The sequence below is a fragment of the Nocardioides luteus genome (assembly GCF_014648595.1).
Lineage (GTDB): Bacteria > Actinomycetota > Actinomycetes > Propionibacteriales > Nocardioidaceae > Nocardioides > Nocardioides luteus.
Genome location: NZ_BMRK01000006.1, coordinates 57,008 through 168,143, shown reverse-complemented (window position 1 = coordinate 168,143; position 111,136 = coordinate 57,008). Strand labels below are relative to the sequence as shown.

The 111,136-nt window shown below is 70.4% G+C and carries 111 protein-coding genes, 1 tRNA gene and 1 riboswitch (2 of these 113 cut by a window edge); of the genes, 68 read left to right on the top strand and 44 right to left on the bottom strand.

All coding sequences use genetic code 11. The annotated features are described in order from the left end of the window. A protein-coding gene (locus tag IEY81_RS10035; RefSeq protein WP_229787634.1) for a sodium:solute symporter family protein crosses the window boundary here: on the top strand, positions 1-1,169 show its 3' portion. Its footprint begins 532 nt before the window's first position; the window shows 1,169 of its 1,701 coding nt (coding positions 533-1,701); its start codon lies off the left edge, out of view; its stop codon occupies positions 1,167-1,169. A gap of 11 nt (positions 1,170-1,180) precedes the next feature. Continuing rightward, positions 1,181-1,312 carry a putative transporter small subunit gene (locus tag IEY81_RS24170; RefSeq protein WP_229787633.1) on the top strand — a complete coding sequence of 44 codons (132 nt, stop codon included), beginning with the start codon at positions 1,181-1,183 and terminating at the stop codon, positions 1,310-1,312. 81 nt (positions 1,313-1,393) lie between these two features. On the opposite strand, the gene zwf is transcribed toward IEY81_RS24170, so the two are convergent. Beyond that, complete coding sequence (gene zwf / locus IEY81_RS10030; RefSeq protein ID WP_189118332.1) at positions 1,394-2,836, bottom strand: glucose-6-phosphate dehydrogenase; 1,443 nt, start codon at positions 2,834-2,836, stop codon at positions 1,394-1,396. Positions 2,837-3,192: 356 nt separating this feature from the next. Here zwf and IEY81_RS10025 point away from each other — a divergent pair, with 356 nt between their 5' ends. From IEY81_RS10025 to IEY81_RS09990, 8 genes are all read left to right on the top strand, one after another. Then, a complete protein-coding gene (locus IEY81_RS10025) occupies positions 3,193-3,480 on the top strand; it encodes a WXG100 family type VII secretion target (RefSeq protein ID WP_189118331.1) in 288 nt (95 codons plus the stop codon). A gap of 124 nt (positions 3,481-3,604) precedes the next feature. After that, positions 3,605-3,904, top strand: a complete 300-nt coding sequence (locus tag IEY81_RS10020) for a flagellar protein FlgN (protein ID WP_189118330.1) — start codon at positions 3,605-3,607, stop codon at positions 3,902-3,904. After that, the gene (locus IEY81_RS10015) at positions 3,904-5,133 is read left to right on the top strand and encodes a hypothetical protein (protein ID WP_189118329.1); all 1,230 of its coding nucleotides are present in this window, start codon (positions 3,904-3,906) and stop codon (positions 5,131-5,133) included. Before IEY81_RS10020 ends, IEY81_RS10015 begins: the two co-directional genes overlap by 1 nt. Then, positions 5,133-5,759 (top strand): hypothetical protein, encoded by a 627-nt coding sequence (locus tag IEY81_RS10010; RefSeq protein ID WP_189118328.1) that lies wholly within the window; start codon positions 5,133-5,135, stop codon positions 5,757-5,759. Before IEY81_RS10015 ends, IEY81_RS10010 begins: the two co-directional genes overlap by 1 nt. Continuing rightward, complete coding sequence (locus tag IEY81_RS10005) at positions 5,752-6,303, top strand: hypothetical protein (RefSeq protein ID WP_189118327.1); 552 nt, start codon at positions 5,752-5,754, stop codon at positions 6,301-6,303. Before IEY81_RS10010 ends, IEY81_RS10005 begins: the two co-directional genes overlap by 8 nt. Further along, positions 6,300-7,172: a hypothetical protein gene (locus IEY81_RS10000; protein WP_189118326.1), complete on the top strand. Its 873-nt coding sequence runs from the start codon at positions 6,300-6,302 to the stop codon at positions 7,170-7,172. Before IEY81_RS10005 ends, IEY81_RS10000 begins: the two co-directional genes overlap by 4 nt. Before the next feature lie 128 nt (positions 7,173-7,300). Further along, on the top strand, positions 7,301-7,513 hold the full coding sequence (locus tag IEY81_RS09995; RefSeq protein ID WP_189118325.1) for a dodecin: 213 nt from the start codon (positions 7,301-7,303) through the stop codon (positions 7,511-7,513). Positions 7,514-7,846: 333 nt separating this feature from the next. After that, the gene (locus tag IEY81_RS09990) at positions 7,847-8,518 is read left to right on the top strand and encodes an EcsC family protein (protein WP_189118324.1); all 672 of its coding nucleotides are present in this window, start codon (positions 7,847-7,849) and stop codon (positions 8,516-8,518) included. A 39-nt stretch (positions 8,519-8,557) separates the two neighbouring features. Here the strand turns inward: IEY81_RS09990 and IEY81_RS09985 are convergent, their stop codons facing one another. Then, positions 8,558-10,093: a CocE/NonD family hydrolase gene (locus IEY81_RS09985; RefSeq protein ID WP_268244492.1), complete on the bottom strand. Its 1,536-nt coding sequence runs from the start codon at positions 10,091-10,093 to the stop codon at positions 8,558-8,560. Between the two features lie 249 nt (positions 10,094-10,342). Here IEY81_RS09985 and IEY81_RS09980 point away from each other — a divergent pair, with 249 nt between their 5' ends. Continuing rightward, positions 10,343-10,723, top strand: coding sequence for a RidA family protein (locus IEY81_RS09980; protein ID WP_189118323.1), 381 nt, complete (start codon positions 10,343-10,345; stop codon positions 10,721-10,723). Between the two features lie 27 nt (positions 10,724-10,750). Here IEY81_RS09980 and IEY81_RS09975 read toward each other — a convergent pair whose 3' ends face one another. After that, complete coding sequence (locus IEY81_RS09975; RefSeq protein ID WP_189118322.1) at positions 10,751-11,080, bottom strand: type II toxin-antitoxin system PemK/MazF family toxin; 330 nt, start codon at positions 11,078-11,080, stop codon at positions 10,751-10,753. A gap of 155 nt (positions 11,081-11,235) precedes the next feature. Here IEY81_RS09975 and IEY81_RS09970 point away from each other — a divergent pair, with 155 nt between their 5' ends. The 18 genes from IEY81_RS09970 to IEY81_RS09885 all read left to right on the top strand — a co-directional run bounded on the left by IEY81_RS09970 (position 11,236) and on the right by IEY81_RS09885 (position 29,063). Next, positions 11,236-12,309 (top strand): class I SAM-dependent methyltransferase, encoded by a 1,074-nt coding sequence (locus IEY81_RS09970; protein ID WP_189118321.1) that lies wholly within the window; start codon positions 11,236-11,238, stop codon positions 12,307-12,309. Between the two features lie 69 nt (positions 12,310-12,378). Continuing rightward, a complete protein-coding gene (locus IEY81_RS09965) occupies positions 12,379-13,074 on the top strand; it encodes a sortase domain-containing protein (protein ID WP_189118320.1) in 696 nt (231 codons plus the stop codon). Positions 13,075-13,148: 74 nt separating this feature from the next. Beyond that, on the top strand, positions 13,149-13,394 hold the full coding sequence (locus IEY81_RS09960) for a hypothetical protein (protein WP_189118319.1): 246 nt from the start codon (positions 13,149-13,151) through the stop codon (positions 13,392-13,394). Between the two features lie 103 nt (positions 13,395-13,497). Next, entirely contained in the window at positions 13,498-14,322 is an 825-nt protein-coding gene (locus tag IEY81_RS09955) for an amidohydrolase family protein (RefSeq protein WP_189118318.1), read from the top strand. Between the two features lie 85 nt (positions 14,323-14,407). Then, positions 14,408-14,944: an MSMEG_0572/Sll0783 family nitrogen starvation response protein gene (locus IEY81_RS09950; RefSeq protein ID WP_229787631.1), complete on the top strand. Its 537-nt coding sequence runs from the start codon at positions 14,408-14,410 to the stop codon at positions 14,942-14,944. A 10-nt stretch (positions 14,945-14,954) separates the two neighbouring features. Then, complete coding sequence (locus IEY81_RS09945) at positions 14,955-16,034, top strand: MSMEG_0568 family radical SAM protein (RefSeq protein WP_189118317.1); 1,080 nt, start codon at positions 14,955-14,957, stop codon at positions 16,032-16,034. Further along, positions 16,031-17,449, top strand: coding sequence for an MSMEG_0567/sll0787 family protein (locus IEY81_RS09940; RefSeq protein ID WP_189118316.1), 1,419 nt, complete (start codon positions 16,031-16,033; stop codon positions 17,447-17,449). The genes IEY81_RS09945 and IEY81_RS09940 overlap by 4 nt, the downstream gene beginning before the upstream one ends. Further along, positions 17,446-18,360 (top strand): carbon-nitrogen hydrolase family protein, encoded by a 915-nt coding sequence (locus tag IEY81_RS09935; protein ID WP_189118315.1) that lies wholly within the window; start codon positions 17,446-17,448, stop codon positions 18,358-18,360. The genes IEY81_RS09940 and IEY81_RS09935 overlap by 4 nt, the downstream gene beginning before the upstream one ends. Position 18,361: 1 nt before the next feature. Beyond that, positions 18,362-18,667, top strand: coding sequence for an MSMEG_0570 family nitrogen starvation response protein (locus IEY81_RS09930; protein WP_229787661.1), 306 nt, complete (start codon positions 18,362-18,364; stop codon positions 18,665-18,667). Then, positions 18,664-19,983 carry an MSMEG_0569 family flavin-dependent oxidoreductase gene (locus tag IEY81_RS09925; RefSeq protein ID WP_189118313.1) on the top strand — a complete coding sequence of 440 codons (1,320 nt, stop codon included), beginning with the start codon at positions 18,664-18,666 and terminating at the stop codon, positions 19,981-19,983. Before IEY81_RS09930 ends, IEY81_RS09925 begins: the two co-directional genes overlap by 4 nt. 2 nt (positions 19,984-19,985) lie before the next feature. Continuing rightward, positions 19,986-20,840: a carbon-nitrogen hydrolase family protein gene (locus IEY81_RS09920; protein WP_189118312.1), complete on the top strand. Its 855-nt coding sequence runs from the start codon at positions 19,986-19,988 to the stop codon at positions 20,838-20,840. After that, entirely contained in the window at positions 20,837-21,931 is a 1,095-nt protein-coding gene (locus IEY81_RS09915; protein ID WP_189118311.1) for an MSMEG_0565 family glycosyltransferase, read from the top strand. The genes IEY81_RS09920 and IEY81_RS09915 overlap by 4 nt, the downstream gene beginning before the upstream one ends. Positions 21,932-22,068: 137 nt before the next feature. Then, entirely contained in the window at positions 22,069-23,055 is a 987-nt protein-coding gene (locus tag IEY81_RS09910; RefSeq protein ID WP_268244491.1) for a phosphate/phosphite/phosphonate ABC transporter substrate-binding protein, read from the top strand. Between the two features lie 7 nt (positions 23,056-23,062). After that, positions 23,063-23,842 (top strand): phosphonate ABC transporter ATP-binding protein, encoded by a 780-nt coding sequence (phnC, locus tag IEY81_RS09905; protein WP_189118309.1) that lies wholly within the window; start codon positions 23,063-23,065, stop codon positions 23,840-23,842. After that, positions 23,839-25,479 carry a PhnE/PtxC family ABC transporter permease gene (locus tag IEY81_RS09900; protein ID WP_189118308.1) on the top strand — a complete coding sequence of 547 codons (1,641 nt, stop codon included), beginning with the start codon at positions 23,839-23,841 and terminating at the stop codon, positions 25,477-25,479. Before phnC ends, IEY81_RS09900 begins: the two co-directional genes overlap by 4 nt. Next, positions 25,480-26,700 carry a cytochrome P450 gene (locus IEY81_RS09895; protein WP_189118307.1) on the top strand — a complete coding sequence of 407 codons (1,221 nt, stop codon included), beginning with the start codon at positions 25,480-25,482 and terminating at the stop codon, positions 26,698-26,700. After that, positions 26,697-27,650 carry a PaaX family transcriptional regulator gene (locus IEY81_RS09890; RefSeq protein WP_189118306.1) on the top strand — a complete coding sequence of 318 codons (954 nt, stop codon included), beginning with the start codon at positions 26,697-26,699 and terminating at the stop codon, positions 27,648-27,650. The genes IEY81_RS09895 and IEY81_RS09890 overlap by 4 nt, the downstream gene beginning before the upstream one ends. Positions 27,651-27,698: 48 nt before the next feature. Then, on the top strand, positions 27,699-29,063 hold the full coding sequence (locus IEY81_RS09885; RefSeq protein ID WP_189118305.1) for a prolyl oligopeptidase family serine peptidase: 1,365 nt from the start codon (positions 27,699-27,701) through the stop codon (positions 29,061-29,063). A 27-nt stretch (positions 29,064-29,090) separates the two neighbouring features. Here IEY81_RS09885 and IEY81_RS09880 read toward each other — a convergent pair whose 3' ends face one another. From IEY81_RS09880 to IEY81_RS09835, 10 genes are read right to left on the bottom strand one after another with little or no spacing between them, the layout of a single operon-like run. After that, on the bottom strand, positions 29,091-29,924 hold the full coding sequence (locus IEY81_RS09880; RefSeq protein ID WP_189118304.1) for a fumarylacetoacetate hydrolase family protein: 834 nt from the start codon (positions 29,922-29,924) through the stop codon (positions 29,091-29,093). Positions 29,925-29,958: 34 nt separating this feature from the next. Then, a complete protein-coding gene (locus tag IEY81_RS09875) occupies positions 29,959-31,515 on the bottom strand; it encodes an FAD-dependent monooxygenase (protein ID WP_373292227.1) in 1,557 nt (518 codons plus the stop codon). A gap of 7 nt (positions 31,516-31,522) precedes the next feature. Next, on the bottom strand, positions 31,523-33,538 hold the full coding sequence (locus IEY81_RS09870; RefSeq protein ID WP_189118302.1) for a flavin-containing monooxygenase: 2,016 nt from the start codon (positions 33,536-33,538) through the stop codon (positions 31,523-31,525). Continuing rightward, positions 33,535-35,160 carry a bifunctional 3-(3-hydroxy-phenyl)propionate/3-hydroxycinnamic acid hydroxylase MhpA gene (gene mhpA, locus IEY81_RS09865; RefSeq protein WP_189118301.1) on the bottom strand — a complete coding sequence of 542 codons (1,626 nt, stop codon included), beginning with the start codon at positions 35,158-35,160 and terminating at the stop codon, positions 33,535-33,537. The genes IEY81_RS09870 and mhpA overlap by 4 nt, the downstream gene beginning before the upstream one ends. Then, positions 35,157-35,933 (bottom strand): HpcH/HpaI aldolase family protein, encoded by a 777-nt coding sequence (locus IEY81_RS09860; protein WP_189118300.1) that lies wholly within the window; start codon positions 35,931-35,933, stop codon positions 35,157-35,159. The genes mhpA and IEY81_RS09860 overlap by 4 nt, the downstream gene beginning before the upstream one ends. Continuing rightward, positions 35,930-36,415: a nuclear transport factor 2 family protein gene (locus IEY81_RS09855; protein ID WP_189118299.1), complete on the bottom strand. Its 486-nt coding sequence runs from the start codon at positions 36,413-36,415 to the stop codon at positions 35,930-35,932. The genes IEY81_RS09860 and IEY81_RS09855 overlap by 4 nt, the downstream gene beginning before the upstream one ends. Positions 36,416-36,421: 6 nt before the next feature. Further along, positions 36,422-37,216 carry a 2-keto-4-pentenoate hydratase gene (locus IEY81_RS09850; RefSeq protein WP_189118298.1) on the bottom strand — a complete coding sequence of 265 codons (795 nt, stop codon included), beginning with the start codon at positions 37,214-37,216 and terminating at the stop codon, positions 36,422-36,424. Beyond that, complete coding sequence (locus IEY81_RS09845) at positions 37,213-38,103, bottom strand: alpha/beta fold hydrolase (protein WP_189118297.1); 891 nt, start codon at positions 38,101-38,103, stop codon at positions 37,213-37,215. Before IEY81_RS09845 ends, IEY81_RS09850 begins: the two co-directional genes overlap by 4 nt. After that, the gene (locus tag IEY81_RS09840; RefSeq protein ID WP_189118296.1) at positions 38,100-39,035 is read right to left on the bottom strand and encodes a 3-carboxyethylcatechol 2,3-dioxygenase; all 936 of its coding nucleotides are present in this window, start codon (positions 39,033-39,035) and stop codon (positions 38,100-38,102) included. The genes IEY81_RS09845 and IEY81_RS09840 overlap by 4 nt, the downstream gene beginning before the upstream one ends. Positions 39,036-39,078: 43 nt before the next feature. After that, positions 39,079-40,437, bottom strand: coding sequence for an MFS transporter (locus IEY81_RS09835; RefSeq protein ID WP_189118295.1), 1,359 nt, complete (start codon positions 40,435-40,437; stop codon positions 39,079-39,081). 221 nt (positions 40,438-40,658) lie between these two features. Between IEY81_RS09835 and IEY81_RS09830 the strand changes: the two genes are divergently transcribed. From IEY81_RS09830 to IEY81_RS09805, 6 genes are all read left to right on the top strand, one after another. Continuing rightward, positions 40,659-41,294 carry a TetR/AcrR family transcriptional regulator gene (locus IEY81_RS09830; protein WP_189118294.1) on the top strand — a complete coding sequence of 212 codons (636 nt, stop codon included), beginning with the start codon at positions 40,659-40,661 and terminating at the stop codon, positions 41,292-41,294. After that, the gene (locus tag IEY81_RS09825) at positions 41,287-42,012 is read left to right on the top strand and encodes an SDR family oxidoreductase (RefSeq protein ID WP_189118293.1); all 726 of its coding nucleotides are present in this window, start codon (positions 41,287-41,289) and stop codon (positions 42,010-42,012) included. The genes IEY81_RS09830 and IEY81_RS09825 overlap by 8 nt, the downstream gene beginning before the upstream one ends. 107 nt (positions 42,013-42,119) lie before the next feature. Then, on the top strand, positions 42,120-43,613 hold the full coding sequence (locus IEY81_RS09820; RefSeq protein WP_229787629.1) for an FAD-linked oxidase C-terminal domain-containing protein: 1,494 nt from the start codon (positions 42,120-42,122) through the stop codon (positions 43,611-43,613). After that, the gene (locus tag IEY81_RS09815; RefSeq protein WP_189118292.1) at positions 43,613-44,827 is read left to right on the top strand and encodes an FAD-binding oxidoreductase; all 1,215 of its coding nucleotides are present in this window, start codon (positions 43,613-43,615) and stop codon (positions 44,825-44,827) included. Before IEY81_RS09820 ends, IEY81_RS09815 begins: the two co-directional genes overlap by 1 nt. Before the next feature lie 4 nt (positions 44,828-44,831). After that, the gene (locus IEY81_RS09810) at positions 44,832-46,160 is read left to right on the top strand and encodes a (Fe-S)-binding protein (RefSeq protein ID WP_189118291.1); all 1,329 of its coding nucleotides are present in this window, start codon (positions 44,832-44,834) and stop codon (positions 46,158-46,160) included. Between the two features lie 61 nt (positions 46,161-46,221). After that, the gene (locus IEY81_RS09805) at positions 46,222-47,910 is read left to right on the top strand and encodes an L-lactate permease (protein WP_189118290.1); all 1,689 of its coding nucleotides are present in this window, start codon (positions 46,222-46,224) and stop codon (positions 47,908-47,910) included. Between the two features lies 1 nt (position 47,911). On the opposite strand, the gene IEY81_RS09800 is transcribed toward IEY81_RS09805, so the two are convergent. Continuing rightward, entirely contained in the window at positions 47,912-48,781 is an 870-nt protein-coding gene (locus tag IEY81_RS09800) for a helix-turn-helix transcriptional regulator (protein ID WP_189118289.1), read from the bottom strand. 86 nt (positions 48,782-48,867) lie between these two features. Between IEY81_RS09800 and IEY81_RS09795 the strand changes: the two genes are divergently transcribed. Next, complete coding sequence (locus IEY81_RS09795; RefSeq protein WP_229787627.1) at positions 48,868-49,680, top strand: SDR family NAD(P)-dependent oxidoreductase; 813 nt, start codon at positions 48,868-48,870, stop codon at positions 49,678-49,680. A gap of 48 nt (positions 49,681-49,728) precedes the next feature. On the opposite strand, the gene IEY81_RS09790 is transcribed toward IEY81_RS09795, so the two are convergent. From IEY81_RS09790 to IEY81_RS09765, 6 genes are all read right to left on the bottom strand, one after another. Beyond that, entirely contained in the window at positions 49,729-50,025 is a 297-nt protein-coding gene (locus tag IEY81_RS09790; protein WP_189118288.1) for a DUF4235 domain-containing protein, read from the bottom strand. 7 nt (positions 50,026-50,032) lie between these two features. Further along, positions 50,033-51,088 (bottom strand): YihY/virulence factor BrkB family protein, encoded by a 1,056-nt coding sequence (locus IEY81_RS09785; RefSeq protein ID WP_189118287.1) that lies wholly within the window; start codon positions 51,086-51,088, stop codon positions 50,033-50,035. Between the two features lie 166 nt (positions 51,089-51,254). Then, positions 51,255-52,304 (bottom strand): FUSC family protein, encoded by a 1,050-nt coding sequence (locus tag IEY81_RS09780; RefSeq protein WP_189118286.1) that lies wholly within the window; start codon positions 52,302-52,304, stop codon positions 51,255-51,257. A gap of 193 nt (positions 52,305-52,497) precedes the next feature. Next, positions 52,498-54,585, bottom strand: a complete 2,088-nt coding sequence (locus IEY81_RS09775; protein WP_189118285.1) for a xanthine dehydrogenase family protein molybdopterin-binding subunit — start codon at positions 54,583-54,585, stop codon at positions 52,498-52,500. Continuing rightward, positions 54,582-55,574, bottom strand: coding sequence for an FAD binding domain-containing protein (locus IEY81_RS09770; RefSeq protein ID WP_189118284.1), 993 nt, complete (start codon positions 55,572-55,574; stop codon positions 54,582-54,584). The genes IEY81_RS09775 and IEY81_RS09770 overlap by 4 nt, the downstream gene beginning before the upstream one ends. Further along, positions 55,571-56,086, bottom strand: coding sequence for a 2Fe-2S iron-sulfur cluster-binding protein (locus IEY81_RS09765; RefSeq protein ID WP_189118283.1), 516 nt, complete (start codon positions 56,084-56,086; stop codon positions 55,571-55,573). The genes IEY81_RS09770 and IEY81_RS09765 overlap by 4 nt, the downstream gene beginning before the upstream one ends. Positions 56,087-56,215: 129 nt before the next feature. Here IEY81_RS09765 and IEY81_RS09760 point away from each other — a divergent pair, with 129 nt between their 5' ends. From IEY81_RS09760 to IEY81_RS09750, 3 genes are all read left to right on the top strand, one after another. Then, on the top strand, positions 56,216-56,491 hold the full coding sequence (locus IEY81_RS09760; protein ID WP_229787625.1) for a DUF7218 family protein: 276 nt from the start codon (positions 56,216-56,218) through the stop codon (positions 56,489-56,491). 117 nt (positions 56,492-56,608) lie between these two features. Further along, complete coding sequence (locus IEY81_RS09755) at positions 56,609-58,528, top strand: FAD-dependent monooxygenase (RefSeq protein ID WP_189118282.1); 1,920 nt, start codon at positions 56,609-56,611, stop codon at positions 58,526-58,528. Beyond that, a complete protein-coding gene (locus IEY81_RS09750; RefSeq protein WP_189118281.1) occupies positions 58,525-58,977 on the top strand; it encodes a MarR family winged helix-turn-helix transcriptional regulator in 453 nt (150 codons plus the stop codon). Before IEY81_RS09755 ends, IEY81_RS09750 begins: the two co-directional genes overlap by 4 nt. A gap of 358 nt (positions 58,978-59,335) precedes the next feature. On the opposite strand, the gene IEY81_RS09745 is transcribed toward IEY81_RS09750, so the two are convergent. The 3 genes from IEY81_RS09745 to IEY81_RS09735 form a co-directional block, all read right to left on the bottom strand. Continuing rightward, positions 59,336-60,034, bottom strand: coding sequence for a hypothetical protein (locus tag IEY81_RS09745; RefSeq protein WP_189118280.1), 699 nt, complete (start codon positions 60,032-60,034; stop codon positions 59,336-59,338). 518 nt (positions 60,035-60,552) lie between these two features. Continuing rightward, positions 60,553-60,638 (bottom strand) — tRNA-Leu (locus IEY81_RS09740). A gap of 189 nt (positions 60,639-60,827) precedes the next feature. After that, the gene (locus IEY81_RS09735) at positions 60,828-61,595 is read right to left on the bottom strand and encodes a glycerophosphodiester phosphodiesterase (RefSeq protein ID WP_189118279.1); all 768 of its coding nucleotides are present in this window, start codon (positions 61,593-61,595) and stop codon (positions 60,828-60,830) included. A 103-nt stretch (positions 61,596-61,698) separates the two neighbouring features. Between IEY81_RS09735 and IEY81_RS09730 the strand changes: the two genes are divergently transcribed. Further along, the gene (locus IEY81_RS09730; RefSeq protein ID WP_189118278.1) at positions 61,699-63,012 is read left to right on the top strand and encodes a M20/M25/M40 family metallo-hydrolase; all 1,314 of its coding nucleotides are present in this window, start codon (positions 61,699-61,701) and stop codon (positions 63,010-63,012) included. A 98-nt stretch (positions 63,013-63,110) separates the two neighbouring features. On the opposite strand, the gene IEY81_RS09725 is transcribed toward IEY81_RS09730, so the two are convergent. From IEY81_RS09725 to IEY81_RS09710, 4 genes are all read right to left on the bottom strand, one after another. Then, positions 63,111-63,956, bottom strand: coding sequence for a phosphotransferase family protein (locus IEY81_RS09725; RefSeq protein ID WP_189118277.1), 846 nt, complete (start codon positions 63,954-63,956; stop codon positions 63,111-63,113). An 88-nt stretch (positions 63,957-64,044) separates the two neighbouring features. Continuing rightward, positions 64,045-64,602 (bottom strand): histidine phosphatase family protein, encoded by a 558-nt coding sequence (locus tag IEY81_RS09720; protein ID WP_189118276.1) that lies wholly within the window; start codon positions 64,600-64,602, stop codon positions 64,045-64,047. A gap of 57 nt (positions 64,603-64,659) precedes the next feature. Continuing rightward, positions 64,660-64,848 (bottom strand): DUF5703 family protein, encoded by a 189-nt coding sequence (locus tag IEY81_RS09715; RefSeq protein ID WP_189118398.1) that lies wholly within the window; start codon positions 64,846-64,848, stop codon positions 64,660-64,662. Positions 64,849-65,029: 181 nt separating this feature from the next. Next, positions 65,030-65,980, bottom strand: coding sequence for an aldo/keto reductase (locus IEY81_RS09710; RefSeq protein WP_189118275.1), 951 nt, complete (start codon positions 65,978-65,980; stop codon positions 65,030-65,032). 61 nt (positions 65,981-66,041) lie between these two features. On the opposite strand from IEY81_RS09710, the gene IEY81_RS09705 reads away from it, so the two are divergent. The 4 genes from IEY81_RS09705 (at position 66,042) to IEY81_RS09690 (ending at position 70,213) form a co-directional block, all read left to right on the top strand. Then, positions 66,042-66,866 (top strand): undecaprenyl-diphosphate phosphatase, encoded by an 825-nt coding sequence (locus IEY81_RS09705; protein ID WP_189118274.1) that lies wholly within the window; start codon positions 66,042-66,044, stop codon positions 66,864-66,866. 19 nt (positions 66,867-66,885) lie between these two features. Further along, positions 66,886-68,154: a threonine ammonia-lyase IlvA gene (gene ilvA / locus IEY81_RS09700; protein ID WP_189118273.1), complete on the top strand. Its 1,269-nt coding sequence runs from the start codon at positions 66,886-66,888 to the stop codon at positions 68,152-68,154. A gap of 39 nt (positions 68,155-68,193) precedes the next feature. Next, positions 68,194-68,661: a hypothetical protein gene (locus IEY81_RS09695; RefSeq protein ID WP_189118272.1), complete on the top strand. Its 468-nt coding sequence runs from the start codon at positions 68,194-68,196 to the stop codon at positions 68,659-68,661. 337 nt (positions 68,662-68,998) lie between these two features. Next, a complete protein-coding gene (locus IEY81_RS09690; RefSeq protein WP_189118271.1) occupies positions 68,999-70,213 on the top strand; it encodes a tetratricopeptide repeat protein in 1,215 nt (404 codons plus the stop codon). A 24-nt stretch (positions 70,214-70,237) separates the two neighbouring features. Here IEY81_RS09690 and corA read toward each other — a convergent pair whose 3' ends face one another. Then, the gene (gene corA, locus IEY81_RS09685) at positions 70,238-71,218 is read right to left on the bottom strand and encodes a magnesium/cobalt transporter CorA (protein ID WP_189118270.1); all 981 of its coding nucleotides are present in this window, start codon (positions 71,216-71,218) and stop codon (positions 70,238-70,240) included. A gap of 65 nt (positions 71,219-71,283) precedes the next feature. Between corA and IEY81_RS09680 the strand changes: the two genes are divergently transcribed. The 4 genes from IEY81_RS09680 to mshC are packed head-to-tail and all read left to right on the top strand — an operon-like array spanning position 71,284 to position 74,694. After that, entirely contained in the window at positions 71,284-72,030 is a 747-nt protein-coding gene (locus IEY81_RS09680) for an MSMEG_4193 family putative phosphomutase (protein WP_444544150.1), read from the top strand. Between the two features lie 9 nt (positions 72,031-72,039). Then, positions 72,040-72,645: a DUF3090 family protein gene (locus IEY81_RS09675; protein ID WP_189118268.1), complete on the top strand. Its 606-nt coding sequence runs from the start codon at positions 72,040-72,042 to the stop codon at positions 72,643-72,645. A 4-nt stretch (positions 72,646-72,649) separates the two neighbouring features. Beyond that, positions 72,650-73,429, top strand: a complete 780-nt coding sequence (locus IEY81_RS09670) for an SCO1664 family protein (protein ID WP_229787624.1) — start codon at positions 72,650-72,652, stop codon at positions 73,427-73,429. A 32-nt stretch (positions 73,430-73,461) separates the two neighbouring features. Next, on the top strand, positions 73,462-74,694 hold the full coding sequence (gene mshC / locus IEY81_RS09665) for a cysteine--1-D-myo-inosityl 2-amino-2-deoxy-alpha-D-glucopyranoside ligase (RefSeq protein WP_189118267.1): 1,233 nt from the start codon (positions 73,462-73,464) through the stop codon (positions 74,692-74,694). A gap of 212 nt (positions 74,695-74,906) precedes the next feature. Here the strand turns inward: mshC and IEY81_RS09660 are convergent, their stop codons facing one another. Continuing rightward, positions 74,907-75,755, bottom strand: coding sequence for a PAC2 family protein (locus IEY81_RS09660; RefSeq protein ID WP_189118266.1), 849 nt, complete (start codon positions 75,753-75,755; stop codon positions 74,907-74,909). 188 nt (positions 75,756-75,943) lie between these two features. Between IEY81_RS09660 and metH the strand changes: the two genes are divergently transcribed. Then, positions 75,944-79,654 carry a methionine synthase gene (metH, locus tag IEY81_RS09655; protein ID WP_189118265.1) on the top strand — a complete coding sequence of 1,237 codons (3,711 nt, stop codon included), beginning with the start codon at positions 75,944-75,946 and terminating at the stop codon, positions 79,652-79,654. On the opposite strand, the gene IEY81_RS09650 is transcribed toward metH, so the two are convergent. Next, on the bottom strand, positions 79,636-80,376 hold the full coding sequence (locus IEY81_RS09650) for a hypothetical protein (RefSeq protein WP_189118264.1): 741 nt from the start codon (positions 80,374-80,376) through the stop codon (positions 79,636-79,638). The two genes, metH and IEY81_RS09650, sit on opposite strands and share 19 nt — an antisense overlap. Positions 80,377-80,500: 124 nt before the next feature. Between IEY81_RS09650 and IEY81_RS09645 the strand changes: the two genes are divergently transcribed. Then, the gene (locus IEY81_RS09645) at positions 80,501-80,905 is read left to right on the top strand and encodes a TIGR03668 family PPOX class F420-dependent oxidoreductase (RefSeq protein WP_189118263.1); all 405 of its coding nucleotides are present in this window, start codon (positions 80,501-80,503) and stop codon (positions 80,903-80,905) included. Between the two features lie 4 nt (positions 80,906-80,909). Here the strand turns inward: IEY81_RS09645 and IEY81_RS09640 are convergent, their stop codons facing one another. Beyond that, positions 80,910-81,851 carry a hypothetical protein gene (locus IEY81_RS09640; RefSeq protein WP_189118262.1) on the bottom strand — a complete coding sequence of 314 codons (942 nt, stop codon included), beginning with the start codon at positions 81,849-81,851 and terminating at the stop codon, positions 80,910-80,912. 145 nt (positions 81,852-81,996) lie between these two features. Between IEY81_RS09640 and fdhD the strand changes: the two genes are divergently transcribed. Beyond that, entirely contained in the window at positions 81,997-82,860 is an 864-nt protein-coding gene (fdhD, locus tag IEY81_RS09635; protein WP_189118261.1) for a formate dehydrogenase accessory sulfurtransferase FdhD, read from the top strand. Here the strand turns inward: fdhD and IEY81_RS09630 are convergent, their stop codons facing one another. Next, on the bottom strand, positions 82,861-83,448 hold the full coding sequence (locus IEY81_RS09630; protein WP_229787622.1) for a TetR/AcrR family transcriptional regulator: 588 nt from the start codon (positions 83,446-83,448) through the stop codon (positions 82,861-82,863). Positions 83,449-83,776: 328 nt separating this feature from the next. On the opposite strand from IEY81_RS09630, the gene IEY81_RS09625 reads away from it, so the two are divergent. Beyond that, positions 83,777-85,324, top strand: coding sequence for a long-chain-fatty-acid--CoA ligase (locus IEY81_RS09625; RefSeq protein ID WP_229787620.1), 1,548 nt, complete (start codon positions 83,777-83,779; stop codon positions 85,322-85,324). Here IEY81_RS09625 and IEY81_RS09620 read toward each other — a convergent pair. Continuing rightward, positions 85,307-85,975 (bottom strand): TetR/AcrR family transcriptional regulator, encoded by a 669-nt coding sequence (locus IEY81_RS09620; protein WP_189118259.1) that lies wholly within the window; start codon positions 85,973-85,975, stop codon positions 85,307-85,309. The genes IEY81_RS09625 and IEY81_RS09620 overlap by 18 nt on opposite strands. Positions 85,976-86,033: 58 nt before the next feature. Here IEY81_RS09620 and IEY81_RS09615 point away from each other — a divergent pair, with 58 nt between their 5' ends. The 3 genes from IEY81_RS09615 to IEY81_RS09605 all read left to right on the top strand — a co-directional run bounded on the left by IEY81_RS09615 (position 86,034) and on the right by IEY81_RS09605 (position 88,913). Next, the gene (locus IEY81_RS09615) at positions 86,034-86,888 is read left to right on the top strand and encodes an SDR family NAD(P)-dependent oxidoreductase (RefSeq protein WP_189118258.1); all 855 of its coding nucleotides are present in this window, start codon (positions 86,034-86,036) and stop codon (positions 86,886-86,888) included. 49 nt (positions 86,889-86,937) lie between these two features. Continuing rightward, a complete protein-coding gene (locus IEY81_RS09610; protein ID WP_189118257.1) occupies positions 86,938-88,080 on the top strand; it encodes a sterol desaturase family protein in 1,143 nt (380 codons plus the stop codon). A gap of 149 nt (positions 88,081-88,229) precedes the next feature. Continuing rightward, the gene (locus IEY81_RS09605; RefSeq protein ID WP_229787617.1) at positions 88,230-88,913 is read left to right on the top strand and encodes an HAD family hydrolase; all 684 of its coding nucleotides are present in this window, start codon (positions 88,230-88,232) and stop codon (positions 88,911-88,913) included. 12 nt (positions 88,914-88,925) lie between these two features. On the opposite strand, the gene IEY81_RS09600 is transcribed toward IEY81_RS09605, so the two are convergent. The 5 genes from IEY81_RS09600 to IEY81_RS09580 form a co-directional block, all read right to left on the bottom strand. Continuing rightward, positions 88,926-90,017, bottom strand: a complete 1,092-nt coding sequence (locus tag IEY81_RS09600) for an ABC transporter ATP-binding protein (protein WP_189118256.1) — start codon at positions 90,015-90,017, stop codon at positions 88,926-88,928. Continuing rightward, positions 90,014-91,021 (bottom strand): ABC transporter ATP-binding protein, encoded by a 1,008-nt coding sequence (locus tag IEY81_RS09595; protein WP_189118255.1) that lies wholly within the window; start codon positions 91,019-91,021, stop codon positions 90,014-90,016. The genes IEY81_RS09600 and IEY81_RS09595 overlap by 4 nt, the downstream gene beginning before the upstream one ends. A 5-nt stretch (positions 91,022-91,026) precedes the next feature. Next, positions 91,027-91,995, bottom strand: a complete 969-nt coding sequence (locus IEY81_RS09590; RefSeq protein WP_189118254.1) for an ABC transporter permease — start codon at positions 91,993-91,995, stop codon at positions 91,027-91,029. 7 nt (positions 91,996-92,002) lie between these two features. Beyond that, the gene (locus tag IEY81_RS09585) at positions 92,003-93,013 is read right to left on the bottom strand and encodes an ABC transporter permease (protein ID WP_189118253.1); all 1,011 of its coding nucleotides are present in this window, start codon (positions 93,011-93,013) and stop codon (positions 92,003-92,005) included. A 92-nt stretch (positions 93,014-93,105) separates the two neighbouring features. Continuing rightward, positions 93,106-94,746 carry an ABC transporter substrate-binding protein gene (locus IEY81_RS09580; RefSeq protein ID WP_229787616.1) on the bottom strand — a complete coding sequence of 547 codons (1,641 nt, stop codon included), beginning with the start codon at positions 94,744-94,746 and terminating at the stop codon, positions 93,106-93,108. A gap of 190 nt (positions 94,747-94,936) precedes the next feature. Between IEY81_RS09580 and rpe the strand changes: the two genes are divergently transcribed. The 5 genes from rpe to ribH all read left to right on the top strand — a co-directional run bounded on the left by rpe (position 94,937) and on the right by ribH (position 99,287). Then, a complete protein-coding gene (gene rpe, locus IEY81_RS09575; protein ID WP_229787659.1) occupies positions 94,937-95,596 on the top strand; it encodes a ribulose-phosphate 3-epimerase in 660 nt (219 codons plus the stop codon). 49 nt (positions 95,597-95,645) lie between these two features. Beyond that, positions 95,646-95,793: riboswitch (FMN riboswitch) on the top strand. A gap of 92 nt (positions 95,794-95,885) precedes the next feature. Continuing rightward, positions 95,886-96,953: a bifunctional diaminohydroxyphosphoribosylaminopyrimidine deaminase/5-amino-6-(5-phosphoribosylamino)uracil reductase RibD gene (gene ribD, locus IEY81_RS09570; protein WP_229787614.1), complete on the top strand. Its 1,068-nt coding sequence runs from the start codon at positions 95,886-95,888 to the stop codon at positions 96,951-96,953. Continuing rightward, positions 96,953-97,558 (top strand): riboflavin synthase, encoded by a 606-nt coding sequence (locus tag IEY81_RS09565; RefSeq protein WP_189118250.1) that lies wholly within the window; start codon positions 96,953-96,955, stop codon positions 97,556-97,558. Before ribD ends, IEY81_RS09565 begins: the two co-directional genes overlap by 1 nt. Then, entirely contained in the window at positions 97,558-98,808 is a 1,251-nt protein-coding gene (locus IEY81_RS09560) for a bifunctional 3,4-dihydroxy-2-butanone-4-phosphate synthase/GTP cyclohydrolase II (RefSeq protein ID WP_189118249.1), read from the top strand. The genes IEY81_RS09565 and IEY81_RS09560 overlap by 1 nt, the downstream gene beginning before the upstream one ends. Next, complete coding sequence (gene ribH / locus IEY81_RS09555) at positions 98,805-99,287, top strand: 6,7-dimethyl-8-ribityllumazine synthase (protein ID WP_189118248.1); 483 nt, start codon at positions 98,805-98,807, stop codon at positions 99,285-99,287. The genes IEY81_RS09560 and ribH overlap by 4 nt, the downstream gene beginning before the upstream one ends. 488 nt (positions 99,288-99,775) lie before the next feature. Here the strand turns inward: ribH and IEY81_RS24610 are convergent, their stop codons facing one another. After that, positions 99,776-100,390, bottom strand: coding sequence for a class I SAM-dependent methyltransferase (locus tag IEY81_RS24610; protein WP_189118247.1), 615 nt, complete (start codon positions 100,388-100,390; stop codon positions 99,776-99,778). A 68-nt stretch (positions 100,391-100,458) separates the two neighbouring features. Between IEY81_RS24610 and IEY81_RS09545 the strand changes: the two genes are divergently transcribed. Continuing rightward, complete coding sequence (locus tag IEY81_RS09545; protein ID WP_189118246.1) at positions 100,459-100,992, top strand: gamma carbonic anhydrase family protein; 534 nt, start codon at positions 100,459-100,461, stop codon at positions 100,990-100,992. 22 nt (positions 100,993-101,014) lie between these two features. Here the strand turns inward: IEY81_RS09545 and IEY81_RS09540 are convergent, their stop codons facing one another. Then, a complete protein-coding gene (locus IEY81_RS09540) occupies positions 101,015-101,635 on the bottom strand; it encodes a hypothetical protein (RefSeq protein WP_189118245.1) in 621 nt (206 codons plus the stop codon). Then, positions 101,632-101,886 (bottom strand): helix-turn-helix domain-containing protein, encoded by a 255-nt coding sequence (locus tag IEY81_RS09535; protein WP_189118244.1) that lies wholly within the window; start codon positions 101,884-101,886, stop codon positions 101,632-101,634. Before IEY81_RS09535 ends, IEY81_RS09540 begins: the two co-directional genes overlap by 4 nt. 107 nt (positions 101,887-101,993) lie before the next feature. On the opposite strand from IEY81_RS09535, the gene IEY81_RS09530 reads away from it, so the two are divergent. The 4 genes from IEY81_RS09530 to IEY81_RS09515 all read left to right on the top strand — a co-directional run bounded on the left by IEY81_RS09530 (position 101,994) and on the right by IEY81_RS09515 (position 104,927). Beyond that, on the top strand, positions 101,994-102,257 hold the full coding sequence (locus tag IEY81_RS09530; RefSeq protein WP_008359350.1) for a phosphoribosyl-ATP diphosphatase: 264 nt from the start codon (positions 101,994-101,996) through the stop codon (positions 102,255-102,257). A 7-nt stretch (positions 102,258-102,264) separates the two neighbouring features. Beyond that, on the top strand, positions 102,265-103,149 hold the full coding sequence (gene hisG / locus IEY81_RS09525) for an ATP phosphoribosyltransferase (protein ID WP_189118243.1): 885 nt from the start codon (positions 102,265-102,267) through the stop codon (positions 103,147-103,149). 22 nt (positions 103,150-103,171) lie between these two features. Then, positions 103,172-103,600, top strand: a complete 429-nt coding sequence (locus IEY81_RS09520) for a PH domain-containing protein (protein WP_229787610.1) — start codon at positions 103,172-103,174, stop codon at positions 103,598-103,600. Between the two features lie 103 nt (positions 103,601-103,703). Continuing rightward, entirely contained in the window at positions 103,704-104,927 is a 1,224-nt protein-coding gene (locus IEY81_RS09515) for an SGNH/GDSL hydrolase family protein (RefSeq protein WP_189118241.1), read from the top strand. A gap of 6 nt (positions 104,928-104,933) precedes the next feature. On the opposite strand, the gene IEY81_RS09510 is transcribed toward IEY81_RS09515, so the two are convergent. The 3 genes from IEY81_RS09510 to IEY81_RS09500 are packed head-to-tail and all read right to left on the bottom strand — an operon-like array spanning position 104,934 to position 107,936. Beyond that, positions 104,934-106,388 (bottom strand): DUF6297 family protein, encoded by a 1,455-nt coding sequence (locus tag IEY81_RS09510; protein ID WP_189118240.1) that lies wholly within the window; start codon positions 106,386-106,388, stop codon positions 104,934-104,936. Further along, positions 106,385-107,020 (bottom strand): heme ABC exporter ATP-binding protein CcmA, encoded by a 636-nt coding sequence (gene ccmA / locus IEY81_RS09505; RefSeq protein WP_189118239.1) that lies wholly within the window; start codon positions 107,018-107,020, stop codon positions 106,385-106,387. Before ccmA ends, IEY81_RS09510 begins: the two co-directional genes overlap by 4 nt. Positions 107,021-107,030: 10 nt before the next feature. After that, complete coding sequence (locus IEY81_RS09500; protein ID WP_189118238.1) at positions 107,031-107,936, bottom strand: aldose 1-epimerase family protein; 906 nt, start codon at positions 107,934-107,936, stop codon at positions 107,031-107,033. Between the two features lie 60 nt (positions 107,937-107,996). On the opposite strand from IEY81_RS09500, the gene IEY81_RS09495 reads away from it, so the two are divergent. The 3 genes from IEY81_RS09495 to IEY81_RS09485 form a co-directional block, all read left to right on the top strand. Continuing rightward, entirely contained in the window at positions 107,997-108,881 is an 885-nt protein-coding gene (locus IEY81_RS09495) for a LysR family transcriptional regulator (RefSeq protein WP_189118237.1), read from the top strand. Between the two features lie 118 nt (positions 108,882-108,999). Then, on the top strand, positions 109,000-109,956 hold the full coding sequence (locus IEY81_RS09490; protein ID WP_229787609.1) for an ABC transporter substrate-binding protein: 957 nt from the start codon (positions 109,000-109,002) through the stop codon (positions 109,954-109,956). Beyond that, on the top strand, positions 109,956-111,136 hold the 5' portion of the coding sequence (locus IEY81_RS09485; RefSeq protein WP_189118235.1) for a quaternary amine ABC transporter ATP-binding protein. Its footprint extends 79 nt past the window's final position; only the first 1,181 of its 1,260 coding nucleotides appear in the window; its start codon is at positions 109,956-109,958; the stop codon falls past the right edge of the window. The genes IEY81_RS09490 and IEY81_RS09485 overlap by 1 nt, the downstream gene beginning before the upstream one ends.

The following is a 111,136-nucleotide window of genomic DNA, read 5'->3' as shown; positions in this document are numbered from 1 at the left end:
GGTCCGGCTTCCGGGCCTCGGTGCTGACCGACTTCACGCAGGTCGTGGCCATCCTCGGCGCCGTGGTGATCATCGTCCCGTTCATCTTCTTCGCCGCCGGGTTCCCGGCCGCGTTCGAGACCGGGGCCGGCAACCTGACCGCCCAGCAGGGGAACTTCTTCTCCAGCGACGCGTTCCTCAACCAGGGCGCGCCCTACATCGCCGCGGTGCTGGCGTACGCGATCGGCAACCAGACCATCGCGCAGCGACTCTTCGCGGTGCGCGAGGACCTGATCAAGCCGACGTTCGTCACCGCCACGGTCGGCTACGGCGCGATGGTGATCGGTGTCGGCATGCTCGGCGTCCTGGCGCTCTACCTCGGCACGGAGCCCACCGGCGGCGACGTCAACAACCTGATCCCGCAGATGGCGGCCGAATACCTGCCGGCCGTGCTGCTGGCGGTCTTCTTCGTGATGATCATCGGCGCGCTGTCCTCCACCGCCGACTCCGACCTCGCCGCGATGGCGTCGATCGCGATGGCCGACGTCTACGGTCAGAACGTGGCCGGCAAGGAGGCCGCCGACCCGAAGGTGATGCTGCTGATCGGGCGCGGCACGATGGTGCTCGCCACTGCTCTGGCGGTGACCTTCGCGAGCTTCCAGCTCAACATCCTGGACCTGCTCGTCTTCGTGGGCGCCCTCTGGGGAGCGCTGGTCTTCCCGGTGATCGCCAGCTTCTACTGGAAGAAGGTCACGAACACCGCGTTCACCACCTCCGTCCTGGTGGCACTGGCGGTCTTCCTGCCGGTGCGCTTCGGCTGGATCCCGCTCAACGGCGTCACCGGCTTCGGTGTCGAGCTGCTGTCGGTGATCGGTGTCGGCGTGGTGCTCGGCCTGATGGTCTTCGGCTTCTTCGGGCTGCGCCCGGCGCTGGTGATCGGTGTGGTGGCGGCTCTGGTCTCGGCACCCTTCGTGTTCGGCTTCCTGCGCGACTACGCCACGCTGAGCGCCTCCCTGGTCGCCTACGCGGTCAGCACGATCGTGTGCTGGGCGATGTCGCGCGGATCGAAGATGGACTTCGACTTCGCGGAGATCGAACGCAAGGTCGGCAACTTCGACGAGTCAGGTGCGACCGCCGCGGCCGCTGCGCCGTCGAACCACTCTGACGACGACCTCGACCCGACCCGGTGACTGGAGGAACCATGGAAACCATGCTGCTGACCGCGTACGTCCTCGTCTGGCCGCTCGTGACCGCGATCGTGCTGCTCGTGATCTCGACGGCCTTCATCAAGGAGTGGCGCGAAGCCAAGCGTGAAGGTCGCGACATCATCTGATCGCTGCCTGCTACGCAGCGCGTGCGCCCCGGTCCGTGGACCGGGGCGCACGCGCATGTGTCACGGGGTTCGAGGTCGGACTCAGGCCTTCTGGTTCCGTCCCAACCGCCAGCCACCGAGGGGTAGGTCGAGCGCGGACTCCGGGCCCCAGGAGCCCTGCGGGTAGCTCTCCACGGCGGGTCGGTGCTCGAGCACCGGCTGGCAGATCTCCCACAGCCGCTCGACCTCGCCGGCGCTGGTGAACAGCGTCCGGTCGCCGTTCATCACGTCGAGGAGCAGCCGCTCGTAGGCCTCCAGCGGGCTGGAGTCCGGGGTGTCGCCACCGAGGTGGAGCCTGAAGACGCCGTCGGTGAGCGCCATCCCGGGGCCGGGCCGCTTGGCGCGGACGTCGATCTCGATCCGCGGGTCGTCGCTGAGCTCGATCACCAGCTCGTTGGGCTCGGTCGCCCCCGGATCCGCGGCCTGCAGCCAGCGGTGGCGCGGGTCGATGAATCGGATCGTGATCGTCCGCTGCCCGGCCGCGAGCGCCTTGCCGGTGCGCAGGTAGAACGGCACCCCGCGCCAGCGGTCGTTGTCGATCCACGCCTCGATGGCGACGTACGTCTCCACGTCGGAGTCGGGGTCGACGTCGGGCTCCTCGCGGTAGCCGTCGTACTGCCCGAAGACCACGCGCTCGGGATCCAGCGGCCGCACGGCCGCGAACGCGGCGGCCTTCGCCGCGCGGATCGCGCCCTCGCGGAAGGCGTGCGGATCCTCCATCGCCACGAACCCGAGCAGCTGGCACAGGTGGGTGGTCACCATGTCGCGCAGGCAGCCGGTGCCCTCGTAGAAGCTGCCGCGCCCGGTGACCGTGAGCTTCTCGGGCACGTCGATCTGCACCGACTCGATGCTGTGCCGGTTCCACGCGGGCTCGAAGAGACCGTTGGCGAAGCGCAGCGCCAGCAGATTCTGCACGGCCTCCTTCCCGATGAAGTGGTCGATCCGGAAGATCTGCTTCTCGTCGAACGCCTCACTCAGCACCGCGTCGAGCTCGCGGGCCGAGGCCAGGTCGGTGCCGAACGGCTTCTCCGCGACCAGCCGGCTGCGTACGTTCAGCTGCTCGCGGTCGAGCATCGCCACCATCGGCTCCACCGCCTGCGGCGGCACCGAGAGATAGAGCAGGCGCTGTACGTCGCCCACTGTCTGCCCGCTCTCGAGCGCCAGCTGGTCCTCGGCATCGTGCACTGCCGCGGCGAGCGCGGTGCCGTCGTCGGCGGAGGACGGCACGAACCGGATCCGCTCCAGCAGCGGCCCAGCCACCATCTCGTCGACCTCCCCGACGAACTCCTTCAGCGCCTGGTGCACATGGCTGCGGAAGTCCTCGTCGCTGCCCGGCGAGCGCCGCCCGCTGCCGATGATCGCGAGCTGGTCAGGCAGACGTTTCGCGAGGGCGAGCCGATACAGCCCGGGGAACAGCTTGCGAGCGGCGAGATCACCTGTCGCACCGAAGAGAACGAGTACGTGCGGGGCTGGTTTTGTTGTCACCCGACCAGTCTCCGCCTGGGGTGGTGATCGGTGCCAGGGACTCGCAGGACCAGGCGAGGTCCTTCTGTGTCGCTCAGTTTCCGTGTGCCTTCTGTGTGTTGCGTTCAGGCGGCGGGGACTGCCTGAACGCGATGGAAGAGCCGGGTCTCGAAGCGGCAGGGACATTTTACTTTGTCGGCTGTTTAGAACCCGATCAACGGGGTAGGAGGGCTCCGACGATGTCGACCGCCGTGCTCCGGATCGGGCCGAGCCGGCTGCGACGCGTCGGTGGCGCTTCAACGCATGTGGTGCGCGACCTTCGGTGAGAACCGCGTCCGATCGGGCGCGACGATGTGAACGCTGGAAAGGCGAAGACGATGAGTGACTTCGGGGCAACATACGACGAGATGACCGGCACCGCCGACAAGCTCGACCAGGGCAAGGACACGATCGAGTCCGCTCTCGACGAGTGCCAGGGTTACGTGGATGAGCTGGTTCAGGACGGGTTCAAGACGGAGAAGGCGTCGGGTAAGTTCCAGGACGGCTACCAGGAGATGACCCAGGGTCTGAAGGACGCCATCAACGGCGTCGAGGACATGGCTCAGTCGCTGCGGGACATGGCGACCGCCATCCAGGACCTGGACTCCCAGCTCGCGGGCGGCTGAGACCCGATCCGAGGCCGGCGGGGGCGGGCATACCGTCCCTGCCGGCTTCCCCTGACCCTTTCGAGGTTGGTCGGCAACCTCGGTGCAATCGTGTAGACCAGCAAGAACCCTGGAGGCGTACTTCGTGGCAGACGTGTTGATTCCGTTCGAACGGATGGAGGAGCTGAGCAATGCGCTCGGACTGATCATCACCGAGTTCGAAGAGGCCGGATCGCGCACGGGCGATCTGGAGAACGCCATCCGTACGCCGCTGCCCGGCTGGTCCGGGCTGAAGGACCGCGCCAGCGACTTCGAGTCCAAGTGGGACGACAAGCGGGAGACGTTGCGCGGCAAGCTCGAGGAGATGAAGAAGCGGATCGACGAGAACCGCCAGGCGTGGGCCGACCTGGATGTCGAGCTCGCGAAGAGGCAGGAGGGTTCCTGATGACCGAGAACGAACCGAAGTACCGCTTCCCGTCCATGCCGGACACGCGTGGCGGACGCGAGCTGCGCAAGATCGACGGCGACGCCGGCGACATCGGGACCCGGGCCGACGCGATCATCGACCTCGGCGAGAAGATGTCGACCGCGGCAGACACCTTGCAGCTGTTCGCCGACGGCGACCTCGGCATCGGCGAGTCCTTGGACAAGATCCGTGACCAGGCCAAAGAGGTCTACGAGGACCTGCGCACCGCGGGCGAGCGCTACACGCCCAGCGGGAAGGCGCTGAAGAAGTACGCAGAGGCGCTCGACACCGTCCAGGACGAGACCGACAGTCTCGTCACCAACGCCGAGACGGCGTGGGAGTCGGTGAACACCACCTCCTATGCGCTGCTCGATGTCCAGCAGGCGCAGGAGCAGCACGACCAGGAGGCCGAGGACAAGCCCGCAGGCGAGGGAGACGGCGAGACCGAGAATCCACGGCCCGACTCCTCGAGCGAGCAGGCCGCCTTCGATGCGGCAGTCTCGGACTGGGAGAGCTACTGGGGAAGCTACGACGCCCCGGTGTCGACCTGGGAGGACGCCTACGGGGCGGCCCGAGACGACCTCGAGGAGGTCAACGAGAACGGTGTCGAGGACGGGTTCTGGGACAACGCGATGCCCTTCATCGAAGGGGCGCTGAAGGTACTTCAGGTGGTTGGCTTCGTGGCACTCATCATCGCGGTCTGCCTCACCGGACCCATCGCCGCTCTCGCCGGCGTGATCGCGGTCATCTCCGGCGTATTGATGCTCGCCGGCGAGCTCACCAAGTTCCTGGGAGACCGTGGTTCGTGGCAAGGCGTGACGCTCGCAGCCATCGGGGTGATCCCCTTCGGCAAGTTCGCCAGTCTGGGCAAGCTCGCAGACGGGCTCTCCTCTCTCAGGTTCTCCAAGATCGCCGGCTCGGCACGGACCTGGGGGCGTGCTCTGGACAACTCCGCGATGAGCAAGTTCGGAGTCGACGCGGCGAACTGGGTGACGCGCCACGGGCTCAACACGCGCAACATGCTGCGAAGCTTCACGCTGGTATCGGACATCAAGCCCAACACCTACAACCAGGTCCTGCATGGGCTGTGCGGATTCAAACCCGGCCAGGTGCCCGCGTCGGTCGGCGACGCGCTCGCGGGCACCGCCCAGGGCGTCGGCGTGTCGATCTCGAACATCGTCGGCATGGGCTCCGTGGTGGCGGGCTGATGGGCATCGCGAACAGCCTCCGGGCTGAGCTCTTCGGGGCGACGACCAAGACACCGCCATTCGCCATGCTCCTGCCCGAGGGGTGGGTCACCAAGCCGGCAGACATGGAGGCGCTCGGGTCCCAGGTCCAGGCAGCGCTCGCGCAGGTGCCGGGAGCCGACACCGCCCGCCTGCGCGCGAGCGTCGACTCGGTGCTGTCCCAAGCAGGGGTCGGCGCGGAGTCGAACGAACGGCTGATCGCCTGGATCACTCAGCAGGACGTGCCGGTGGACGACTTCGTGCCGATGAGCTTCGCGCTGGCCTGGCTGGAGGCGCCCGCCGGGACCTCCATGATGTCGCTCGCCAAGCAACTGGTGAACGGTCGCAACGCAGCACCTCTCGACGAGGCCGGTACGATCCTGAGGTGGGTGGACCGTGCCGATCTTCCGGTCGAGGGCGGCGTGGTTCACACCGTCCAGCCGACATACCTGATCCGGGTTCCGCACGCTCCCGAGACCGCGCTGATCATCCGCGCCACGATCCTCGACGGCGCGGAGGGCGAGCACCTCGACGAGGAGGGGGTCTCGGCGATGACGCTCCTCAGCGACGGCATCGTGGCGACGTTCAGGTGGAAGCGCGATGCCTGAGTTCACGATCCAGCCCGACCCCGCACTGTGGCACGAGGTGCCCGGCCCCATCGGAGAATCACGGTTCGTCGCGGAACGGTCGGCGGGCCTCCATGGCGATGCGGCCCAAATCGCTGCGACGATGGCGAGGCTCGCGGTCGCCGCCCGAGGTACGACCGAGGACCTCACCTTGCTGCTGCAGGAGCCGCAGTCCGCTCTGTACGCAGTTGCCACGTTCTCGCTCTACACCGACCGAGCGCCGGCCGGGACCGCGAAGGACGCACTGACCCTCGTCACTGGCGGACAGGTCGGCCCGTGGGACCCAACCGTGGTGCCCGTCGAGCTCGGCCCCGTGCGCGGCTTCCGAGTCTCCGAGCTCCACGAGTCCGAAGATGAGATCGGTGGATCGGACGCGACCGGGCTGCATCTCACCCAGACGACCTACGTGGTGTCGGTCGGCGGCAACCTGGGGACGGTAGCGCTCTCGCCGGCGCCCTCGCCCGCCGCTGGTATGGTCCTGGCCCTTGTCGAGCCGGTGATATCGACCTGGGAGGTCACAGCTTGAGCGACAGCAGCGACGAGGCCATGCGGTCCAAGATCGATGAGGCGGTGAACGCCACCCCCGAGATCGACCTGACCACGTCTCGTATCGACGAGATCGTCTTGAGCGCGATGGGATACGACGGCGTTCTCGACGATCTCTACGCCTCTGCGAAGCGGACCAGGCAATCCGTGGAGCACGGCACCCACGCGCACGACGACGGACCCTTCCTCGGGTGTGTCGGACTGCTCGCGCTGGTGGTCGCAGCGGTCGCAGCCGGCGGCATCTTCGGCAGGTTCGGGCAGTCACCAGGCTGGACCTGGATGCCTCCGGCTCTCTCGCCTGTCGTGGCCGCACTGGTCGTGCTGCTCGCCGCGGCGTCGATCCGCCGACCTGCAGGGCAGGGTTCGACGCGGCTGAGCACGTTCGCGCTCGTACTCGTCGTCGTCGCCGGAGGCGTCACCCTCTTCCTCCCCGATGTGAAGCCTTGGGAGCGGGTGTCGCTCGTGGCCTCGATGGTGGTCACGGCTGCAGCCGTGGTCTGGATGCACGTCGGGCGCTCGCGCAACGCCGAGGCGGCGCGCGACCGCGACCTCGCCGGCCTCCGAGCACGACGTGAGGCGCGAGAGTCGCTCGCGGAGGAGCGTGCGCGCGCCACGCAGGAGCTCGAGGAGCGTTTGCGTCGCGAGCAGGTCCCGTTCGCCGAGCTGGAGATGCTGTGGGAGCACGCTGCAGAGGGTGCGCGCCGCCGCGGCGCGACGTCCCTCGAACGTACGCCGGGCCCGGTCGGTGCCTCGAAGCTCGCCACCATCCTCGACCTGCCTCGCGACCACCGCGACGACGCGGACGAGCTGACCGAAGCGGCCTGGGAGGCCAAGCGCCAGAGGTCGTGATCGGACCGCAGGGTCCCGTCGGTCGATCGGCGTGACCCTTGCACGGCGTCGACAACGCGCTCATGGTTGGTGGCAGAGCCGGAACGTCCAAGGCTGTCATCACAACCATCCTGAGAAGGGGCGTCACCATGTCTTCGCACACCTACCGCGTCACCGAGATCGTCGGAACCTCCGAGACCGGCCTCGAGGACGCCATCCGCAGCGGCCTCGGCCGCGCCACCCAGACCCTCCGCCACCTGGACTGGTTCGAGGTCACCCAGATCCGAGGTCACCTCGAGGACGGCGAGATCCAACACTTCCAGGTCGGGCTCAAGGTCGGGTTCCGGATGGAGGAGGACTGACGAGTGCGTCGTCTCCTTAAATCAGGAGGCGTACGCCGCCGTCGTCGATGTTCGACCCGATGACGGCAGTCGCGGCAGGTCGAATGCGGGCCACGTTCATGGCCGCTCCTAGCTCGTTTTCGGGACGCGCTCGCGGGCGGGGTTCTGCGATTCGCACCGGAGTGGGGGAGATCGCCGAGGATCCTCACCCGCCAGTGCCAGACGACGTCACTCAAATCAGGTATATGCCGCCGAGTGGGTACTCCACCGTTTCTGAGCCGAATCTAGGGTTTGGCGACTCGCCGACGCCCGAGCCAGCGAGTGTCAAGCCGATACGCACCGATGGGAGCGGGAGTGGACAGTGATGCGGAGACCAAATCGGGTGCCCTGGATAAGGTGGGCACAGGTCTGGTAGATCAACTGATGAAGGTGATCGACGATGGCATCGGCCCCATGAACGGGGCGCGGGCGTATGCGGATTCTCGGATTGCGATGTTCGAAGACCCGGAGAAGGCGATTCTTCGCATCATTGCTGAGACGACGGCTGCGTCCGGATCGGCTGGGTTCGTGACATCCCTTGGAGGATTCATCACCATGCCGGTCACGATCCCTGTGAACATCACCGGACAGGCGATCTTGAACGCACGGATGGTCGGAGCGATCGCGCATCTGCGCGGCTGGAATCTCGACGACGAGTCAGTGCGTTATGCGATTCTCGTGGTCATTGCCGGCGGCTCCCCGAATGCCGTTCTCGCAGAGTTCGGGAAAACCCTCAGCCGCAAGCTGACGGAGACCGCCATCAAGAGGCTCCCTATGGAGGCAGTGCGCGCGATCAACAAGAAGGTTGGCTTCATGCTGGTGGCGAAGTACGGGACTAAACGGTCGCTCGTCACCTTGAGCAAGGGCGTGCCGCTGATCGGAGGGGTCGTGGGTGGATCCTTTGACGCCGCCTTCACGACCATCGTCGCTCGTGCAGCAACCAAAGCATTTCCGTCGGTCGCCCTTGAGAGTCCTGGGAGCGATTAGCAACGTCCGGAATTGGTGTCGCCGATCATCAACAAGAGTTCAAGAGACACCGCAAGGTAGGAAGACCTGGGAAAAGCCACCGGCACCATGGAAGACTTCCCGGTTCGATACGGCCAGGTCGCTGCTGGTGGCCGGGTCGAGACCCGTACCCAGATTTCGCGCGTATCGAGGATGTGCTCCTCCGGAGACCTGCAGCCGAATGCGTACGCCGGGCTCGAAGCGATGGGCTACGGGGTCCAGGCGTAGGCGGATGGTCCCGTTCGCGTCCTCCGGCCCCAGCCGTCGAAACCCATCACTCACGTTGACGGACTTCCCACGCCGTCCCACCTCACACAGGCGGACGAAGAGGTCGGCGTGGGGGTTGTCGGTGTGGTGTGCCATCTCGACGACCGGAGTCCCGATCACTCCCAGAGCTTCGCGCAGGGGAGGGGTGGTGAAGGTCAGGACGTCTGCCCGCTTCTCGAGCTTTCGGTTGTCGCGGTAGCCGCCTCTGGTGGGATGGATGATCCGGCCGCCGACAGACGGTGTCGGGTCCCCGGGGTCGAAGGTGAACGTCGTGGGGCCGGCATCCGGTGCCGGCTGGGCGTCGCCGAGCTCTCCGTCGGGTCGCAGGTAGAGGACGCGGTCGTTGCGGAGCGGGGGCCACTGCGGCAGGCTGCGCCATTCGTCGGCAGCTGTCACATAGATCCGAACCGGGCTGGACCGCTCCCGTAGCCCGGTTTCGGCGAGATGCTCCGCCAGCCAGTCGAGCGTCTCCGTCATGAGGAGCCCAGCTGCCTTGGTGGCGATCTCGATGTGGGTCCAGGGTCCGATGGTCAGTCCGACGTCGACACCACGCGCGCGGAGGCGCGAGTACTGCGCGATCATCTGATCGAGGAATCTCTCCTGCCAGCCTCCCTGCAACAGCACTGGGACATCGATCCGCTCGAGTGCCTGGTCCAGCCGCATCGTTCGCCAGACCGGATCATCGGCGTCCGGGGCGGTGAGCCACTCCACGTACGGCATGGTGCTGTCGGCGAAGACCGTCTCCCGAGCGCGTACGAGGGGGAGCTCGTCGTACGCGGGCGCGAGCCGTCGACCAGAGCTCACACCGAGCAGGATGTTCTCGAGCGTCCCGGCCCCGAGATGCCCGAAGGCGTCCAAGAGTCCGACCGTCTCCTCCAGCGAGAAGGCCCCAGCGCCGTGCGCCGCCTGATGGTTGTCGTGCGTGGAGGCGGCGATGACCGCAGCCACCAGCTCCGGCGGCGGGTCCATCATCGTCGCCCATGCCGTGAAACCGAGGTACGAAGCGCCCCACAGCGCGAACCGACCGCCGAACCAGGGTTGCCGACGCAGCCAGGCGACGGTGTCGGCACCATCTTCGACCTCCTGGCTGAACGGCGCGAAGTCCCCACCGGAACCGAACGTTCCACGGCAGCTCTGGTTCACGACGAGATAGCCGGGGCTCGCGAAGAAACCCGCGGTGAGGTGAGCGATCAGCCCGTCTCGGCTGTACGGCGTGCGGATGAGGATCGTTCCCATGGTCCCGTCTTCGGGCTCGTAGACGTCGGTCGCCAGCTCGACACCGTCACGCATCGGGACGAATGTCTGGGTCACTCGGTAGTCGTGGTGTCCTCGCGGCAGCTGAAGGGTCCGGGCGATCACGGACTCGAAGACATGTCGCTGAAGCGGCCTCTGCCGAGGATCAGTCCCTTCCCGCTTGCCGGACACAGTTTGATTCTGCTCCCGACCTAGACCGGCGACTTCCCCCAGATTGGCGTACAGCGACACGCCGAGGCCCGGCCGATGATAAACGTCCAGCTTCTTCCGAACAGGAGGTTCGAGATGCCACGTCAGGTCATCACGACATCGAACGCACCGAGCTCGCCGCTCTTCAGCCAGGGAGTCAAGGCCGGCTCACAGGTGTTCATCTCGGGGACCACCGGTGTCGACCCGAGCACGGGTCGGATGGTCGGTGACAGCATCCAGGCGCAGACCCGTCAGGCGTTGGCGAACTGCGAGGCCATCCTGCGGGAGGCGGGTGGGACGCTCGATGACGTCGTCGAGGTAGGCGTCCTGCTCACCGACCCGAATGACTTCGCCGGCATGAACGAGGAGTACGCCCGCTGGTTCCCCGCCGATCCGCCCACCCGCTACGCGGCCAAGCTAGGAGCCGAGATACCCGGACTGCTCGTCTCGATTCGCATGACCGCATGCCTTGCCTGACCGTCAGGTCCCTCGTCACTCGCCGCTTCATCGCGCAACGAGACGGAGGGCATCCTCGACCTCGCTGAGCTTCGCGGGGGACAGGGCGCCTGCTCGCTCGATGAGGTCGTCCAGATAGACGGTGGTCAGCCACGTGCACGGGGTGAGACCCGGACGGGGGAGCGCGAACCGAAGCACGCCTTCGAAGGGGAGTCCGTCGATGGCGCCCACTGCCACTTCGACGCCCAGGCCGGTAATGTCGACACCCGCCGGAGCGACGACCTGCATCACCTGGATCCCGGACTCGTCCTCATCCGACAGCAGCACGAACGGGAGCCGTTCGTCGAACGCCACCCACCAGACTTCGCCGCGTTGCACATGTCCTCCTGACAGGCCGCGAGAACGCGCTCATGTCGCGTCAGCTCGGGTCGAACAAGGACTGATCGTACGGGTCCGGCGAGACCTCGTACCGCAAACCAAGTATCGCCCCGGCCCGGTCTGTTCGGGCTTGCCGGTGGGAGTGAAGGTGGGTCATGGACGCATCCCAGCAGACGACCGACGAGCTCGCCGAGCGGCTGTTCGACTCGATCCTCGGCACGGTGGAGATCATGGCGGTCTTCCTCGGGGACCGTCTGGGTTGGTATCGCTCCTTGGCCGCGGACGGGCCGGGGAGCGCGACGGAGCTCGCGGGGCGTACCGGCACCCAGGTGAGGTACGCGCGGGAGTGGCTGGAGCAGCAGGCGGTGGTGGGGCTGCTGACCGTCGACGAGGACGGGGCGCCTGATGAGCGACGGTTCGCCATCCCCGACAGCACCGCCGAGGTGATGACCGATCCGACGAGCCTGTCCTACCTGGCGCCGATCGCCCGGATGTTCGGGGCGGTGGGGCCGGCGCTGCCGCAGCTGCTCGCGTCGTACCGGAACGGTGGTGGGGTCAGCTGGGACGAGCTCGGCGACGACGCGCGGCAGTCCCAGGCGGACGCGAACCGGCCGTGGTACGAGAAGCGGCTGGGGCCGGCGCTCGCCGGGGTGCCGGTGGTCCACGAGGCGCTCGGCGAACCGGGGTGCCGGGTGCTCGACGTCGGCTCCGGCGGGGGCTGGTCGAGCATCGCGATCGCCCGGGCGTACCCGTCGGCGACGGTGCTCGGCATCGACATCGACCAGCCGTCGGTGGACATGGCGACGGCCAACGCGCGGGAGGCGGGGGTCGAGGACCGGGTGCGGTTCGTGTGCCAGGACGCGGCGACGATCGAGGAGGGGACGGTCGACGTGGCGTTCGCCTTCGAGTGCGTGCACGACATGCCACGGCCGATCGAGGTGCTCGGCGCGGTGCGCAGGACGCTCACGCCGGGCGGCTCGATGGTGGTGATGGACGAGGCGGTGGCCGACGAGTTCGCGCCCAACGGCGACGACCTGGAGCGGATGATGTACGGGTTCAGCCTCTTCGTCTGCCTGCCCGACGGGCTCTCCTCGCCGCCCAGCATGGGCACCGGGACGGTGATGCGGCCGTCGACGCTCCAGGCGTACGCGGAGGCCGCCGGCTTCACCGGGTTCGAGGTCCTGCCGATCGAAGACTTCGGGTTCTGGCGGTTCTACCGGCTCTCCTGAGCACTCTGCTCGGCTTCCCGTGCCGGCGTACCGTGGATCTTCACGAGTCAGCTCGCCCGAGGCGCCGCCATGAAGATCACCTCATCCCGGGCCGTCGTCACGGTCCTCGGTGCGCTCGCGCTCGGCGGCTGCGGCGCGGAGACACCTTCGGTGAGGAGCACGCCGTCCGCACCCTCAGGTCCGCCCGCCGTGGCCGAGTCGCCGCCGCCGTCGCAGTCGCCGTCAGCCACCGAGAGCGCACCGCTGGCCTCAGACGGTCGGCCGATGCGCGGCGAGCTCTCCATCCCGAGGATCGGCCTGACCGACCTGGAGGTCGTGCCCTACCGCGGGCGGACCGATGACGCTCCCGGCACCGAGATCCAGAACGGCGGGGTCGCAGCCAGCCCGTACGGCCCCCGCGGCGGCACCGGGCCGGGCGGGATCGGCAACTACCAGGTGACCGCACACCGGCTCTCGTCCACACAGGCGTTCCTCCGGCTGCCCGAGCTCGAGCGCAACGATCGCGTGACCGTACGTACCGAGGAGGCCACCTACGTCTACCGGATCACCCGCACCCGGCAGACGTCGTTCCGGTCCGAGGCGTCGCTGCGCGCCCAGCGGGCTCCGGTCCCGGGGCGGCCGGGCGTGGAGCCGACGGAGGCGATGATCACGCTGTCGACCTGTGCGACGCCCGAGGACCATGCGGCGGGCAACTTCTGGTCCGACGAGTTCGACAACCCGGAGCACCGCATCGACAAGATCGGCGTCCTCGTCGCGATCCGCTGAGCACCCGTCCCCGAGATGCGGGAGGTCGTTCCCTGACCCGGCATCGCACGAGCGCGCCTTCGTACGCTGCCCACGTGGTGCTGAGCGACACCCGGCTGCGGCTCCCGGTGGCGCGGCGCGAGCTGGTCGCCCGGGACAGGCTGCTCCGACGGTTGCCGCGGGCGGGGGAGCGTCTGCCGCGGCTGGTGCTGTTGTCCGCGCCGGCAGGGATCGAGCGGGCGACCGCGTTCGTCGCGTCCCTGACCGGCAAGTCCGCCGACACCCTCGGGAAGATCAAGTCGACGATGTACGCCACCGCGGTGGCCGCGCTCACCGGCTGACGCGACTGACGCCGGGCCGCGTTACCTCGAACTTACGCACCGGCGCACACTCCGTATTCCACGGGTAACCACTCCGAAACGCCGGGGCCGAAGGCTTGATGCCATGACCAAGCCCCTCCGCGACGCCCACCGCCACATCGGCCGGCTGCCGGTGTACCCGTTCTACGGCGGGCCGGCGATCAGCGCCGACGTGACCGCGCGAGCGACCGTGAAGGAGCTGATCGCCGACCTCGACGCCGACGGCATCGAGCGCGCGCTGGTGCTGCCGAACTACGGCGTCCCCGACCCGGACGCCGCCTTCGCTCTCAACCAGCTGGCCATCGAGGCGGCGCAGAGCGACGACCGGATCAGGTGCGGCCTGTGGGTCTCCCCGAAGCCGACCGACTCCGCCCGGAACGACGCCGCGCTCGCCCTCGCCGGCGAGGACGGGGTGGCCGCGCTCAAGACCAGCTTCCTGCTGGGCGGCCACCCCACCGATCCGGAGTGTCTCGAGCAGCTCGACAAGGTCTTCGCCACCGCGCGCGAGCACGACCTGACCGTGCACGTGCACACCTCACCCGGCGCCGCCTCCGACATCGACCAGATCGGCACGCTCGTGGAGCGCTACGCCCGCGACGTACGTCTCCATCTCGTGCATCTCGGCGGCGGGATGAGCGGTCACATGAAGCTGCTCGGCGGCCGCCTCTTCGACTGGATCGAGGCCGGGATGCAGGTCTACACCGACACCAGCTGGGCGATCGGCTTCGCGCCGACCTGGCTGGTGCAGGAGATCGAGCGCCGCGGCGTCGGCCACGACCGCATCCTCTTCGCCACCGACGCCCCCTGGGGCGACTTCGCCGGTGAGCACGCCCGGCTCTCGGCCGCCGCCGGCGACGGCGAGCTCGCCGACGCCTTCTTCCACCACAACTTCTCAGCCCTCTACGGCTGAGACCGGCAGCCCGCTGCCGCCGCTCGTCAACGACGACGAACCCGCCTCCACCACCGCACCGCCCATCCGACCTCTGGAGACCCTCGTGACCACTGACACCGCTGACATCGACGCCCAGATCGCCGAGAACATGGCCAAGTCCCTCGGCGAGATCCCGCACCCCTCGCAGCAGCCCGGCACCAACATCTACGGCTCGACCAAGATCTTCCCCGACTACCAGGCCGAGGAGGGCGAGACCTACTTCACCCTCGTGCACGGCATCCCGCACGAGTCCTCGGTCAGCTTCGTCGCCGTCCTGCAGGCGACCCGCGCGCTGCGCAAGGGCTTCGAGTCCGCCATCTACTTCTACGGTCCGGGCACGCTCGCGTGCATGGCCTCGCGCGGCTTCCCGACCATGGGCGACGCCGGGTTCCCCGGTGAGCTCAACACCAACGGCGCCATCGAGACCTTCATCAAGGAGGGCGGCACGGTCTTCTGCTGCCGCTTCGGCATGGGTCTCCACGGTCTGCGCGAGGAGGACCTGATCGAGGGCGTGGTGCCCTCGCACCCGCTCGACGTCCAGGACGCGCTGATCCACTACGCCCGCAAGGGCGCCATCATCAACTCGACCTACAACCTCTGAGGGACCGGCCATGACCACGCCGATCTCGTCCAGCACCCGCGTCGACGTCGCCATCCAGGGGATCCGTCTGCTCGATGCCCCCGTCGCCCGCCGTTCGGGTGCGGGGCCGAGCGATGACGGGCACGTCCTCCTGGACGGGGTCGGCGCGGCCATCCCTCTCAACCCCCGCAGCCCCTATTCGGTACGCGGTGGCAAGCTGCTCCTCGACGGCGCCGACACCGGTCTCGGCGTCGAGGCCGTCGCCCGGCCCCGCTTCTACGACCTGGAGACCGCCGACGGGGTCGGCTACGACAAGATCGCCCGGCTGCACTCCGCCAACGTGCTCGCCACGACCGTCGTGCAGACCTGCGCCCGCTACGCGGTTGAGGAGCGCTGCCGGTTCTGCGCGATCGAGGAGTCGCTGAGCCAGGGCTCCACGGTCGCGGTCAAGCAGCCCGCGCAGCTCGCCGAGGTCGCCAAGGCGGCGGTCGAGCTCGACGGCGTCACCCAGATGGTGATGACCACCGGCACCTCCCGGGGCCGCGACCGCGGGGCGACACATCTGGCCCGCTGCGTACGCGCGGTGCGGGAGGTGGTGCCCGAGCTGCCGATCCAGGTGCAGTGCGAGCCGCCGGGTGACCTGGCCTCGATCCAGGAGCTCTACGACGCGGGCGCCCGCTCGATCGGCATCCATGTCGAGTCCCTCGACGAGGCGGCACGGCTGCACTGGATGCCCGGCAAGGGCTCGGTGCCGCTGAGCGAGTACAAGGCCGCCTGGGCCGAGGCCGTGCGCGTCTTCGGGTGGAATCAGGTCTCCACCTACATCCTGGTCGGTCTCGGCGAGGACCCGGACGAGCTCGTCGCCGGCTGCGAGGAGCTCATCGCCATGGGCGTCTATCCGTTCGTGGTGCCCTACCGGCCACTGGCGGGCACCCTCGCCAAGGACGTCGACGGCATCCCGGCGCCTCCGCACGCCGACGTCTACCGCGTCACCTCCCGGGTCGCGGCGCTGCTGCGCCAGGCCGGGATGGCCGGTGCCGACCAGGCCGCCGGCTGCGCATCGTGCGGCGCCTGCTCGGCTCTGGGCGCCTGTGGCGAGGAGTCGGCATGACCGAGCTCCTCGACGACGTCATCCTGGCCGGGCCAGCCCGCCGGTCGCCGAGCCTGGAGGGCTACACCGTGGTCCGGGCCGAGAGCGCGGCCGATCGCGAGGCGTACCTCGCTCTGCGGCGAGAGATCTTCGTCGCCGAGCAGGGCCTCTTCGCGGGCTCCGACCTCGACGACGTGGACGACGACCCGCGGCACATCGTCCTGCTCGCTCGTGCGGACGACGGCGAGGTCCTGGGCGGGGTACGCCTCCACCCGGGGCAGCCTGGGATGCGCGACGTGGGCTGGTGGCGGGGGAGCAGGCTGGCGGTCAAGCCGGACGCACGCCAGCTGCTCGGCGTCGGCGCCGCGCTCGTCCGGGCTGCGTGTGCTGCGGCGGAGGATGCCGGTGCGCTGCGTTTCGACGCCACCGTCCAGGCCCGCAACGAGCGGCTGTTCCGGCGGCTCGGCTGGGTCCCGCGCGAGCGGATCCATCTCCACGACATGACCCATGTGGTGATGGAGTGGCCGGTCGTACGCATCGCGCAGCTGGCCGAGGCCACCAAGTCGCCGCTGGGCGACCTGGTCGGAGCTCTGGTGGGTGCGTCGACGCCCGGCTTCCGGGGCGACGACGGCGCACCCGTCCCGGGCAGCGACCTGGTCGCCGCCTGCGACGCGATCCTGCCCTCGATGGTCGAGCGTGACCCCGAGTGGGCGGGGTGGTGCTCGGTCTTGGTGAACATCAACGACCTCTCCGCGATGGGCGCCGAGCCGGTCGGCCTGCTCGACGCCATCGGCGCCCGGGACGCCTCCTTCGCCCGTCGCGTCGTACGCGGCCTGGCCGAGGCCGCGCAGGCATGGGGCGTGCCGGTCCTCGGCGGGCACACCCAGCTCGGCGTCCCGGCCGCGCTCTCCGTCACCGCTCTGGGACGCACCCCACGACCGGTCCCCGGTGGCGGGGGAGCACCCGGCGACCTGCTGCGTCTCAGCGCCGACCTGGGCGGGGGCTGGCGGCCCGGCTACCGCGGCCGGCAGTGGGACTCCTCGTCGCACCGCACCTCGGCCGAGCTGCGCGCGCTGTCCGGGGTCGTGCCCGCGCTGGCGCCGACGGCGGCCAAGGACGTCAGCATGGCCGGCCTGGTCGGCACCGCAGGGATGCTGGCCGAGGCCGGCGGCTGTCGCGCGATCATCGACGTCGCCGCCGTGCCGACGCCGGCCGGAACACCCACCGCCGACTGGCTCACCTGCTTCCCGGGCTTCGCGATGCTCACCGCGGAGGAGCCCGGCCGTGCCAAAGCGCCGCCGGGGCTGCCCGGCTTCGTCTCCTCGGCCGTCTGCGGCGAGCTCGTCCCGGGCGCAGGCGTCGGCCTGCGCTGGCCGGACGGCACCGTCACCGACGCCATCGACCACACCGTCACCGGACTAGGACCTGCGACATGACCACGACCAGCCCACCCGTCGGCACCGCCGTCGCGGCCGTCTGCGCCGGCTTCGGCCGCGACGTCGACGAGAACATCGCCCAGATCGGCACGCTCATCGACCAGGCCCGCCGGGCAGGCGTCGGCCTGCTCGCCCTCCCGGAGGCGTGCTTGGGCGGCTACCTCTCCGTGCTCGGAGCAGGCCGCGACGGCGCCCACGACGAGACCCCCGAGGACCTCCCGCCGGTGATGGACATCGACGGCCCGGAGCTCAGGCGCGTCGCCGAGCTGGCCGGGGAGATGACGGTGGTCGTCGGGCTGTGCGAGTCCGACGGGACCGACCGCTACAACACCGCCGCGATCGTCAGCGGTGACGGCGTGCTGGGCTCCCACCGCAAGGTGCACCAGCCGCTCGGCGAGAACCTCTACTACGAGGCGGGGGAGGGCTTCGGCTGCGTCGACACTCCGGCGGGCCGGGTCGGTGCGCTGATCTGCTACGACAAGGCCTTCCCCGAGGGGGCCCGCGCGCTGGCCGTCGACGGGGCCGAGGTCATCGCCTGCATCTCCGCCTGGCCGGCCTCGCGCACCGCCTCCAGCGAGTCGATCGAGCACGACCGGTGGACCCAGCGGTTCAACCTCTTCGACGCCGCCAGGGCGCTCGAGAACCAGGTGGTCTGGCTGGCCTCCAACCAGCACGGCACCTTCGGCAAGCTCCGCTTCGTCGCCAACGCGAAGGTGGTCGGTCCGGGCGGCGACGTCCTGGCCACCACCGGCACCGGTGCCGGCATGGCCGTGGCCGAGCTGGACGTGCCCGGTGCCCTGGCGACCGCGCGCCGGGCGATGTTCCACCTCCGCGACCGCCGGCCCGAGGCGTACCCGTCCGCGCTGGCGACCGCCGAGCCGCTCGCGCCGGTGGGTGATGGCCGTGCCTGAGATGACCTTCACCGTGCGCTGGCCCGACGGCAAGGTCGACGACTGCTACTCGCCCTCCCTGGTCATGCACGACCATCTGACCGCCGGCGGGACGTACGCGGTCGAGGACTTCCTCGACCGCAGCCTGACCGCGCTGGCCACCGCCTCCGAGCGGGTCCGGGTGAAGTTCGGCTTCGCCTGCACCAGCGCGATGGCGACCTCCGATCAGCTGCGTGCCTCCGCAGCCGCGTACGCCCCCGGGCAGCTCGTGACGGTCCTCGCCATGCACCCGCCACTTCCCGCATCGAACCCGCAGGAGACCCGATGACCGATCACCGCACCACCGTCGCGATCATCGGCGGCGGGCAGGCGGGCCTGTCCGCCAGCTGGTTCCTCGTCCGCGACGGCGTGGACCACGTCGTCCTCGAGGCCGGCACCCTCGGTCACGAGTGGGCCGACACCCGCTGGGACAACTTCACCCTGGTGACGCCGAACTGGCACTGCCGCCTGCCCGGATACGAGTACGCCGGCCCCGACCCGGACGGTTTCATGACCCGCGACGAGGTGGTCTCGTGGCTCGCCGGGTACGCGCCGACCTTCGGGCCGCCCGTGCGCGAGCACACCAAAGTGACGTCGCTGACCCAGCGCGCCGGAGGCGGGTTCCTGGTCGAGGCCGAGGGCCCGGACGGCGAGGAGACCTGGGAGGCCGAGCACGTCGTGGTCGCCACCGGCGGCTACCACGTGCCCGTGGTCCCGTCCTGGGCGCCCGCGCTCGACCCCGGCGTCGACCAGCTCCACTCGGCGGACTACAGGAACGCCTCCGCCCTCCGTCCGGGCGGGGTGCTGGTGGTCGGCTCCGGCCAGTCCGGCGCCCAGATCGCCGAGGACCTCCATCTCGAGGGTCGCCAGGTGCACCTCGCGATCGGCGACGCTCCCCGGGTCGCCAGGTTCCACCGCGGCCGGGACTGCATGACCTGGCTGGCCGAGATGGGGCTCTACGACACCCCGGTCGCCAGCTATCCCGGCGGTCTCGCCGCCCGGGAGAAGACCAACCACTACGTCACCGGCCGCGACGGCGGACGCGACATCGACCTGCGCCAGTTCGCGGCCGAGGGCATGCGGCTCTACGGACGGCTGGCGTCAGGGGCCGGCACCGACCTCACCTTCGCACCGACTCTCCGTGCCGCGCTCGACTCCGCCGACGACGTCTACCGCTCGATCTGCCGCGACATCGACACCCACATCGAGGCCCACGGTCTCGACGCCCCACCGGCCGCGCCGTACGCCCCGGTCTGGGAGCCCGACTCCGACCCCACCGGTCTCGACCTCGCCGAGGCGGGCATCACCTCGATCGTGTGGGCGATCGGCTACCGGCCCGACTACCGCTGGGTCCGGGTCGGCGTCTTCGACGGCACCGGGCGGCCGACCCACACCCGCGGCGTGACGGCGGTGCCCGGGTTGCACTTCCTCGGGCTGCCCTGGATGCACACCTGGGGGTCGGGCCGCTTCCTCGGCATCGCCGCGGACGCCGAGCACGTCACCGACGTCATCACCGGCCGGGGCGGCCGGGTCATCGAGCCTGCCGCCGAGCTGGCGCGCCGGCGCTCACCCGGGCCTGTGGACGCCGCGCCGGCGGTGGCCTGAGCATGTCGATCGTGCGGATCGGGGCGGCCGCTGCTCACTTCGGGCGCGACCTGACCCGGGCGCTCACCAAGGTCGAAGGGATTCTCGAGGACGCCCGCCGCCACGGCGTCGGCCTGCTGGTCCTCCCCGACGCGACCCTCGGCGGCTACCTCTCCGACCTGCGACACCCCGACCCGTACGCCCTGCCGCCCGCTCTCACCGAGGACTCCGTCGAGCTGGGCCGGCTGATCGCCGCGGCCGGCGAGATGGTGGTCTGCCTCGGCTACACCGAGGAGGCCGTCGCCGACGGAGAACCGCTGCTTTACAACTCGGCCGTGTGCCTCAGCGGCGACGGGGTCCTCGGCCGCCACCGCAAGGTGCACCAGCCCGCCGGCGAGTCGCTCGTCTACGCGGCGGGGGAGCGGTTCGCGGCCTTCGACACCCCGGTCGGGCGGCTCGGGATGCTCATCGACTACGACAAGACCTTCCCCGAGGCGGCCCGCACCCTGGCCCTGGACGGAGCTGCGGTGATCGCCTGCCTCTCGGCCTGGCCGGCCTCGGTGACCGACCGTGCCTCCCGGCTCCCGCAGGACCGGCAGTCGCGGCTCTTCGATCTCTACGACCAGGCCCGCGCGGCCGAGAACCAGGTCGTCTGGGTCTCTGCGAACCAGACCGGGGTGATGGGCGGTCTGCGATTCCTGGGCCAGGCCAAGATCGTCGGGCCCGGCGGCGACATCCTGGCTCGCACCACCTCCAAGGGCGGGCTCGCCGTCGCGGAGATCGACGTCGAGGCGGAGGTCGCCCGCTCCCGACGGGTGCTCCACCATCTCGAGGAGCTGTCCCCGACGGCCTACACCTATCCGAGGAGCCCACGTTGAGGATCGCTCTGCTCACCTACTCCACCCGGCCGCGCGGCGGGGTCGTGCACACCCTGGCGCTCGCCGAGGCGCTGGCCGCGCTCGGGGAGGAGGTGCACGTGTGGACACTGGGCCGCCACGGCGACACGGCGTTCTTCCGTCCTGTCGACCCCGCTGTCACGGTCCACGCGGTGCCGTTCGAGGCGCGGGAGGGGGAGAGCGTGGGCGAGCGGATCGTGCGCTCCATCGAGGTGCTCAGGACTGCCTTCGCACAGCAGCGCCATCGCTACGAGATAGTGCACGCCCAGGACTGCATCAGCGCCAACGCAGCCCTTCCCTGCATCCGCACCATCCATCACCTCGACCACTTCACCACCCCACAGCTCGCCGCCTGCCACGAGAAGGCGGTCGTCGGTCCCTACGCCCACATCTGTGTCTCGCAGTCGGTGGCCGACGAGGTCTCCGCGGGCTGGGGGCTCGCCCCGACCGTCATCCCCAACGGCGTCGACGCCGCCCGGTTCGCCCGCGCTGCCGAGGACGTGGCCGGACGCGCCGCCTGGCGAGCGAAGCTCGACCGCTACGTGCTCGCCCTCGGCGGGATCGAGCCGCGCAAGGGGTCGCTCGACCTGCTCGAGGCGTACGCAGCGCTCCGCTGCTCCGATCCTCGCCATCAGGACCTCACCCTGGTCTTCGGCGGCGGCGAGACGCTCTTCGACTACCGCGACTACCGGGCGACCTTCGACGCCCGGGCGCGCGAGCTGGGCGTGCGCGTCGTCGTCACCGGCGTGCTCGAGGAGGACGAGCTCCCACCTCTGGTGGCCGAGGCGAGCGCGCTCGCGATGGTCTCGACCAAGGAGGGCTTCGGTCTCGCCGCCCTGGAGGCGCTCGCCGCCGGCGTACCCGTGGTTGCGCGCGACCTGCCTGTGCTGCGCGAGGTCTTCGGCGGACGCGTCGCCTACGCCTCGACGCCGGACGAGATCGCCGCGTCGCTCGACGCCGTCCTGGACGCACCGCCGGACCCGACGCCCGGACGGGACCTCGCGGCGGCGTACACCTGGATCGGCGCCGCCCGCGCGCACCGAGACTTCTACGAGCGAGTTCGGAATGATTGACAACCGACAGGATTCCTGCTTGTTTTGTCTGTGACGCCGATCACGCCGCGCACTTCTCGGATGCAATAGGCCACACATCTGCGCACACCAAGACACCGAAGTGGCTCGTGAGCCGCCTCCGCACAGAGAGCACACCCATGCGCCTGGCCCTTTCCCTCACCGTCAGTCTCGCCGCCGTGGCACTCGTCGCCTCCGGATGTGCGGAGAGCCCGAACGCTCGCGGGGGCTCGTCGGGTTCCGACGATCCCTCCGAGCTCGTCTTCGCGGTCGTGCCGACCGAGGACGGCGAGGATCTCGCCAAGTCCTTCGAGCCCGTGGTGGCCGCGATCGAGAAGAAGACCGGGCTCGATGTCTCGATGGAGACCGTGAGCAGCAACGCCGGGGTGATCGAGGCGCAGGTCGCCGAGCGGGTCGACGTGGCCGTCTACGGCGCCTTCTCCTACTACCTGGCCCAGGACGTCGCCGACATCAGCCCGGTCGCGATCGACCAGCTCACCCCGGATCCCGGCTCCGGCACCGTGAACTCCTACGGCGTGGTCAAGGCGGGCTCGGACATCTCCTCGATCGAGGACCTGAAGGGCGCCGACGTCTGCTTCACCGACCCCGCCTCGACCACCGGCTACCTGGCCGCCTCGGCCGGGCTGATCGAGGCCGGGCTCGACCCGGAGAAGGACATCAACCCGGTCTTCGCCGGCGGTCACGACACCGCGGTGACGCAGATGCTCGCGGGCGACTGCGACGCCGCCTTCGCCGCCTCGACCTTCATCGACGACATCCTGCCGGCCAAGGGCGTCATCAAGGAGGGCGACGTCACCAAGATCTGGACCTCGGACGGTCTGCCCGGCTCGCCGATGGTGGTCGGCAACTGGCTTCCCGAGGACGTACGCAAGGACGTCACCGCCGCGATGACCGACTACGACGCGGTGAGCGCCGCCGAGGACGGGCTGTGCGAGGGGGCCGAGCGCGAGGCGCCGGCGCCCTGGGGTGAGGAGTACGCCGGGAAGAAGGCCTGTGAGTGGGGCGGCACCGGGGCCTTCGCCTTCGAGCCGGCCACCGATGCCGTCTTCGACCCGATCCGCAAGATCTGCGACGTCACCGACGCCGACGTCTGCCGCGAGGAGTGACCCGGACATGAGCGCCTCTGCAACCCGGCCCGAGAACGGGCCCAGCGTGCAGCTCCACGACGTGGGGATGTCCTTCGGCCACAAGCAGGTCCTCTCCGACATCGACCTGGAGATCAGCCCCGGCCACTTCGTGGCGCTGGTCGGCCCCTCCGGCGCCGGCAAGTCGACGCTGCTGCGCCTCCTCAACGGCAGCCACCTGCCGACGGCCGGACGGGTCTCGGTGCTCGGCTCCGAACCGGCGACCTGCTCGCGCCGCGAGCTCCAGCAGCTGCGTACCCGCATCGGCTTCGTCTTCCAGCAGTTCGGCCTCGTCGGCCGGCTCAGCGCGATGGAGAACGTGCTGATGGGTGCGCTCGGCTCGCTACGGATGCCGCGCTACGGCGTCTCCACCTACCCGCGCGACCTGCGCGTGCGTGCGGCGGAGAACCTCGAGCGCGTCGGCCTCCTCGAGGAGCGCTTCCAGCGCTGCGACACGCTCTCGGGAGGCCAGCAGCAGCGGGTCGCGATCGCGCGCACCCTGATGCAGGACGCCGAGATCGTGCTCGCCGACGAGCCGGTCGCCTCCCTCGACCCCAGCGCCAGCCTGTCGGTCCTCGAGACCCTGCGCCGGCTCAGCGCCGAGGACGGGTTCACCGTCGTCTGCTCGCTCCACCAGGTCGACCTCGCGCTGAGGATCTCCGACCGGATCGTGGCGGTACGCGACGGCGCGATCGTCCTCGACCGAGCGACCTCGCAGACCGACGAGACCGAGCTGCGCTCCATCTACTCCGACCGCGCGGCCGCATGAGCGTGTCCACGCCCGTGCGGCCCGCGCCGGTGACGTCCGAGGCACGCGAGCCACGACCACCGCGGGCAGCGGTCGCCACCTGGCTGATCCCGCTGGGCTACGTCGCCGTCGCGCTCTTCGGCACCTGGTGGATCGCGATCGACCTGGCCGCGCTGCGCGACGGTGCCAGCGACATCTCGCGCCTGCTCGCGCGGATGGTGCCGGTGACCTTCGGGTTGGTGCCGGCGCTGCTCGGGCTCGTCCTGGAGACCCTGTGGATCGCGCTGGCCGGCACCGGCATCGCCGCCCTCGTCTCGCTGCCGCTGGCGGCCGCCGCCTCCCGCGACTTCACCGGACCGAAGCCCGTCCAGTGGCTGGCCCGAGGCCTGATCGTGGTCACCCGCGCGGTGCCGTCACTGGTCTTCGCGATCGTCTTCGTACGCATCTTCGGGCTCGGCCCCTTCGCCGGCGCTCTGGCGATCGCGTTCCACTCGGTCGGGATGATCGCCAAGATGATGACCGACGTCTTCGAGGAGCTGACCCCGGCCCCGCGCGAGTCGATCGACGCCGTCGGCTCCTCGCGCCTGCAGAGCTTCGTCGCCACCACGCTCTCGCGGGCGATGCCGTCGGTCTCGAGCCTGGTGCTCTACCGGCTGGACATCAACATCCGTGCCTCCGCGGTGCTCGGTCTCGTCGGCGCCGGCGGCATCGGCGTCGCCCTGCAGACCGCGATCGGCAGCCTGAACTACCACCTCGCGGCCGGGATCATCGTGGTCATCGCCGTCCTCCTGCTGGCCCTCGAGCTGATCTCCTTCCTGAGCCAGCGCGCGGTCGCCGAGCACGCCCACGACGGCACCGTCGCCGAGCTCTACCGCCGCACGCCCGACCCGACCCGTCCGGGCTGGAACCGCGGCCGGGCGCTGCGTACGGGGAGTGCGGTCGTGTTCGCGGGGGCGCTGCTCTTCGCGCTCACCCAGGTGCGGTTCGACCCGGGCAGACTGTCGCGGTCGTGGCAGAGCACGCTCGACCTGCTCGCCGGATTCGTGCCGCCGGTGATCGACCCGGCCGTGGTGACCGGCATCTTCGAGAGCCTGGTGATGGCGCTGACCGCCACCACGGTCGGCGTGGTCGCCGGCCTGGTGATCGCCGTCCTCTCCAGCCCTCACCTGATCCGGTTCGCGCCGCTGTCCGCGCTGCTGCGCATCCTGGTCGTGCTGATCCGCTCGGTGCCCGACGTGATCTACGCCCTGGTGTTCGTCGCCGCCCTGGGGCTCGGCCCGTTCGCCGGCTTCCTCGCGCTGTCGATCTCCTGCACCGCGCTGGCCGCGAAGTTCTTCACCGACTCGCTGGAGAACGTCGACCCGGCGCCGCTGAGGGCGCTCGAGGCCACCGGCGCCTCCCGGCTGCAGGTCTTCGTGAGCGGCGTCTGGCCCCGCTTCGTACCCTCGCTCATCGGCAACAGCCTGTTCACCTCCGACCTGGCGCTGCGCGAGTCGGCAGTGCTCGGGATCGTCGGTGCGGGCGGTGTCGGGTTCGTGCTGCAGGAGTCGGTCGCGACGCTCGACTACGGCACCACCGCGGGCGTGCTGATCTGTCTCGTCGTGGTGGTCGTCGCCCTCGAGGCGGTCGCCCGCTGGGCCCGGAAGAAGGTGATCTGAGTGGACACGAGTCGACCACGTCCCGGCCGCTGCCCGATGCGGGGCTCCGAGTGGGAGCCGGCGCTGGAGGAGACCTTCGGCAGCGCCCACCAGGAGTACGCCGAGCTGCGCGCCAGCAACCCGTTCCCCTGGAGCGACGCCTTCGGCGGCTTCTGGGCGGCGACCACCTACGCGGACGTGCTCCGGGTGACCGGCGACGACGAGCTGTTCATCACCTCGGTGCAGAACGTGGTGCCGCACGTGCCGCGCTCCTCGCGGCGGCCGCCGCTCCACTTCGACCCGCCCGAGCACACCGCCTACCGCCAGGCCATCGACCCGGTCCTGCGCGGCGTCAACGTGCGCGCGCACGAGGCCCGCTTCCGGGCCAGCGCCGAGGAGCTCCTGCAGGGCCTGATGGCGGCGCAGAGCCCTGATGCCGTACGCGACTTCGCCGCTCCGTACGTCGTGGACTGCTTCGCCGCGTTCCTCGGCGTCCCGGCGGCGCTCGCGCGACACATCCGCGAGGTCGGGGTCCGCTACTCGTTCGCGATCCAGGACATGGACGACGCCGTCATCGCCGAGTGCAGCGCCGAGCTCTACCGGGTGGCCGAGCGGGTCTACCGGGACCGGCTCGCGACCTCTCCCGACCCGAGCCGTGACCTGGTCGCGAGCCTCCATCACGCCGCCGCCGACCCGGAGAACGAGATCACCGAGAAGTCCGCGATCGCCACGATCCGGCAGATGATCGTCGCCGGGATGGGCGCCCCGCAGGCTGCGCTGGGCAGCTGCCTGGTGCATCTGGCGACCGACCCCGACCTGCAGCGCCACCTGCGCGAGCACCCGGAGGACATCCCGGTCGCGATCGAGGAGCTGCTGCGGCTGCATGCGCCCTACCGGGTCTTCGCCCGGACGGCCCGCCGCGACACGGTCGTCCACGGTCGCGAGGTGCGCGAGGGGGAGCCGATCGCGCTGATCTTCCCCTCCGCGAACCGTGACGAGTCGGTCTTCGAGCGGCCCGACGAGTTCGTGCTCCGACGGTCCAACAACTCCCATCTCGCCTTCGGCCGCGGCGCCCACCGCTGCCCGGCGGCGACGATGGGCCGGGTCGAGCTCCGCATCGCGCTCGAGACGGTGCTGACCGGGACGGAGTGGTTCGAGCTCGCCGGCGAGGTCGAGATGATGAACTGGCTCGAGTACGGCCCGCGCGCCGCCCCGGTCTCCCTCCGCGGAGGCGACTCGTGACCGACGTACGCGCCGCCGTCAGGGATCCGAGCCTGCCGCGGTTCCAGCAGGGACCGCGCTCGCAACAGCTGCTGACCGTGCTGCTCGGCGACTACTGGTTCGGGCGCAGCGAGGCGATCCCGTCGGCTGCGCTCGTCGACCTGCTGGGCATCTTCGACGTCACGCCCGCGGGCGCCCGGGCGGCGATCCAGCGGCTGGCGGCCCGGGGCTTCCTCGTGGGTCAGCGGGAGGGTCGCCAGACCAGGTACGCGGTCCACACCCAGAGCCGCGAGACGCTCGACGGCCACGTCCGCGCCCTGTTCATGAGCCACGTCCCGCCACCGTGGGACGGCACCTGGACCGTGGTCGGTTTCTCCCTGCCGGAGGGCGCCACCGCCGCCCGGCGCGCCCTGCGTGACGGACTGCGTCGGTTGCACTTCGGCAACCTCTACGACGCCCTCTGGATCCGTCCCGGAGACCGGTCGGAGGAGGTGCGCGCCCTGGCCGACGGGCTGGCTGCCGACGAGCTTCCCGGCTTCGATCCGGCCCGCCTGACCGTCTTCGCGGACGCCCGCCTCCCCGGCGGCGCCACGCCGAGCATGCTCGACCAGGCGTTCGGGCTGGCGGAGCTCCGGGCCGGATACCAGGAGTTCTGCGGCCGTTGGCAGCCGATGCTCGCGGAGATCGACGGTCTCCGGGCCCGGCCGCAGGAGGCGCTGGTGACCCGCACCAGCGTGATGGCCGAGTGGCGCAGCCTGGTCCGCGCCGACCCGCGCCTGCCCGCAGAGCTCCTCGGCGCGGACGACCCAGGGCTCCGGGCGTACGCCTGCTGCTCGGAGATCTACGACCGGCTCGGCCCCGCCGGCGAGTCGGCCTTCCGCCGGTCGCTGTCGGGCCACGACGACCAGCTGACCGGCCTGGTCACCCATCACACCTTCACCGGATCGTCCGCGCTCATCCAGGACGGCTGACTCCTCGGACCAGACATCCGTGGCCGTACGCCACAGAAAGGCTCTGCCATGCTCCGAACCCGCCTCGCCCTGGCCGCGACCGTCTGCGCGACGCTCGCCGCCACCTTCACCACGCCTCCCGCCGCATCGCAGTCAGCACCACCGACTGCCACGGCGGAGTCCGCACGAGGGACGCTGCCCAGCGGCGCCCGCTACCTGCTCCGCGAGCCCGAACGATGGAACGGGACCGTGCTGGTGTGGAGCCCCGGGTTCAGCGGCTCCGCCGGGGGAGAGGCCTCCGCGTCACCCTCGGACCCGGTCGCCACCTGGCTGCTCTCGCAGGGGTACGCCCTGGCCGGCTCGAAACCCGCCACGGCCGGGTGGGCGGTCGAGGACCTGCTGCGCGACCAGGACGACCTGGCCGAGGTCGTCGCCGACGAGCTGGGGGAGCCGCGCCACGTCGTCGCCTGGGGTGCCTCGATGGGCGGTCTCACCTCGGTCGCGCTCCTGCAGGCACATCCGGACTCCTTCGACGCCGCGCTGCCGCTGTGCGGCTCGGTCGGCGGTGCCGTACCGATGCTCAACCAGTCGCTCGACGCGACCTTCGTGCTGAAGACCCTGGTCGCCCCCGGCGACGACCGGCTCGTGCTGACCGACGTGAGCGACGAGGCCCAGCGACAGGCCGCCTTCGCCGAGGTGCTCGAGGAGGCCCAGCAGACCCCGGAGGGCCGCGCGCGGATCTCGCTGGCCGCCACCGTCGGGCAGATCCCGACCTGGACCCAGGTCGGCTCCGAGCGCCCCGCGCCGGGTGACCTCCTCGCCCAGCAGCACCAGCAGTACGCCGCCTTCCTCTGGGGCGCGGTCTCCCCGCGCCAGCCGCTCGAGGAGCGCGCCGGCGGGAACTTCTCCTGGAACACCGGCGTCGACTACGCCCGCCAGCTGGCCGGGTCGGAGACCTCCGGCCTGGTCCGGAAGCTGTACGCCGCGGCCGGGCTCGACCTGCGCAGCGATCTCGCGCAGCTTGCCGCCGCCCCGCGGATCAGCGCCGACCCGGACGCGGTCGACTACATGACCCGCAACGCGACCCCGGCCGGCGACCTGACCGGGCCGGTGCTGTCGGTCCACGAGACCGGCGACACCGCCCCGACCGTCGGCCAGGCCAGGACCTTCGCCGACCGCGTACGCGCCGCCGGCGATGCCCCGCTGCTGCGTCAGACCTTCGTGGACCGGCCCGGTCACTGCGCCTACTCCGACGCCGAGACCGCTGCGCTCGTCACCACGCTGCACGAGCGGCTGACCTCCGGCAGGTGGGGACCGTCGACCCGGCCGGCGGAGCTCAACCGCCTCGCCGACCGGATCGCCTCGACGAGCGACCTCGACCGCGGCATCGGCCGTTTCGCCGACGCTCACCCGCGGCCGATGCTGAGGCTGTAGGGCCCAGACGTCGGTTCAGACGTCGGCTCAGACGTCGCGAACGGTGTTGCGGAGCGTGCCGAGCCTGGTGATCTCGACCTCGACGACGTCGCCGTCGACGATGAAGCCCTGCGGGTCCATGAAGAGGCCGACGCCGCCCGGCGTGCCGGTGACGATGACGTCGCCCGGTGAGAGCGGGGTGAAGGTGGTGACGTACTCGATGATCGCCGGGATGTCGTTGATCAGGTCGGCGACCTTGCCCTTCTGCCGCACCTCGCCGTTGACCCGGGTGGTGACCTCGAGCTCGGTGACGTCACCGACCTCGTCGGGGGTGACCAGGGCGGGGCCGAAGCCGCCGGTCCCGGGCCAGGTCTTGCCGGGCAGCCACTGGCTGGCGGCGCGCTGCCAGTCGCGTACGGAGAAGTCGTTGTAGACGGCGTAGCCGGCGACGTGGTCGTAGGCGTCCTCGCGCGCGACCTTGTGGGCCGGCTCGGAGATCACCAGGGCGAGCTCGCCCTCGTAGTCGAACTGCGCGGAGGAGGCCGGCTTGAGGGCGTCGGCGCCGTGGCCCATCTGGCTGTCGGCGTAGCGGGCGAAGACGACGGGCGCCTCGGGGGCGGCCTTGCCGATCTCGTCCTGGTGGCTGCGGTAGTTGACGCCGATGCAGATGATCTTGCCGGGCTCGGGGATGACCGGGGCGAGCTCGACGTCGTCGAGCGCGACCGGGTTCTCGGTGTGGCCGGCCAGGCCGGGCAGCGCGCCGGCGGCGATGGCCGCGGCGAGCGAGGGCGCCTGGCTGGTGGCGTCGTAGATCGTCTCGTCCTCGAGGCGTCCCCAGGCGATGGTCTGGTCGGGACGGAGGTAGCTGACGAACTGGCTCATGTGGTGCTCCTGTTGCGTGGTTGGTGTCGCCGGATCAGGCGACGGGGGAGGGCTCGGTGAGGAAGGTCCGCAGCGTGTCGATGACGCGGGTCTCGCCCGCGGCACCGAAGACCGCGGCGACGTAGCGGTCGGGGCGGACCAGGACGAAGGTGGGTGCGGGACCGGCGCCGGCGGTGAGGACCGGTGTGGTCTCGGCGACCTCGCCGGCCGCCGGCGCGTGACCGGGGGCGAGGACCCGCACCCGGGTCGCTCCGATCGCGTCCCAGAACGGCGAGACGGCGGGCTGGCTGTCGCCGCCGATCTGCAGCAGGCTCCAGCCGAGACCGAGATGGGCATCGAGGCCGCCCTCCTTCTCCGAGGCGTCCCGGACGGCCGGCTGGCTCAGGGCCCGGCCGACGGCGACACCGTCGAGGGCGGCGTCCTCGGGCGCCACCACCGCTCCGGCGGAGTAGTCGGGCGGCGTGATGAAGCGCATGTTGGCCAGGAAGCTGCGTACGCTCGGGATCAGGCTGAGCGCCCGGACCGTGGCGTCGCGCAGCCGGGTGGCGACCGGGTTGGTCCCCATCACCACCGCGCCGATCCGGCGGGAGACGACCATCATCGACCGCCCGTGCGGACGCCGCTCGACCTCGTAGGTGTCGAGCAGCCGGTCGCCCGCGCGGCCGCGGCAGACCTCGGCCAGCTTCCAGGCGAGGTTGGTGGCGTCACGTACGCCGGCGTTGAGGCCCTGGCCCGCGAACGGTGGCATCAGGTGGGCGGCGTCGCCGACCAGGAACGCCCGGCCGGAACGGTAGGTGCGCGCGACCCGCTGGTGGGCGACGTAGACGGCGGCGCGGCGTACGTCGGCAGGGTCGAGGTGGTCGCGGAACCTCGGGACGACCAGGTCGCGGATGGCGTCCGGGGTGGTCATCGCGTCGGGGTCCTCGTCGTCGAAGAGCATGAACTCCAGACGCAGCCGGCCGTCGACACCGGGGACGAGCACGAAGGGGCGCTGGCCATCACCGTGGAACTCGGCGAACGGGTCTCGCACGGTCGGCTCGTTGGCCAGGTCGATGACGATCCAGCGCTGCGGCTGGGTGGTGCCCTCCAGCTCGATGCCCAGCGCCGTGCGGACGAAGCTGCGACCGCCGTCGGCACCGATCAGCCACGAGGCAGTGATCTGCTCGGATGCGCCGTCGATGACGGCCGAGACCGTCACGCCGTCCTCGTCCTGGACCAGACCGGTGACCTCGGCGCCGCGGACGAACTCGATGTCGGGGTGGGCGAGGGTGCGCTCCCAGAGCAGACGCTCCAGGATCGGCTGGTCGAACTGGGTCTTGGCCGGGTGGCCGAGCCGCGACGCGGTCGGCCGGGCCTCGAGCAGCAGCCGGTCGCCGAGACCGAAGTAGCGGCTGCCGGTGTCGAGCAGCGACTCGGCCTTCAGGGCGTCGGCGACCCCGATCTGCTCGAAGGTGCGGAACGACTCGTCCTGCAGGCTGATCGCCCGCGGCAGGTCGCCGGGCTCCGTCTGCTTCTCCAGGATCGTCGTGGTCACGCCGGACTCGGCGAGCAGCAGGGCAGCGACCATGCCGATCGGGCCCGCGCCGACCACGACGACGTCACGATGCGCGCGCACGGAGCCCTCCTTCCTGTCGCGGGCGGAGGACGAAGTCGGCGTCGAAGTCGGCGCCGCGGGTCAGCTCCCAGTACTCCAGGTGGCTGAACGGCCACACCTGGGAGACCCGTCCGTGCGAGTTCTTGTACCAGGTCTGGACCTGCGGCTGGCCCCAGGCGCGCTCGGCGTTGCCACGGTCGATCCAGTCCACGAACCGGTCCAGCGCCTCCTGGGTGACCTCGACCGCCGCCATCGCGCGGCGGAGCAGCTGGTGGATCGCCTCGGTGGTGAACTCCACCCCGCACTCGATCATGAAGTGGAACTGCCCGTTGACCACGTAGTTGGTGTTCGGACCCTGGATGAGGAAGAGGTTGGGGAAGCCCGGCACGGCCACGCCGGCCCATGCGGTCGCGTCACCGTTCCAGTGCTCCTTGAGCGTCTTGCCGGACGGGCCGGTGACCACGATCGGGTCGAGGTAGTCCGACGCCTTGAACCCGGTCGCGTAGATGACCACGTCGACCGGATGCTCCTCACCGTCGGCGGTGACGATGCCGTCCGGGGTGAAGCGCTCGATCCCGGCGGTGACGACCCGGGTGTGCTCCTGGTGGAGCGCCTCGGCCCAGACACCGTTGTCACGCAGCATCCGCTTGCCGCCCGGCGGGTAGTCGGGCACGACGATGTCGAGCATCTCCGGCTTGGCGGCCCACTGCTTCCGCATGATCTCCGTCAGCGTCTCGCGCACCCGCAGGTTGACCTCGGAGACCGAGTCGGTGCGGTCCCACTCCGGGTCCACCTTCACCGTGTGCAGCCGGCCGGTGCGGGCACCCCAGAACGCCTGGAAACGGAACCACTGGCCGTAGTGCGGAAGGTGCTCGCACAGCCAGGCGACGGGCTCGGGCGTGGGGTCGTGGTAGTTCGGCGCCGGGACCGTCCACGGCCCGGAGCGCTGGAAGACGTCGAGGTGGGCGACGTCGTCGACGATGCTCGGCACGATCTGGTACGCGCTCGCACCGGTGCCGACCACCGCGACCCGCTTGCCGCTCAGGTCGACGTCGTGGTTCCAGCGGGCCGAGTGCATCTGTACGCCGCGGAAGTCGTCCTGCCCCGGGAACGACGGCACGTTCGGCTTCTCGAGCTGGCCGGTCGCGGCGATCACCGCGTGGAACCGGCGCACCTGCTCGACGCCGTCACGGCGGACGACGACCTCCCAGGCCGAGGACTCCTCGTCCCAGGTCATCGAGACGACCTCGGTGTCGAACTCGACGTGCTCGCGCAGCTGTGCGCGGTCGACGATCTCGACGGCGTACTCCTCGATCTCGGCGCCCTCGGCGAACGCGCTGCGCCAGTCGGCACGCTGCGCGAAGGAGAAGCTGTAGCCGAAGGTCGGGGTGTCCAGGCGTACGCCGGGGTAGGTGTTGGCCCACCAGGTGCCGCCGACCTCCGGGTTCTTCTCGAAGACCACGAACGGCACCCCGGCCTGCTTGAGCCGGTACATCGCCGCGATCCCGCTCATCCCGGTGCCGATGACCGCGACCTCGAAGTCGCGGTCGGGGGCGACGTCCTCGAAGCGCCACCTCGGCGCCCCCGGACGGTCGGTGACCAGGTCGAGCTCGTGCATCATCAGCGCCGCGTCGGCCTCGCCGGCGCCGCCGGTGATGAACTCGACGATCGCGCGCGCCTCCTCGGGGAAGAGGGCCCGCGGCTTGGTGAGCTGCTCGTCGCGCACCCGCTTCAGGCCGGCCAGCGCGAGCTCACGGGCCTCGGCCTGCGCGCTCTCGCTGAGCCCGCCCTGCGGCTTCGGCGTCGTCTCGACCGGAGGCCACGGCGGGCGCAGGTGGGTCGGGATCAGGGCGTGGTCGCCGGTCACCGCGGCCAGCGCGGTCAGCAACGAGGGGAGATCGGCACCTGCGACGATGCGGGCGAGCTCCTCGTCGGAGGCGTCGATGGGGGAGTAGTCGTCGCGCCAGTAGACGTCGTCGACCTTGGTCGGGCTGTGAGCGGCGCTGTGGGAGGGGTTCATCGGCGGACCTCGATCCCGGCGACGTCCAGCACCCGGCCGAGCACCTCGTCGAGCTCCTGGCTCAGGCACTCGGCGGCGACGACATGGTCGGGGCGCAGGATCACCGCGCCGACCGGCCGGGCGTCGAACCACGCCTGCAGGCTCTCCTCGCCACCGAGGTCGCCGACCACCGTGACGCCGGGCGAGGTGTGCTTTGCCGTCCACTGCAGCTGCGACCTCGGCACCACCTGGACGAGCCGGGCACCGATCCGCTCCAGGGTCGCGATGCTCTCGGGCGAGAGGAACGCCATCGGGTCGTTGTTCCAGGTGATGACCCGCCAGCCCTGCCCGGTCGCGTCATCGAGCAGCATCGGGACGCCGTCGGTGTCGGTCGCGCGCGGCTGGGGGAAGATCGTGCCGGCCGTCCGCGCGACCTCGCGCGCCGGCAGCGACTTGAAGGTCGGCAACGGCGTCTGCACGATCACACCGGCGTCGAACTTCGGCTGCGGCTTGAACGCCTGCCGCTTCTGCGCCTCCCGCTCCTCGGGGGTGCGGGCGGCGGCGATCCGGTCGCGCTCGGCGGCCTTCTCGGGGTCGTGGTCGGTCATCTCCTTGGCCATGCCCAGCGAGACGGCCACCATCTGGCGTACGTGGCTGAGCCGCTCGACCTCGTAGGTGTCGAGGAGCTTCTCGTCGGCGTGCCCGTTGACGACCGCGGCCAGCTTCCAGCCGAGGTTGAAGGCGTCGCGGATTCCGGAGTTCCAGCCCTGGCCGCCGACGACCGGCATCACGTGCGCGGCGTCGCCGGCGAGGATGATGTTGCCGGCGCGGAACGAGCCCGCGATGCGGGCGTGGTGGCGGTAGACGCGGCGCCGGATGATGTCGAGCCGGGTCGGGTCCGGCACGTGCGGGCGCAGCAGGTCGAAGACGAACTCGTCGTCGTCGACGACCGAGGCGTCCTCGTGCTCGAAGAGGGTGAACTCCCAGCGGCGGATGCCGTGCGGCAGCGCGATCGAGGCGTAGCTGCGGGCGGGGTCGCCGCCGAAGACGGCGTGCGGGGTGCCGATCGGGTCGTTCGCGACGTCGATGACGATGCCGTCGCTGGGGCGGGTCTCGCCGTCGAAGGAGATGCCGAGCCGCTTGCGGGTCGGCGAGGCGCCGCCGTCGGCCGCCACCACGTAGCGCCCGGTCAGCGTGGCGCCGTCGGCCAGCGTCGCGGTGACCTGGTCGCCGCCGTCCGCCAGGTCGGTGACCTCGGCGCCGAAGCGCGCCTCGACGGTGTCGAAGCGGTCCAGACCGGCGAGCAGCACCTGGTCCACCAGCGGCTGCACGAAGCCGTTGCGCCGCGGCCAGCCGAACTCGCGGGTGGTCGGGTTGACCTCGGAGAGGATGAGCCGGTCGCCGTTGACCATGTAGATCTTCTGGTCGGGGATCGTGTGCGGGAGCACCTCGTCGACGAGGCCGGCGGTCTGCATCGTCCGCAGCGCCTCGTCGTCGATGCCGACCGCACGCGGGTAGTCGACGAGCCGGTCCTCCCGCTCGAGCAGCACGACGCGTACGTCCTGCTGGCCGAGGAGGTTGGCGAGGGTCAGCCCGACGGGCCCGGCCCCGATGATGATGACGTCGGTATCGGTGGTGGTCATGGTGTCGTTTCCGTCGTGGTGCTGCGCGCGGACTGGAGCGCGGTGATGGAGTCGCCGAACGCACGGTTCAGCAGGACGAGGTCGATGCCGAGGCCGACGTAGTCGACCCGGCCGTCGGCGAGGAGGTCGGCGGCGTAGGCGGGCTGGCCGGAGTAGATCCCGAGCGTCACGTGGTGCGCGCTGGTGAGCTCGCGCAGATGCGTGATCGCGTCGAGCACGGGTCCGTCGGTCCAGTCGCCGCGGCCGGGCAGGCCGTAGGAGACCGCCAGATCGGCCGGGCCGATGTAGACCGAGTCCAGGCCGGGGGTGGCGATGATCTCCTCGGCGCTCTCGACCCCGACGCGCGTCTCGATCTGGGCGATCGTGGAGACGGCGAGGTTGCCTGCCTCGGTGTAGGACTTCCCGGTGTAGAGCGCGGGCCGCGAGGGGCCGAGGCTGCGGTTGCCGACCGGGAGGTACTTGGTGGCGGCGACCAGCGCCTCGGTCTCCGCGCGAGACTCGATGGTCGGCGCGATGATGCCGCGGGCGCCGCTGTCGAGCAGCCGGAGGATCGTGGCCGGGTCGGTCGACCCGACGCGCGCGTAGGCGTAGGCGTTCTCCCGCGGGAGCGAGCGGAGGATGCCGCAGGCCGGCTCGAGACCCAGCTCGCCGTGCTGCAGGTCGAGGATCGCGCCGTCGTAGCCGGCGGCCGCCGCCCACTCGGGGATCGAGAAGGACGGCAGCGTCTGGTGGTAGAGGACGGGAGCGCTGCCCCCGAGCGCCGCAGCCTTCACCTCGCGGCTCCGGCCCGGTCCTCAGCACGGTCGGCCAGCCGAGCGGCGTGCGCCGCCGCAGCCGCACCACCGAAGAGCGGCACGATCTGCCGGCGTACGAACCGCCACTCGCCGTCCACGCGGCGGTAGCGCTCGCGGAACTCGCCGACCGAGGCCGGCTCGGTCTGCGGCTCGTTCGAGTCGCGGAAGGTGAGGTACTGCACCGTGCCCTCGACCTCGTCCTCGGCGTCGGCGGCGCGCACCAGCCGGATGGCGCCGATGAAGTGGCGGCCGACGATGTCGGTCTGCGCGGCGCGCTTGGCACCCCAGACCTTCATCTTCTCCCGGTCCATGTCGCCCATCGGGCCGACCGAGACGCCGTCCTCGGTGTAGAGCTCCCAGGTCGTGTCGGCCTGGTTGTGGTCCAGGCGGTAGAGCATCTCCGAGATGAGCTGCTCGATCTCGACGCGGGTGGTCACGTCCACGGGGCGGTAGTCGCTCATGTTCTCTCAGCCTTTCGAGTCGGCGGTCGCGACCACGCGACCGAGTCCGGTGATGGTGGCGACGCACTCGACGTCGGCCGGCCAGGGTTCGATGTATCCGATGGAGCCCGACAGGAGGATCTCCCCGGCCCGCAGCGGCTCGCCGGTGCGCAGCGCGGTCTCGGCGAGCCAGATCACCGCGTTGACCGGGTCCTCGAGCACGTTCTTGCCGATCCCGCGGGTGATCTCGACGTCGCCGCCGGTGATGACCATCTCCACGCCGGTGAGGTCGACCTCGCCGTACGCGTGCTTCTCCTCGCCGAGCACGATCCCGCTGCAGCCGGCGTTGTCGGCGATGGTGTCGACGATCTGCCCGACCGAGCCGCCGTAGCGGAAGTCGACGACCTCGAACGCCGGCGTCACGAAGTCGATCGCGGCCTCGACGGCCTCGCGAGAGGCGTCGAGGATGTCCGTCTTGATGCCGAAGGCGACCTCGGCCTCGATGAGCAGCCGGTTGTAGCGCGAGAGCGGGAGGTGCACCCCGGAGGCGTGCGCCATGTCGTCGTGGATGATCCCGTAGTCGGGCTCGTCGATGCCGACGCGCTCCTGCACCAGCGGGTTGGTCAGGCCGACCTTGCGGCCCACCCGGCGCACCCCGAGCTCGGTCTCCCGGAGCCGGGCGAACTCGGCCGAGATCGCGTACGCCGCGTCCAGGTCCCGCTCGGGCAGCCGCGGGCTGACGTAGGGGACGGTGCGCACGTCGCGCTTGGCCTCGAAGAGCTCCCGCGCGATCGTCTCGATGGTCTCTCGGTCGACGCTCACGAGGTCTCCTCCGCGCTGTGCTTGGTCAGGAAGGCGCAGGCCGCGGCGTTGAACTCCTCGGCGCCCTCCCACTGCGGCCAGTGCGCGGCACCGCGGATCAGCAGGTACTCGCCGTCCGGGATCAGGCCGCACAGCCGCTCGCCCTCGGCGGCGTCACCGGTCGGCTCGTTGTCGGTCCACACCATCAGCGCGGGCACCGGCAGCGCGGCGAAGTCGTCGTCGGTGACGCGGTTGCGCCAGCGGGTCTCCGGCTCGCGGAGCGCGGAGACGTTGGCCATGCTGAAGCCCTCGCGCGAGTAGATCGCCTGCCGCACCCGGACGAGCTCGTCGGTGATGAGCTCCGGGTCGTGGATGACGACCTGGAGCCGCTTCTTGACGTTCTCGAAGGTCGGCTCGCTCACCGCGCGGGCGCCGACCGACTGGGTCTTGTCGAGCTGGGGCTCCTCGAGCATCCGGCCTCCCGGCGCGGACAGGATGACCGTACGCAGCCGCTCGGGGTGCTTCGGGGCGAACTTCAGCGCGAGCCAGCCGCCGAGCGACTCCCCGGCCAGGTGCACCCGGTCGAGGCCGAGCGCGTCGAGCAGGGCGAGGAGGTGCTCGGAGTAGTCGGCGATCTCCAGCGGGTGGTCGGCGAGCGTGGTGTAACCGTGGCCGGGATAGTCGTAGCCGACGACCCGGAAGCCGGCCTCCACGAGCGCGCGTACGTTCTGGGTCCAGGCCTCGATGTGGCCGCTGGTGCCGTTGGCGAGGACGACGGTCTGGGCGTCGGGGGAGGAGGCCGGGAAGTCGAGCACCCGGGTGCGGTAGCCGTCGGCTTCGACGTACCGCAGCGTGTGCTCGAGATCGGCGATCTCCTCCCAGAAGGTCGCCAGGTGTGCGCTGCTCATGCGGTGATCGCAGCCTGGATCGCGAAGCCGGCGCCCCAGTTCTCGACCGGCCAGTAGTGGTCGACCTCCATCCGGTAGGAACCGGCCGTCGACAGCGCCGCGTAGGCAGCGATCCAGCTGCGCATCTCGTGGGCCGCCGAGCCGCCCTCCGCGCTGAACCAGCCGTTCTCCCAGGAGTCGACCGGGGTCAGGTCGCCGGAGCGGAGGACATCGAGGACGAGCTCGTCCCACTCCTCGTTCAACGGGTCGCTGGGCGCCTTGCCGTCCGCGATCGCCTGGATGCCGCGGACGATCATCTGCTCGCGCTCCTGCCGCTCCTCGCGGGTGGGGGCGTACGCGATGAGCCGCTCGTGCACGGTGCCGGGGGCGCCCTCCCAGCGCGGGATCGGCGGGCTGTGCGAGATCCCGCCGGAGGCGAGGAAGAGCACCTTCTTGTCCAGGCGCTGGGCGGCGCGGCCGAAGGCCTCGCCCATGAGACGGACGCGCTGCATCGGGGAGAGCGGCAGCCCGATCGCGTTGACGAAGACCGGGACGACCGGCTGGGTGAAGTCCTTCCCGAAGACGAAGTCGAGCGGCTGGACGACACCGTGGTCGACCTTCATCTGCTCGCTGCGGCCGATGTCGATGCCCTCGCTCAGGACGGCGTCGTGGAACCAGCGGGCGGCGTCGCCGTCGACCGGCAGCGGCCCGGCGGTCGTGTTGTAGTCACCCACGCCCTCCGCGACCGCGCCGATGACCCAGGGGGTGATCAGCGAGTAGAGCTGGCCATTGAAGTGGTCGGGGCCGAAGACGACGACCAGGTCGGGGTCGTAGTCCTTGACGAACCCCTGCACCTCCTCGATCGCGGAGGTGATCTCGGCGAAGGTGGTGCCACCGGGGTCGACGTTCCCGAAGGACGGGGCGTGGGAGAGCGCAGCGACAGCGAGCGACATGCTGTTGCCTTTCGTGTTTCGTTGGTCGTGGATCGGGATCGGTTCAGACAGCGGTGCCGACAGGGGCGGGCTGCTCGACGGCAGCAGCGGCGCTGTTCTTCAGGGACAGGTGCAGGACGACGATGCAGACGGCGGCGAGGAGCATCGGGAGCGCGAAGACGGTGAACGCTGCGCCCATGCTCATGCCGGCGTCGAAGGCGGCGCCGCCGACGATCGGGGCGGCGATGCCACCGAAGCGGCCGGCGCCGATGACGATCCCGAACCCGGTCGAGCGGGCCAGCGTCGGGTAGAGCGAGGGGACGATCGCGTAGAAGCCGGCGGTGCCGGAGCAGACGAAGAACGAGGCGAGGAAGAGGGTCCACCACGCGGTCGGCATGCTCGGGCCGACGATGCCGAAGAGCGACAGCGCGCCGGTGGCCACCACCAGGAAGACCGGGGTGAGGATGCGCAGGTTGACCCGGTTGCCGATGAAGCCGAAGACGACGTTGCCGAGGATGCCGCCGATGCTGAACGCGGCGACCATCGAGGAGGCGAGGGCCGGGTTGCGGTTGGCGCCGGCGACGGTGGCCGCCGACCAGTTGGTCATGAAGTAGAAGCTGATCATGTAGGCGATGTAGCCGACGATCATCAGCACCGAGTAGAAGCCGGCGCGGCCGGTGAAGACCGTACGCAGCGCGCCGTCGGCCTTGACCTTGACCGAGTCCGTCTCCGGCAGGGCGGCGAGGGCCGGACGTCCCATCTTGACCAGGATGGCGTTGAGGCGTGCCAGCGAGTCGGGGCGCTTGCCCTCCGAGAGCCAGGCCAGCGACTCCGGCAGCAGGAAGAAGGTCGCGATCGCCGCGATGGCGCTCAGCGCGAAGCCGACCCACCAGCCGTACTGCCAGCCGTTCTCGGCGAGCATCGGGCCGACGATCACCGATCCGAGCAGTCCGCCGATGTTGATGGCGGCGGCGTAGATCGCCATCACCAGCGGGTAGACGCGCTTGCCGGTGTACTCGGAGAGGATGACGCCGACGACGGCGACCAGCGCGCCGATGCCGACACCGGTGATGATCCGGCTCAGGACGAGCGGCCAGGTCCCGGTCTCGATGGAGGCGAACGGTCCGATGAACATGCCGACCGCGATGGTGATGGTCGCCATGATGCCCATCCGACGGCGGCCGATGCGGTCCGCCAGCGGCGCGACCACGATCGAGCCGACGAGCATGCCGATCAGGGCGCCGGACATCACCAGTCCGAGCTGAGCCTTGGAGACCCCGAAGCCCTGCTCGAGGTACGGCGCCGAGAACGAGGTCAGCGAGACGTCGTAGCCGTCGAGAACCACGAGGGTGATGGCGACGACGACGGCTCGTATCTGGAGCCCGCTCATCTTCTGGTTGCCGATCTGATCGGTGATCTTCATGAGGCCTCTTCTGCCAGTGGTCTGTCTTGGAGCTGCGCGGGCGACGTCGAAGGAGGACGAGCCTGCGGGCGCAGGGGGAGTGATCGCGCCGGGTCGCGACCGTAGAAGAAAGGTTCTAGAATCTGCGTTCTAGGATTGATAGAGTGACGGTCGACACATGGATGTGTCAAGGTCGACTTCGAAATTTGTTTGTGCCGCGTCTCGCGGCGGTGAGGGATCGAATGACTGAGAAGCGCAAGGCCCACCAGGCATCGGCCGGGTCCAAACGGGCGATCTTGGAGGCGGTCCTGTCGCGGGCTGTCGAGGCCGGCTACGAGGGCACGACCATGGCCGACGTCGCCCGGGTCTCCGGCCTGCCGATCGGGTCGGTCTACTGGCACTTCAAGAACAAGGAGCAGCTCTTCGTCGAGCTGCTCGACTACTGCTACGAGGTCTGGCAGGAGAGCACCGCGCCGGTCCGCGACATGCGAGAGCTCCTGCACAACACGATCAGCAGGTCGGCTGCGGCCTCGGCCGACCTGGCCGACCCGGCCGCGGCGTTCTGGAGCATCGGTCTGGTCTTCGCCTTCGAGCGGCGGCTCGAGGACAACCTCGCCCGCCAGCGCTACCTCGAGATCCGCAGGAAGATGTTCGAGTCGGTCACCTCGCTGCTGCGCACGACCTACGACGGTGTGCCGGACGACGTCGCCGCCGAGCTCGCCCACGACATGGCCGTCATGGGGCGTGCCCTCACCGACGGGTTCCGTGTCGCCGCGGCCGCCGGTGACGACACCGACTTCGACCGCTACGCGTCGTTGACCGCCGACGCGCTCGAGTCCTTGGTCGCCTCCCGTCTGAAGGAGTACGCGCATGTCTGAGCCCATCTTCACCGGTCCCGAGCGCGTGGCCGTCGTGGTCGGCGGCGGCTCCGGCATCGGCGCCGCCTGCGTGCGCGAGCTCGCCGGCCACGGCTATCGTGTGGTCGCGATGTCGCCCTCGGGCCGGGCGCGCGAGCTCGCGGAGTCCCTCGGTGGAGCCGGCGTCGACGGCTCCAACACCAGCACCGACGACCTGCGCGCGTGCGTCGACCTGGCCGTGGAGCGCTACGGCCGCATCGACACCGTCGTCAACAGCAGCGGCCACGCGGCTCGCGGTCCGGTCCTCGAGATCAGCGACGAGGAGTGGGCGGCCGGGTTCGACATGTACCTGATGAACGTCGTCCGGATGGCGCGCCTGGCCACGCCCCACCTGATGGAGTCCCGCGGCACGATCGTCAACATCTCCACCGCCGGGGTCTTCGAGCCCAGTGCGATGTTCCCGGTCTCGGTGACGATGCGCGCCGGTCTGGCCACCTTCACCAAGCTCTACACCAACGAGTACGGCCCTCAGGGTGTCCGGATGAACAACGTGCTGACCGGCCTGACCAAGGACGACCCGACCACCGTTCCGCCCGAGTGGACCACCGGCATCCCCCTGCGTCGCGCGCAGAGCACGGCCGAGCTCGCCCGGGTCGTACGCTTCCTCGCCGGTGAGGAGTCTGCCTACATCGCGGGTCAGAACCTTCGCGTCGACGGAGGGGAGATGCGCGCCGTCTGATCGCATGGTGACCTGAGTCACAGGAAACCATTGCCCTTGCCGCCCTTCTTCCCTTAATGTTCCAGGGGGCAGAAGGAAGATTCCACGATACGAAATCGAGGGAGCGGATGGGCCTGCCTGCAGACGTCGAGACCACCGGCGCGACACCCCTGGAGATCCTCATCCAGAGGGCGCGCGAGCTCCTTCCCGAAGAGGGCGTGATCACCGACCGCGCCCGGCTGCGCACCTACGAGTGCGACGGGCTGGCCCACTACCGGGTGACGCCGGCGCTGGTCGTGATCCCGGAGACCGCCGAGCAGCTGGCCGGCATCGTGCGGTGCTGCGCCGAGCAGCAGATCCCGTACGTAGCCCGCGGCTCGGGCACCGGCCTCTCCGGCGGCAGCCTGCCGCACGCGGAGGGGGTGCTCGTGGTGACCTCGCGGCTGCGGGCGATCAAGGAGGTCCGGCGCGACGACCAGCGGGCCGTCGTCGAGCCCGGGGTGATCAACCTCGACGTCACCCGGGCGAGCACGCCGGACGGCTACTACTACGCGCCCGACCCCTCCAGCCAGCAGGTCTGCTCGATCGGCGGCAACGTCGCGGAGAACTCCGGCGGCGCCCACTGCCTCAAGTACGGCTTCACCACCAACCACGTCCTCGCCGCCGAGTTCGTCACCGCCGAGGGCGAGCAGGTGCGTCTGGGCGGGGACGCTCCGGACAGTCCCGGCTATGACCTGCTCGGGGCGGTGGTCGGCTCCGAGGGCACCCTCGGGATCGTCACCGAGGTGACCGTGCGGCTGGTGCGGCTGCCGGAGAAAGTCGTCACCCTGCTGGTCGGCTTCGACTCCACCGACCGTGCCGGCGCCGCCGTCTCCGCGATCATCGCGGCCGGCATCGTCCCGGCGGCGATCGAGATGATGGACGCGCTCGCGATCGAGGCCGCCGAGGCGGCGGTCGCCTGCAACTACCCGGACGGTGCGGGCGCGGTGCTGGTCATCGAGCTCGACGGCCCGGCGACCGAGGTCGACGCCGAGTATGCCGACGTGGTGCGGCTCTGCGAGGAGACCGGCGCCTTCGAGCTGCGCACCGCGCAGACGCCCGAGGAGCGGGTGCTGATCTGGAAGGGCCGCAAGTCGGCCTTCGCCGCCGTCGGCCGGATCAGCCCCGACTACATCGTCCAGGACGGCGTCATCCCGCGCACCGCCCTGCCCGAGGTGCTCCGCGCGATCGCCGACCTCTCCGAGCGCTCCGGCGTACGCGTCGCCAACGTCTTCCACGCCGGCGACGGCAACCTGCACCCGTTGGTGCTCTTCGACGACGCCGTCCCCGGCGCGGGGGAGGCGGCCGAGGCGGTCAGCCGCGGCATCCTCGACCTCTGCCTGCAGCACGGCGGCTCCATCACCGGCGAGCACGGCGTCGGCGCCGACAAGGCCGCCCACATGCCGAAGATGTACGCCGCCGAGGACCTCGACACGATGCAGCTGATCCGCTGCGCGTTCGACCCGGACCGGATCTCCAACCCGGGCAAGGTCTTCCCGACGCCGCGGCTGTGCGGAGAGCGACCGGGCCGCCGGCAGGGCGCCCATCCGCTCCAGGAGGCCGGCGTGGCGGAGGTCTTCTGATGAGCGAGTCCCTCGCTGGTCGAGCCGCGAGCGAAGCGAGCGTGGCGAGACCAACATGGTCCGTCGCAGGCGTACGCCCCGGTCGCACCGAGCGCCCCACGAACACCGCCGAGGTCGCCCAGATCATGCGCGATGCCGCGGCGGCGGGGGAGTCGGTGATCCCGACCGGCGCCGGCACCAAGCTCGACTGGGGCAACCCGCCGACCTCCGCCGACGTCCTGCTCGACCTCTCTGCTCTCGACGGGGTGCGCGAGCACGCCGCCGGCGACCTGATCGCCACTGTTGGCGCGGGCACGCCGCTGAGCCGGCTGAAGGAGCACGTCGCCACCGCCGGCCAGCGGCTCGCGCTCGACGAGACGATCGCCGGCGCCACCGTCGGCGGCACCCTGGCTGCCAACACCAGCGGCCCGCTGCGGATGCTGGCCGGCACGATGCGTGACCTGCTCATCGGCGTCACGATCGTGCGCGCGGACGGGGTCGTGGCCAAGGCCGGTGGCAAGGTGGTCAAGAACGTCGCCGGCTACGACGTCGGCAAGCTCTTGGTCGGCTCGATGGGCACCCTGGCCGTCGTCACCGAGGCGACCTTCCGGCTCCACCCGGTCCCGCAGACCCGTCGCTGGGTCACCGTCGCCGCCCGCGACGCCTCCCATGCCGCCGAGCTCGCCCGGGCGGTCCTGCACTCCCAGACGGTGCCGGCAGCTCTCGAAGTCGACGCCACCGGCGACGGCATCGAGGTCGCCGTGCTGGTCGAGGGTCGTCCGGAGGGGGTGGCGGGGCGTACGGCCGTGCTGTCCGGGCTGCTGCCCGGCGCCACGGTCGACGAGGAGCCGCCGGAGTCCTGGGGCCGCTATCCATGGGCCGACATGAGCAGCACACACCTCGGGATCAAGGTGACCTTCCGGCTCTCCGGGCTCGCCGACGTCATCGAGGCAGCCGGCGAGCTCGGGCTGCGCGGCTCGGCCGGTGCCGGTGTCGCGTACGTCGCGATGCCGGCCGACCAGGACCTCACCGAGATCCAGGCACGGCTCACCCGGTTGCGCGAGGCCGCGCTGCGCCACGGCGGCAGCGCCGTCGTCCTCGACGCCCCGACCTCGGTCAAGCCGCAGCTCGACCTGTGGGGGCCGGTCCCGGGCCTGGAGCTGATGCGCCGGGTCAAGGACGAGTTCGACCCCGACCACCGGCTCAGCCCGGGCCGCTTCGTAGGAGGGATCTAGTCGCATGACGGACATGGACATCCGCCAGATGGGCGCCTTCGACGAGCACCACCCGCCCGACAGCGACCTGCTCGGCGACTGCGTGCACTGCGGCTTCTGCCTGCCGACCTGCCCGACCTACGTGCTGTGGGGCGAGGAGATGGACTCGCCGCGCGGGCGGCTCTACCTGATGAAGGAGGGCCTCGAGGGCGAGCCGATGTCGGACTCGATGGTGCAGCACTGGGACAGCTGCCTGGGCTGCATGTCGTGCGTGACCGCCTGCCCCTCCGGCGTCCGCTACGACACCCTCATCGAGCAGACCCGCGCCCAGGTGGAGCGCAACCACCGGCGTACGCCCAAGGAGAAGGCGCTGCGCGCGCTGATCTTCTCGATCTTCCCGCACCCCAAGCGGCTCCGGGCCATGCGTGGACCGCTCAAGCTGCTGCAGCGTACCGGCCTGGACCGCAGGCTGCGCAGCACCGGTCTGCTCGACCGGATGGCACCGCACCTGGCCGCGATGGAGCGGCTCGCACCGACGATCACGGACGCCGACCCGCTGCCCGAGCTGATGCCGGCGGTGGGGGAGCGGCGGGCGAGCGTCGGCATGCTCACCGGTTGCGTGCAGGGCGCCTTCTTCCCCGGGGTCAACGCCGCGACCGCGCGGGTGCTCGCCGCCGAGGGCTGTGACGTGGTGATCCCGCCGAGCCAGGGCTGCTGCGGCGCGCTCTCGGTGCACAACGGCCGCGAGGAGGAGGCCCAGACCTACGCGCGCCGGATCATCGACACGTTCGAGGACGCCGGCGTCGACCACATCGTCATCAACGCCGCCGGCTGCGGCTCGACCCTTAAGGACTACGCCCGGCTGCTCGCCGACGACCCCGCGTACGCGGCCAAGGCCGAGGCCTTCGAGGCCAAGGTGCGCGACATCGCCGAGATCCTCGACGAGCTCGGCCCGGTCGCCGAGCGCCACCCGCTCGACCTCACCATCGCCTACCACGACGCCTGCCACCTCGCCCACGCCCAAGGCGTACGCAGCCAGCCCCGCGCCCTGCTGCGAGGCATCCCGGGCGTCGAGCTGCGCGAGATCGCCGAGGGCGAGATCTGCTGCGGCTCGGCCGGCATCTACAACATCCTGAACCCCGAGCCCGCCCGCGAGCTGGGCGAGCGCAAGGCGCGCAACATCGTCGCCACCGGCGCCGAGGTGCTCGTCACCGCCAACCCGGGCTGTCTGCTGCAGGTCGCCTCGTCGATCGCGGCGCAGGGACACCGCCTCGGCATGGCCCATCTCGTCGAGGTGCTCGACGCCTCGATCAGCGGCTCCTCGCCCGAGGAGCTGCGCACCCGCACCATCTGACCCACCCACCCCCACTCGGGGGCTCCGCTCCTCTCCCACACCACGAACCCACGGAGTCGCCATGTTCGAGCCATCACCAGACCAGGTCGGCGGTTCGCTCGCCCTGAGCGCGCTGTGCGGCGCCCTGCCGCTGGTCACCATGTTCGTCCTGCTCGGCGGTCTGAAGATGAAGGCCTGGCAGGCCGGCCTCATCTCCCTCGCGGTCGCGCTCGTCGTCGGCATCGCACTCTTCGAGATGCCGGCCGACGACGCGCTCCTCTCCGCCGCCCAGGGCGCGCTGCTGTCCGGCTTCTTCCCGATCATGTGGATCGTGATCAACGCGGTCTTCGTCTACAACCTGACCGTACGCACCGGCCACTTCGACGTGCTCCGGCGTGCGTTCAGCAAGGTCAGCGACGACCAGCGGATCCAGGCGCTGATCATCGCCTTCTCGTTCGGTGCGCTGCTCGAGGCGCTGGCCGGGTTCGGCACCCCGGTGGCGATCACCGTGGTGATGCTGATGGCGCTCGGCTTCAAACCCGTCAAGGCCGCAGCGGTCGCGCTGATCGCCAACACCGCGCCGGTGGCGTACGGCGCGATGGCCTCGCCCATCAACGCGCTCTCGGACCAGACCGGCTTCAGCGTCGACACCCTGGGGGCGATGGTCGGCCGCCAGACCCCGATCCTGGCGGTGCTCGTGCCGCTCATCCTGGTCTTCGTCGTCGACGGCAAGCGGGGTCTGCGGCAGACCTGGATCGCGGCGCTGACCTGCGGCGTCGCCTTCGGTCTGGCTCAGTTCGTCGCGTCGAACTACATCTCGGTCCCGCTGGCCGACATCATCGCCTCGCTCTTCTCGGTCGTGGTCGTCGTCGGCCTGCTGCGGGTCTGGCAGCCGCGGGAGAAGGTGCTCGCCGAGGCGCTCGTCGGTGCCGGTGGCGGAGACGTCTCCGGTGCAGCGGACGGCGTATCCGGCGTCTCCAGCGGCGCGTCCGGTGACGCCGACGGCGAGGCGCGCGACAGCAGCCGCGAGGTGTTCAAGGCGTTCCTGCCGTACGCGATCATCATCGTCATCTTCGTGATCGTCAGCATCCCGGTGGTCAAGGACGCGCTGGCCCACCGCCCGTTCTCGCTCTCCGGCACCGACCACACCCCGACGGTGGTCTTCCCCGGTCTCAGCGACGTCGCCGGCGCCCAGGGCGGCTTCAAGCTCGACTGGTTCCCGGCCGCCGGCACGATGCTCCTGCTCTCCGGCATCCTCACCGCGATCTTCCTGAGGATCCGGCCAGGGGCCGTCGCGGCGACGTACGGCGCCACCTACAAGCAGCTCGCCCCCGCCATCGTCACCGTGATGGCCGTGCTCGGCCTGGCGTACGTCATGAACTTCTCCGGCCAGACCGGCTCGATCGGCGCCTGGCTGGCCGGCGCCGGCAGCGCCTTCGCGATCCTCTCGCCGATCCTCGGCTGGCTCGGCGTGGCTGTGACCGGCTCCGACACCTCCGCCAACGCCCTCTTCGGCCTTCTCCAGGTCACCACCGCCAAGGAGGCCGGCCTGGACCCGATCCTGATGGCCGCCTCGAACTCCTCTGGCGGCGTGCTCGGCAAGATGGTCAGCCCGCAGAACCTCGCCATCGCCGCTGCTGCGGTCGGCATGGCCGGCAAGGAGGGCGAGATCTTCCGCAAGGTCTTCGGCTGGAGCATCGCGATGCTGGCCTTCATGTGCGTGCTCGTCGCGCTCCAGTCGACGCCGGTGCTGGGGTGGATGGTGCCCTGACTCAGCCGCGCGGAGGCGGCGGCCCACTGCTACCGACCGCCTCCGTGCCGAGCACGTCGAGCAGGGCCAGGGTCTCGGCGTCACGTGAGCCCGGGGGAGCGGTGTAGAGGACCAGGTGCTGGTCGCGGTCGGTGAGGGTGAGGCTGTCGCAGTCGACGGTGATCTCGCCGACCACGGGATGGTCGAACGTCTTGGTGAGCATCGGCGCGGACTGCACGTCGTGGCGCTCCCAGAGCCGGGCGAAGTCGGGGCTCCCGGCGCGCAGCTCCTCGACGAGATCGATCACGACCGGGTCGGTCGGGTAGCGAGCGAGGGTGGCACGGAGCTCCTTGACGACATGGAGGCGGAACTCGGCGGCGTCGGAGATCCCGTACAACGCGGTGGTGCGGGCTCTCGGACCCAGGAACGCCTTGCGGGCGAGATTGCGGTCCCGCGGGTCGAGCTCGGCGTAGTCCTCCATCAGGGCGGCCGCGAGGTCGTTCCAGGCGAGCACCTCGAACGCTGCCGAGGTCACGATGGCGGCGGTCTGCGGGAGCCGGTGGATGAGGGCGAGGATGCTGGGGCGTACGTCGCGGCGGTGCAGGTTGGACCGGATCGGAGCCGTGCCGGCCAGGACGTGGAGGTGGTCGGACTCCGCGTCGGTGAGGCGCAGTGCCCCGGCGATGCCGGCGAGGACCTCACCCGACGGACGCGGCGCGCGGCCCTGCTCGAGCCGCACGTAGTACTCCGTGGAGATGTGTGCGAGGACCGCGACCTCCTCGCGGCGGAGCCCCGGCGTACGGCGCCGCGAACCCGCTGGGAGGCCGACGTCCTCGGGACGGAGGCGCTCACGTCGGCTGCGGAGGAAGGCGCCCAGCTCTTGCTTGTCCATGGTTCCAAGTGTGCGCCCGTGCGGGGCGCTGATCGTAGTACTGCCTATGCCTGGTTGCGGTCCGGTGACGGAGCGAGGTTGGAGAGGTGAACAACGCAGACACAGCCAACCCGACCATCACCGACATCGCTTCGCCCTCGACCGGCCTCCTCGCCGACAAGGTCGTCCTCATCACCGGCGCCAGCCGTGGCATCGGCGCGGCCGCGGCCCGCCTCTTCGCCGCCGAGGGTGCGTCCGTCGTCCTCGCCGCCCGGAGCACCGACGCCCTCGACCGCATCGTCGACGAGGTCCGTAGGGCCGGCGGCACCGCCGACGCCGTCACCATGGACCTGGCCGACAGTGCGAGCATCCGTGCCGCCGTCGACCGCGTCGAGGAGCGGCACGGCCGTCTCGACGGCGCCTTCAACAACGGTGCCGTGGTGCAGCAGCAGCCCGGACCGCTCGGTGGCACGACGGAGGAGGACATCGACCAGCAGTTCGCGGTGAACTTCCGGGCCCACTGGACCGCGATGAACGTCGAGGCCGAGCTCATGCGCAAGGGCGGTGGGGGAGCGATCGTGAACACCTCCAGCATCGGCTCGCGCAGAGCCAACCCGAACCTGCCCGCGTACGGCGCGATGAAGCGTGCGCTCAACAGCATCACCGAGACCGCCGCGGTGACGTGGGCGCCGGAGGCCATCCGCGTCAACGGCATCACCCCCGGCGGCACCGCCACCGAGATGATCGACACCTGGGCCGCCGCCACGCCGGGGATCGTCGAGCACATCACCTCCACGACCCCGCTCGGCCGGATGGCCGACCCCCGCGAGGTCGCCGAGGCCGCGGCCTGGCTGCTCAGCGACCGCGCCTCGTTCGTCACCGGCGCGATCCTGCCGGTCGACGGGGGAGCGGGCGCCTGAGGTCACGCGGAGCCGGCGCCCGCGCCCGCGTCGGCTCCGGTCTCGGGCTCAGTTGCCGGGCCAGTCGCCCGTCCACTTCTGGTAGGCCTGGGCACCCCCACGGCTGACGACCGCCTTGACCAGATAGAAGACCGCGCCCTGGACCGCGGCGGCGACCAGGACCTCTCGCCATCCGTACTCCGACTCGAGAGGCTTCGGCGCGTCCGCGTTCTCACCCGGGGTGGCGTGCTTCCACACCATCTTGAAGACCTGCTGGGCCGTGAACGCAGCGACCAGGCTGCTGGCGATGCCGACCGGCTTGTACATCATCTGGGCGGACTTGCTGCTCTTCTTCTCGGTCTGCATGGGTGTCTCACTCCTCTATCTTCTGGGACTCGCCGCGGCTCTCGCGCAGGCGCCGGCCGCGGTCGATGTCCTTCTCTTCCTTGGCTTCGGCCTTCTCGATGTTGCGGGTGTCGCGCGGCGGCAGCTGGAGCTGCTCCTCGGCTTCGATCCCTGCCTGGAGCTGTCGGCCCCGTTCGAGCTCGGCGTCGAGCTCGGCACCGAAGAGCAGCGCGAGGTTGGTGATCCACAGCCACAGCAGGAAGACGACGACGCCGGCCAGGGAGCCGTACGTCTTGTTGTAGCTGGAGAAGTTCGCGACGTAGAACCCGAAGGCGGCCGAGGCCAGGATCCAGGTCGCGATCGCGATCACGGAGCCCACGCTGACCCACCGGAACCGTGGCTGCTTGACGTTCGGGGTGGCGTAGTAGAGCAGCGCCACGATGAACACCACGACGAGCAGCATCACCGGCCACTTGGCGATGCCCCAGACCAGTACGGCGGTCGATCCCAGGCCGATGGCGTCACCGACCGCCTTCGCCGCGGGACCGCTGATCACCAGACCGACCAGCACCAGAGCGGCCAGGATCACGGTGATCAGGGTGACGAGGAGCATCACCGGGCGCAGCTTCCAGACCGGTCGACCTTCCTCGATCTGGTAGATCCGGTTCATCGCGCGACCGAAGGCGCCGACGTAGCCCGATGCCGACCACAGCGCCAGCAGGAGCCCGATGATGAGCGCGAGGCCGGCGCCCGATGTGCTGCTCAGCTCGGTGATGGTGTTCTCCAGCATCGGAGAGGACACGCCGACGTCGTTGAGGATGCCGATCAGGGTCGACACCGTCTTGGGCCCCTGACCGACGACCCCGACCAGGGACAGCACGGCGAGCAGAGCCGGGAACAGCGCCAGGATCGAGTAGTAGGTCAGCGCGGCGGCCAGGTCGGTGCACTGGTCTTTGATGAACTCGCGCACCGTTCGCCGCAGGATGTAGATCCAGGACGACTTCTTGATGTCGGTCGGCGACTCCGGCTTGGCCGGGTCATCAGGCCGCGGTGCGTCGGTGCCGGGGGCGGTGGAGGCCGTCATCGGTCCGCCCTCCGGCCCGAGACCCGCGGCAGTCGTGCTGCCGGCCGTTGCCGGCTCAGTTCTGGATGGTTGGGCATCTGGACCACCGTTCCCCCGAGAATGCTGTCTTTCCTCACCCGTACCCGTCTGCAGCGATCGCATGAATGCGGTGCGCAACTCGTTCGAGTCACGCCGGGTCGGGGATCTCCAGGCACCGGCGGATGCTGGTCACGATGCTGCCCGCGGTGAAGTACTCCTCATCGGGAGTGGCCCGCGACCGCAGGTCACGGATCTGGTCGGCGAGGTCCTCCAGGGCCCGGCGGGCCGTGTCCACGACCTCGGTGTCGGCGGTGCGGACGTCCCCTTCCTCCACCAGGTCGGCGAGAGCCAGGAGCGCTCGACCGGCCTGAGGCCGCAGCTGCGGACCCAGCCCGACGACCTCGTTCTCCGCGCGCTCGTCCTCCTCCAGGACCTGGGCGAGATCCTCGACCAGGAAGGAGATCCGCTCGAGGTTCTCTGCCTGGTCCAGCTGGGTGGCCATCCGCTCTTCGTAGTGGACGCGCCGCCGATTTCCCCGAGAAGCCTCGCGGACGTGCTCTCTCTCGGTACGCATGTGGTGAACCGCCGGCTCGATCTGAGCCCGGCGCTCGGCCCACTCGACCTGCGTGGGCGGATTCCCTCCTCCCAGCGCGCCTGCCAGCTGGCGCAGCTGGACGACCACCGCGGTGCGTACGTCCTCGATCGCCCGCTCCGCGGCCGAGAGCGGGAGCTGCGGGAAGAGGGCGGTCATCACGACGCCGATCACCGCACCGATCAGAGTCAGCCCACCGTAGGCACTCACGAACGCCATGGGGTCCTCGGCGCCGATGATCAGCACGAACAGCGCGGCGGTGGGGACCCACGTGCCCGAGGCACCCAGCCACTGCCAGGCTGTCGCCAGCATCCCCAGCCCGATCACCGCGGCGACGGTCACCTCGATCGGAGCCTCCACCAGCCCGACCACCAGCGCGATCGCCGACCCCAGCCAGATGCTGACCACGCTCTGGACCGAGACCCGCACCGACCCCATCACCGTCGACGACATCGCCACCACGGCACCCAGCGGCGCGTAGTAGGGGAACTGGCCCGCCGGCCCCGGTATCACGAGCCCGACCCAGTAGGCGATCGCCCCCGCTATCGCTGCGGTGACGGCCAGACCCCAGGGGAGCTGACGAGCTCGCTCCCGCAGGCTAGACATTCGTGCTCTGCCGGACAGTGGCGTTCGCGGTGTTCTCATCGGGGCGGACGCGCCGGCCGACGGTGGTCATGCGTGTCACCTCTGGGGTGGATCGGGTACGGGACGGAGTCGGACGCGCTCACAGGCGGCTACGCCCTGCCCGTTGGGGTACCCGGCGACAGGGGTGACCATGCCGCGTCGGTGCGCGTCCCGTCTAGCTCGAGAACACATCGGGGGTCGCGGGGAGGTCGCGCACCCGGACTCCGGTCGCGTGGCTGGCGGCGTTGAGGATCGCCGCCGAGGTGCCGACGATCCCGATCTCGCCGATCCCTCGCGACCCCATCGGCGTGGCCAGCTCGTCGACGTCGTCGAGCCACTCGACCTGGAGGTCGCGTACGTCGGCGTGCGCGGCCACGTGATAGCTGGCGAGGTCCTGGGTGACGACGTGACCGAAGCGGGGGTCCTGGTAGGCGTCCTCGAACAACGCTGCCGACAGCCCCATGGTGAGTCCGCCGAGCAGCTGCGAGCGCGCCGTCATCGGGTTGATGACCCGGCCGACGGAGTAGACCCCGAGGAGCCGCGGCACCCGCACCTCGCCGGTCAGCCGGTGGACCCGGGCTTCGGCGAAGACGGCGCCGAAGGAGTGCAGGGCGTGGTCGGTGGAGGGATAGCCGTCGGTCGTGGTGGTGGTCTCCACCCCGGGATCGGGGTGCTCGCCGTGGTCGGCACGGAACTGCTGCGCCGTCTGAGCGATCGCCGTGCCCCACGAGCTGGTGCCGGAGGAGCCGCCCGCCACGGTCGCCATGGGGAGGTCGGTGTCGGCGAGAGCGAGGTCGATGGCCTCGGGGTCGACGCCCAGCGCGTCGGCGGCGATCTGGAGCAGCACGGTCCGGGATCCGGTGCCGAGGTCGACCGCGCCGATCGAGACCTCGTAGCGACCTCCGTCGAGGGCGATGATGCGCGCGGTGTTGCCGGGGGCGAAGCTGGCGGGGTACGTCGCGGAGGCGACTCCGGTGCCGACCCACCAGTCGCCATCGAGCGTGGCGCGAGGCTCGGCGGGACGGTCCTGCCAACCGAAGAGGTCGGCGCCACGGTGCAGGCACTCGACGAGCCGCCGGTTGTTGTAGGGGTTCCCGGTCTCGGGGTCGACCTCGGGCTCGTTGCGCTCACGCAGCTCGATGGGGTCGATGCCGGTGGCCTCGGCGAGATCGTCCATGGCCACCTCGAGGGCGAACATGCCCGGCATCTCGCCAGGCGCCCGCATCCACGACGGGACGGCGACGTCGAGAGCCGCGACCCGGTGGCTGGTGCGGAGACTCGAGGCGGCGTACATCATCCGCGCCGGGACGGCGGTCTGCTCGACGAACTCCTTCACCGCCGAGGACTGTCCCACCGCGGCGTGCTCGAGCGCGGTGATGCGACCGTCGGGCTCGGCACCGATCCGGAGGTGGGAGACGGTCCGGGTGCGGTAGCCGGTGAGGCCGAACATCTGCTGCCGGGTCACGGCCAGCTTCACCGGCCGGCCGTCCGCCCAACGGGCCGCCAGCGCGACGGCCATCTCGGGCCCGTGGGGCAGTCCCTTGCTGCCGAAGCCGCCACCGATGTAGGGCGCCTGGACCCGCACCCGGTCCTGCGAGATCCCGAGCATCGGGGCGAGGGTCGATGCGACACCGTGGACCGCCTGCGTGGAGTCCCACAGCGTGAGCGACCCGTCGCGCCACAGGGCGGTCGCGGCATGAGGCTCCATCGGGTTGTTGAACTCCAGCGGTGTGGAGTACGTCTGCTCCAGCTGCACCGGCGCCGCCGCCCACGCGGCGTCGAAGTCTCCTTGGTCGGTCGCGGCCTCGAAGCCGCCGTTCGCCTCCTCGGGCGCGTACGTCTCGGCGCCGTCGAGCGACACGCTCGCGTCCGCCGCCTCCTGGTGCACCCGAACGAGCCGCGCCCCCTCGCGTGCGGCCTCGGAGGTCTCGGCCAGCACCACGGCGACGATCTGGCCACGGAAGCCGATCCGGTCGTCCTGCAGCACGGCCAGCTCCCGGTCCTCGGTGTCGGCCAGTCGGGGAGCGTTGGTGTGATCGAGGACGGTGACGACGTGCGGATGTGCCAGCGCCTCGGCGGCGTCGACCCGCAGGACGCGTCCGCTCGCGGTCGTCGAGGTCACCAGCCAGGCGTGCAGCGGTGCCTCGTCGAGGTCGGCATCGTGCTCGACGGCGTAGGTGGCTCGGCCGGTCACCTTCTCGCGGCCGTCGACCCGGTCCAGGGCGGTGCCCATCGAGCGCGCTTCGAACGGTCGGGCGGTCATCGCGAAACCTCCGTAGGGGCCAGACGGGACAGGGCAGCGGTGGTGACGCCACGCAGCAGCGCTCGCTTGTAGTCGTTGTCGGGGCCGGTGACGGCGTCGCGAAGCTCCTCGTCGACCGCGGAGGCGATCGCGCTCTCCTCGAGCGGCTGCCCGCGGAGCGCCTCCTCGGCACGGCTCGCCCGCCACGGCTTGTGGGCGACTCCGCCCCAGGCCAGCGCCACGTCGGCGACCACGCCGTCCTCGATCGAGAGGGCGGCGGCCGCCGAGACCAGCGCGAAGGCGTACGATGCCCGGTCGCGAGCCTTGTAGTAGGTCGACCGCTTCGCCAGCGTCGTCACCGGCAGCTCGACGTGGGTGATCAGCTCGCCGTGAGCCAGGGTGGTCTCGACCTCGGGATGGTGTCCGGGCAGGGTGTGCAGATCCGCGACCGGGATCCGGCGCTCGCCGTCGGGCCCGAGCACGACGACCGTGGCGTTCAGGGCCACGAGCGCGACCGCCATGTCGGAGGGGTGGGTGGCGACGCAGGCCTCGCTGGTGCCGAGCAGCGCGTTATGACGTCCGTAGCCCTCGATCGCCGAGCAGCCGCTGCCGGGTTCGCGCTTGTTGCACGGTGTGGTGATGTCCTGGAAGTAGACGCACCGGGTGCGCTGCAGGAGGTTGCCGCCGGTCGTGGCCTGGTTGCGCAGCTGCCCCGAGGCGCCGGCGAGGAGCGCCCTGCTCAGGCCGGGCCACCCGCTGCGCACCAGCGGGTGCGCGGCCAGGTCGCTGTTGCGCACGTTGGTGCCGATCCGCAGACCGTCGTCGGTCTGCTCCACGGCGTCGAACGGCAGCCGGCTGATGTCGACCAGCACCTTCGGCGTGCTGACGCCGAGCTTGAGATGGTCGACCAGGTTGGTGCCGCCTCCCAGGAAGCGGGCCTGCTCGTCGCCGGTCACCTTCGCGACGGCCTCCTCAGCGGTGGCCGGGACCTCGTACGTCAGCTCTCTCATCGGGCAGCCGCCTCTCGTACGGCGTCGAGGATGCCGACGTAGGCCCCGCACCGGCACAGGTTGCCGCTCATCCGCTCGCGGATCTCGTCGTCGTCCAGGTCGATGTCGGCCTCGAGATCATCGGTCACGTGGCTGGGCTGCCCACGCTTGGCCTCGTCGATCACGCCGACCGCGCTGCACACCTGGCCCGGGGTGCAGTAGCCGCACTGGTAGCCGTCGTGGGCGAGGAACGCCTGCTGCACAGGATGCAGCTCGCCGTCATCGCCTTCCCCAGCCAGTCCGGATGCGGTCACGATCTCGGCTCCGTCGTAGGCCACGGCGAGCGCGAGACAGGTCAGATGTCGGCGACCGTCGAGGAGGACCGTGCACGACCCACACTGTCCGTGATCACACCCCTTCTTGGGAGAGGTGTTGCCGACGCGCTCGCGCAACGCGTCGAGCAGTGTGGTGCGGGTGTCGACCGAGACCTCCTGGTCGACCCCGTCGATGCGCAGCGAAACGGTGTGCTCCATGTGCCCTCCTGGGCTGGGCGTACGGCTCGTGCTTGAACAGTGCCCGCGCGCGCCGAAGTCATGCGCGAGATGGCATGACGGGCACGCCCTCGGGTACCGCGAGGGCATCAGCGAACCGGAAGGATGTGGATGGCGATGCCGAAACGCAAGCCGGGCCCGAGCGTGAAGGATCCCGAGGTCTACGAGAAGATCCGCGACGAGGGCGGGAGCAAGGAGAAGGCCGCCCGGATCGCGAACGCGGCCTCCAACAGCTCGCGCTCGAAGACGGGTAGCAAGGGCGGTTCGTCCGGGTCGTACGACGACTGGACGCTCGAGGACCTGCGCTCCCGCGCGAAGGAGATCGGCATCGACGGCCGGTCGAAGATGAACAAGAGCGAGCTGATCAAGGCGCTGCGGAACCACTGACCGGCTCGAGAGGCCCTGCCGGGGGTGAGCTGCGAAGCAGTCCGATCGGTGGTCAGGCGCATTGCATAAACCGTTGGGGTACGGACTATTGTCTCCTCTCCAGCGGAGGAGTGGCGCGTGCAGTACTACCGAGACGGTTTCTACCCCGGCGACCCGGCGGTCGCCCCGGCTGCCCCGGAAGCGACGAGCGTCGTAGACGCGCCATTTCCCGACGAGGTCGACGTTCTCATCGTCGGTAGCGGACCGGCGGGCAACGTTCTCGCCGCGCAGCTCGCCCGGTTTCCGAGCATCACCACACGACTGGTGGAGCGCCGCACGGGCCCCATGGAGATGGGGCAGGCCGACGGCGTCGCGTGCCGCACCATGGAGATGTTCCAGGCGTTCGGGTTCGCCCATGCGCTGCAGGAAGAGGCCTACTGGGTCAACGAGACCACGTTCTGGCGGCCCGACCCCGAGCGGCGCGACCACATCATGCGCACCAGCCGGGTCCAAGACGTCGAGGACGGCCTCAGTGAGATGCCGCACCTGATCATGAACCAGGCCCGCATCCACGAACACCTGCTCGACGCGGCTCGCAACGCCCCGGCGCGCCTCGTGCCCGACTACGGGCTGGAGTTCGTGGGCCTCGAGGTCGCCGACGAGGGTGAGCACCCGGTGACCGTCACCCTGCGCAGGGTCGGTCCCGAGGGCGCGGCCGGCGTCGGTGAGGAGGTCACGGTGCGCGCCAAGTTCGTCGTCGGAGCCGACGGTGCGCGCAGCGAGGTGCGCGCCGCGATCGGCCGAACCTCATCCGGTGAACGTGCCAACCACGCCTGGGGTGTGCTCGACGTCCTTGCCACCACCGACTTTCCCGACATCCGGTTCAAGGCGGCTATCCAGTCCGCAGAGCACGGCAGCCTCCTGCTGATCCCGCGCGAGGGCGGCTACCTGGTCCGGCTCTATGTCGACCTCGGCACGGTGACCGCCGAGAACCGTGCGACGATTCGCAGCCTCGGAGCGGAGGAGGTCGCCGCGATGGCGAACCGGATCCTCCACCCCTACATCCTGGATGTGAAGGAGACCGTCTGGTTCTCCGTCTACGAGGTGGCGCAGCGCATCGCCGACGGCTTCGACGATGCCGTCGGGCGTGATCTCGGACGCGGGCCGCGGGTCTTCATCGCAGGCGATGCCTGCCACACCCACAGCGCCAAGGCCGGTCAGGGGATGAACGTCTCGATGCAGGACGCGTTCAACCTCGGGTGGAAGCTCGCCGCCGTTCTCGAGGGTCGCAGCCACCCGAGTCTGCTGGAGACGTACGACGCCGAGCGCCGACCTGTCGCGCGAGAGCTGATCGACTTCGACAAGGAGTGGTCGGCGCTGCTCGCAGCGCCACCTCGCGATCCTGAGCACCCGGAGCGCGGTGGGGTCGACCCGGCCGAGGTCAGTGAGTACTTCGTCCGCCAGGGCCGCTACACCGCCGGTGTGGCGACCCGCTACCGATCCTCGCGACTCACCGGCACCGACGAGCACCAGTCGCTGGCCGCGGGACTGACCGTCGGCATGCGATTCCACTCCGTGCCGGTCGTCCGTGTCGGCGACGGCAAGCGGACCCAGCTCGGGCACTCGGCGGTCGCCGATGGCCGCTGGAGGTTGTACGCCTTCGCCGATGCCTCCGAGGACCGGTTCCGTGCGCTCGGTGACTGGCTCGGTTCGGCTGAGGGCTCAGCTCTGGTGCGCTACGGCGTCGGCCGCGACCTGGAGGGGTTCGTCGACGTACGCGGCATCGTGCAGCGGCCCCACTCCCAGGTCGACCTCCTCGTCATGCCGGAGGTCCTGCGACCCCGGACGGGCCGTCTCGGGCTGGTCGACTACGAGAAGGTGTACGCCGCGGACCCGGGCGAGGACGTGTTCGACCTGCGCCGGATCGACCGGGAGGAAGGCGCGCTGGTCGTCGTGCGGCCCGACCAGTATGTCGCGTCGGTGCTTCCGCTGAACGCGTACGAACGCCTCACCGATCTCTTCGACGGCGTGTTCATCCGCCCGGAGCTGCCGGCGTGAGCGGACCTGAGGCTCCCGAGCCGTTGCGCTACACCGGGCATCTCCTGCGGCGCGCGCAACAGGTGCACTTGGCGGTGTGGCAACAAGAGGTGTCCACCGAGGTGACCAGCGTGCAGTTCGCCGCGCTGGCTGTGCTCGACGGGATGCCCGGCGCAAGCCAGGCCGAGCTGGGAGCCGACCTCTTCCTGGACCGTTCCACCATCGCCGACGTCGTCTCGCGCATGGTGCGCCGTGGTCTCATCGCCCGCACGCAGGACACCGTCGACAGGCGCCGCAAGACACTGACCCTGACGGCGGATGGCCGCGCCGCCCTGGAGACTCTGCGCCCGCGGGTCGAAGCCATCGAGCCCCTGCTCACCGGCGGACTGACCACTGTGGAGCGGGCCGACCTGCGGAGGTTGCTCGACAAGATGTTGGCAGGTGCGGGAGAGCAGGGTCTGCTGCGGTGACTCGACCTTCGGCCGGCGCGGATGCGGCGGATCCTGCGCCGCGCAGGCGCGCCGATCCTTCCCACAGCGGCTCCCACACACCGGTCGACGGCTGGTGGAGCGGGGCCAGGATGTGGATGCTGAGTTGGCCCTTCATCATGCTGCGACCAGGGTCGGCCACTGCCGAAACCCCGCGACGTAGGTTGGGATCAGGCCCTCGGCGTACGCGATCTCCATCGCTTGCTGGATCAGGAGCACGTTCTTGAAGCTCCTGCTGCGGAACCTGTTGGCGAGCTCCGTCGCCCGGCGCCAGTCGTCGCCGGTGATCAGCGCGTCGACGGCGTGAGTCGGGCGCTCGTGGAGCGCGGCGAGTTTGGCGTCACGGTCCGTACGGCTTTGCCGTGGTCCTCATGGACCACAGGTGCGCGACGGCTGCCGTCTCGTTGGTGGACTCAGTCGGCTGGTGCACGTCGATCACGTACGCGCTGTGGTCAGACAAATCCGAGAGACCGTTCCTGGCGAGGATCGCGGTGACGTCGGTGACGGTCCATGCGCGAGGGATGGCGATGTGGTCGATGCTGGATACACCGTCAAGGCGATGGGGAGCGTCGGCTGTCGGGACCTGAAGCTGGAGATTGGTGGTGGCGCGCAGGAGCTCTTGTTTGCCATCGCGGCTGCCGGTGTAGATGGGGCCGTGGAGCTCCTGGTTCCAGTCGCCGCCCCACACGTCCGGAATGGCGATCTCGATGTCTGTCACGGCCGAGATCGTCTTCTCGGCCGTCGTCGCGCCGTGCCAAACCGGGCTGTCCCCGCACGACCTCCACGGGAGAATCGAGGACGCGAAGTGGATGCCCTCGATCACCGCGAGGGCCGTGGCCGGATGCGGATCGGGCTCGGGATGCATCAGTCGGGCGGTTGCGACTGCTGCCCAGGCCCGTCGTTCCGCCATCTGTCTCGCGGTGCGATGCATACCCATGCCGGGGATTTGTACGGCGTCGAGGACCTCGGTGAGGAGGAGTACGTCGCAGTTCATCGCCTCGATGAACGCAAGGTGCGCGCCGCTCCAGCGACCTGCCAAGTTCCATCTCCGCGCGGCTCCCGGTTCCCTTGGGGAAGAAGTGCGTGCATGACTCAGTATGCCGGCGACAGCCACGCCGTGGTCGGTCACGGGCATCGATCGGTATGTAGCACTGCTCGGGGTTTGTGAATGAAGTGTTGGGGCTGTTGTTCATTCTTCTCCGGTGCTCGGGTGATCATGCGCACCCAGCGCGGTTCCGGTCGCTGGCTCGTGCACCGCGTTCAGTAAACCGCGAAGAAGTGTCGAAGATCTCGACTTCGCCCGCGTGCAGCTGATGCTGCACGACGAAGGAGCGGTCCTCGATCCGCTAGGCGAAGGTCGTCGAGACGCCGCCGCGAGTACGGCTTTCTGCGCTCCGCAAGCAGTTCGCAGCGACACCACGGCGGACCCGGCGGCGATACGCCTCAGGAGACAACCAGAGAGGGCCTCGGCCGTCGGTGCCCCCATCGTTCCTCATAGGGTTCGATGACTTCTCGTGAAATGCGAGAAACCCCAGGTCTCCCTGGGGTTTCTCTCTGTGCGCGAGGGGGGACTTGAACCCCCACCCACTAATACGTGGACTAGCACCTCAAGCTAGCGCGTCTGCCTATTCCGCCACCCGCGCGCAACAAGAAGAACATTATCAGGAGGGCGCTGTGGTGCCGAATCGGGGTGAGGGTGTCGCGTGGAGGAGGTCTCGACAAGCTCGACCACCGGTGGGGAGGTGTCGCTCGTGGGTGGTCTCGACAGGCTCGACCAGCGGTGGGGTGGTGTGGCTCGGGGGTGGTCTCGACGGGCTCGACGACCGGGGCGGTCAGGCGGGGAGGAGGGCGCGGGAGGGGTGGTTGCTGGTGACCATCCAGACCCGGCTGTCGTTGATGAGGCGGCGCAGGCGGCCGGGGTTGTCGACGGTCCAGACGAGGACCTTGAGGTCGCGGCGGTGGGCCCAGCGCAGCAGCCAGACGTCGGCGAGGCGCTGCTCGACGACGACCAGGTTGGAGCGGCAGCGGCGGATGCGGCCGCCGGGGAAGAACTCCGAGAGCTTGAGGCGGAGGAGCTTGAGGGGGTGGTGGCGCAGGTCGACACCGCCGAGGGAGAGGCCGACGAGGGTCGAGGGGGAGCGGCGGTCGGCCCAGTCGCGCAGGGCGCGTACCGACTCGTCGACCATCGTGGTCAGGATGAAGCTCTTCTCCATCACCTCCAGCGCGATCTCGGCGGCGTCGATCTCCCACGCCATCCCGAGGTGGCCACTGGGGGAGGCGAACTTCAGGTCGATGTGTGCGTGCTTGCCGTGAGCGGCGAGCAGCTCGAGCGCCTCCCGGTAGCGCACCAGGCGGAACGGTGCGAGGCGCGAGAGCGCGGCGTACGTCCTGTTCTCGATCTTGAGCCGGCGGCCGAAGCGGTCGCGGATGTGGCCGTCGTGGTGCAGGACGAGCTCGCCGTCGCGGGTGCGGTGCACGTCGAACTCGACGTACTCCACCTCCATCCGGACGGCCTCCAGGAGCGACTCCCAGGAGTTGTCACGGTTCCCCGACTGGCGCGCGGCGGCGCGGTGAGCGGAGAGGAGGGCGCGCGTCTGCATTCCTCCATGGAAACCCACGCAACCGAACACACTGAAATCCTTTGCCCTCCTATCGGTGGACGTCAGGCGGCCGTTCGTCGCAACCGGTCGATACGGTGGCGGTATGACCAGTGCCGAGACCGAGGTCGTCGACCTCTGCCGTGACCTGATCCGCATCGACACCAGCAACTACGGCAACGACCCGGGGCCGGGGGAGCGGAAGGCGGCGGAGTACGTCGCCGCGCAGCTCGACGAGGTCGGGATCTCCTCGGAGATCTACGAGTCCGAGCACGGGCGGGCCTCGGTGGTCGCGCAGTGGGGCGGGGCCTCGACAGGCTCGGCCGCCGGTCGGCAGGACGGGCTGCTGCTCCACGGTCACCTCGACGTCGTCCCGGCCGCAGCCGAGGACTGGAAGGTCGACCCGTTCTCGGGGGAGATCGAGGACGGGTACGTGTGGGGGCGCGGCGCCGTCGACATGAAGGACTTCGACGCGATGCTGCTCGCGGTCGTCCGGGAGCGACAGCGCACCGGCCGGATCCCGGAGCGGCCGATCACGCTCGCCTTCACCGCCGACGAGGAGGCCGGCGGGATGAAGGGCGCCCACGTGCTCGTGGAGGACCACCCCGACCTGCTCGCGCACTGCACCGAGGCGGTCGGTGAGGTCGGTGGCTTCTCGACCACGGTGAAGGGGCGGAGGCTCTACCTGATCGAGGCGGCCGAGAAGGGCATGGCCTGGATGAAGCTGACGGCGCGTGGCACCGCGGGCCACGGCTCGATGATCAACCGGGACAACCCGATCACCCGGCTCTCGGGCGCGATCGCCCGGATCGGCGCCCACGAGTGGCCGGTGCAGCTGACCCCGACGATGCAGACGCTGCTCGCCGCGGTCGGCGAGATCGCGGGGGAGGAGCCAACGCCGGAGAACGCCGAACGGCTCGTCGAGGAGTTCGGCCCGGCCGCCCGGATGATCGGCGCCACCCTGCGCAACGTCACCAACCCGACCATGACCAGTGCGGGATACAAGGTCAACGTCATCCCGACCGAGGCCACCGCCCACGTCGACGGCCGCTTCCTGCCCGGCTTCGAGGACGACTTCTTCGAGACCCTGCAGAAGCTGTGCGGCGAGGGCATCGACATCGAGTTCGACCAGAACCAGCGGCCGTGGGAGACCCCCTATGACGGCGCGCTGGTCTCGGCGATGGAGCAGTCGCTGATCGCAGAGGACCCCGACGCTCTCGTCGCCCCCTATCTGATGAGCGCCGGCACCGACGCCAAGCACTTCAAGCGGCTCGGGATGAGGACGTACGGCTTCGCGCCCCTGCGGCTGCCCGAGGAGCTCGACTTCACCGCGCTCTTCCACGGTGTCGACGAGCGGGTGCCGGTCGACGCGCTCCAGTTCGGTGCGCGGGTCATGGACCGCTTCCTCGACGCGGTCTGACCGCGGCGCATCTCCCCACGGCGGCGGAGATCTCCCCTTCAGACAGTGTTGCCCCACGCTCCGGAGCGTGGGGCAACGCCGTCACAGTGGGGAACGGCTCAGTGAGCCAGCAGCCCGGTGAGCGTCTCCTTGCTCAGCGCAGCCACCTCCGCGTGGCCGGTGCGCTCGGCCCAAGCGGCGACCGAGACCGCGTCGCGGACCTGGAGACGGTGCCAGGCCTCGGGCTCGCGCGGGTCGGAGCCGTAGCCCTCGAGGAACGCCTTCTCGAAGGTGTCGTTGCGGGTGAAGTCCTGTGCAGAGAGCCGGGAGAGGTCGTAGAGCGCGGGCCGGAAAGCGAACCGGCCGGAGTCGATCACGCGCAGCGTGCCGCCGTCGACCACCCAGCTGGTCGGCTGCCAGTCGCCGTGCGAGGGGACGAGCACGGTCGTCGGGGTCGGCCACGAGGTGATCTCGCCACGGAGCCGCTCGGCGAAGTCGGCGTCGAGACCGGCCCGGTCGAGCGAGGCGAGGGCGCGCTCGTTGAGCTCGGGCTCGTACTCCTCGTCCTCCACGCTCGCCTGGGCGTGGAACGTCGCCAGCAGCTCGCCCGCCTGCTGGTAGATCTCCGGGTCGTGGGCGGCGGGCGAGGTGCTCGCCGGCTCACCGTCGAGGTGGGTCATCACGATGATCCGGGCGTCGAGGTCGGCCTCGACGAGACGCGGCGCGCGCCCGGCCTCGGTCCACGGGCCGAGCCAGCTGCGGAACGCCGCGACCTCGCGGTCGAGGTGGCGTACGCCCTCGGTGGTGGTCTTCATCAGGAAGCGGTCCTCGCCGGAGGCGAGCACGAGAGCGGTGGTGCCGGCGCGATGCAGATGACTGCGGTCGGTGACCAGCTCGGCTCCGGGGAGCCACTGGTCGAGGAGGTCGCGCTGGGTGGGGGTCAGGGTGTCGAGTGCCGAGGTCACGGGCGGATCCTGACAGTGCGAAGGGCGCCCACGACAGCGTGTCGCGGCCTGATGTCCGTGTTGTTGGCGGGTTGTTGGCCCCGCTTGGTCAGAGCGGGAGGATCACCTCGGCGTTGAAGGTCTCCACCACCGGCTCGCCGGCGAGGTTGGGGCCGATCGAGGTGAGGGTGGCGGTGCCGACGGGGCCGATGCGCATCCAGGTGGCGGGCGGGGCGTTGAGGACCTGGCGTACGAACCAGGCGGCGACGAAGGCGTGGGTGACCAGGACGATCTCGGCGTCGTGGTGCTCGAACCAGAGCTTGTGCCAGGTGTCGGTGAGCATGGTGCCGTCGGGGTCGCGCTCGGCGTCGGGTACGCCCTCGAACCACTCCCAGCGGTGGGTCGGGTAGTCGCCGCGGCGTTCCGGGGAGGGCACCGGGGTGCGGTCGGCGAGGAGGTCGGTCGCCTCGGACCCGGCGCCGAGGACCTCGGTCAGGATCACGGCGGTCTCGGAGGTACGCCGGCTCGGACCGTGGAGCACGCGGCTGACCGGACGGAAGGCGAGCCGGTTGGCCAGGGCGTGGACCTGGCGGCGGCCGTGCTCGGAGAGTCCCGGATCGGCTTCCTCATGACCGGCGGCCTCGCCGTGGCGTACGAGATGGATCACTCACATGACCCTAGTTCTCTCGGGCTCGGACGCCGCCGAGGACGCTCCGGGAGGCCGTCAGAGGTTGAGGAGGGTGAGTCGCTGGCGGATGATCTTGCGCCGAAGCGTCACCCGGCGGGTGCCGTCGGCGGTGATGCGTACCCGGTCGAGCTCCCAACCGCCGTGCTCGGCGCGTTCGACGAGAAGCTTGGTGACGATGTTGCGGGAGAACTCACGCGAGAAGGTCACCTTGTCGTACTCCCACATCACTCCCGGGCGGGGCGGACGGCGTTCGGCTCGGGCCAAGGCAGCACTCCTTCTGCTGGACTACTCGGGAGAACCAGTGTGCCCGATCAGATGTTCCCTCGGGTGGGGTCTCGACAAGCTCGACCACCGGGGCGGTTGATGTTCTGCGATGGGTGGTCTCGACATGCTCGACACCGGCGGGTCAGACGGCGGAGACGTCGTCGAGGGCGAGGGCGATCTCGGAGGGGAGGGTGAGGTCGGCGACCTGGAGCGCCTCTTTGAGCTGGGCGGCGGTGCGGGCGCCGAGGACGGGGGCGGTGATCCCCGGGCGGTCGCGGACCCAGGCCAGCGAGACCTGCAGCGGCGACCACTCCAAACCCTCGGCGGCGCGGGCGACGGCGGTGACGATCCCGCGGGAGCGCTCGTCGTCGTAGACGTCGACGCGGGCGGAGGAGCCGGGGTCGGCGCCGCGGGAGTTGGCGGGGGTGCCGGTGCGGTACTTGCCGGTGAGCACGCCGCCGGCCAGCGGGGACCAGGCCAGCACGCCGAGCCCCATCGCGCCGGCGGCAGGGAGCACCTCGTACTCGATGTCGCGGGCCAGCAGGGAGTACTCGACCTGTGTCGAGGCCAGCGTCGCGCGCCCCGGGACGGCCCGCTGCCAGGTCGCGGCCTGGGCGGTCTGCCATCCGGTGTAGTTGGAGACCCCGACGTACGCGGCCCGGCCGCTGCTCAGCGCCATGTCGAGCGCCGAGAGGGTCTCCTCGAGCGGCACCTCGGGGGACCAGACGTGCACCTGCCACAGGTCGACGTGGTCGACCCCGAGCCGCTTCAGCGAGGCGTCCAGCCCGCGGAGCAGGGCGCCGCGGGAGGTGTCGATGCCGCGGTCGCCGGCTCGCCAGGTGATCCCGGCCTTGGTCGCCACGACGACGTCGTCGCGGGCGACGACTCCCTCGGCGAGCAGCGATCCGAGCAGTCTCTCCGAGGCGCCACCGCCATAGGCGGCCGCGGTGTCGACGAGCGTGCCGCCGGCCTCGGCGAAGCCGGCGAGCTGCTCACGGGCCTCGTGCTCGTCGGTCACGCTGCCCCAGGTCATGGTGCCCAGGGCGAGAGACGAGACTCGCAGCCCAGTGGCTCCGAGGAGTCGGCTCTGCATGCGTCCAATGTATCGGGGCCCTTTGGGCGGTCCTCGACTGACACGCTTAGAGTTTCCGCCCGTGGATTATCTGCAGGCGATCGCACTGGGCATCCTTCAGGCTCTCACCGAGTTCCTGCCCATCTCATCGAGTGCGCACCTGCGCATCTTCCCCGAGCTGCTCGGCTGGGGCGATCCGGGCGCGGCCTTCACCGCGGTGATCCAGATCGGCACCGAGCTGGCGGTGCTCGCCTACATGGGCCGTCACATCTGGAGCATCATCTCGACCTGGGTGCGCAGCCTGTTCAACCCCGAGCTGCGGGGCCACACCGACGCCCGGATGGGCTGGTTCATCATCGTCGGGTCGATCCCGATCGTGGTGATGGGACTGCTGCTGCAGGACATCATCGAGCACGACCTCCGCAGCCTGTACGTCGTGGGCACCATGCTCGTGGTGATGGGCATCGTGCTCGGCGTCGCCGACCGGATCGGGGAGAACCGCAAGCGGTTCGACGACCTCTCCTGGCGCGACGCGATCCTGATGGGCTGCGCCCAGGCCTGCGCGCTGATCCCCGGCGTCTCCCGCTCGGGCGCGACGATCTCGATGGGCCGCGCCCTGGGCTACGAGCGCGCCACGGCGACCGAGTACGCCTTCCTGCTCGCCCTCCCGGCCGTCTTCGGAGCCGGTCTCTTCGAGATGAAGGACATCGCCCACGAGGACAACCTCTACGGCTGGGGCCCCACGATCGTGGCCACGATCGTCTCGTTCGTGCTCGGCTACGCGGTGATCGCGTGGCTGCTGAAGTACCTCTCGCGCAACACCTACACCCCGTTCGTGATCTACCGGGTCGTCCTCGGTCTGGCGGTCCTGGTGCTCCTCGGCGTGGGAGTGCTCACCGAGTGGTGATCGTGACAGACTCGGGATCGTGTCTGAGTCCGGAGCCGTCCTGCTGAAGAGCCCTGCGGTGACCCCTGCCGCCATCGAGGAAGCCGCCGCGCGCACGATCGCGACGCGTACGTCGGTGGAGCGCTCGGTCAGACTCTCGCAGCGCTACGCGGCCGAGGTTCTCCTCAAGCGCGAGGACCTGCAGCTCGGCCGCTCCTACAAGGTCCGCGGCGCCTACAACCTGATGAGCACGCTGAGCGCCGAGGAGCTCGAGCGCGGCGTCGTGTGCGCCAGCGCCGGCAACCACGCCCAGGGCGTCGCCATCTCCTGCGCCCGCCTCGGCGTGCCCGGCCACATCGTGGTGCCGACCAACACGCCCAAGCAGAAGCGCGACCGGATCACCGCCCTCGGAGGCGAGCACGTCACGCTCACCCTCCACGGCTCGACCTACGACGAGGCCTCCGCGTACGCCTACGAGCTGGGTCGTGGGCTCGGCGCGACGTACGTCTCGGCCTTCGACGACCCGCGCACCATCGCCGGACAGGGCACGGTCGGCCACGAGCTGACCGCGCAGATCGCCGAGCCGCTGGACGTCCTCCTGCTGCCCGTCGGTGGTGGCGGGCTCGCCTCCGGTGTCGCCACCTGGGTGCGCGAGGTCTGGCCGGAGACCCGGATCATCGGCGTCGAGCCCGCGGGCGCCGCCTCGATGGCCGCCGCGATCGAGGCGGGCGGGCCGGTGCGGCTCGACACGCTCGACACCTTCGTGGACGGTGCCGCGGTCGCGACCGCGGGGAAGGTGACGTACCCGATCGTCAAGGAGTACGTCGACGAGCTGGTCGCCGTGCCCGTCGGCGCGGTCTGCGTGGAAATGCTCGAGCTCTACCAGACCGAGGGGATCATCGCCGAGCCCGCCGGAGCGCTCGCGGTGGCCGCCCTGGGTCAGATCGACCTGCGCGGCGCGAAGCGGGTCGGTGCGATCCTCTCCGGGGGCAACAACGACGTCTCCCGCTACGCCGACGTGCTCGAGCGGGCGCTGATCCACCAGGGCCTGCGCCACTACTTCCTGGTCTCGTTCCCGCAGGCTCCCGGCGCGCTGCGCGGCTTCCTCGACGACGTGCTCGCCGACGGCGAGGACATCGTGGTCTTCGAGTACGTCAAGAAGTCCAACCGCGAGCACGGCCCCGCCCTGATCGGCATCGATCTCGACTCCGCCGACGGCCTCGACGCCCTGCTGGAGCGGATGGGCGCCAGCGACCTGGTCATCGAGCGGATCGAGCCCGACTCGCCGCTGTTCACCTTCCTGCACTGATCTCCACGTCGTGAAGATCTCGGGATCACCCAACGCGCCGTGGCGGCCGTCGCGCTCGGACACCTGCCGCCCGAGACCTCCAGCCGGGCGGCGTCCTACACCGACGAGTCCACGCCGGCCGAGCAGGTGTCGATCGACCTCCGCCATGGCGCCGACGGCGAGTACGACAGCGATCTGGTCAGCGTCGTCGAGTGGTACGACGGGGAGCAGCTCGACCAGGTCGCTGGTCGGCGGGTCTGTGCAAAGGTGCGCGCGAACTCGTTCAAACGTGAAATACTGGTAGCAATGAGTACCACTCGATTCCCGGTAGCGTGGCTCGAAGCGAAGGCCGACAAGTACGTCGAGGACGCCGAGGTCTTCACGGACGCCAGAAGCAGCGATCTGCAGGTCGGCGGCCTCACCGGTGAGCAGTGGGCCACCGTCTATCGAGCCGTCGCCCACGAGCTGCGCGAGTGCGCCCGCGAGGCCGAGCAGCAGCAGCCGCGCGGCTGGTGGCGCCGGGGGTAGAGCGCGACGATCACGCGCCGGGAAGGGACCGCGGGCTGGGAGGCCGATTCAACGCATCCGCAGCCACTACGCGGCGCTCGTCCGTCGGCAGCTGGAGACAGGGCGGATGACTGCCGGCCGGGCCCCATCGCAGGTGACACGTCTCGCAGATCGCTGTATCCATACCGGTATCCCGTCGATCGTTCAGTGGCTCCCGGGACGCCGCCGACCCGCATGGGTCCAGGAGGCAATCCATCCAGCAGCGCCCCGGGGAGTCTCAGAATCCCGAGTGGGACCGGCGCGCCGGCAGTGACACAGACGGTGGCACCGGCGTTGTCACGCGCCGTACCGTTGGCGCATGGAGCCGTGGCACCAGAAGTTCCGCAGGCTGCGTCAGGGGCGCGGCTGGAGCCTCCAGCGTGCTGCGCAGGTGTTCGTGGCCGCCAGCGAGCACCACTCGCCTGATCAGGTCGAGAACGTCCGTACGTCGATCGCTCGGTGGGAGCGGGGTGCGGTCAAAGACCCCGATGCCGCGTCGAAGGTCGCCATCGCCCGCATGTTCGACCTGCCCTATCTCGACTTCTGGCCGGTTCGGCCGCTCGCTGACGAGGTCGTGCCGGCGGCGTTGTCTCCCGACGAGTTCGCCGATCTGGTGGCCGCCCTGCGGTCGCCTCGCGTCGGGAGCGAGCACCTGGAGCAGACCGCTGCTCAGGTGGAGCGGCTGTGCTCGGAGTACGCCGCGCGCGACGCGGGTCCGCTCGTCCTCGAGGTCGACCAGTGGCTGCGCGACCTTCGCGGGCTGATCTCCAACGGTCGCGTGAACCTCGCCGGGCACGCCAGGGTGCTGGAGCTCACCGGATGGCTCGCCCTGTTGCGCTCCTGCCTGATGTGGGACCGCGGCGACGCCCTCAACTCCCAGCACGCCAGGGTCGCCGCTGCCGGTCTCGCCGAGGACCTGGGTGCCGGGGTCATCAGTGCTTGGACGTGGGAGATCCAGGCGTGGAAGGCGCTCACCCAAGGCGACCTGCCGCAGGCGGTGGCGTACGCCGGCGCCGGAATCGAGGCCGCGCCGCGTGACTCCGTCGCCGCGCAGCTCTATGCGCAGCAGGCGAAGGCGTACGCCCGGATGGGCGAGCGGCACGACACCGAGATCGCCCTGGAAGGCGTACGGCAGGTGCTCGACTCGGCGCCCACACCGACCAACCTCCGCAACCACTTCAACGTCGACCCGACCAAAGCCAGCTTCTACGCGATGGACGCCTATCGCGTGCTCGGCGACGACGCGCAGGCCGAGGCGATGGCCGACAGCGTGCTCCGCACGTCTACGTCGTGGGACGGCACATCCGTCTCGCCGATGAGAACTGCAGAGGCTCAGCTCACCAAGGCGACCCTCTCCGCCCGTTCCGGAGATGTCGACGGTGCCGTGGGGTTCGTCGAGCAGGCGCTGGCGCACCAGCGGCGCAGCGCGCCGTCGCTCATGCTCGTCGCGCGCGAAGTGACGGACGAGATCGGCAGGCACGACCCGGCGACCGCCGCTGACTTCGCGGCGCATCTGCGGAGCCTGCAGCCGTGAACGGGCGCCACGACGCAGGCGAGGTCAGAACCAGCCGGACTTCCGGAAGAAGATCCACAGCCCGGCGACCACGGCGGCCATGAGCAGCAGCGAGAACGGGTAGCCGAAGGTCCAGGACAGCTCTGGCATGTGGGTGAAGTTCATCCCGTAGATGCCGGCGATGAGGGTCGGGACCACGACCAGTGCGGCGCCGGCGGAGATGCGGCGCATGTCCTCGTTCTGCTGCAGCGAGAGCTGGGCCATGTGGGCCTGGAAGGCGGAGGAGAGCAGGGTCTCGAGGTTCTCGATCGCCTCCACGATGGAGGAGAGGTGGTCGAGGATGTCGCGGAAGTAGGGGCGCAGGTCGGGGTCGATGCCGGCCTCGCCGTTGGCGAAGCGGCGCACCGGCTCGCGCAGCGGCATCACGGCGCGGCGCATCTCCGCGATCTCGCGACGGAGACGGTAGATGCGGGCGGAGTCCTCGGTGCGCTCGTCGGAGAAGACCGACGTCTCGACCTCGTCGACGTCCTTGGTGAGCTCGGTGGCGACGTCGCGGTAGCCGTCGACGATGTAGTCGACGACCGAGTGGACCGCCGAATAGGGGCCCTCGGTGAGGAGGTGGTCGTCGCTGGTCTCGAGCAGCTCGCGGGCGGGCGCGAGCTGGGAGCCGCGGCCGTGGCGGACGGTGATCACGTAGTCGGCACCGATGAAGAAGGCGACCTCCCCGGTCTCGACGGCGTCGTCGGCGTCGACGTACCAGAGCGTCTTGACGACCAGGAACATCCCGTCGCCGTAGCGCTCCAGCTTGGGCCGCTGGTGTGCCTTGAGGGCGTCCTCGACGGCGAGCGGGTGCAGCCCGAACGCGTCGGCGACCTCGTCGAGCTCGCCCTGGCTGGGCTGGTAGAGACCGAGCCAGACGAAGTCTCCTTCCGCCCGCACCCCGGCCCGCAGCGCGGCGTAGTCGCGGGGCGCGCTGTCGGCCTGGTCGCGCTCACCGGCGCGGTAGAGAGCGCTGTCGACGATCACGTTGTCAGGTTAGGGCATGGTGTGCCTCTCATCCGGGATCGATAGGGTCGCCAACCGTGGCGACGATGATCCTGGTGAGACACGGCCGTACGACGGCGAACGCATCCGGCACGCTGGCGGGCCGGCTGCCCGGCGTACGGCTGGACGAGCACGGCCTGGAGCAGGCGGCGCGCGCCGCCGAGCGGATCGCGCCCGTGCCGCTGGCGCTGGCGGTGACCAGCCCGATGGAACGTTGCCAGGAGACGCTCTCGACGATCCTGGAGGGCCGCCCCGAGCAGCCGAGCGTCGTGGTCGAGGACGGGGTCGCCGAGTGTGACTACGGCGAGTGGCAGGGCGAGAAGATCTCCACCCTGGCGCGTCGCAAGCTGTGGAAGACCGTGCAGACCCAGCCGTCGGCCGTCACCTTCCCCGGCGGCGAGTCGATGCCCACCATGCAGGCCCGCAGCGTCGAGGCCGTACGCCGCCACGACGCCGCCGTCACCGCGGCGCACGGAGACGGGGCGGTCTGGCTGTGCGTGAGCCACGGCGACCCGATCAAGTCGATCCTGGCCGACGCGCTCGGCATGCACCTCGACCTCTTCCAGCGTCTGCACGTCGACCCCGCCTCCATCTCCGTCATCCGTTACGGCGAGGGCCGCCCGACGGTCCTCGCGACCAACACCCACGCCGGGGACCTCGCCTGGCTGGCCCCGAAGCAGGCTCCGAAGAAGGGCCGCAAGTCCTCGCGGCGGCGCAGCGACGACGCCGTGCTCGGCGGCGGCGCCGGGCCCGGTGAGGCTTCGGCTGCCGCCGATCTGGGTGGCGCTCGATAAGGTTTGACCATGCCTGTGATGCACGCCTTCGAACCGCCCGAACGATTCGTCGTCGGCACCGTCGGCGAGCCCGGGGCGCGGACGTTCTTCCTCCAGGCGCGTGAGGGAACGCGGGTCGTCTCCGTGGCTCTGGAGAAGCAGCAGGTCACCGTGCTCGCCGAGCGGCTCGACGAGCTCCTCGACGAGGTGATGAAGTCGGCTCCCGCCGTCGTGCCCGCGGTCGCGCCCTTCGAGCTCGACGACAACGGGCCGCTGGAGCAGCCGATCGAGGAGGAGTTCCGGGCCGGCACGATGACCCTGGCCTGGGACCCCGACGACGACATGGTCGTCCTCGAGGTCTTCCCGATCAACGAGACCGAGATCATCGCCGAGGTCGACGAGTCCGGCCAGCTGGTCGACGAGGACGCGGTGGCGGCCATCGAGCTCGAGGAGGCCGAGCCCGAGGAGGTGCTCCTCGTCCGGATCGCGCCGCGCAACGCCCGCGCCTTCGTCAAGCGCGCCGAGGCGGTGCTGGGCGCCGGCCGTCCCAACTGCCCGTTCTGCGGCAACCCGATCGACCCCGAGGGACACCTGTGCGTGCGGGCGAACGGGTTCAAGCGGCGCGACCCGGTCTGATCCCGTGGACCCCGCCCCGGACATCACGCACAGCGCCCGAGACGGCGAGCTGGAGCTCGTCGGCCGGCTGACCACGGCCTCCAACGCGACCTTCCTGGCCACCCTCGGCGAGACCGAGGTGGTCTACAAGCCGATCGCGGGGGAGCGGCCGCTGTGGGACTTCCCCGACGGCAACCTGGCCCACCGCGAGGTCGCCGCCCACCTCGTCTCCGAGGCCCTGGGCTGGTCGGTCGTCCCCGAGACCTGGCTCGGCGACGGACCGCACGGTCCGGGGATGATCCAGCGCTGGATCCACGCCGACGAGGCCACCGAGCCGGTCACGATCGTCCCGGAGGGCGAGGTGCCGTCCGGCTACCTCCGCGTCTTCGACGGCTTCGACGAGCACGACCGGGTCGTCACCCTCGTTCACGAGGACACGCCCGCGCTGCGCCGGATGGCCGTCTTCGACGCGGTCACCAACAACGCCGACCGCAAGGGCGGCCACGTGCTGCCGCTCGCCGACGGTCACCGCTACGGCTGCGACCACGGGCTCACCTTCCACGAGGAGCCGAAGCTGCGCACCATCCTGTGGGGCTGGCAGGGGCTGGAGCTCTCCGACGAGGAGCTCGCCGGCATCCGGGCGGTCCGTGCGGGGCTCTCGGGTGCGTTGGGGCGGGGGCTGGCTGCGTACCTGACGGGTGCGGAGGTCGAGGCTCTCGGCCTGCGCTGCGAGCGGCTGCTCGCCGAGGGTGCGTTCCCGCGGCCCGGCTACGACCGTCATGTCATCCCGTGGCCGCCGTTCTGAGACAGGTGTTGTCCGCCAAGTAGGCTGCACTCATGCGCGCTTGGTCTGCACCCGACGTCCCCCAGCTGTCTGCCCAAGGCCCCGAGGTGCAGCTCTACGACCATCAGCGGGACGCGGTCGTCCCGACCCAGGGTGAGGGTCGCCGGTCGCTGTACGTATGTGGCATCACCCCGTACGACGCGACCCACATCGGTCACGCCAACACCTATGTCGCCTTCGACCTGCTCCACCGGGCCTGGCTCAACGCCGGCCACGAGGTCGGCTACACCCAGAACGTCACTGACGTCGACGACCCGCTGCTCGAGCGGGCCGACAAGGTCGGCATCGAGTGGGAGGCGCTCGCCGAGCGCGAGACCGAGCTCTTCCGGCAGGACATGGAGGCGCTGCGGGTGGTGCCGCCGCAGCACTACATCGGCGCCGTCGAGTCGATCCCGCTGGTGATCTCGCTGATCGGCGAGCTCGAGCAGGCGGGCGCGATCTACAAGGTCGACGATGACCTGTACGCCTCGGTCGCCGTCGACGACGAGTTCGGTGCCGAGTCGCGGCTGAGCCGCGAGCAGATGCTCGAGCTGTTCGGTGAGCGTGGGGGAGACCCCGAGCGCGCCGGCAAGAAGGACCCGCTCGACCCGCTGCTGTGGCGCGCGGAGCGTCCGGGTGAGCCGTCGTGGCCCTCGCCGTACGGTCCCGGTCGTCCGGGCTGGCACATCGAGTGCACCGCGATCGCCCTGGAGCACCTCGGCGCCGGGTTCACCGTCCAGGCCGGCGGCTCCGACCTGATCTTCCCGCACCACGAGATGTCCGGCTCCCACGCCCGCTCGGCGGGCCAGCGGTTCGCCGAGATCTACACCCACGGCGGGATGGTGGCCTACGACGGTCACAAGATGTCCAAGTCGCGCGGCAACCTCGTCTTCGTCTCCGCCCTGCGCAACTCCGAGATCGACCCGATGGCGATCCGGCTGGTGCTGCTCGGCCACCACTACCGCGACGACTGGGAGTGGACCGACGCCAAGCTCTTCGACGCCGTCGACAAGATCGCCGAATGGCGCAAGGCGGTCGCGCTGGGCCGCGGTGCTCCGGCGGCGCCTGTCGTCGAGACCGTCCTCGGCGCCCTCGCCGACGACCTCGACGCCCCGCGTGCGGTCCAGGCCGTCGACGCCTGGGTCGCGGCCACGCTGGGGGAGGGTGGCCTCGCCGAGACCTCCGACCCGCTCGCCGGGCAGGCCATCGCTCAGGTCGTCGACGCGGCGTTGGGCATCAAGCTCTGAGGTTCGCCCGTCGGTCGAGCCGCCGGAGCCGCTAGGCGGAGGCGTGTCGAGACCAACACAGTCCCCTTCGGCGCTCGATGGGACTGTGTTGGTCTCGACACGCTCGCTGGCGCTCGCGGCTCGACCAGCGGGCTGACGGTTCGGCCGGGCTGACGGTTCGACCAGCGGGGCTGACGGTTCGGCCGGTGGGGGTGCCGGTTCGGCCGGTGGGGCTAGGAGTCGTCGGTGCGGCGCTTGAGGTACCGCTCGAACTCCCGGGCGATCGCGTCGCCGGAGGCCTCGGGGAGGTCGGCGGTGTCGCGGGCCTCCTCCAGGGAGCGTACGTAGTCGGAGACGTCCTCGTCCTCCTCGGCGAGGTCGTTGACACCGCGCTCCCAGGCCCGGGAGTCCTCGGGGAGGTCGCCGAGCGGGATGGAGCACTGCAGCAGGTCCTCGAGCTTGTTGACGATCGCGAGAGTGGCCTTGGGGCAGGGCGGCGCGGCGACGTAGTGGGGGACCGCGGCCCAGTAGGAGACGGCGGGGATGTCGTTCTGCACGCACGCCTCCTGCAGCACGCCGACGATGCCGGTCGGGCCCTCGTAGGAGGGGGAGTCGAGCTTGAGCCGGTCGACGAGGTCGGGCTCGGTGGCGGTGCCGGAGACCGGGATCGGCCGGGTGTGGGGTGCGTCGGCGAGCAGCGCGCCGAGGGTCACCACGAGCTGGCCGCCGAGGTCGTCGACGCACTCCAGGATCTCGCTGACGAACTGCTTCCAGCGCATGTTGGGCTCGATGCCGCGCACCAGGATGATGTCGCGGTCGAGATCGGGCGGGGAGCAGACCGCGATCTGGGTGGTCGGCCAGGTGATCGACCGGAAGCCGTTCTCGTCGACGCCGGTGACAGGGCGGTTGACCTGGTAGTCGTAGAAGTCCTCGGGGTCGATCTCGGCCACGACGCGCGCGCCCCAGACGTCCATGAGGTGGTCAACCGTCCCGGACGCGGCGTCCGCCGCGTCGTTCCATCCCTCGAACGCTGCGATCACCACAGGATCGACCAGGTCGCGGGTCTCTTCGATCTCGATCACGCCCTCCACCCTAGTCATGCAGGCCAGCCCGACGGTGCCGTTCACGCCGCGTACACCTCAGCGATTCCCACCTGGTGGACCACCGGTGTCAGGATTCGGAATGAGATGGCCCCGTCTGAACATCTACGTCGTAGCGTGTTTCAGGCAGAGCCGAGCACACAGCCGGCCCGCCGGGAGAGGAAAACAGAGTGAGTCTGCGCCCTGATGTCACCGAGACCCTGACTGCCACCCTCAAGGAGCGGATCATGGTGCTCGACGGTGCGATGGGTACGGCGATCCAACGTGACCGGCCCGACGAGGCCGGATACCGCGGCGAGCGGTTCAAGGACTGGCACACCGACCTGGTCGGCAACAACGACCTGCTCAACCTGACCCAGCCGCAGATGATCGAGGCGATCCACCGCGAATACCTCGAGGCCGGCGCCGACATCATCGAGACCAACACGTTCAACGCCAACGCGATCTCGCTGATCGACTACGACATGGTCGACCTCGCCTACGAGATCAACTTCGAGGCCGCCCGACTGGCCCGCAAGGCCGCGGACGACTACGCGACCCCCGACCGGCCGCGCTACGTCGCCGGCACGCTCGGCCCCACCTCGCGTACGGCCTCGATCAGCCCCGACGTGAACGACCCGGGCGCCCGCAACGTCACCTACGAGCAGCTGCGCGACGCGTACGCCGAGGCGACCCGTGCGCTCCTCGAGGGCGGCTCGGACCTGATCTTCATCGAGACCATCTTCGACACCCTCAACGCCAAGGCGGCGATCTTCGGCGTCCAGCAGGTCTTCGAGGACTACGGTCGCCGCTGGCCGCTGGTCATCTCCGGCACCATCACCGACGCCAGCGGCCGCACCCTGTCCGGGCAGGTCACCGAGGCGTTCTGGGACTCCGTACGCCACGCCGACCCGCTCCTGGTCGGCCTCAACTGCGCGCTGGGCGCCGAGGAGATGCGCCCCTACATCGCCGAGCTCGCCCGGGTCTCGGACACGTTCGTCTCCTGCTACCCCAACGCGGGGCTGCCGAACGCGTTCGGCGAGTACGACGAGGGCCCGACCGACACCGCGAGCCACGTCTCCGAGTTCGTGACGGCCGGCTTCGTGAACCTGGTCGGCGGCTGCTGCGGCACCACCCCGGCCCACATCGCCGAGATCGCCAAGCAGGTCGACGGCGTCGAGCCCCGCGACCTGCCGGAGATCGACCCCGCGCTGCGCCTCTCGGGCCTGGAGCCGTTCACGGTCAACGAGAAGAGCCTCTTCGTCAACGTGGGTGAGCGCACCAACATCACCGGGTCGGCGAAGTTCCGCAACCTGATCAAGGCCGGTGACTACGACACCGCGCTGTCGGTGGCCGCCCAGCAGGTCGAGAACGGCGCCCAGGTCATCGACGTCAACATGGACGAGGGGATGATCGACGGCGTCGCGGCGATGACCCGGTTCCTGACGCTGGTCGCCTCCGAGCCCGACATCTCCCGGGTGCCGATCATGATCGACTCCTCCAAGTGGGAGGTCATCGAGGCCGGTCTCAAGCTCGTCCAGGGCAAGCCGATCGTCAACTCGATCTCCCTCAAGGAGGGCGTCGAGCCGTTCCTCGAGCACGCCCGCGCGTGCAAGCGCTACGGCGCGGCCGCGGTCGTGATGGCCTTCGACGAGGACGGCCAGGCCGACTCCTACGAGCGCCGGATCGCGGTCTGCGAGCGCGCCTACCGGATCCTGGTCGACGAGGTCGGCTTCGACCCCGAGGACATCATCTTCGACCCGAACGTGTTCGCGGTCGCGACCGGCATCGAGGAGCACGCGACCTACGGCGTCGACTTCATCGAGTCGGTGCGCTGGATCAAGCAGAACCTGCCCGGCGCGAAGGTCTCCGGCGGCATCTCCAACGTGAGCTTCTCCTTCCGCGGCAACAACCCGGTGCGCGAGGCGATCCACGCGGTCTTCCTCTACCACGCGATCGAGGCGGGCCTGGACATGGGCATCGTCAACGCCGGCGCGCTGGTGCCCTACTCCGAGGTCGACCCCGAGCTGCGCGACCGCATCGAGGACGTCATCCTCAACCGGCGCGCCGACGCCGCCGAGCGGCTCCTGGAGATCGCCTCGAAGTACAACAAGGACTCACCCGAGGCGGAGGCCAAGGCCGAGGAGTGGCGCGAGCTGCCGGTCGGCGAGCGGATCACCCACGCGCTGGTCAAGGGCCTCGACGCCTACGTCGAGGCCGACACCGAGGAGCTCCGCGCGGAGATCTCCGCCCGCGGTGGCCGCCCGATCGAGGTCATCGAGGGCCCGCTGATGGACGGCATGAACGTGGTCGGCGACCTCTTCGGCGCCGGGAAGATGTTCCTGCCGCAGGTGGTCAAGAGTGCCCGGGTGATGAAGAAGGCGGTCGCCTACCTGATCCCGTTCATCGAGGCCGAGAAGCAGCCCGGCGACGCCGAGACGAAGAACGGCACGATCGTGATGGCCACGGTCAAGGGCGACGTCCACGACATCGGCAAGAACATCGTCGGCGTGGTCCTGCAGTGCAACAACTACGAGGTCATCGACCTCGGCGTGATGGTGCCCGCCCAGAAGATCCTCGACGCCGCCAAGGAGCACGACGCCGACATCATCGGGCTCTCCGGCCTGATCACGCCGTCGCTGGACGAGATGGTCGGCTTCGCCACCGAGATGCAGCGCGTCGGGCTCGACCTGCCGCTGCTCATCGGCGGCGCGACGACCTCGCGCGCCCACACCGCGGTCAAGATCGACAAGGCCTACGACGGCCCCGTCGTCTGGGTCAAGGACGCCTCCCGGTCGGTCCCGACCGCCGCCGCCCTCCTCGACGCCGGCCGCCGCGAGAAGCTGATGGCCGAGGTCAAGGACGACTACGACTCGCTGCGCGCGCGGCATGCCGAGCGGCGCGAGCGGCCCTCCCTGACGTACGTCCAGGCGAAGGCCAACAAGCCCGAGGTCGACTTCTCCGAGCTCCCGGCGACGCCGGCGCAGACCGGTGTGCACACGCTCGTGGAATACCCGATCGCCGAGCTGCGCGACTACATCGACTGGCAGCCGTTCTTCAACGCCTGGGAGATGAAGGGGCGCTTCCCCGACATCCTCAACAACCCGGCGACCGGCGAGGCCGCGCGCAAGCTCTTCGACGACGCGCAGGAGATGCTCGACCGGATGATCGAGGAGAAGTGGGTCGAGGCGCGTGGCGTCTACGGCCTCTTCCCGGCCAACTCCACCGGCGAGGACGTGGTCGTCTACACCGACGACTCGCGCACCGAGGAGCGCGCCACCCTCTTCCAGCTGCGCCAGCAGGGCCAGCACCGCGACGGCGTGGCCAACAAGTCGCTGGCCGACTACGTCGCTCCCGTGGGCGCAGGGGCCGACCACGTCGGTGCCTTCGCCGTGACCGCCGGCATCGGCCTGCCCGAGCGCGTGATGGCCTTCAAGGAGGCCCTCGACGACTACTCCGCGATCATGGTGGAGGCGCTCGCCGACCGCCTGGCCGAGGCGTTCGCGGAGCGGCTCCACGAGCGCGTACGCACCGAGTTCTGGGGCTACGCGGCCGACGAGGCACAGACCAGGATGGCCAACGAGGATCTGATCGCCGAGAAGTACTCCGGCATCCGGCCCGCTCCCGGCTACCCGGCCTGCCCCGACCACACCGAGAAGCGCACCATCTGGTCCCTGCTCGACGTGGAGAAGAACACCGGCATCGAGCTCACCGACTCGATGGCGATGTGGCCCGGCGCGTCGGTCTCCGGCATCTACTACGGCCACCCCGAGTCGCAGTACTTCGTCGTCGGCCGCATCGGCCAGGACCAGGTCGCCGACTACGCGAAGCGCAAGGGCTGGACGATGGCCGAGGCCGAGCGCTGGCTCTCGCCCAACCTGGGCTACGACCCCGAGGACTGAGTCTCGGTCCCGCCGGCATGGTCGAGCCATGCCGGCGGAACCTGACCGACGCTGGCCACGTTCCAGAAGGCCGTACGCCGCGTCAGGATCGTGACGAGGTGGTAGCCGTCCGGGTGGCGGGTGAGCACGCCCGCCACCGGGCCGCGCTCGGGGTCGAGAGCCAGCGGGACCACGTGGGCCCAGCTCTCGGTCGTCGGGTGCCAGTAGGCACCGACCGTCTCGGAGTCCCAGGAGTCGAGATCGGCGTTCGCGCGGGCGACCGCCGGGCGGAGCCGCGCCAGCAGCTCCGCGGACCTGATGCCCGCCCGACCGGCGTTGTCGTAGGCGATGTGAAGCGCGCCGACCGACGTGATCCGCGCGCTCCGGTCGAAGGCCGGCGGTGTCCAGCTCTCCAGCGCGGTCCGGCACCGCTGGCAGTCGTCGTCGCGGCTCCAGTCGACGAACTCGACGTCGTCGACGGCCAGGTCCTCACCCCGGCTGGTGACCAGGACCAGCCTGAGCCCGTCCGGGTCACGCAGCGGCAGCGGGTTGTGCTCGAGCTCCTCGCGGAAGTGCAGCAGCCCGAAGGTCTCGTTGACCCCGACACGGTGCACGACCGCGCTCGTCAGCCCCTGCAGCTGAGCCTTCGGCGACTCCTTCCGGAGCAGCGCCGGGTCGACCAGGTCCGCGAGCCACTCGACCAGGTCAGGGGTGAGCAGCCGCTCGGCCTCAGCGGGCAGCACGACGTCCCTCGGGCCGGGGGAGCGGAGGAGTCACCATGGAGCGAACCGTAACCGGCCCCGGCCGGGACGTGGGAGTCGCGAGCATGTGCGCACGCCCGCCATCCTCGTCACATAGGCTCGAGCGGTGCGGCGCGAGGAGCAGTGGGCCAGGGAGCGGTTCGCCGAGGCCCGGGTGGGCCGGCTGGCGACGGCCTCGGCCGACGCCACGCCCCGGATCGTGCCCATCGTCTTCGCGCTCGCCGACGGCGACACGATCCTCACCGCGGTCGACCACAAGCCGAAGTCGACGACCCGGCTGCGCCGGCTGGCCGACATCGAGGCGAACCCGGCGGTCTCGCTGCTGGTCGACGCCTACGACGACGACTGGTCACAGCTGTGGTGGGCCCGTGCCGACGGCCGCGCGCAGGTGCACGAGACCCACGACCTCGCTCCGCTGGTCGAGAAGTACGCCGACTACCGCGACCGCCCGCCGACAGGGCCGGTGATCGTCATCGCGGTGGCCCGCTGGTCGGGGTGGTCGGCGACCTGAGCCGTCAGCGCGACTGACGCCGGAACGGCCGCAGGATCTCGCCGCTGGGGGAGGACCCGCGTGAGCGCATCGCCGGGGACATCGGCGCCGGCGTGGGCGGAGCCATCGGCTGCGAGCCGCCGGCCCATGGGCTGCGTACGTCCAGGACGGTCGCCCACTGCGACGCGGTCGGGCGGAGCCCGGGCGGGCCGGCGGCCTGGTCCATCAGCCGGGTGAGCGGGCCGACCAGGATGCCGGCCTCGCCGGCGAAGCTCAGGTCGGGACGCAGGGCCGGCGCCGCGTTGCGGTTGCCGGTGAGCACCCGGGAGATCGTGAGCGCCAGCTTGTAGCGGTCGCTGTCGGCCGTCGGCGGACGGCCCACATTGCTCGGGTCCTCCCAGCCACGGGTGTCGGCGGGCGGCAGCACGCCGTCCTCACCGGCCGGACGGATGCCGTCGCAGTCCAGCAGCATCACCCGGGGGACGGGGGAGACCGACCAGGCGATGTTGCGCGGGGAGAGGTCGCCGAGGACCAGCCCCTGGCGGTGGAGGGCGTCCATCGCGGCGGCCAGCGCGCGCATCAGCAGCACCCGCTCGTAGACCCCGGGCCGCGAGACGTCGCCGGTGTCGACGAGGAGGCCGAGCTCGGCCAGCGCGGTGGTCGGGCCGAAGCCGGCCAGGAACGGGTCGTGGACGCGCTGCATCAGGAATCCGGCGGTGCGCAGGCCGTCGAGCACGACGGTGTGCGGCCAGGCGGCGAAGTGGTCGACCTGCAGGCCTTCGCTCGCGACGAGGCCGCGGATACGGACGAGCTCGGCGAGGGCGCGACCGTCCACCAGGCCGCGCTCGCGCGAGCGGTAGAGCTTCGCCACCGTCCCGGGGTGGTCGGCCAGCTCGATGATGCGGCCCTGCGACCCCTGCGCAATATGGCGTCCAAGGCTCAGATCGCTGAGCTGGATCTCGTTCACGGAACCTCCGGCCCCAGTCGTAGGTAGGCAGATCGTACGTGGCTTCACGATCGTGTGCCGAGTCGACGGCTCAACTGGCGGCACGCCGGGCGTACGGTGGAAGGACCGGCCCCTGGCCGCAAGATCCCTCACATCAGGAGCTGACATGGGAAGAGTGACCGTGGGACGACCGGTGCTGCGGGTGCGCGACGGCGTCATCACCCGCCGGCCGGACTCGCTGGCCGCCGAGGAGCCGATGGAGATCAGGGTCGACGGGCGACCGCTGACGGTCACCATGCGCACCCCCGGCGGCGACTTCGACCTGGCCATCGGCTTCCTGGTCAGCGAGGGGGTCGTGCACTCGGCCGACGATGTGGTGAGCGTGCGCTACTGTGCCGGCGCGACGGCCGACGGCGGCAACACCTACAACGTCGTCGACGTCGGGCTCGCCCCCCACGTCTCCCCGCCCGACGCCTCGCTGGAACGCAGCTTCTACACGACCTCCTCGTGCGGCCTGTGCGGGAAGGCCTCCCTCGAGGCGGTGCGTACGTCCTCGGCCTGGACGGTCGCCGAGGACTCCCTCCGCGTCACCCCTGAGCTCCTGACCCGCCTGCCCGAGCGGCTGCGCGAGGCCCAGCGGGTCTTCGACAGCACCGGCGGCCTGCACGCCGCCGGGCTCTTCGACGCCGACGGCGAGCTGCTCTGCGTGCGGGAGGACGTCGGCCGCCACAACGCTGTCGACAAGGTGATCGGCCACGCGCTGCGCGAGGGCATGCTGCCCCTGCGCAACAGCATGCTGATGGTGAGCGGGCGGGCCTCCTTCGAGCTCGTCCAGAAGGCGGTGATGGCCGGCATCCCGCTGCTCGCCGCGGTCTCGGCGCCCTCCTCGCTGGCCGTCGACCTGGCCGACGACAACGGCCTGACCCTGGTCGGTTTCCTGCGCGGGAGCTCGATGAACGTCTACGCCGGCGCCGACCGCATCGAGGCGGTGCCTACGGGAGGTCGAGCCCGTCGAGACCAGGTCGGCTGATCACGAGGTGACCGTCCGCCGCACCATGTCCTGGGCGACGGCGATCACCTCGTCCAGAGGCCGCACCTCGGGCCGCCACCACTCCACCACCCAGTTCAGCGACCCCAGCAAGAGCATCCGGAAGGTCGTGGCGTCGAGGTCGTCGCGAATCGTCCCTTCCTTCTTCGCGTCGTCGAACAGGTCGCGCCAGCAACGGCTGTAGAGCGACTCCTCGGCGGCCGGTCGGTCCCGAAGCGCCTCCGGTACGTGCCGGGCGTTGCGGATCGAGGCGGTGGCGTAGTCGGAGATCTCCAGCTCGTAGCGCAGGTGGGCGTCGACGGCGGTCATGATCCGGTCGAGCGGGCCGGTGTCGTCGGGCAGCGCCGCGACGGCATCCTCGACATGAAGGCGTACGGCGTGGGCGCCCGACCACATCACCTCTTCGACCAGCTCGTCGCGGGAGGCGAAGTGGTAGTAGATCGCCGGAGCCTGCACCCCGGCGACCTCGGCGACCTCGCCCAGGCGCATGCCCGCGTAGCCGCGCTGGGAGAGCACGGACGCTGCCGCGTCCAGGATCCGCTTGCGAGTCTTCTCGGCCTTCGATGCCACGGGAAAATTCTAATGCAGATTCGATTTTGTGGCGTCGTTCACATCTCGGCGGGTCTTCTGAGAGTACGTCGTCTCGATCTCCCTGGCGGCCTCGACTCACCGCGGGTCTCGCTGGGGAGCGGACCATTTTCCCGCCATGGCGGGAATTTGCCCGACCCTTCGAGCCCGCGGGCCGACGACAAGCGCCGACGAGACAGCCCTTGCATCCGAATATGAATCTGTATTAAAAAATCATGTGACGGGAACCACATGGTTTCGGTCTGCGAGAGGGAGATCGATGACCGATGGAGTTGCGCAGGCCCCGGCCTGGACGTTTCGCAGTCACTGGATGAGCCAGACCGCCGGGCATGCCGTGATGCGGCCCGATGCGACGGCCCTGCGTTTCCTCGGGGAGAACACCACCTGGCGGCAGCTGCACGAGCGCTCACTGCGGTTCGCCGGCGCGCTGCGGGAGCGCGGCGTACAGCAGGGCGACCGGGTGATCCTGCTGACCCTCAACCGGCCCGAGTTCGTCGAGGCGGTCTTCGGGATCAACAGCCTGGGCGCGATCGCGGTGCCGGTCAACGCCCGCCTGACGCCGCCGGAGATCGTCGGCCTGGTCGAGGACAGCGGGTCGACCGCGATCGTGACCGAGGAGCTGCTCGCTCCGCTCGCCGCGGCCGTCGGCGGCCTCGCGCCCGGCCTGAAGACGCGGATCGTGATCGGCGCGGCCGAGGGGATGGAGACGTACGAGAGCCTGGTCGAGGCCCACGAGCCGATCGAGCTCGAGGACATCTCCGAGGACTCGGTGGCGCTGATCATGTACACCTCGGGCACGACCGGGAAGCCCAAGGGCGCCATGCTGACGCACCACAACATGCAGATGCAGGCGCTGACGTGCATCCGTGCCAACGACGTCGGCGACGAGTCGGACATCGCCTTCATGACGGCGCCGTTCTTCCACATCGCCGGCCTCGGCTCGCTCGCCGCGAACTTCCTGCTCGGCATCCCGAGCGTGATCCACCCGCTCGGCGCCTTCGACCCGGCGCAGGTCGTCGACGCCTGGGAGCGTGAGGGCGCCACGGTCGTCTTCAACGTGCCCCAGCAGTGGCAGGCGATCTGCGCGCTGCCGGACATCAAGGAGCGCGACCTGAAGCTGCGGATCATCTCCTGGGGTGCGGCCCCGGCCTCGGAGACGCTGCTCAAGGCGATGGCCGACACCTTCCCGGACGCGCTCAACGTGGCCGTCTTCGGCCAGACCGAGACCTCACCGATCACCTGCGTGCTGCGCGGTGAGGACTCGCTGCGCAAGCTCGGCTCGGTCGGGCGTCCGATCCCGACGATCCAGTACCGGATCGTCGACGGCGAGATGAACGACGTCCCCGTCGGCGAGGTCGGGGAGATCGTCTACCGCGGCCCGACCGTGACCAAGGGCTACTGGAACAACCCCGAGGCCACCGCGAAGGCCTTCGCCGGCGGCTGGTTCCACTCCGGCGACCTGGTGCGCCAGGACGAGGAGGGATTCATCTGGGTCGTCGACCGTGCCAAGGACATGATCATCAGCGGCGGCGAGAACGTCTACAGCGCGGAGGTCGAGAACGCCATCCACGCCCACCCCTCGGTGCTCGAGGCGGCCGTCATCGGTCGCAGCGACGAGCGCTGGGGAGAGGTGCCGGTGGCGTACGTCGTGCCGAAGCCCGGCGAGACCGTCGATCTCGAGGGGCTGAACGAGTTCCTGACCACCCGGCTGGCCCGGTTCAAGCTCCCCAAGGATCTCGTCACGCTCGAGATGCTGCCCCGCAACGCCGGCGGCAAGGTGCGCAAGACCGAGCTGCGCGCCTCGATGGTCGAGCCTGTCGAAACCCCTCCGGGAGCGACGTCAGCCACGACCCCGTGAACCCAGCAGCCCCTCGATCAGCGCCGTGAGCAGGCGCCCCAGGCGAGGCTCGAGGTCGACCACGGCGTGTCCGAGACGAGGGTCGCTCCGGTAGAGGTCGGCCACCTCCGGACCCGGCGTCGAGATCTGCCAGAGCGCCCCGGCCAGCGCGGTGGCGGTGGCGACGATGTCGACCCCGTCGCCCTCGGTGAGCCCGGGCAGCAGGCGGCGTAGGGCCGTGACGATCGCGTCGACCTCCGCGAGCGTGACGAGCTTGAACTCGCGGACGGTCTCGACCGAGACGTTGCGCTCGAGGTTCATCGGGGCCTGAGCGAGGAGGTCGCAGAACATCCCGCGGGCGGCGAGGCTGCGTGCGAAGAGTTCCGCCACCGCGGCGGGTGTGGGGGAGTCGAGGCCGTCGAGGTCGGCGCGCAGGCTCGCCGACCACTCCTGCCAACCCTCAGCGGTGAGCCGCAGGAAGATCTGCTCGCGGGTCTCGAAGTAGCGCAGCAGCGCTGACTTGTGCATGCCGATCTCGGCCGCGATGTCGGTCAGCGTGACGCGGCGGATCTCGCCGCTCGACCCGAGTCGGCGCGCGGCCTCGAGGATCGCTGACTCGCGGGCCTGCTTGGCGGCGCTGCTGCGGGCGCGCTGGAACTCGGCAGGAGGCATGCCGTCACTGTAGCGCAACGGAGTTGTCTAAATAACGAACCGGTGTTGTACTAAACATATGACTCAGACTTGGTTCATCACCGGATCCTCCCGCGGCCTCGGCCGCGCCCTGGTCGCCGCAGCCCTCGACGCCGGCGACAACGTCGTCGCCACCGCGCGGCGACCCGAGCAGCTCGCCGATCTCGCCGAGACGTACGGAGAGCGGCTGCTGCCGCTCGCGCTCGACGTCACCGACTCCTCCGCCGCCACCGGAGCGCTCGCAGCGGCGACGGACCGCTTCGGTCGCGTGGACGTGATCGTCAACAACGCCGGCTACGCCAACGTGGCGCCGATCGAGACCGGGGACGACGCCGACTTCCGGGCGCAGTTCGAGACCAACTTCTGGGGCGTCTACAACGTCTCGAAGGCCGCCGTCCCCGTGCTGCGTGCGCAGCGTGGTGGGCTCGTCATCCAGATCTCCTCGGTGGGCGGCCGCGTCGGCGGCACCCCGGGCATCGCGTCCTACCAGGCCGCGAAGTTCGCGATCGACGGCTTCAGCCGCGTGCTGCGCGCCGAGACGGCACCGTTCGGCGTCAAGGTCCTGGTCGTCGAGCCGAGCGGCTTCCGCACCGACTGGGCCGGCGCCTCGATGACGATCCACGAGGTCGCTGACGACTATGCGGAGACCGTCGGCCGGATGGCCGTACGACGGGAGTCGAGCGCGCCCGCGGGCGACCCGGCGCGTGCCGCGGAGATCCTCGTCCAGGTCGCCAAGCGGAGCGACATCCCCGAGAACCTGCCGCTCGGCGTCAACGCGACCGAGCTCTCGACGGCCCTCGACCGCAGGCTCCTCGAGCAGGACGAGAGGTGGGCGCAGGTCTCCCGGTCGGCCGACTTCGCCGAGGCCTACCCGGTGGCCTTCCCGGTGAGTTGAGTACGTGGGCTCAGGCGATGGCGGTGCGTCGGCGACCAGAATTTCGGGCATGTCCACGACCTTGCTGCGCCACCACCTGCTGGCCCCCGCCGCCTCGTGCTTCCTGGGCGTCCTGAGCCTGGCGACGGTGCTCTGCTTCCACTTCCCCGAGCTGCTGACCACGCGTGAGTTCCGCGCGGTCTACGCCGAGGACTTCGCGCGTACGCTGCTGCTGGTCGGCCTGGCCGCGGCCTTCTTCACCGGCACGATCGCGGTGCTGCGCGACCAGCACCGGCGGCTGGCCCTGACCGGCGTCGGCACCGCCACCGTGGCCGTGCTCCTCGGCGGCACCGGGGTGCCCTTCGAGGGGCCGGTGCCGGACAGCCCGTTCGCGCTCGGCCTGGACTGGTTCGTGCTCGCGCTCTTCTTCTCGGCGCTGGTCTTCATCCCGCTCGAGCACGCCTTCGCCCGCCGGCCGGTGCCGGTCTTCCGCCCCGGCTGGCGCACCGACGCCTGCTACTTCTTCATCAGCCACGTGCTCGTCCAGCTCATCTTGATCCTGGTGACCACATCGACCTCGTGGCTCGTCTCCGTACCCCGGTGGTCGAGCCTGTCGAGACCCCTCATGGAGGCACAGCAAGCCTGGATCCGCGACCTGCCCTTCGTGGCGGCCTTCGCGCTCGCCGTCTTCCTCGCCGACCTCGCCCAGGCCGTGCTGCACCGCTGCTACCACCGGATCATGGTGCTGTGGCGCTTCCACGCCGTGCACCACTCCAGCCCCGAGCTCGACTGGCTGGCCGGCTCCCGCGTCCACTTCGTCGAGACCGTGCTCACCCGCAGCATCGTCCTGCTCCCGCTGCTCTTCCTCGGCTTCTCGACCTCGGTCGTGAACGCGTACGCGGTCCTGGTCGGCATCCAGGCCGTCGTCGCCCACGCCAACATCGGCGTCCGCTTCGGCTTCCTCGAGTACCTGATCGTCCTGCCCCGCTACCACCACTGGCACCACGCCCGCCATCGCGACTACTGGGACCGCAACTACGCCATCCACCTCCCGGTCGTCGACATGCTGATGGGCTCCTTCAAGCTCCCTCGCGACGGCAGCTGGCCCGAGGAGTACGGCGTCCTCAAGCGCGAGACCGTCCCCGTCGGCATCCTCGCCCAGCACGTAGCCCCCTTCCGCGGCCCCCGCACCTACGACAACTACGTCCGCTGACCCCACACCCAGCCACCGGTGGTCGAGCCTGTCGAGACCCCTCTCGAGCGCACATCCCCGCCTCCGGCCAGCCGCCGCCCTCGTTTGACGCCTCCTGGAATAGGGTGCGAAGCGCACATCAAGCGGACGCAACGACGTTGGAGGACACGTTGAGCAACGCTCCCGAGACCGACGAGCCGGGCCGGCTGGCGGCCGTGCTGTGGGACATGGACGGCACCCTGGTCGACACCGAGCCCTACTGGGTCGCGGCGGAGTACGCGATCGCGGAGCGGTTCGGGGCGACCTGGTCCGAGGAGCAGGCGATGCAGCTGGTCGGCAACGCGCTGATCGAGTCGGCGCGGCTGGTCAAGGAGGGGATGGGCCTGCCCCACGAGCCGGAGGAGATCGTCGAGATGCTGCTCGACGGCGTGGTCGAGCAGGTCGAGCGCGAGGTGCCGTGGCGGCCGGGGGCGCGCGAGCTGCTCACCGAGATCGCGGAGCAGGGCGTGCCGTGCGCGCTGGTGACGATGTCGTACGCGCGGTTCGTCGGTCCGATCCTCGAGCAGCTGCCGGAGGGCACGTTCAAGGTGATCGTCACCGGTGACATGGTGCGCAACGGCAAGCCGCACCCCGAGCCCTACCTCACCGCCGCTGCCGCGCTCGGTGTCCCGGCCGAGGAGACGCTCGCGGTGGAGGACTCCAACACGGGCGCCCGCTCGGCCGAGGCTGCCGGCTGCACGGTCCTCGTCGTGGAGAACCACGTGCCGGTCGCGCCGGGCGAGCGCCGGGTCTTCCGGGACACGCTCGAGGGGATGACGTACGCCGACCTGGCGAAGGTCAGCAGCGAGATCTGAGCCGAGAGTCCCTCACGGGCCCAGGTCGACCGGCACCTCCGCCTCGAGCGGCACCACGAGCTCGGGCTCGACCTGGTGGGGCTGGAGCTTTCCGCTCGCGATCTGCTCTGCGTAGTGGCAGGCGACCCGGTGGGACGCGGGGACACCGTCGATCTCCACCACGCGCAGCTCGGGACGCTCGGTGTCGCAGCGCTCGGCCTGCTTCCACGGGCACCGCGTGTGGAAGCGGCAGCCGGAGGGTGGCGCGGCGGGCGAGGGCAGGTCGCCGGTGAGCAGGATCTGCTCACGGGTGTCCTCGACGACCGGGTCGGGGATCGGGACCGCCGACATCAGCGCCCGGGTGTAGGGGTGCAGGGGAGTGGCGTAGAGGGAGTCGGCGTCGGCCTCCTCGACGAGACCGCCGAGGTACATCACGCCGACGCGGTCGCTGATGTGGCGCACGACGGCGAGGTCGTGGGCGATCACCAGGAAGGTCAGCCCGAGCGACTCCTGCAGCGACTCGAGCAGGTTGATCACCTGCGCCTGGACCGAGACGTCGAGGGCCGAGACCGGCTCGTCGGCGACGATCAGCGACGGGTTCACCGAGAGCGCACGGGCGATGCCGATGCGCTGACGCTGGCCGCCGGAGAACTCGTGGGGATACTTCGACAGCGCCGCCTCGGGCAGACCGACGGCAGCCATCAGCTCCCGCAGCCGGGCACGCGTTGCCTCCTTGTCGGCGGTCAGACCGTGGGCCTTCATGCCCTCGACCAGCAGCGACTGCACCGACTGGCGCGGGTCGAGGGAGGAGAGCGGGTCCTGGAAGACCATCTGCAGGTCCTGCCGCCGACGCCGAAGAGCCTCTCCGCGCAGCGGCGCGAGGTCCTCACCGTCGAAGACGACCGACCCGTCGGTGATCTCCTCCAGCCGCAGGATCGCCCGCCCGAGCGTCGACTTCCCGCAGCCGGACTCGCCGACCAGGCCGTACGTCTCGCCGCGGCGGATCTCGAGATCGACCCCGTCCACGGCGTAGACGTGGCCGATCGTCTTGTCGAAGACGACTCCGCGCTTGATGGGGAAGTGGACCTTCAGTCCGGTGACGGAGAGCAGCGTGTCAGAGCTCATCGGGCGACCTCCGCGGGGACGACGGGGTGGAAGCAGCGCAGCGCACCCTCGCCGTCGGTGCCACCACCTCCGTGGGGGACCAGCTCGGGAGAGGAGGCCAGGCAGTCGGGGGCCGCCGAGGGGCAGCGCGGGGCGAACGCGCAGGACTCGGCCCAGGGCAGGTTGTCCGAGACCGACCCGGGGATCGGGTCGAGCGGCTCGCCGCGGGCGGAGTCGAGGCGGGGGATCGAGCCGAGCAGGCCGTTGGTGTAGGGATGGGCCGGCGCCGCGAAGAGGTCGTGGCGCATGTTGCGCTCGACGAGCCGCCCGCCGTAGAGCACGTTGACGTCGTCGCACATCCCGGCGACGACGCCGAGGTCGTGGGTGATCATCACCAGCGCGGTGTCGGACTCGGAGACCAGGTCCTTGAGCAGCGCCAGGATCTGCGCCTGGATGGTCACGTCGAGCGCGGTCGTCGGCTCGTCGGCGATCAGCAGCCGCGGCCGGCAGGCCAGGGCCATCGCGATCAGCGCGCGCTGGCGCATGCCGCCGGAGAGCTGGTGGGGATACTCGCGGAGCCGGCGCCGCGGGTCGGGGATTCCGACCTTGTCGAGCATCGCCCGGGCCTCCTCCATGGCGACCGACTTGGAGACCTGCCGGTGGCGCTGGACGACCTCGGCGACCTGGACACCGATGGAGACCACCGGGTTCAACGAGGAGAGCGGGTCCTGGAAGATCATCCCCAGGTCGCGGCCGCGCCGCTCCCGCATCTGCTTGTCGGAGAGGCCGAGCAGGTCGGTGCCCTCGAACATGACCTGGCCCGAGACCGAGTTCCCGCGGCGGGGGAGGAGACCCATGATGGCCAGCGAGGTCACCGACTTCCCGCAGCCCGACTCGCCGACGAGCCCGACGGTCTGCCCGGGACGTACGTCGAAGGAGACTCCGTCGACGGCGTGGAACGGCTCGGCGCCCTGGCGGGTGAAGGTGACCTTCAGGTCCCTCACGGACAGCAGCGGCTCGCTCATGAGCCTCACCTCCTGGTCTTGGGGTCGAGGGCCTCACGCAGCGACTCCCCCATCAGGGTGAAGCCGAGAGCGACCACGATGATGCAGCCCGCCGGCCAGAAGGCGAGGTGCGGGTGCTCGTTGAGGTACTGCTGGGAGGCGCCCAGCATCTGGCCCCACTCCGGCCGCCGGTCGTCGGGGTTGCCGAGGCCGAGGAAGGAGAGCGCCGCGGCATCGATGATCGAGGTGGCGACCACCAGCGTCGACTGCACGATCACCGGCCCCATCGAGTTGGGCAGCATGTGGCGCATCACGATCAGGGAGGGACGTACGCCGAGGGCGCGAGCGGCGAGGACATGGTCGCTGTGGCGCTGGGCGAGCATCGACCCGCGCAGCAGCCGCGCGAAGATCGGGATCTGCACGATCGCGATCGCGATGATCACCGTCCACTGGCTCGGCCGGGCGGCCAGCGCCGCCAGGGAGAAGGCGAGCAGCAGACCGGGGATCGAGAGCATCACGTCGACGACGCGCATGACCAGGGCGTCGGCCCAGCCGCCGAAGGCACCGGCGACCGTGCCGAGCACGAGCCCGCCGGAGAGCCCGATCAGGGTCGCGACGACGCCGACGACAAGGGTCTGCTGCGAGCCGATGAGGACCCGGGAGAGCAGGTCGCGGCCGCGGTTGTCACCGCCCAGCGGATGGCCCGGCTCCGGGCCCGGGACCGGGTTCGACTGCCGCTCCACCTTGTCGATCAGCGGCTGCGCGGCCGGGTCCCAGGGGGCCAGCCACGGCGAGATGATCGCGAGCAGCACGAAGAGCGCGGTGAGGGTGAGACCGATCAGGAAGATCGGGTTGCGGCGCAACCGCCGCCAGGCGCCGGCGATGAGGGACTCGCCACCGGTGTCCTTGACGGTGCCGGCCTCGGCGACCTCGACCTCGGCGACCGAGGCCGCGAGGGAGTCGATGCGTTCCTTCTTGGAGGACATCAGGTTCATCGTGCGGTCACCTCGTCCGTACGCGGGGGTCGATGATGGCGTAGGCGATGTCGACGAGCAGGTTGACGATCACGTAGACGGCGGCCGCCGCGATGATCAGCATCTGCAGCACCGCGTAGTCCCGCTCGGTGGAGGCGACCGCGAGGGCGTCGCCGACGCCGCGGAAGGAGAAGACCCGCTCGGTGAGCACCGCACCGGCCAGCAGGCTGCCGACCTGCAGGCCGATCACGGTGGTGACCGGCAGCATCGCGTTGCGGAGCACGTGCCGTCCCCGGATGACCCGTGAGGTCAGCCCCTTGGCCTCGGCGGTGCGCACGTAGTCCTCGTCGAGCACCTCCAGGACGGAGGCGCGGGTGATCCGGAAGATGATCGCGAACGGGATCGAGGCGAGCGCGAGGCCCGGCAGGATCAGATGCAGGAACGCGTCCCAGGCGGCGTCGTACTCGCCGGTGATCAGTCCGTCGAGGATGAAGAAGTTGGTGATGTGGGTGGCATCGATCGTCGGGGTCTGCCGCCCGGAGACCGGCAGCCAGCCGAGCTGGACGGCGAAGACGTACTTCAGCAGGAACGCCAGGAAGAAGACCGGCACCGCGACGCCGACCAGCGAGCCGATGATCGAGACGTTGTCGAGGATCGTCGCCCGGCGGCGGGCGGCCAGATAGCCCAGCGGGATGCCGATCGAGATCGCGATCGTCAGCGCGAAGATCGTCAGCTCGATGGTGCCGGGCAGCCGGTCCAGGAAGATCTCCAAGGCGTCGGTGCCGGCCTGGACGCGGATCGAGGCGCCGAAGTTGCCGTGCGCGATCCGGTCGAGGAAGAGCAGGTACTGCTCCCAGATCGGCCGGTCCAGACCGAAGGCCTTCTCCAGCGCGGCCCGGGTGGCCGGGGTGGCCCGCTCGCCGAGGATCGCCGAGACGGGACCTCCGGGCAGCGAGCGCAGCCAGGCGAAGATGAGGAAGGAGAGCACGATCATCACCCCCGCCATCTGCAGCAGGCGGCGTACGACGAATCTCAGCAAGTTCTCTCCTCCGTGGATGGGCGGTCCGGGCGGCGTCATCCACCGGCCGAGCCACGCGGCCTGATGACCCCGCGGCTCGACCAGCGAAGTGGCTACTCGCCGCCGACGGAGACCGGGCCGAAGTCCTCGGCCGTGAGGGGGCTGGGGATCAGGCCCTCGGTGTCGCCGTCGACCACGATGGCCGGCGGGGAGTGGCTGATCGGGAACCCGGGCAGGTACTCGGTCATGATCTGCCCGTTGATCTCCTCGTAGCGCTTGGCGCGCTCGTCCTCGTCGACGATCGCGTCAGCGGCCTGCAGGTCGGCGGCGAGCTTCTTGCCCCAGGAGATGTTGGAGGTCTTGAAGTCGTTGGCGACCGGCTCGGTGAAGAAGGAGCCGAGGAAGTTGTACGGGTCGTTGAAGTCGCCCGTCCAGCCGAGGATGTGGGCGTCGTACTTACCGGCCGAGACGTTGTCGGTGTAGGCCGTCCACGGAGCCGAGACCGCCTTGACCGTGATGCCGACGGCCTCGAGGTTGGCGCGCAGGGCGTCGTAGATCGTGGCCGGGTCCGGCATGTAGGGGCGGCTGACCTCGGTCGGGAACGCGAAGGTCATCTCCAGGTTCTCGGCGCCGGCCTCCTTGAGCAGCTGCTTCGACTTCTCGGGGTCGTAGGCGTACGGCTCGAGGTCGGAGTTGTAGCCCGCGACCGTGTCGGGCATGAACTGGGTCGCGACCGTGGCGCCCTCGGGGAGCTGGGACTTGACCAGCTCCTCGCGGTTGAGCGCGTGGTAGATCGCCTGGCGGACCTTGAGGTCGTGGAACTTCTTGTCCTTGAGGTTCAAGCCCATGTAGAGGATGTTGAACGGCTCGCGGATCTCGACCTGGTTGCCCTTCTCCTCGAGCGAGTTCCAGTCGACCGGGTTCGGCAGGTCGTAGCCGTTGATCGAGCCGGCCTCCAGCTCCTGGCGGCGGGTGGACTCGTCGGGGATGATCCGGAAGACGAGCTTCTCGGACTTGGCGAGCTCGCCCCAGTAGTCGTCGTTGCGGGCCAGGGTCACGGTGCCGTTGGCCTCGTCGTACTTCTCGAGCTTGAAGGCTCCGGTGCCGACCGGGTTCTTGGCGTTCTCGGGGAAGGTGAAGCCCTCACCGGCAGCCTTGATGCCGTTGGCGTCACCCTCCTCCATCGCCTTCGGCGACTGCATCGAGAACGAGGTCTGGGACAGCATCGTCGGGAAGCTCGCGGTGGCGTGGTCGATCGTGATGACCGCGGTGGTCGCGTCCGGCGCCTCGCAGCTCTTGTAGAGCGAGGGGTCCTTCTCGGCGTCGTTCTTGAAGCCGCCGAAGAAAGAGCCCCAGTACTCACCGGCGGTCTGACCGTCGGGGTTCTGGTCGAACATCCGCTCGAGGTTGGCGCAGACCGCCTCGCCGTCGAACTTCTCGCCGTCGGTGAAGGTGACGTCGTCGCGGAGCTTGAAGGTCCACGTGGTGCCGGACTCGTCCGGGGTCCAGCTCTCGGCCAGTGCCGGCTCGATCTCGGAGGTGCCGGGCTTGGAGTCGATCAGGGTGTCGAAGATCTGCCGCGAGATGCGGAAGGTCTCACCGTCGGTGGCGTAGAAGGGGTCGAAGGTGGAGGGCGCGCCCGCGGCGCCGAAGGTGAGGGTCGAGCCTCCGCTGCCGCGCTCGGACTCCGCACATGCCGCGAGCGAGAGCGCCAAGGCCCCTGCCGCGAACGCCGGAAGGACTCTCCGGGACATTTTCATCGCTAAACCTCGCTTGTTGGTGGACCAGTCTGGTCAGCGACCCGGTGTGGGCGCCTCAGCGAAGGACGTGACTCGAATCACAGGGCGTCGCCGTGCCCGGCACCCTAGCCATCATTCGGACGTGGGGCGGGCCGAGTGCGTCGTTATTTATCCGACCGAGACCAACTAGGGTGCTTCCGTGACCATGCAGATCACCCCCTCCATCCTCAACGCCGACTTCGCCGCCCTGGGCGCGGAGGTCGCCCGGATCCCCAGCGCCGACTGGGTCCACGTCGACATCATGGACAACCACTTCGTGCCCAACCTGACCTTCGGGCCGACGATGGTGGAGGCGCTGGCACGGTCCACCTCGGTGCCGCTCGACGCCCACCTGATGATCGAGAACCCCGACCGCGAGGCGCCCGCCTACGTCGAGGCCGGCTGCGGCTCGGTGACCTTCCACGTCGAGGCGACCAAGGCGCCCGTACGCCTCGCGCGCGAGATCCGGGCCAAGGGTGCTCGGGCGTCGATGGCGCTCAAGCCGGCGACCCCGATCGAGCCCTACGAGGACATGCTCGCCGAGCTCGACATGGTGCTGCTGATGACCGTCGAGCCCGGCCTCGGCGGCCAGAAGTTCCTCGACCTGGTGCTTCCCAAGATCCGCCGGGCGCGCTCGATGATGGACAAGCACGGCGTCGAGACCTGGCTGCAGGTCGACGGCGGCGTCTCCCTCGAGACCATCGAGCGCTGCGCCGCGGCCGGGGCCGACGTCTTCGTCGCCGGGTCCGCCGTGTACTCGGCCGACGACCCGGACGCCATGATCGCCGCGCTGCGGGACAAGGCCGTCTCAGCAGTCGACGCCTGATCGGTGAGGTGCCACACGTGTGGCACACTGGTGGAAGACGAGCTTGTGCTCGCGTGCTCTGGGGTCGGTGAAATTCCGAGCCGGCGGTGACTGGATCGAAGATTCAGAAGTCCGCGACCCGATGGCAGCCAGTCATCGGTTGACCAGGTGAAACTCCTGGACCGACGGTTAAAGTCCGGATGGGAAGACGCACGCAGCCCGATTCGTCGCCGCCGCCCTGGTTCACCGGGTCCGGCGCGACGCCTCGGCCTGAACCCCGGAGTCCGTGAGACGGACCAGAGGGGATCAGATGAACAGCTTGGACCAGCGGGACCCGGAGCCGGGGGCGATGCGTCGCGCCCTGGACCTGGCCGCTGCGATCGGTGACCCGGGGCCGGCCACCTACCCGAACCCACGGGTCGGCTGCGTACTCCTGGGGGCGGACGGGTCTGTCGTCGGCGAGGGGTTCCACCGCGGACCCGGCACGCCGCACGCCGAGGTCGACGCACTGGCCCACGCCGGCGCGTCGGCGCGTGGGGCCACCGCGGTGGTCACGCTCGAGCCGTGCAACCACACCGGCCGCACCGGCCCGTGCGCGCAGGCCCTCATCGACGCCGGGGTCGCCCGCGTCGTCTACGCCCAGGCCGACCCGAACCCGGTCGCCGCGGGAGGCGCCGCCACGCTGAAGCAGGCGGGCATCGAGGTCGAGCAGGGGCTGTACGCAGCAGAGGCCCGTGACCTCAACCGGGTCTGGACGCGGGCTGCCGAGCTGCAGCGCCCCTTCGTCACCTGGAAGTTCGCCACGACCCTCGACGGGCGCAGCGCCGCCGCAGACGGCACCTCGCGCTGGGTCTCCTCGCGCGCCGCGCGGCTCGACACCCATGCGCTGCGGGCGCTGAGCGACACGATGCTCGTCGGGACGAACACGGTCGCGGTCGACGACCCCGCGCTGACCGTCCGCGACGCGGAGGACCGGCCGCTCGGCGTACAGCCTCTGCGGGTCGTCATGGGGGAGCGCGACCTTCCCGCCGACCGCCGGATCTTCGCCGACCAGGCGCCCTCGCTCCACCTGCGCACCCGCGACCCGCACGAGGCCCTCGCTGCGCTGTGGGATCGCGAGCGGCGCCACGTCTTCCTCGAGGGCGGGCCGACACTGGCAGCGGCCTTCCTGGCCGCCGGGCTGGTCGACGAGATCGTCGTCTACGTCGCGCCGTTCCTGCTCGGGGCCGGCCGCTCGGCCGTCGCCGACCTCGAGATCACCACCATCTCCGACGCCTTCCGGCCGCGGGTGCGCTCAGTCGACGTGCTCCCCGCCACCGAGGAGGGCGAACAGCCGAACGTGCGGTTCATTCTCGAGCCCCAGAAGGAAGGTCACTGATGTTCACCGGGATTGTTGAAGAGCTCGGCACCGTAGCCGGGATCGAGGACCAGGGCGACGCCGTACGCCTCACCATCTCCGCCGGCACGGTGCTGTCGGACGCGGAGCTGGGCGCCTCGATCGCGGTCAACGGCTGCTGCCTGACCGTCTCGACGCTGGGCGAGGGCGAATGGACCGCCGACGTGATGCTGGAGACGCTCAAGCGCACCAGCCTGCACACGCTCGCGGCTGGCGACCGGATCAACCTGGAGCGCGCGGTCACCCCGACCACGCGGCTCGGCGGCCACATCGTCCAGGGACACGTCGACGGCGTCGGCCGCATCGTCTCCCGCGAGCCCAGTGAGCACTGGGACGTCGTCACGATCTCGATCGAGCCGTCGCTGGCCCGCTACGTGGTCGAGAAGGGCTCGATCGCGGTGGACGGGATCAGCCTCACCGTCGTCTCCGTGGGCGAGGACACGTTCACGATCAGCCTGATCCCCGAGACCCTGGCGCGTACCTCGCTGGGGTTCCGGGCCGTCGGCGACGAGGTCAACCTCGAGACCGACATCATCGCCAAGCACGTGGAGAAGCTCGTGCTGACCTCACCGGAAGGAACACGCTGATGAGCGAGCAGCACGAGCAGTACGCAGGAGTCCGCCTCGACCCCGTCGAGGACGCGATCGCCGACCTGGCGGCCGGGAAGCCGGTCGTGGTCGTCGACGACGAGGACCGGGAGAACGAGGGCGACCTGATCTTCTCCGCCGAGCTGGCGACGCCGGAGGTGATGGCGTTCGCGATCCGCTGGTCCTCCGGCGTGATCTGCGTGGCGCTGCCGGGCGAGCGGCTCGACGCGCTCGACCTGCCCCCGATGACTCGTGTCAACGAGGACCGCAAGCAGACCGCGTACGCGGTCTCGGTCGATGCTCGCGAGGGCGTGACGACCGGGATCTCGGCCGCCGACCGGGCGCTGACGACGCGGCTGCTGGCCGGGCCCGCCTCTGTGGCGGGCGACCTCACCCGCCCCGGGCACGTGTTCCCGCTGCGGGCGCGCGACGGGGGAGTGCTGGTGCGGGTCGGCCACACCGAGGCCGCTGTCGACCTGACCCGGCTCGCGGGCCTGGAGCCGGCCGGCGCCCTGGTCGAGCTGGTCAACGACGACGGCACCATGCAGCGTGCGCCGCAGCTGCGCGAGTTCGCCGACGAGCACGGTCTGGCGATGATCTCGATCGCCGACCTGGTGACCTACCGGCGGCGTACCGAGGTGCTGGTCGAGCGTCGCGCGGTGACCCGGCTGCCCACCGAGTACGGCGACTTCACCGCCTACGGCTACCGCACCATCGACGACGACGTCGAGCACGTCGCACTCGTCCACGGCGACATCTCCGGCTGCGACCCGGTGCTCGCGCGGGTGCACTCGGAGTGCCTGACCGGAGACGTCTTCGGGTCGCGCCGCTGCGACTGCGGACCGCAGCTGCAGGAGGCGCTCCAGCGGATCGCGGAGGCCGGCTGCGGCGTCGTGGTCTACCTCCGCGGCCACGAGGGTCGCGGGATCGGCCTGCTCGCCAAGCTGCAGGCCTACCAGCTCCAGGACGGCGGCCGCGACACCGTCGACGCCAATCTCGACCTCGGTCTGCCGGCCGACGCGCGCCACTACGGCGCCGCCTCGCAGATCCTGCGCGACCTCAAGGTCGACTCGGTGCGGCTGCTGACCAACAACCCTGAGAAGGTGAGTCACCTGGAGGCGTACGGTGTCGAGGTCGCCGAGCGGGTACCGCTCACCCCTCGACCCAACGAGCACAACCTCGCCTACCTGCTGACCAAGCGTGACCGGATGGGTCACGCGCTGCCCGATCTGTCTGAGGAGAACCGATGAGTGGCAAGGGAGCCCCCACCCCGGAGGTCGTCGACGGGAGCGACCTGCGGGTCGCCGTCGTCGCCGCGCGCTGGCACGACGAGGTCATGGCCGGCCTGTTGAACGGTGCGGAGCGAGCGTTGAAGGACGCCTCCGTCGGTGGTCTGACCGTCATCCGGGTCCCCGGCGCCTTCGAGCTGCCGGTTGCCGCGGCCGCCCTGGCCAAGTCCGGCTACGACGCCATCGTCGCGCTCGGTGTCGTCATCCGCGGCGGCACCCCACACTTCGACTACGTCTGCTCCGCCGCCACCGACGGCCTCAACCGGGTCGCCCTCGACTTCGGCACCCCCGTCGGCTTCGGCCTCCTGACCTGCGATAACGAGGAGCAGGCCCTCGCCCGCGCCGGCCTCGAGGGATCCAGCGAGGACAAGGGCTACGAGGCCGCCGCGGCCGCCATGGAGACCGCCCTCACCCTGCGCGACTGCGTACGCCACTACTGACCCCCACTCCGCCGACTCGGCGCATCTGCCCCGCTGCAGAGCGCCGAGTCGGCGCGTCTGCCTCACGGAGGAATGCCGAGTCGGCGCGTCTGCCTCACGAAATGACGCCGAGTCGGCGCGTCTGCCCCGCTGCAGAGCGCCGAGTCGGCGCGTCTGCCTCACGGAGGAATGCCGAGTCGGCGCGTCTGCCTCACGAAATGACGCCGAGTCGGCGCGTCTGCCCCGCTGCAGAGCGCCGAGTCGGCGCGTCTGCCTCACGGAGGAATGCCGAGTCGGCGCGTCTGCCTCACGAAATGACGCCGAGTCGGCGCGTCTGCCCCGCTGTAGAACGTTGAGTCGGCGCATCTGCCCCACCAGCGATCGGGAGGTGGGGCAGATGCGCCGGCTCGGCGTTGGATTCTGGGGCAGTTGCGCCGACTCGGCGGTTTGGCGTGGGGCAGTTGCGCCGACTCGGCGTTGGATTCTGGGGCAGTTGCGCCGAGTCGGGGCTACGGGGTTACGGGGTTCGGGCGGCTGTCAGGTGGGCTTGGGGGCGGGCTGGTGGGGTGTGGTGGGTGGACGAGTCGGTCACGATGAGGCCGTGGGGGGCCAGGAGATCGGTCAGGGCGTCGGTGGACCAGTAGTAGGCCCGGTGGACGGCGTGGTCGAAAGGCTCGCCGGGGGCGCCGTCGAAGAAGCCGATCAGGACCGAGCCGCCGGGGGGAGAGGACGCGCGCCAGTTCGGCGAGGATCGTGGGAAGGTTGGCGGGTGGGGTGTGGATGAGCGAGTACCAGGCCAGTACGCCGCCGACCGAAGCGTCTGCCAGGGGGATCGCGGCCAGGTCGCCCTGGTGGAAAGGGATGTCGGGGAAGCGCTCGCGCGCGGCGGCGACGAACTCGGCCGAGGCGTCGAGGCCGACCACGTCGCGTACGCCGTCCTGGGCGAGCTCTCTGCTCCAGTGCCCTGGGCCGCAACCGGCGTCGAGGAGGGATCCGTCGGTGCCGTCGCGCCAGGTGGCGATGGTGTCGCGGTCGCGCTGGGCGAGGTCTTCGACGGAGCCTAAGAGGTCGATGTACTCGGCTGCGCGGCCGTCGTAGGCCGCGCCGATCTCGGTGGTGGTCATCGGGGACAGAGGTTAACCGTTTCGGGGTCGCGGAGGCGGAGGAGCGGGAGCATCTAGGCTCTGCTGCGATGAACATCTACGAGTTCGACGGCAAGAGTCCGCAGATCCACCCCGACGCCTGGGTGGCGCCGACGGCGACCCTGATCGGTGACGTACGCCTGGGGGCGAACGCGAGCATCTGGTACGGCGCGGTGCTGCGCGCCGACGTGGGTCCGATCATCATCGGCGAGGGCTCCAACGTGCAGGACAACTCGGTGCTGCACGTGCGCCCGGGATCGTCGCTGGAGATGGGGGCGCACAGCACGGTCGCCCACGGCTGCGTGGTGCACGGCGACCGGATCGGCACCGGCTCGCTGATCGGCAACGGTGCGGTGGTCTCCGACGCCGTGGTCATCGGTGACGGCTGCCTGATCGCGGCCGGCGCGATGGTGGTCGAGGGGACCCAGGTGCCTGATCACAGCCTGGTGATGGGGGTGCCGGCGAAGGTGCGCGGCACCATCGAGCCCGGCAGCAACCCGGCGACGATCCTGGAGCTCAACGCACCCGGCTACGTCGAGTTCATGAAGCTCCATCGTGCCACCGTGCGCCCGGTGAAACCCTGAACCTCAGGTTGAGGGTGAGGTGCTATTCAGCGCCGCAGGCGACGCAGTGGAGCGAGCCGACCCGGCGGTCGGCCTCGCAGACGGTGCACGGGGCGATCGTCTCGCGCCCGCAGCCCTCGCAGTGCTTGCCGCGCACGGGGTAGCCGCAGTAGGGGCAGTCGCCCTTGCGTACTCGCATGGCTGGGATCCGCTTGGCCAGCAGCCGTTGGACCGCGACGAAGACGGCGACGGTGGCCGCGGCGCCGATCAGGGAGAGGACGAGCGGGCCGAAGTCGGCGTACTCGAAGGTGTAGTGGAGCGCGAAGACCAGCGCCATGATCACGCCGGTCGCGGCCAGCGCGAAGCCCAGCGGGAGGAAGCGTGACCCGCTGCGGCGCAGCCGGTAGAGGACCCAGAAGCCGACCAGGCAGAGCAGGACGATGAAGCCGAGCCGGAGACCGATCTGGATGCCCTGGTGACCCGGGATCTCGCACGGCATCTCGCCGTCGTTGCACTGGTCCCACTCCATGTGGAGCGGCCACCAGGCGCCCACCTTGACGTAGAACCAGACGGTGCCGACGAGCAGGAAGGCGGTCAGTGCGACCGCCAGGAACCGCTCGCTGCGAGTCGACTCGACCTCGTCGGCCGCGATGGGGGTCTTCATGGCGTGCTCCTGTGGGCTCGGGTGCGGGCGTGGAAGGCGACCTCGAGGCGACAGTCGAGGGCGGCGGCCACCCGCAGGAGGGTGTCGATCTTCGGCGGGCGTGAGCCGGACTCCAGCCGCGCGATCGCCGACTGGGTGGTGCCGCAGAGCTCGGCGAGCTCGCGTTGGGACAGGCCCCGGGCGACTCGGTGCTCGGTGACCTGGGCGGCGATGCCGACGTAGAACTCGGTGTCCGCGTCGTTCGTGCTCATGACGACGAAGATATCGCAGTTCTGCTATGCCTGTCCATAGCAGGACTGCTATCGATGCGGTGAGACGATTCGGGTGCGGGGTCGCGTACGGCCTAGGCTTGACGTTCGTGAAGACGTTCGACGAGCTCTGGGCCGAGCTGAGTGAGAAGGCCCGGACCCGACCTGAAGGATCCGGCACCGTGGCACAGCTCGACGCCGGGGTCCATGCGATCGGGAAGAAGCTGGTCGAGGAGGCCGCCGAGTCCTGGATGGCGGCCGAGTACGAGGGCAAGGAAGCGACCGCTGAGGAGATCTCCCAGCTGCTCTACCACGCCCAGGTGCTCATGCTCGCCAGCGGCATCTCGATCGACGACGTCTACTCACACCTGTAGGGGAATCATGGTCACCACAAGCTCGACCGACTCGACAAGCTCCAAGCCGCTGCGGATCGCCGTGCCCAACAAGGGCGCGCTGTCCGTCTCCGCCTCCGAGCTGCTGCGCGAGGCGGGCTACCGCCAGCGCGAGGACTCCAAGCGCCTGACCCTCATCGACGACGAGAACGGCGTCGAGTTCTTCTACCTGCGCCCGCGCGACATCGCGCTCTACGTCGGTGAGGGCACCCTCGACATCGGCATCACCGGCCGCGACCTGCTTCTCGACTCCGGCGCCAAGGCCGACGAGGTCATCGGTCTCGGCTTCGGCCGCTCGCGCTTCCACTTCGCCGGCCGCGCCGGTGCCTTCAGCGCGATCGAGGAGTTGCGCGGCAAGCGCATCGCGACCTCCTACGTCGGGGTCGTCTCCGCGTTCCTCGAGCGCGAGGGCATCGACGCCAGCGTGACCCGTCTCGACGGCGCCGTGGAGACCTCGATCCAGCTCGGTGTCGCCGACGTGATCGCCGACGTGGTCGAGACCGGCTCCACGATGCGCCAGGCCGGGCTGGAGATCTTCGGCGAGCCGATCATGCACTCCGAGGCCGTCGTCATCACCCGCTCGGGAGCTCAGCTCCCTGCTGCGTACGAGACGTTCCGGCGCCGCCTCGACGGCGTCCTGATCGCGCGCAGCTACGTGATGATGGACTACGACATCCGCGCCGAGGACCTCGCCGAGGCCTCCGCGATGACCCCAGGCCTCGAGGGCCCGACGGTCAGCCCGCTGCACCGCGAGGGCTGGGTCGCCGTCCGCGCGATGGTGCCGCGCAAGGGCTCCCAGAAGCTGATGGACGACCTTTACGCCGTGGGCGCCCGCGCGATCCTGCTGACCGAGATCAATGCCTGCCGCATCTGAGCCCTCCGCAGCCGAGCTTCCGGTGGCGCTTCCGCACACGTGGCGCCCGGTCGGAGCCCAGGTGATGGGCTGGTTCCTGGTGGTCGCGCTCGCGGTGGCGTGCACGGTCGTCTGGGTCGGGTTCTCCCCGGAGATCAAGGCCCAGGTGACCACCTTCGAGCGGCTGACCTTCGGCTTCCTCGGCCTGCTGATCCTGGCCTGCGTGCACGCGCTGACCCGGTCGAAGGTGGTCGCCCACGAGGACGGACTGACCGTGGTCAACGGCTACAAGCGCCGTGACCTGGAGTGGGCCGAGATCCTGGCGATCAACTTCCCCAGCGGCGCGCCCTGGCCCAACGTCGACCTGTCCTCCGGGCACAACATCTCGATGCTCGCGATCCAGGCCTCCGACGGCGCCTCGTCGAAGAGAGCCGTCCGTACGCTGCGCCGGCTGGTCGCCGAGCTCTCCTGAGCGGAGGGCCCGAGATGACGTGCGGGCGAACACGACTCAGCGCAGCGCCCAAACCTTCGCGAACCCGCTGACCGGGCCAGCGCCCAGGCTCTAGCGTGCCCGGATGATCTCGTGGACTCCTCTCGCCGTTTCCGGCCTCGCGCTGGCCGCCGCTCTCGCCGTTGCCCCGGCCGCACCCGCCCACGCCTCCCCGCTCCATCCGGTCGGCACCTGGGGCGCCTCGGCCGACAAGGTCTCCGGTGATGCGGGTGCCGCCGGTCTGGCCGACCGGTCGGTGCGCAACCTGGTGCACACCTCGCTCGGTGGGTCAGGGGTACGCATCACCCTCTCCAACGCCTTCGGCGACCGCCCCGTCACCTTCACCTCGGCCCACGTCGGAGTCGCGGGTGAGGGGGCCGCGATCCTCCCCGGCACCAACCGGCCGGTGACTTTCGCAGGATCGCCCGAGGTGACCCTCGCGCCGGGCACCGAGGTGCTCAGCGACCCGGTCGCGACCAGCGTGCCCGCCGACACGACCCTCGCGGTGAGCCTCCACGTCGTGGGCGAGAGCGGGGCGATCACCGGGCACAACCTCGCGATGCAGACCTCCTACCTCTCCGGCACGCCCGGCACTGACGTGGCCGCCGACGAGTCCGGCGCGGCCTTCACGACGCAGATCTCCAGCTGGTACTGGGTCGAGAGCGTGGTGGTCGAGAAACCCAGGCGGGTCAAGACCGCGGTGCTCTTCGGGGACTCGATCACCGACGGCAACGGCTCGACAGTCGGCGCGAACCGGCGCTGGCCGGACGCGCTGGCCGACAGGGTCGCGTCCAGCCGCTTCGCCGGGCGCTACGCGGTGATGAACGAAGGCATCTCGGCCAACCGCGTGCTCGCCGACAGCTCCGGCGGCCAGCGCGGACTGGATCGCTTCCGACGCGACGTCCTCGACCAGCCGGGCGTCTCCACGGTGGTGCTGCTGGCCGGGATCAACGACATCCGCTGGGACCACGCCGACGAGGCGAGCGACCTGATCGTGGCCTACCGCGACCTGATCGCACAGGCGCACGCCGAGGACGTCTGCATCGTCGGCGCGACCCTGACGCCGTACGAGGGCGGTAGCCGCTACAGCCCCGAGCGCGAGCAGGTGCGGGCCGCGGTCAACGAGTGGTTCCGCACCTCCGGAGAGTTCGACGGCGTCGTCGACTTCGACGCCGCCACCCGCGACCCCGCCCGGCCGACGCGGTTCCTGCCCGCGTACGACTCGGGGGACCATCTCCACCCGGGCGACGCCGGCTATGCAGCGATGGCCGAGGCGTTCGACCTGGGCCTGCTGGGCTGCGACCGCTGACCCGGCTCAGCGCCGAGCGACGAGCACCCCGAGCGTGATCGCCGAGACCGCCATCGAGATCGAGGCGCCGACCGCGTCGGGGGCGAACAGCGCCGGGATGCTCACCAGCCCGGCGATGTCGAAGCCGCGTACCGCGTTGCCGAACAGCGAGACCGGCGCCGCGCCCATCGGGGTCGAGATCATCGCCGAGGCGTAGTCGGGCGGTGACGCCACCAGCCACCGGGTGAGCGCGGCCAGCGCACCGAGCCCGACCGCCGGGGCGAGCAGCGGGTGCGGCAGCGCCCACAGACAGCCCAGGCCGAAGGCGACCAGCACCACGGCCGGCACCACCAGCGCACCCAGGCGCAACTGCCACGAGGAGGCGCCCAGCAGCCGGGCGAGGCTGCTTGAGCGCGACAGCACCCGCACCCCGGCGCCGAGCGGGATCGCCGCCCAGAAGCCCAGCACCACCATCGCCGGCACGGTCAGCGCCCCCGCGCCCGCCTCCGCCAGGGCGTACGCAGGCACCACCGTCGCCGCCGGCGCCAGGACGCGCACCGGCGCCCGCCGCAGCCGGACGAGGTCGGCGGTGACCAGGGCCAGCGGACCGCGCGGGCCGCGCAGTCGGCGCGCCCGGACGAGTGCCCGGCGAGCGCTGGTGTGCTGGAGCACCACGTCGTAGGCGAGGGCGGTGTCCATCCCGGCCAGCGCGCCGGAGAGACCGTTGGCCAGTCCGTGGCCACGGGTCAGGTCGCGCCGGCGCAGCTCGCCGAGACGTCTGCGCGCGAGCACCACGGAGCCGGCGGCCGCCGGGGCGAGCGCGGCGGGCACCAGCCACCACCAGGCGTCCTCGGGCGGGGCCATGTCCGCGGTGACGCCGGCGGCCACGGCACCCACGGCGGCGAGGGCGAGGAGCGCGGCCGCCGGCGCCACGGCCCGCCACACCGAGCGTGGTCGTGCCTGGGCGATGGACCCGGCTGCGTACGTCACCGGTGCCAGCAGCGCCGCGGCGAGCGCCAGCGCGGTGCCGGTGAGCAGCGGCCAGCCCGCGGTCACCGCAGCGAGAAGGGCCAGGACGGCGGCGGCGAAGGCTGAGAGAGCCGAGGCGGTGACGTACTGGCGGCCCAGCCAGCGGCCGCGGTCCACCGGGGTGGAGAGCACCAGCGCCGAGGCCGCGGGGGAGACCATGAGGGGACCCAGGAGGCGGAGCACCGCGGCGCCCAGCGCGAGCCACACGAGCACGAGCAGGACCGGGCCGGCGGCGCGGGTGCCGGAGCACGTGACGGTCGCGCACCCCTCGACCGCCTGACCTGCGTTGATGACCGCGGTGACCAGCCCCGAGCCGTAGATGAGCACGGTCAGAAGGGCGACGTAGGCCTGGTAGAGCAGCTCGCCCCAGGGCGTGGTGACGTGGCCACGCCGCCAACCGCGGATCAGTCCGCGGAGCTCACCCGGCGTGGGCGCCGGCGTCCCGGCACTCATGCGTCGGGGGAGGAGCCCAGGCGGATCACGTCGTCGGCCACCGCCTCGACGAGAGCCGGGTGGTGGCTGGCGAAGAGGATGCCGACCCCGGCCTCCTTCTCCCGCAGGAGCAGGTCGGCGAGCCAGCGAGCGCCCTCGGTGTCGAGGCGCTGCTCGGGCTCGTCGAGGAGCAGCAGCCGGCGCGGCCGCACCAGCAGCAGCGCGAGTGCGAGCCGCTGACGCTGACCCGAGGAGAGCGAGCCGGGCAGCTGGTCGGCCTGGTCGACGAGACCGACCTCCTCGAGCACGCCGTCGACGGTGGCCTCGGGGTCCTCGGCGCGGTGGGCGTGGGCGACCAGGTCCAGGTGCTCGATGACGGCCAGATCGGGGAAGAGGTCCAGGTCGTCGAGGAGCGCGGCGACGTCGCGGCGCATCGCCGCCGAGCGCTCGTCGTAGGGCCGGCCGTCGAGCAGCACCTCGCCCGCCGTCGGCTCCTCGGCGCCGGCCACGCAGCGCAGCAGCGTCGACTTCCCCGACCCGTTGGTGCCGGTCAGAGCGACCGCCCGACCCGCCTCGAGGCTGAGGTCGAGCCCGGTGAGGACGGCGTGGTCGCCGTAGCTCCTGCTGAGTCCCGAGACGGTCAGCAGCGTCATGGCAGCAGGCTCATGGCAGCGCGGTGATGCCCCAGGTGACCTCATAACGCTCGTCGGGTGCGAGCGAGACCAGGTCGGTGCCGGAGTTGAACGCGTCCGGCGGAGCGGTCATCGGCTCGACGGCGAGGCTGCCACGCGCAGGCGTGCGGTCGTCGGCGCTGTAGACCATCAGCCACGGGTGGCGCTCATCGACCCAGAGCGCGACGCCGCCGTCGGGGCCCTGGATCGTGACCGTCGCCCGGCCGTCCTCGCCGCGCTCCAGGTCGGTGAAGGCGTGGTCGAGGACCACGTCGCCGACCGGCTTCGCCGAGGTGAAGTCGTAGGCGGTCCCCGCGGTCGCCTCGCTGGTCGTGGGCAGCTTGCGCTCGGAGTCGGAGAGCAGCCGCGTACGTGCTGGAAGGGTGAGCGTCCAGCCGTCGACCGGGCCGGCGCCGGCGGTGAGGTAGGGGTGGGCGCCCACGGCGTAGGGAGCGGGGGAGTCGGCATGGTTGGTCGCCGCCTGGGTCACGGTGAGCCCGTCCGGCCCGATCGCGTAGGTCACCTCGAGGTCGAGGGTCCACGGGTAGCCGCCCTGCGCCATCAGCCGGGTCGCGAGCGTGATCGAGCTCTTGGCCTCCTCGATCGGCAGCCACTGCGCCCACCGCACCAGGCCGTGGGAGGCGTTGTTGCGGGAGACCTCGGTGATCCCCAGCTGGTGGGTCTGCCCGCCGAACTCGTAGCGGCCGTCGCGGACCCGGTTGGGCCACGGCGCCAGCAGTTGGCCCTTGCCGCCGCTGGATGTCTCCTGGTCACCGAACCCGGCAACCAGGTCGCGGCCCTCGTAGGAGAGCAGGCGCAGGGCGCCACCGCTCTCCGTCACGGTCGCGGTGTAGCCCGCGCCGTCGATCGTGAACTGCTCTCCACTCGGTCTCAGCACGAGCCCAGGCTATCCAGGCGGCCACGACACGGCGACGACCGGTGGCGCTAGCCTCGAAGAATGGAGAGACGACAGCTGGAGTTCTTCCTCGCGATCGCCGAGGCCGGCAGCTTCACCAGCGCTGCCGCCCGGCTCCACGTGGCCCAGCCGTCGCTGTCGTACGCGGTGCGAGGGCTCGAGCGCGAGCTCGGCGGTGCCCTCTTCGAACGTCACGGCAGGGGAGTGCGGTTGACCCAGGCCGGCTCGGCGCTGCTCGGCCCCGCCCGCCGGGTCGTACGCGGCTTCGAGCTCGCCGCCGGAGCGGTCCGCTCCGTGTCCGACCACGGGTTCGGCCGGCTGCGGATCACCTCCAGCACGGTCTGGGCCGTCGAGCCGCTGGTGCCGGTGCTCGCCGAGTTCCGGCGCACCCAGCCGGCCGCGCAGGTCGTGGTCAACGACCCGCGGCACCGCTCCGACGTGCTCGACCAGGTGCGCAAGGGTGAGGTCGACGTCGGCCTGATCGACGGGTCGCCACCGAGCGGGCCGTTCGGGTCGCACCGGCTCGCCGAGCACGAGCTGGTCGCGCTCGTCCCGCCCTCCGGCGAGACGCCCGACGAGATCGGCATCGAGGAGCTCGCCGACCTCGGTCTGATCGCGACCCCGGCGGGAACCGCGCTGCGTACGTTCCTGGACGCGCGGCTCGAGGCGGCCGGCCTGCCGACCGAGGTGGCCATCGAGACCGCCCACGTCGCCTCGATCACGCCGCTGGTGCTGGCCCGTGCGGGCGTCGCGGTGCTGACTGAGGGGATGGCGAGCACGGCGGCGCGGGCCGGGGCACAGATCGTGCCGCTGGTGCCGACGAGCCGGGTCAGCGTGTCCCTCGTATGGTTGGAAGGACGTGGTGACACGCTGGTGGAGCAGTTCGTCGCGCTGGCTCAAGAGCTTCCCGAACTGGTCGAGAGATAGACATTCTCTATCGCTGCATCTCGATCCTTGTCTTGCTTCACCATCCGCCCGGCTGGAACCGCGCTGACCGGAATGTCTAGTGTGTTAGACATATATGAACCGAATGGATGGAGCACTTATGCGCCGCCCCCGACGTCTCGCTGCGGCCGCACTGGCTGTCGCGGCCGCCGCGGCCTCGCTGACGGCCTGCACGACCGCGAGCGAACGTGACGGTTTCGCCCAGAGCGACTCCGGAGGAGCCGAGAACTCGGTGGTCCTCGCCGAGCAGCCGTGGGTCGACCTGCAGGTCGAGAACGAGATCGCCGTGCAGATCCTCCGCGAGCTCGGCTACGACGCGAGCATCAAGAAGAACCTCTCCGTCGAGAACGCCGCCACCGCCGTCTCCTCGGGCCAGATCGACGCCTACCTCGGCAACTGGTGGCCCTCGCAGGAGCCCAGCTTCGGCGACCCGATCGACGAGGGCGAGATCGAGGTGCTCTCCACGATCGTGAAGGGCACCGAGTACGCCCCGGCGGTCCCCGGCGACGTCGCCGAGAAGCTCGGCATCGAGTCGCTCGCCGACCTGGACGCCAACGCCGCCAAGTTCGGGCGGAAGATCTACGGCATCGAGGCCGGTTCCCCGGGCAACGAGACGATCCAGAAGGCGATCGACGAGGACGCGTACGGGCTGGGCGACTGGAAGCTCGTCGCCAGCGGCACCCCCGCGATGCTCGCCCAGGTCGAGAAGTCGCAGAAGGCCGGGCAGCCGATCGTCTTCCTCGGCTGGAGCCCGCACTGGATGACGGTGCAGTTCGACGCGGTCTTCCTCGACGACCCCGACAAGGTCTGGGGCGGAGCCGGTGAGATCCGCACCGTCACCCGCAAGGGCTACGAGGACGACAACCCGCAGATCGCCGCGTTCCTGGCCAACCTGCGGTTCACCACCGACGAGGCCGGGCAGTTCTACTACGACCACGACAAGGACGGGAAGGAGCTCGCCGACATCGCCGAGAAGTGGATCGACGACAACCCCGACAAGGTCGCGGAGTTCCTCGACGGGGTCGAGGACGCCGACGGCGAGAAGGCGGAGATCTGATGAGCGAGACGAACCCGGCCGACCAGCCTCAGGACCACACCGGGGAGGCCGTCCCGCCCGCGATCGTCGGGCGCGGCCTGAGCAAGGTCTACGGCCTCAGCCGCCGCCAGGCCCAGCGGGCGCTGGCCGCCGACGACCCGCGCACCGCCGCGGCAGCCGCGGGCGGCTACCTCGGCGCCCACGACATCGACTTCGAGATCGCCAAGGGCGAGATGTTCGTCGTCATGGGCCTCTCCGGCTCCGGCAAGTCGACCGTGCTGCGGATGATCAACCGGCTCAACGAGCCCAGCGCCGGCGAGCTGCTGATCGACGGCGAGGACATCACCAAGGTCTCCGACCAGCGGCTGCGCGAGATCCGCAACAACAGCATCGGGATGGTCTTCCAGCACTTCTCGTTGTTCCCGCACCGCACGGTGCGGGAGAACGCCGCCTACGGCCTGAAGGTACGCGGCGTCTCGAAGTCCGAGCGCCTCGAGATCGCCGACACCGCCCTCGAGCGGGTCGGCCTGGGTGGGCGTGGCGACAAGCTCCCGGACGAGCTCTCCGGCGGTATGCGGCAGCGGGTCGGCCTGGCCCGTGCGCTCGCGGTGGACCCGCCGATCCTGCTGATGGACGAGCCGTTCTCGGCGCTCGACCCGCTGATCCGGCGCGACATGCAGGACCTGCTCGTCGACCTCCAGGCCCAGGACCAGCGCACCACCGTCTTCGTCACCCACGACCTCAACGAGGCGATGCGGATCGGTGACCGGGTGATGGTGATGCGCGAGGGCCGGGTCGTCCAGCTCGCCCCCGGGCCCGAGATCGTGGCCCACCCGGCCGACGACTACGTCAGCGAGTTCGTCTCCGACGTCGACCGGGCGCGCGTGCTCAGCGCCGGCGACCTGCTCCGGCCGGCCCGCCTCGTACTGCCCGAGGACATCTCGCCCCGCGACGCGCTGCGCCGGCTGGGGGAGAACGAGGTCACCGGGGCCTTCGTCACCACCGGCGACCACCGGCTGCTGGGCGTGGTGACCGACGACCGTCTGGTGGACCTGACCCGGCGCCGTTCGAAGACGGTCCGGGAGGCGCTCGGCGACGACTACCACAAGGTCAAGGAGAGCGACGTGGTCGGCGACTTCATGCATCTGGCGGGGCGGCAGGTCGTGCCCGTCACCGTCGTCGACGACGACAACCGGCTGCT

What these genes read in the sequence shown, in the direction of transcription:
- IEY81_RS24170 (WP_229787633.1), top strand. Translation starts at nt 1,181, where the DNA reads ATGGAAACCATGCTGCTGACCGCGTACGTCCTCGTCTGGCCGCTCGTG.
- IEY81_RS10025 (WP_189118331.1), top strand. Translation starts at nt 3,193, where the DNA reads ATGAGTGACTTCGGGGCAACATACGACGAGATGACCGGCACCGCCGAC.
- IEY81_RS10015 (WP_189118329.1), top strand. Translation starts at nt 3,904, where the DNA reads ATGACCGAGAACGAACCGAAGTACCGCTTCCCGTCCATGCCGGACACG.
- IEY81_RS10010 (WP_189118328.1), top strand. Translation starts at nt 5,133, where the DNA reads ATGGGCATCGCGAACAGCCTCCGGGCTGAGCTCTTCGGGGCGACGACC.
- IEY81_RS10005 (WP_189118327.1), top strand. Translation starts at nt 5,752, where the DNA reads ATGCCTGAGTTCACGATCCAGCCCGACCCCGCACTGTGGCACGAGGTG.
- IEY81_RS09995 (WP_189118325.1), top strand. Translation starts at nt 7,301, where the DNA reads ATGTCTTCGCACACCTACCGCGTCACCGAGATCGTCGGAACCTCCGAG.
- IEY81_RS09985 (WP_268244492.1), bottom strand. Translation starts at nt 10,093, where the DNA reads ATGCGTGACGGTGTCGAGCTGGCGACCGACGTCTACGAGCCCGAAGAC.
- IEY81_RS09980 (WP_189118323.1), top strand. Translation starts at nt 10,343, where the DNA reads ATGCCACGTCAGGTCATCACGACATCGAACGCACCGAGCTCGCCGCTC.
- IEY81_RS09970 (WP_189118321.1), top strand. Translation starts at nt 11,236, where the DNA reads ATGGACGCATCCCAGCAGACGACCGACGAGCTCGCCGAGCGGCTGTTC.
- IEY81_RS09965 (WP_189118320.1), top strand. Translation starts at nt 12,379, where the DNA reads ATGAAGATCACCTCATCCCGGGCCGTCGTCACGGTCCTCGGTGCGCTC.
- IEY81_RS09955 (WP_189118318.1), top strand. Translation starts at nt 13,498, where the DNA reads ATGACCAAGCCCCTCCGCGACGCCCACCGCCACATCGGCCGGCTGCCG.
- IEY81_RS09945 (WP_189118317.1), top strand. Translation starts at nt 14,955, where the DNA reads ATGACCACGCCGATCTCGTCCAGCACCCGCGTCGACGTCGCCATCCAG.
- IEY81_RS09940 (WP_189118316.1), top strand. Translation starts at nt 16,031, where the DNA reads ATGACCGAGCTCCTCGACGACGTCATCCTGGCCGGGCCAGCCCGCCGG.
- IEY81_RS09935 (WP_189118315.1), top strand. Translation starts at nt 17,446, where the DNA reads ATGACCACGACCAGCCCACCCGTCGGCACCGCCGTCGCGGCCGTCTGC.
- IEY81_RS09930 (WP_229787661.1), top strand. Translation starts at nt 18,362, where the DNA reads ATGACCTTCACCGTGCGCTGGCCCGACGGCAAGGTCGACGACTGCTAC.
- IEY81_RS09925 (WP_189118313.1), top strand. Translation starts at nt 18,664, where the DNA reads ATGACCGATCACCGCACCACCGTCGCGATCATCGGCGGCGGGCAGGCG.
- IEY81_RS09920 (WP_189118312.1), top strand. Translation starts at nt 19,986, where the DNA reads ATGTCGATCGTGCGGATCGGGGCGGCCGCTGCTCACTTCGGGCGCGAC.
- IEY81_RS09910 (WP_268244491.1), top strand. Translation starts at nt 22,069, where the DNA reads ATGCGCCTGGCCCTTTCCCTCACCGTCAGTCTCGCCGCCGTGGCACTC.
- phnC (WP_189118309.1), top strand. Translation starts at nt 23,063, where the DNA reads ATGAGCGCCTCTGCAACCCGGCCCGAGAACGGGCCCAGCGTGCAGCTC.
- IEY81_RS09900 (WP_189118308.1), top strand. Translation starts at nt 23,839, where the DNA reads ATGAGCGTGTCCACGCCCGTGCGGCCCGCGCCGGTGACGTCCGAGGCA.
- IEY81_RS09885 (WP_189118305.1), top strand. Translation starts at nt 27,699, where the DNA reads ATGCTCCGAACCCGCCTCGCCCTGGCCGCGACCGTCTGCGCGACGCTC.
- IEY81_RS09880 (WP_189118304.1), bottom strand. Translation starts at nt 29,924, where the DNA reads ATGAGCCAGTTCGTCAGCTACCTCCGTCCCGACCAGACCATCGCCTGG.
- IEY81_RS09870 (WP_189118302.1), bottom strand. Translation starts at nt 33,538, where the DNA reads ATGAACCCCTCCCACAGCGCCGCTCACAGCCCGACCAAGGTCGACGAC.
- mhpA (WP_189118301.1), bottom strand. Translation starts at nt 35,160, where the DNA reads ATGACCACCACCGATACCGACGTCATCATCATCGGGGCCGGGCCCGTC.
- IEY81_RS09855 (WP_189118299.1), bottom strand. Translation starts at nt 36,415, where the DNA reads ATGAGCGACTACCGCCCCGTGGACGTGACCACCCGCGTCGAGATCGAG.
- IEY81_RS09845 (WP_189118297.1), bottom strand. Translation starts at nt 38,103, where the DNA reads ATGAGCAGCGCACACCTGGCGACCTTCTGGGAGGAGATCGCCGATCTC.
- IEY81_RS09840 (WP_189118296.1), bottom strand. Translation starts at nt 39,035, where the DNA reads ATGTCGCTCGCTGTCGCTGCGCTCTCCCACGCCCCGTCCTTCGGGAAC.
- IEY81_RS09835 (WP_189118295.1), bottom strand. Translation starts at nt 40,437, where the DNA reads ATGAAGATCACCGATCAGATCGGCAACCAGAAGATGAGCGGGCTCCAG.
- IEY81_RS09830 (WP_189118294.1), top strand. Translation starts at nt 40,659, where the DNA reads ATGACTGAGAAGCGCAAGGCCCACCAGGCATCGGCCGGGTCCAAACGG.
- IEY81_RS09825 (WP_189118293.1), top strand. Translation starts at nt 41,287, where the DNA reads ATGTCTGAGCCCATCTTCACCGGTCCCGAGCGCGTGGCCGTCGTGGTC.
- IEY81_RS09820 (WP_229787629.1), top strand. Translation starts at nt 42,120, where the DNA reads ATGGGCCTGCCTGCAGACGTCGAGACCACCGGCGCGACACCCCTGGAG.
- IEY81_RS09815 (WP_189118292.1), top strand. Translation starts at nt 43,613, where the DNA reads ATGAGCGAGTCCCTCGCTGGTCGAGCCGCGAGCGAAGCGAGCGTGGCG.
- IEY81_RS09810 (WP_189118291.1), top strand. Translation starts at nt 44,832, where the DNA reads ATGACGGACATGGACATCCGCCAGATGGGCGCCTTCGACGAGCACCAC.
- IEY81_RS09805 (WP_189118290.1), top strand. Translation starts at nt 46,222, where the DNA reads ATGTTCGAGCCATCACCAGACCAGGTCGGCGGTTCGCTCGCCCTGAGC.
- IEY81_RS09800 (WP_189118289.1), bottom strand. Translation starts at nt 48,781, where the DNA reads ATGGACAAGCAAGAGCTGGGCGCCTTCCTCCGCAGCCGACGTGAGCGC.
- IEY81_RS09790 (WP_189118288.1), bottom strand. Translation starts at nt 50,025, where the DNA reads ATGCAGACCGAGAAGAAGAGCAGCAAGTCCGCCCAGATGATGTACAAG.
- IEY81_RS09785 (WP_189118287.1), bottom strand. Translation starts at nt 51,088, where the DNA reads ATGACGGCCTCCACCGCCCCCGGCACCGACGCACCGCGGCCTGATGAC.
- IEY81_RS09780 (WP_189118286.1), bottom strand. Translation starts at nt 52,304, where the DNA reads ATGTCTAGCCTGCGGGAGCGAGCTCGTCAGCTCCCCTGGGGTCTGGCC.
- IEY81_RS09775 (WP_189118285.1), bottom strand. Translation starts at nt 54,585, where the DNA reads ATGACCGCCCGACCGTTCGAAGCGCGCTCGATGGGCACCGCCCTGGAC.
- IEY81_RS09770 (WP_189118284.1), bottom strand. Translation starts at nt 55,574, where the DNA reads ATGAGAGAGCTGACGTACGAGGTCCCGGCCACCGCTGAGGAGGCCGTC.
- IEY81_RS09765 (WP_189118283.1), bottom strand. Translation starts at nt 56,086, where the DNA reads ATGGAGCACACCGTTTCGCTGCGCATCGACGGGGTCGACCAGGAGGTC.
- IEY81_RS09760 (WP_229787625.1), top strand. Translation starts at nt 56,216, where the DNA reads ATGGCGATGCCGAAACGCAAGCCGGGCCCGAGCGTGAAGGATCCCGAG.
- IEY81_RS09735 (WP_189118279.1), bottom strand. Translation starts at nt 61,595, where the DNA reads ATGCAGACGCGCGCCCTCCTCTCCGCTCACCGCGCCGCCGCGCGCCAG.
- IEY81_RS09730 (WP_189118278.1), top strand. Translation starts at nt 61,699, where the DNA reads ATGACCAGTGCCGAGACCGAGGTCGTCGACCTCTGCCGTGACCTGATC.
- IEY81_RS09715 (WP_189118398.1), bottom strand. Translation starts at nt 64,848, where the DNA reads ATGTGGGAGTACGACAAGGTGACCTTCTCGCGTGAGTTCTCCCGCAAC.
- IEY81_RS09710 (WP_189118275.1), bottom strand. Translation starts at nt 65,980, where the DNA reads ATGCAGAGCCGACTCCTCGGAGCCACTGGGCTGCGAGTCTCGTCTCTC.
- IEY81_RS09690 (WP_189118271.1), top strand. Translation starts at nt 68,999, where the DNA reads ATGGAGCCGTGGCACCAGAAGTTCCGCAGGCTGCGTCAGGGGCGCGGC.
- IEY81_RS09680 (WP_444544150.1), top strand. Translation starts at nt 71,284, where the DNA reads ATGATCCTGGTGAGACACGGCCGTACGACGGCGAACGCATCCGGCACG.
- IEY81_RS09675 (WP_189118268.1), top strand. Translation starts at nt 72,040, where the DNA reads ATGCCTGTGATGCACGCCTTCGAACCGCCCGAACGATTCGTCGTCGGC.
- mshC (WP_189118267.1), top strand. Translation starts at nt 73,462, where the DNA reads ATGCGCGCTTGGTCTGCACCCGACGTCCCCCAGCTGTCTGCCCAAGGC.
- fdhD (WP_189118261.1), top strand. Translation starts at nt 81,997, where the DNA reads ATGGGAAGAGTGACCGTGGGACGACCGGTGCTGCGGGTGCGCGACGGC.
- IEY81_RS09625 (WP_229787620.1), top strand. Translation starts at nt 83,777, where the DNA reads ATGAGCCAGACCGCCGGGCATGCCGTGATGCGGCCCGATGCGACGGCC.
- IEY81_RS09620 (WP_189118259.1), bottom strand. Translation starts at nt 85,975, where the DNA reads ATGCCTCCTGCCGAGTTCCAGCGCGCCCGCAGCAGCGCCGCCAAGCAG.
- IEY81_RS09615 (WP_189118258.1), top strand. Translation starts at nt 86,034, where the DNA reads ATGACTCAGACTTGGTTCATCACCGGATCCTCCCGCGGCCTCGGCCGC.
- IEY81_RS09610 (WP_189118257.1), top strand. Translation starts at nt 86,938, where the DNA reads ATGTCCACGACCTTGCTGCGCCACCACCTGCTGGCCCCCGCCGCCTCG.
- IEY81_RS09600 (WP_189118256.1), bottom strand. Translation starts at nt 90,017, where the DNA reads ATGAGCTCTGACACGCTGCTCTCCGTCACCGGACTGAAGGTCCACTTC.
- IEY81_RS09595 (WP_189118255.1), bottom strand. Translation starts at nt 91,021, where the DNA reads ATGAGCGAGCCGCTGCTGTCCGTGAGGGACCTGAAGGTCACCTTCACC.
- IEY81_RS09590 (WP_189118254.1), bottom strand. Translation starts at nt 91,995, where the DNA reads ATGAACCTGATGTCCTCCAAGAAGGAACGCATCGACTCCCTCGCGGCC.
- IEY81_RS09580 (WP_229787616.1), bottom strand. Translation starts at nt 94,746, where the DNA reads ATGTCCCGGAGAGTCCTTCCGGCGTTCGCGGCAGGGGCCTTGGCGCTC.
- rpe (WP_229787659.1), top strand. Translation starts at nt 94,937, where the DNA reads ATGCAGATCACCCCCTCCATCCTCAACGCCGACTTCGCCGCCCTGGGC.
- ribD (WP_229787614.1), top strand. Translation starts at nt 95,886, where the DNA reads ATGAACAGCTTGGACCAGCGGGACCCGGAGCCGGGGGCGATGCGTCGC.
- IEY81_RS09565 (WP_189118250.1), top strand. Translation starts at nt 96,953, where the DNA reads ATGTTCACCGGGATTGTTGAAGAGCTCGGCACCGTAGCCGGGATCGAG.
- IEY81_RS09560 (WP_189118249.1), top strand. Translation starts at nt 97,558, where the DNA reads ATGAGCGAGCAGCACGAGCAGTACGCAGGAGTCCGCCTCGACCCCGTC.
- ribH (WP_189118248.1), top strand. Translation starts at nt 98,805, where the DNA reads ATGAGTGGCAAGGGAGCCCCCACCCCGGAGGTCGTCGACGGGAGCGAC.
- IEY81_RS24610 (WP_189118247.1), bottom strand. Translation starts at nt 100,390, where the DNA reads ATGACCACCACCGAGATCGGCGCGGCCTACGACGGCCGCGCAGCCGAG.
- IEY81_RS09545 (WP_189118246.1), top strand. Translation starts at nt 100,459, where the DNA reads ATGAACATCTACGAGTTCGACGGCAAGAGTCCGCAGATCCACCCCGAC.
- IEY81_RS09540 (WP_189118245.1), bottom strand. Translation starts at nt 101,635, where the DNA reads ATGAAGACCCCCATCGCGGCCGACGAGGTCGAGTCGACTCGCAGCGAG.
- IEY81_RS09535 (WP_189118244.1), bottom strand. Translation starts at nt 101,886, where the DNA reads ATGAGCACGAACGACGCGGACACCGAGTTCTACGTCGGCATCGCCGCC.
- hisG (WP_189118243.1), top strand. Translation starts at nt 102,265, where the DNA reads ATGGTCACCACAAGCTCGACCGACTCGACAAGCTCCAAGCCGCTGCGG.
- IEY81_RS09515 (WP_189118241.1), top strand. Translation starts at nt 103,704, where the DNA reads ATGATCTCGTGGACTCCTCTCGCCGTTTCCGGCCTCGCGCTGGCCGCC.
- IEY81_RS09510 (WP_189118240.1), bottom strand. Translation starts at nt 106,388, where the DNA reads ATGAGTGCCGGGACGCCGGCGCCCACGCCGGGTGAGCTCCGCGGACTG.
- ccmA (WP_189118239.1), bottom strand. Translation starts at nt 107,020, where the DNA reads ATGACGCTGCTGACCGTCTCGGGACTCAGCAGGAGCTACGGCGACCAC.
- IEY81_RS09495 (WP_189118237.1), top strand. Translation starts at nt 107,997, where the DNA reads ATGGAGAGACGACAGCTGGAGTTCTTCCTCGCGATCGCCGAGGCCGGC.
- IEY81_RS09490 (WP_229787609.1), top strand. Translation starts at nt 109,000, where the DNA reads ATGCGCCGCCCCCGACGTCTCGCTGCGGCCGCACTGGCTGTCGCGGCC.